A 99,651-nucleotide genomic window follows, 5' to 3' on the forward strand; every position below is an offset into this window, starting at 1 on the left:
TGCACAATACTTGACGCGGGGTGGAGCAGCCCGGTAGCTCGTCAGGCTCATAACCTGAAGGTCGTTGGTTCAAATCCAACCCCCGCAACCAAATACCAACACTCCCGCGCGAACCCCGCCGGGAGTGTTTTTGTTTGGCGGCTTGCCCGCAGTTTGGCGCTCGAGCCAATTGATGAGCGTGCCCAACTCGCCATACAGCGTCGCCTCGATCGCGCCGCGCTTCGCCCCGGGCGTCAAAACGATCTTCTCGATCAGGGTCCGCAGCGCCGCTGCCGCTGCCTGGCGGTCTTCCAGACAGTTGAGCGCCTCGGTCAGCTGCGCCACCAATACTTGTCAGCAGGTCTGGCGTGTCTTGCGGGGTAGTGGCAAGCAGGTCAACTAGCTCGATCTTGCGCGCCTCGAGCCTGTCCATCTCCGCCTTCATGCTGGCGTGGAACATGCCGGCCTTGATCGCCTCGATGACGCTGCGGATCTGCTTCTCCACCTTAACGAGTTCCACCTTCCAGGCGCTGGCGTTGGTCCGGTGTTGGCGGTTGAGCCGGTTCGTCGCTTCGGCATAGGCGTGCGCCGCCGCCTCCGGCGCCATCAGCCGGTCTTTGAGGCCAGCCGGCACCCGCTGCTCGAGTTCGATACGCGCGATGGTGCGCCTGTTCGCGCAGCCGCCATTGCTGGTATGGCTGGAGCAGGCGCAGCGGTCGACGCTGCGCAGCGCGTAGGGGCCGCCGCAGCAGCCGCAGACCACCAGGCCCGACAGCAGCGACTTCGGCCGGCGGGCGTCGTTCAGCCGGTTGCGGCGGTGATGCGCCTGGAGCGCCGCGCTCAGCTTGATGCGCTTGTCGGCGATCTCGCTTTGGCGCGCCTTCACCGTCTGCCAGAGTTGATCGTCGACGATGCGCAGTTCCGGCACGTCGGTCACGATCCAGGCCGCCTGTGGGTTGAGGCGCGACACGCGCTTGCCGGTCACCGTGTCCTTGACGTAGCTTTGGCGGTTTCACACCAGCCGGCCGATGTAGAGTTCGTTGTTGATGAGGCCGGTGCCGCGCCGGCCCTGACCGCGGATCGTGGTGTCGTTCCACAGCTGGCGGGCGGGGCCGGGGATGTTCTGGTCGTTGAGGCGTTTGGCAATGGCGCGCGGGCCAACGCCGGCGGCGAAGTCGCGAAAGATGCGGCGGATGACGGCGGCCTGCTTGGCGTCGATGGCGCGCTCGCCCGTGACTTGTGCGCCGTGCGCGTCGAGCCGCTTGACGACCCGGTAGCCGTAGCACAGCCCACCGCCGGACTTGCCGGCCTCGACGCGGCCGCGCAGGCCGCGCCGCGTCTTCAGGGCCAGGTCCTTGAGGAACAGCGCGTTCATCGTCCCCTTGAGCCCGACATGCAGTTCGGAAATCGCCCCCTCGGTCAGAGTGACGATCGGCACGCCGCAAAACTGCAGCTGCTTGTAAAGCGTGGCGATGTCGGCCTGGTCGCGTGAGATGCGGTCGAGCGCCTCGGCCAGCAGCAGCTGAAATAGTCCGGCCTGCGCGTCGTGCATCAGCTGCTGGATGCCGGGGCGCAGCACCAGGCTGGCGCCAGAGATGCCGGCATCTTGATAGCTGCCGGCGATCTCCCAGGCTTCGCGTGCCGCATGTTCGCGGCAGAGCCGTAACTGGTCCGCGATCGAGGCCTCCCGCTGCTGGTCGGAGGAGTAGCGGGCATAAAGCGCAACGCGCGCCGTCATGCGGTGGTCTCTCCCTTGCGGTCTAGCTGGTGTCCGGGGTGCTGGGCCCGGTTCTGTCGCCCGGCGGCGCTGGCTTGGCCAGAGGGGCGGCTGTCGTTAGGGGCCGGTCGCGCTGCACAGCGCTCGCGCGCCATGTGCCGGCCGATCAGCCGAGCGAGCGCCAGGAGTGCCGGGTGGGGTCTTGCCGGTTTCTTCGCCAGGCAATCGGCACCGGAGCGCCGCCGGGTGGCGCGGTCATGCGGTCTTTAGCCATCACGATCCTCGCTTCCGTTGTTCGAAGCAGGCATGAAGCCGGCAAATTGAGCGGCCGGGAAGGGGAATATGCCGGCGTCGTAGCCTGGCGTGCAAAAACTTGCATTTGGCGTGTTCCCCGGTGGGGTAGGAAAGGGGCATAGGGTCGTCATAAGAAAAACCGGTCAAGGCTTTGCCGCCCTACCGGCCTTGGCCTTGACCGGCTCCGCCAGCCCAATGTTCAGACCGAGCCTCCGGAGATCTGCCTCTGGTCCTGTAAAGCCGATCAAGGTCGTGGCGCCACCCCGCCTTGACCTTGATCGGCCACGCCGGACGGCTCCCCTGCAATGAAGCCGGCCGGCGAAAATGCCTGCCACTACCGTCTGTCCGTCGTCGCAGGGCAGGGGAGGTAAAACCGAACCGCCTAGTCGTCCGGGAAAAAGGCGCCTGGCGCCGTCTGGCGGCCGATCCGCACCAGGTCATCGCGTGCCGCGCGGATCTGCGGCCAGGGAAAGGCCGAACAGTCTTCCCAGACCTCGCCTTCGTGCAGGATGGCATCGAGCTTGCCGGCGACGCCGGCGAGCGAAACGGCCGACGTCGTCGCCAGCGCCGAAAGCAGCGCTTCGACCCGCGCGAACGCTGCGCGCTCGGCTCGAAGCCCCGTGAAGTAGCCGATCTCCGCAGCAGCGGCGTCGAAATACGCCTGCCGCGCGGCAAGCTCCGCCGCTGCCCGCGCGCGGGTTGTCGCCATATCCGTCCGCGCGCCGACAAGGCGGTCGAGCGCTTCCAGCGAGCAGATCACCGTCTCCTCGCCGCCGGGCGGCCTGACCACCGTCCCGACAAAGTCAATCCGCTCGGCCAGCTCTGTCTCCAACTCCTGCTGCCGCCGACAAAGTCGCTGCGCCCGTTGATGCGCAGCCGCCCAATTCCGCCACAGCTCCAGTGCCGGGTCGGGGAGCGTCCCAGGCGCTATGCCGTCGCGCGCCGACGCCACGCCACCCAACTGCCAGCCGGCCGCCGCCGCAATCCATCCCGCAATCGCCATCCGCCGCGTGACGCAGGCCAAACTCATGCTATGGTCGGAATCAGCCATGATCCGAGCTCCTCAACAGCTTAGATTGTGGTCAGGCCGCACGGGGGTGTAGCGAGCACCTTGTGCGGTCGCGTACTTACAGAACGGGTAATATGTCACTTTTTGTGACTTTAACAAGCGAAAATGTCATGAAAAAGGACATATCTGCCGAGCAGATCCGAGCAGCCCGAGGTCTGATTGACTGGACGCGGGAGGATCTGGCTAAAGCATCCGGAGTGACAGTTCGTACACTTGCCAGAGTTGAGAGTTCTCAAACGGTGCCCCGAGAGGCAACGCTCGCCGCGTTGTCGTCAGCGTTGGAAGCCGCTGGCGTTGAATTTATACCGGAAAACGGTGGAGGGCGGGGCGTGCGTCTGGCGCTTGGCTTTCAACCAAAAAGACCCTGAACTGCCGAGCGGAAGAAGACGGGAGCCATCCACAGGAGACATTGCCGGTCACGTGCTGCGGGTCGAAGCCGCCTTGAGCGTGCTACAACTTTCGCGATTGGTTGACTGCTTTGGCTGTTAGCCGACCACTTTGCCACTCGAGATATTTGACACAGCAGTTCGAATCCCCGCGGTGCGCCATTTCCGTTCAAAACTGCGAACACCGGGCCAAAAATTTTTTGCTTCCCGTCATAGCCTGGTGGATAGCGGTCTTGCATCCGATGATCTTGACATCTCTGTCCCCGACTTCGACCTGATCGACGACGGCCTGGATATAGGCCTTGCGGAAGGGAATGTCGCCGGAGGTGATGTTCTCGCGCATCATCCTGCCGAACTCTTCGACGACGGCGGGTGGGATATCCGATGCGGGCACGGCATGCGTTCTGGCGCGATCGAGGGAGGCCTGGATGCGCTCGCGATCGATCTTGAGGGCGGCAATGCGCTCGCGCAGGATGTCGTCCATTTCGGCGATCCCGTTCTCGATCATCGTGTAGATGCGCTTGAGACGCCGCCTCAGTCAATTCTCCTTGCAAACGAACGATCCGGCAATCGACCTCGGCGGCCTTAGCGGCGCGGCCGGCGGAGATTGCGGCGAGTATTTCGGTGAGGCGTGTCCGAGGTGAGGAGGCGATCCGACATATGTTCGATGACCAGTTCGTCGAGCGTATCCATCCGGATCGAGCGGCCGGCGCAGACGCTCTTGCCGGTGCGGGCGGCGTTCGAGCAGGTATAGTAGCGATGGACAGTGCCATTCTTGGAGGTGCCCATTCGCAATGTCATACCGCCCCCGCAGGACACAGGTCGCAAGCCCCGTCAGCAAGATCGGCCCCGTCACGACGCGCGGCCGCGTCACTTTGGGGTTCCTGACCTTCAACATGCCTTGCACCGACTCGAACTCGTCGCGCTCGAAATGAAGAATCCGGTTCCCGACGCGCATTTTCCGTCTATCGGCCAGCACACCACCTGCCCGGGCATCCGGATACCGCGGACTCGTGGAAAGCTCGTTGTGAAGGCGTCTAAAGTTTTATGCATATTCCATTCCACGACGGCCGGCGCCAACGCGTCGGAATGGTCAAACCCAACAATGCCACTCAGGCATCTCACTGCCGTTTCGATTTGTTTCCAAAAGATTCAAAATCTTGCAATCACACCTGTGCACCTACGATGCTTCACGGAAAGGGAGGCTTCGTATCTGACCGGCAGAATGCGAACGGAGCTGAAGTTTCGCAACCGAACTTTAGCGGCCCCGTCTTGCACTTGCTCCTGCAGTAATCCGCGCATCCATTGAAACGCTGGATCGGCATAATGCTCTTTGTGCCATAGCAGACGCATCGAAGCGACGGGGCTTTCGAACGGTAGCCGCAGGGACTTGCCAACTCTTGCCAACTCATGCCAAGACACCACAAATTCGCCACCAGTAAGTCGGCCGACTTATGATCGAACCGCCCGATGAAATCCTTACCATCGAGGAAGTCGCCGCCTACCTCAAGGCCGGGCGGCGCACGGTCTATCGTCTTGCTGCCAATGGGCAGATCCCGGCCTTCAAGCTGGGCGGTACATGGCGTTTCCGACGCGCCGAACTGGATCGGTGGATCGCCGCCCGCATATGCACAAAGGAAGGAACGCCCAAGCCAGATGAGGGGAAACCATGATTCAGGCGTGTGCATTGTGCACAGATATCACCAATCTCGCGACGCTTGAGCGGCTCATAGAGGAAGTCAACTCTCTTCAGACTAAGCTGATCCTGCTGGTTGGCAGCCGTGGCAAGACCCAACTCCTGTGTGCTTTAGCGCGACGGTTAGACGGCGCACCACTCAATGTCGGCGCGGAGCTGGGACACCGTCTGGCAGCCACGCCCGTCTCCGACCGCGGCTTCTTGACGAATGAGCTGCTGCGCGGAATCACGGACGATGTGGGTGGCGATAGGCCGTTATTGCTCGATAACCTCGAAGTGCTCTTTGAGCCGAGCCTGGAGATCAATCCACTAAATGTCGTCAGGCGGCTCGCACATTCGCGTCGAGTTGTCGCCGCGTGGCCTGGTGAAATGCGCAACGACCGCTTGATTTACGCCGACATGGGGCATCCCGAACACCGCGACTACACCCGCGATGGCGTTGTTTTTTTCGAATCGGTGCAAAGCCATCAAGGGACCGGAAGGTCAAGAATATGAAATATAGAGACCTCATTCAGTTCGAACAGATCGAGTCGGTTGTTCAACTGCTCGACGCCGAGCGACCAGACGAAGCCAAAAAGCTCGTATCGACCTTCGTTATCTCCGACGACATGGCTGACCGCATTGCCAAGCTTATGGTGCCGCAGCTTGGGTTCGACGAAGCTGTCGACCACAAAGGCGTGCTGATCGTCGGCAACTACGGCACCGGTAAATCGCACTTGATGTCGGTGCTGTCGCTGGTGGCCGAGGACGCGACCTATGCGTCAATGATCCAACACCCCAAGGTGAAGGATGCGGTCGCGTCTGTCGCCGGCCGTTTCAAGGTGTTGCGCATCGAGGTCGGTGGCCTGGAAATGCCGCTGCGCCAGATCATTACTCAGCAGATCGAGCGCTTCCTCAAAAAGCTCGGTGTCGACTTCACCTTCCCGAGCGCCGATCAGGAACTGAACAACAAGGATTCCTTCGAGGAGATGATGGCAGCGTTCGGAGAGAAATTTCCGAACCAGGGGCTGCTGCTCGTGGTGGACGAGTTTCTCGAATACCTGCAATCGCGTCGCGATCACGAGCTGGTACTCGATTTGGCTATCCTGCGTCAGATCGGCGAGGTCGCCAAACATCTGAAATTCCGCTTCGTAGCGGGTGTTCAGGAAGCCATCTTCGATAGTGGCCGATTCCAGCATGTGGCCGACAGCATTCGGCGCGTCAACGAACGCTTCACGCAAATCCTGATCGATCGCCAGGACGTGAGCTTCGTCGTCTCCGCGCGCCTGCTCAAGAAATCTGCCGACCAGCAATACAAAATCCGCGAATACCTCAAGCCTTTCGCTAAATTTTACGGGTCTATGAACGAACGCATGGACGAATACGTCCGGCTGTTCCCGGTTCACCCGGACTACCTCAAAACTTTCGAGCAGATCCACTTCACCGAAAAACGCGGCGCGCTGAAGACGATTGAAGCCGCTATGCAGGCCATTCTCGATCAGGACGTGCCTACCGACCGGCCGCAACTGATCGCCTATGAGAGCTTCTGGAACACGGTGAAGAGCAATCAGGTGCTGCGCGCCGATCCCAACATCAAGGAGGTGTTGCGCGTCTCCGAAGTGCTGGAGTCTCGCATCCAACAGGCATTCACACGGCCAGCTTACAAGCCGATGGCGCTGCGCGTCATCAATGGTCTGGCTGTGCATCGCCTGACCACCGGCGGCGATATCCACGTTCCGATTGGTCCCACCGCCGCCGAGTTGACCGATTCCCTGTGCCTCTTCCAGCCCGGCGTCGGGGACATGCCCGGCGAACCCGCCGAGAACCTGCTGTCGATGGTTCAGACAGTGATGCGAGAGGTGCTGAAGACCGTCAACGGCCAGTTCATCTCCAAGGCGGCGGACACGGAGCAGTATTACCTCGATCTCAAGAAGGACGTCGACTACGACGCTCAGATCGAAAAGCGCGCCGAAGCCTTGTCCGACGATGCACTCGATCGCGCCTATTATAGCGCCATCAAGGCGCTGATGGAGTGCAGCGACGATCTCCGCTATCCGGGCTTCCAAATCTGGCAATACCAGATCGAGTGGCAGGAGCGCCGCGTCGAGCGCTTAGGCTATCTGTTCTTCGGAGCGCCGAACGACCGCCCTACGGCTCAGCCCGAGCGCGACTTCTACATCTACTTCATCCAGCCTTTCGACAAGCCACGCTTCACCGACTCGCAGCAGTCAGACGAAGTGTTCTTCCGGTTGAAATCGCCGGACGAGGACTACAGGCGCCACCTGTCTCAATACGCGGCCTCGCTGGACCTGGCATCCACCGCCAGCGGCGGCGCGAAGGCTGTCTATCAGCGCAAGGCCCAGGATGCCCTGCGCGGCATGAGCAAGTGGCTGCAAGAAAAGCAGTTGACCGCGTTTGAAGTCACCCATCAGGGCAAGGCCAGGACGCTGCAAGACTGGGCCAAGGGCGTGTCGCTGCGCGATCGCGCCCGCTTGGGGCCAGAAGAGAAAATCAATTTCCGCGACATTGTGAACATCGTCTCGGGTTTGGTCTTGTCCCAGCATTTCGCTGACATTGCGCCCGAGTATCCCAAGTTTCCGGTACTCGTCACCGAGGCAAATCGTAAGTCCCTGATCGGCGCCACGCTGCGCGCATTGGCGGGAGGCACGCGCACGAAGGACGCCACCGCCGTGCTTGATGCGTTGGAAGTGCTCGATGGCGAACGTATAGACCCGGCAGGTTCCCGCTATGCGAAGGAAGTGCTGAACCGCCTCAAGGCCAAGGGTCATGGGCAGGTGCTCAACCGCAACGAATTCATCGCCGGCGCAACCGACGTGGAGTATTTCTCCCCGGTCAAGCACCGGCTCGAACCCGATCTGCTCGTCGTCGTGCTGGGCGTCTTGGTCTATTCCGGCGACATCGTTCTCTCGATTACAGGCGACAAGATCGACTCCGGCAAGCTCGCGTTGCTGGCCGAACGCTCGCTTGATGAACTCAAGCAGTTCAAACACATCGAGGCGCCAAAGGAAATCAATCTCGCAGTGCTACGCGCGCTGTTTGAGTTGCTCGGCCTGCCGTCCGGTCTGGCGCAGAAAGCCAGCCAAGGCGACACGGAACCGGTCATCGCCTTGCAGGAAAAGATTAGCGCCTTGGTGCCGCGCGTACTCAAGGCAGGCTCTGATCTCCAGCAGGGCAAACTCGGCTTCTGGGGCCAGAGTCTGCTACGCGAGGAGGAAGCCAAGGATTGGTATGCGCGGCTCGACGCGCTCAAGAAGTTTACCGAAGCGCTGTCGCCCTACAACACTGTCGGCAAGCTCAAGAACCTGCGCGTCACGCAGGAAGACATCGATGTCCAGAAGAAGAATTTGGCCGTGCTCACTGGTGTTGAGCGCCTGCTGGACCTGATTGCCGAACTCGGCAGCACCGCATCCTATCTCTCTCAGGCGGAGATGGTCTTGCAGCCCGACCACGATTGGGTGAAGAAGGCTGAAGCGGTACGCAAGGCTCTGTTCGACAAGCTGGGCGAAGACTGCACGGCGGAACATGTCGCCGCCATCCTCGGTGAAGGCCGTCAGACGCTTGGCCAACTCAAGAAGGACTACATCACGGCCTATATCGCCAGCCACAGCAAAGCGCGGCTGGGCGTCGCCGAAGAGAAGACCCGCAACGCGCTGCGCCGCGACGATCGGTTGTTTTCGTTGCGTGTGCTGGCGGGTGTCTCGCTTATGCCCACCAGCCAACTCACCGCCTTCGAGGATGCGCTCAACGGCCTGAAGAGTTGCTCCGCGCTGGACGAGCCGACGCTGCTCAGAACTCCGGTGTGCACCCACTGCCAGTTCCGCCCGTCTGCCGAGCAGTTGGAACTGCTGCCCGCCGCCAGTCGCCTGAACAAGCTGGACGACGATCTCGATCAGTTGCAAGCCAACTGGCAGCAGACTCTGCTGGAAAATCTCGAAGACCCCGTCACGCAGGACAGCCTCGGCCTGGTGCCGCCCGCTTCGAAGACGCTGATCGACACCTTTCTCGCCGCGCGCATGCTGCCGGAGCCTGTCACCACCGATTTCGCCGGCGCTGTACAGGAAGCCCTGTCCGGGCTCGAGAAGATCACGGTCAAGGCAGATGAACTGCGCCAGGCCCTGCTGCAAGGCGGCTCGCCGGCCACACCGGATGAACTGCGCAAGCGGTTCGACGCGCTTATCAGCGAGCGCGGCAAGGGAAAGGACACCACCAAGCTGCGGTTCGTGATCGAGTGACGCCATGACCAAAGACGAACTGCTCGCCAAGCTTCAATCCATCGAATGGAGCGACATCGAATTTAAAGAAGCGACTTGGGCTGTGCCTAAGGACGCGCTTTCGACTGTCAGCGCCTTCGCCAATACGGAGGGCGGGCACATAGTGTTCGGCGTTAAGCAAGCCAATGGCAAGTTCACTACCACCGGCGTCACCAACGCCGATAAAATGCAAAACGACTTTCTTGGCCAAGTTCGAGACTCAAACAAAGTCAGCGTGTTTTTGCCGATAGACGGCACAGTTCACGACCTTGCTGAAGGCACTGTTCTGGCCTTCTATATTCCCGAAGCCCAGCGGCATCAGAAACCCGTCTATCTCGACGGCAATCCGAAAAAAGCTCATATTCGCCGTGGTGGACGCGATGACACCTGCACGGGTGATGAGTTGCTGCGCTTCATTCGTGATGCTTCGAACATCCGGTACGACGCCGAGCCGCTCGACGTGGACGTTACCCGCTGTTTCGATGAAAGTTCGGTGCGCTGGTATCGCACACGCTTTGCCGCCAGCAATCCCGGCAGGGACACCGCCGCCGATGATACCGCTTTCCTGCGGACATGGGGTTTCCTCGTCGAGCAAGGCGGAGTGCTACGCCCCACCCGCGCCGCCATTCTGGTGCTGGGCAGCGGTGAGTATGTCCGGCAGGTGCTGCCGCGCATGGTCACGGACATGCAACTCTACCGCAATGCGAGCACCGAATATGACTCCGCGGTGCGCTGGGCCGACCGCCTCACGGTGGAGGACAACCTCATCAAGGCCTGGCAGGCCATCGTCGAGTTCTACTTTCGCCACAGCGAGCGCCCCTTTGCCGTGGACGCCTCCACCTTGCGGCGTGACGACGATCCGCCGGACTACATCTCCTTTCGCGAAGCCGCTATCAATCTGCTGATCCACCAGGACTTCGGCGACACCACTCGCGTGCCGGTCATCCGCTTTTTCCGCGACCAGACCGAGTTCTTCAATCCTGGCGATGCATTTGCCTCGCGTGAGCAACTGCTCGATCCCGGCGACAAGGAAGTCCGCAACCCCAGCATCGTCAATGCGTTCCGCCGAATTGGCCTCTCCGACCAAGGTGGCACTGGTGTGCGCGCTATCTTCGATGGCTGGCGCCAGCTAGGCTATCTGCCGCCAGAGATCGAGAACCATAGAGCCGAAAAGAGCTTCCGCCTGCGGCTACGTAAGGAGAAGCTCATCACCGAAGCCCAGCTTCTGGCGCAGGCCAGCCTGGGCGCACACCTGTCCGAACACGAGGCGGCAGTGTTCGCCTTGCTGATGCGCAACGGCCAGGTCGACCTTGCCGACATCAAGGCGTTGACCGGCCTTACCGGCGCTCAGGCGCTGGATCTGGCGCAGCGCCTGACCGTGCAAGTTCTGACGGAACCGCTGAGTGAAGCGGCCCATACATGGCGGCTGGCGCCCCACCTACGCACCCGCTTTACCGCCGAACTGACTGACAATGCTGATGAAAATCAACCATCTGGCGCAGGTGCGGCAGCGACGGGGGTAACCGATCAAGTCACCGATCAAGTTGCGTCAGAGCAAGCCGAACTTGATCAGTCACTTGATCGGTTAACGGAGGTGCAGTGGCGTATCGTCAGCTACGCCGACGCCCCCCGCTCGCTGGCCGAGCTGATGACCCATGCTGGCTACCGCCAGCGTCCGCACTTCGTAGCCGCCCACCTGGCGCCACTCCTCACCGGCGGCGTACTGCGACCGACCATTCCTGACAAGCCACGCTCATCGCTACAACGCTACGTGCTCACTGAAGCAGGAATCCAACTCAAGCTACTGCGCGAACAGACAGTGGCCAAGCCGAACGACGAAAATGGACATTGAAACCTCGGGCGCGATCAAACTGTTTTTCCCCAATCCGTCGTTGACGTTGGTCTATTTTGAAGCACTGGCCAATGCGTTGGATGCGGGCGCGACAGAAGTATCGATCGATATCGACGTTCAAGCTTTTGATAAGCCGGACACGTTGAAAATTACCGTTTCGGACAACGGCGATGGATTCACGGACGAGAATTTTGAGCGGTTCAGGAAACTGCTTCGACCAAGAGATAAATTCCACAAGGGCATCGGCCGCCTCGTATTCCTCAACTATTTCACTCGCGTGGAGGTCGACAGCGCCCGCGACAAATGGCGCAGAACCTTCATCTTCAAGGACGGCTTCGACGGCAATGCGCCGCTACAGGTCCTTGCGGATCAGCAAGAGACGAAAACTACGCTAGTGTTCAGCGGCTTTGCCAAGGAACGTGTTAAGTCCTATGACGATCTGAAGCCGGATGCACTTAAACCGGTTCTTATTGAGCAGTTTCTGCCGACGCTTGACGCGCGCAAGAGGGAAGGCAAAGCATTTAAAATTTCGATAAATTTGACGACCAATGAAAGCAATGCACAGAAGGAATTCTTCCCGCAGGCGACTGAAATAACATCTGATGATTTGCCGTCAATGACCAAGATCACCATCCAGGACAATTTACTGGATGCTATCTCGACCATTGATATGCACTATCATGTCGCATCCGTGCCGGGAAAAGGTAGCTCGCTCGTCGCCTTTAGTATCGACGGCCGAACGATACCCGCCAGCCTGATACCCCCTTCGTCGTTTCCGCCGGGCTATCTTTGCGTATTTTTATTCGGATCTGAACTCTTTCATTCCAACGCCGACAGCTCGCGTCAAAAGCTCGTCCTGCCAGAAGGCACACCGGAGGCTCGCCTCTTCCGTGTGCTTCGCCGCGAGCTGGGTAAGGTCTTGTCCGAAAATATCCCGCAGATAACCGAGCGAAATGAAACAATTAAAGAGAAATTCGAGGAGCAATTTCCTCATCTGCTCGGTTATTTCGAGGATGATACCGTTGGCTTGATCGATCGGGATGATGCGTTGGCAATCGCCCAGCAGCGGTTTTTCAAAATTCAGAAAGAGATACTCCAGAGCGATAAGCTTAGTGAAGCTGCATACGAAAAATCTCTTGAGATGTCATCTCGCACATTGACCGAATACATTTTGTATCGAGAAAAAATTATTAGCCGAATGAAGGATATGACGGCCGATAACGCCGAAGCCGAGATCCACAATCTTATTGTTCCAAGATTCAAGGAATTCTCACAAGGCGACCTGTCTTCAGAAATTTACCAAAACAATGCCTGGCTACTGGACGACAAGTTCATGGTGTTTCGAACGATCCTGAGTGAGAAGCACATGGACGCCGTCATCAACGCTATCCGCCTGGATGATGAAAGCGTGGGCGACACAGGCCGACCAGATATCGCCATGATTTTTTCGGCAGACCCTAACGACTCCGCGCCTGTGGATGTGGTGGTAGTCGAAATAAAAAAGAAGACTGACGAGGAAAAAGACAATTTCTACGCAGTCAACCAGCTATTAGATCGAGCCGGAAAACTCGTAGCGCATTGCCCGAACATTCAAAGGGTTTGGTACTACGCAATCATGGACGTCAATGACGCCACGGCATTTCGGCTGCGGCAATTCAAATGGACACCTTTCTTTTCAAAAGGCAGGGTTTATTACCAAGAATTTGATACCCCGCATCCTGATGGGCGCGTCATTCCTACACCAACTTTTGTGGTGTCATTCGACGCAATCGTGGCGGATGCTGAATGCCGGAACCACACATTTCTCGAAATTCTTCGCGACGGCATGAAGAAATACGCTGAAGATCACGGCGAACCAAAATCGCCGATCGACGAATAACTGGGAAGACAGATTAATATGAGCGATCTACTACAAAGCCAAGGCAGCGAAGCTGTCGGCCCAGTTGAATGCCTCGGTCAGACGTTCGCCAGCAACAGCGAACGACGCGAGCACTTCCTGAAGTTGCTAGCCGAGAAGCTGCAAGACCCGGCATTTCGCAAGCAGGAAGGCTTTCCGAAGGGAACGGACGCGGCCATCCTCGCCATGTCCGATCCGCCGTACTACACCACTTGCCCGAACCCGTGGCTGGCGGAGTTCGTGGCTCATTACGGCAAGCTCTACGACCCGACGGTGAAATACAACCGCGAGCCCTTGGCGATCGACGTGAGCGTCGGCAAGACCGACGCCATCTACAAGGCGCACAGCTACCACACCAAAGTGCCGCACCTGGCCATCGTACCGTCGATCCTGCACTACACCCAGCCTGGCGACGTGGTGCTGGACGGCTTTGCCGGTTCGGGCATGACCGGTGTGGCCGCGCAATGGTGCGGCACGGCTCCGTCCAGCTACCGGCATGAGTTGGAATTGGCGTGGAAGAAAGAAGGCCGGGCCGCGCCCAAATGGGGGGCGCGCCGCGCGGTGCTCAACGACCTGTCGCCAGCCGCCACCTTCATCGGCGCCAACTACAACATCCCTTTCGATGTCGATGCCTTCGCCAAGGCGGGCAAGAAACTGCTCAAGGCTGTCGAGCAGGACGTCGGCTGGATGTACGAAACGCTGCACAGCGACGGCAAGACCAAGGGCCGCATCGAATACACGGTGTGGAGTCAGCTCTATAGCTGCCCGGACTGCGCTGGCGAAGTGAACTTCACCGAAGAAGCATTGGACGGGGAATCCAAGCGTATCAAAGATACGTTTCCATGCCCGCATTGCGGCGCTGAACTGACCAAGACCCGGCTGGAGCGTCTCTATACAACGCAGGCTGATCCCAGCATCGGGAAGTCGATTCAAGTGCCCAAACGTGCGGCGACGCTGATTGTTTATTCAGTTGGAAAGGCGCGGTACGAAAAGAAGCCGTCAGAGGATGATTTGAAGGTCATCCAGCGCATTGAAGCACTGCCGCTTCCGCCGCAGGTTCCTACGATCGAAATTCCGCCGATGCACATGACGCATGAGCGGGCGCGAATGGACTATGCGGGAATCACCCACATCCACCACTTCTTCCTACCGCGCGCTGCGCAGGCGATGGGCGCGTTGTGGACCAAAGCGCAAGCGCATCCTGATCCGCGCATCCGCTTGTTTCTAGAGTTCTTCGTGGAGCAAGCGATTTGGACGGCTACGCTGTTGAACCGATACCGTCCGACCGGCTTCTCGCAAGTCAATCAGTATCTGACCGGCGTGTACTATGTTGCATCTCAACATGCCGAGTGCAGCCCTTGGTACATCCTTGATGGAAAGCTCGACCGGCTAGCTAAGACATTTCGAGCCTTCAAGTCTGCCTCAAATGTGGCTGTTACGACGGGCACAGCCGCGAGGCTGCCGCTGCCGGATGGCTCAATTGACTACATCTTCACCGATCCGCCCTTCGGTGAGAACATCTACTATGCCGACCTCAACTTCCTAGTCGAGGCATGGCACGGCGTCGCCACCGACGCCCAGCCGGAGGCGATCATCGATAGGTTCAAGGACAAGGCACTGCCCGAATACCAGCATCTGATGCAAAGCTGCTTCGCTGAATATCACCGCGTGCTCAAGCCGGGTCGCTGGATGACAGTGGTGTTTTCCAACAGCAAGGCGGCGGTGTGGAACGCGATTCAGGTCGCGTTGCAGCAGGCGGGCTTTGTGGTGGCCGAGGTAACGGCCCTGGACAAGGTGCAGGGCAGCTATCGGCAAGTGACGTCCACCACCGCCGTGAAGCAGGATCTGGTGATTTCCGCCTACAAACCTAATGGTGGGCTGGAAGATCGCTTCGAGAAGAGCGGCGCGACGGTAGATTCAGCGTGGGATTTTGTGCAGACGCACCTGCGCAATCTTTCCGTCACCAAGGTGAAAGATGGTGAACTTGAATTCATCGTCGAGCGCGATCCACGCCGCATCTATGATCGGCTGGTGGCGTGGTTCGTGCGCCATGACGCGCCCGTACCGCTTTCGAGCGACGAATTTCTCTCTGGTCTTCGCAGCCGCTTCCCTGAACGCGACGGTATGGTCTTTCTGCCCGAGCAAGTCACAGAGTACGACAAGAAGCGCGCACAGACCGCCCAGGCGCCGCAGATGGAACTGTTCGTCTCAGACGAACGCAGCGCCATCGACTGGGTGGCGGACTTCCTGAAGGCGCGGCCGTCCACCTATCAGGACATCCACCCCGAGTTCATTAAGCAACTGGGGGCGGGCTGGAAGAAGCACGAGACGCGGCCGGAACTCTCGGCGCTGCTGGAAGCCAACTTCCTGCGCTATGACGGCGCGGGCGAGGTGCCGAGCCAGATTCACCGCTATCTCTCGACCAACTACCACGACCTGCGCGGCCTAGAGAAAACCGATCCGCGCCTCAACGCCCGCGCGCAGGACCGCTGGTATGTGCCCGATCCGAACAAGGCGCAGGACCTGGAAAAGAAGCGCGAAAAGGCGCTGCTCAAGGAGTTCGAGACCTACAAGGCGTTCACCGGCCGCAAGATCAAGGAATCGCGGCTGGAAGTGCTGCGTGCAGGTTTTAACGCAGCGTGGGCGGCGAAGGACTACGCCACCATCCTCGCCATCGCCAACAAACTGCCGGAAGAAACCCTGCAAGAGGATGAGCGGTTGCTCACCCTTTACGACATGGCGCTGACGCGCAGCGAAGATGGGGCGTAAGCGGTGACGGAGGGCGGCTTCAACATCGGCGATTGGTGCTGGCATACGCGGCAGGCTACGCCTTGCCGCGTGGTGGAGCGTCTGGCGCTGTGGGGAGAAGCCACCTACCGCGTATGGCTGCCCGCGAAAGATACCGTGTTGCGGGCGCGCGCGGCAGAACTGGCGGTGCTTTCCAGCGTGCGGCCCGCGGTGGAACAGATTCTGCACGCCACGGCTGCGGCCAAGTTGCAGGATGCGCTCGAAGACAACCTTCTGCTCGCACCGATCCAGTCCAGTGTCATTCCGCTGCCCCACCAGCTCTACGCGCTGAACCGCGCCGTCGGGCAGGACCGCATCCGCTACCTGCTCGCCGACGAAGTGGGCCTGGGCAAGACCATCGAGGCTGGGTTGGTGCTGCGCGAGCTGAAGCTGCGCGGACGCGCCAAGCGTATCCTGGTGGTCGCGCCAAAAGGGCTGGTGCGGCAATGGCAGGCGGAAATGCGCCAGCACTTCGGTGAGCCGTTCCATTTCGTCGAGCCATCATCGCTGGCGGCCCTAAGGCAATGGCGTGGGGATAACGCGGAAGACAATGCCTGGCGGATGCACGACCAGGTCATCTGCGCGCTGGATTCGGTGAAGCCGCTGGAAACGCGGCGCGGCTGGAGCCTGGATCAGATCCAGTCCTACAACCGCGAGCGCTTCGAGGATTTGGTGTCGGCGGCCTGGGATCTGGTCATCATCGACGAAGCGCATCGCATGGGCGGCAGCACGGAGCAGGTAGCGCGCTACAAGCTGGGCGCGGCTCTGGCGGAAGCCTCGCCCTATCTGCTTCTGCTCTCGGCAACACCGCATCAGGGCAAAACCGACCAGTTCATGCGCCTGATGCAGTTGCTGGACAGGGACACATTCCCCTACGAGACCAGCGTCAGCCGTGAGCGCGTGCAGCCCTTCGTGATCCGCACCGAGAAGCGCGCGGCGATCAATGCCGAGGGGCAACCGCTGTTCCGCCCCCGGTTGACTCGGTTGCACGCCGTCGCGTGGCAGGCGCGGCACGCGGCGCAGCAGCAATTGTACGAAGCCGTCACCGACTATGTGCGCCATGGCTACAATCAGGCTCTGGCGGCCAAACAGCGCCACGTCGGCTTTCTGATGATCCTGATGCAGCGGCTCGTGACGTCCAGCACCGCCGCGATCCGCGCAACGCTGGAAAAGCGCCAGGCGGTGCTGGACACGCCCCAGACCCAGGCGCGCCTATTCGACACTCTCAGCGCCGATGAATGGGCCGATCTTGACGGGGAAGCTCAGGTGGACCTGGCGTTGCAAGCCAACGGTCTGGAGTTGGAGAAATCAGAGGTCGAAACTCTGCTGGCGCTGGCGCGCTCCACCGAAGCGGCAGGCACGGACGCCAAGGCCGAAAGCCTGCTCGAACTGATCTACAAGCTGCAACAAGAAGAAGGCAACCCGGCTCTGAAGGTGCTGGTCTTCACCGAGTTCGTGCCCACACAGGCGATGCTCGCGGACTATCTGGAAAGCCGAGGTTTCACGGTAGCCACGCTCAATGGCGGCATGGACATGGAGGCCCGTACACGGACCTTGCAGACATTCGCGCAGGACGCCCGCGTGCTGATTTCCACCGATGCTGGCGGCGAAGGTCTAAATCTTCAATTCTGCCACGTCATCGTCAATTTCGACATGCCGTGGAATCCGATGCGCATCGAGCAGCGTATTGGCCGTGTGGATCGCATCGGCCAGAAGCACGTTGTGCGTGCGCTGAACTTCGTGCTGGAAGACACAGTGGAGCACCGCGTGCGGCAGGTGCTGGAGGAAAAGCTCGCCGTCATCGCCGAGGAGTTCGGCGTGGACAAGGCGGCGGACGTCATGGATTCCGCGGAAGTGGAGCCGGTGTTCGATGAACTGTTCGTTCAGAGCCTGCAACATCCGGAAGCCATCGAACGCAAATGCGACAGCGTGGTCTCGCAGTTGCGTGCTACGCTGGTAGAGTCGAACCGGAACAGCGATCTACTGGCCGTACCGCACGATCTGGATGCGGAGCAAGCGCGCAAATGGCGCGACCATCCGGCTCAGTTCTGGCTGGAGCGCGCCGTCGTCAACGGGCTGGCGGCGCGCGGCGGATCGGCGACCCAAGATGGCAACATCTGGCGCGTGCGCTGGGCCGACGGCGCCGAGACGCTGCAGGCCTGCTTCGATGCGCGCGCGGCTGGGGAAAACCCAGCGGCGGAATGGCTGACGATGGAAGACCCGCGAGCGCGAGCCATCATTAGCGACGTGCCACGCTTCGTGGCAGGCCAACCCTTGCCGGTGATCAGGGTGACGGGCTTGCCCGACTCGGTCAACGGTATCTGGTCGTTGTGGGAGGTCGGGCTCGCCGCGCCGGGCGCGAACCGCAAGCGTTTCCTTCCGGTCTTCATCAATGACGAAGGCCGCCCCTTCGTGCCCACCGCCAAACGGGTTTGGGATTTGCTGCTGACCGAAACCGTATCCGTGCAGTCGGTGGCGGACGCGGAAGATTCGGCGCGCTGGTTCGAGGCGTCGTTTGCCGTGGCCGGCGCGCAAGGCGAAGCCCTGTTCGCGATGCTGGCGGAAGAACACCGCGCCCGTATCGCGGAAGAGCGAGATCGCGCCACCTACGCCTTCGATGCCCGCAATCAGGCTATCGGACGCATCGGACTGCCGGCCGTGCGCCAGTTCCGCCGCCGCCGTCTGCAAATCGAGCATGAGGCACGCTTGGCCGCGCTGGACGAAATGAAATCTAGCGTGCCGGAGCTGAACGCCGTGGCGATGGTGCGGATCGACGCCATAGCCGGCAAAGCCAGCGAGCTTGCGTCATGAACCAATGGCATCAGCGCATTCTTGGCTCTTTCACGGCCGATCTTTCCCGGTTGTGGGTGGCCTGCGATCCGGACGGCGTGCTGCTGGACGAAAAGCTGCTGTCCGAATTGCGTACCCGTGGCTTCGAGGTGATGGGATACGACGACCCGTTCGGATTCCGCGCGGAGTACGAGGAACGGTATCGCGCAGCGTGGGATGCCAACGAGCAGCCACCATCACCGGCGCTAATCGTGCATCTGCGCCACGACAACGCGAACGATCTCCCGTGGGACATCGTGCATAATGCTCGCCCTGCGGTACGGCTAAATCTAGCCGAACTGTTCCCAAAGCTGGCCTACGGCGCAGTGCGACAAGTGGAACCAGAACGGTTGGAAACCCTTTTTGACGCTCATCAGACCGAGTTGCAGTCGCCACGCGGCGAAAGCGAGTCGAAGGACTTCATCCTCGAGCATGTCTATCAACTGACGCCTCGGTCCATCCGCACACCTGTGGACTTCTGGCGCGAAACGCTACGGCTACACTTCGCCGGCCGTGCCTTGCCGGGATCATTTGCCAAGCATGTAGCGACTATCCTGAGCGGCAAAGGCTTGTGTGCCGGCCATCCGGTTGCAGAGTGGCTGTCCTCCAGGAGCGCGCTGCTGCGCGTGGTGCAGGACGCCTGGTATCGCTATCTGGAAAAGCTGAAGCTGGAAGGCAGGCGTATGTCCGAGCTTGATCCCCCACCTTACGGCGCAGGCGAGATCAGCACGGAAATCGAGATTCCCTTCGATCACACCGACGTGCGGGCAGTCATCGACACGATGTTCCTGGACGGCAGCCTGCATCCGTTGGCGGTATCCGACGTTCCCACCACGATGCCCGCCTGGATCAAGGCAGGCATCGTTGAGGATGTGCAGTCGCAATTCACGTTGGCAGAAAAGGGCATCGATGCCCTTGCCACAGCGGTGCCGGAAGCGGACGCCCCGCATAAGCTGTGGAGTGACTTCGCAAAACGCTATGGCGAGATGTTGAGCCGCGCTCACGAGCTACCGGGCAAGGATGCCAGCGAGCGGATGATCGCCATCCGAGAGCGCATCGAGGCGATCCAGGCGCTCGCGGACGAACGATTGCAGGCGTGGGTCGCCGCAGGCCATTACGCCGACCTGATCCTGCAACCGGCGATCAAAGGCCCGGTGATGGTGCATCACATTCCGCGCTTCCTGCGGCAGCGTCGCAGCGCGGGCGAATCCAAGGTGGCGCTGCTCGTGTTCGACGGGCTGTCTTTCGATCAATGGGTGCAGATCAGGGAACATCTGATCACCAGCCCGCGGCCCTTGGCATTCGATGAGAGCACAGCCTTCGCGTGGCTGCCCACAGTAACATCGGTGTCCCGTCAGGCGTTGTTCTCGGGCTTGCGACCGCGCGAGTTCGAGGATTCGATAGACCATACCAACAAGGAAGAAACCTTGTGGAAGGCTTACTGGCAGAACGAAGGCGGCGTTGCGCCCAACGAAGTGATGTACCGGCGTGCATTGCACCAGGTCGAGCAACTGAACGCCCTGGAAGCCGAAATCGTGAACCGCAAGCCCAAGGTGCTGGGCCTAGTCATTGATGAAGTGGATGAACGGCTACACAAGGAGCGATCCAAAGAAGATGTAGCATTGTGGATCGGGCGCTGGCTCGACACTGGATTTATTGAGCGCCTTTTCGCCTTTCTGCTGGCCGAAGGCTTCAGCATCTACGTCACGGCGGACCATGGCAATGTCGATGCTGTAGGGATCGGCAGGCCCAATCAGGGTATAATCGCGGAGACCCGCGGCGAGCGCGTGCGGGTTTACCGAAGCGAACCGTTACGCGCCCAATTGGCCGCCGCTTATCCGGGTATGCTCGCTTTGGACATCGCGGGGCTGCCTACAAACTTCAAACCTTTATTCGCTGGAGGACGCAGTGCGTTCGTTCACACTGGCGATCAGGTGGTTGTCCATGGCGGCGTGTCTGTCGAGGAACTGATCGTCCCCTTCGTGAGAGTCTTAAATGTAAGGTGAGTTTGAATGATGACGCAGGCTCCCCGAATAGGCTTCGATCGGTTCATCGCTCCTGAATGGGCGACGACCGCGCTGAAGGTTCGCGCTGGCATGGCGCGGCTTGAAGACTTGGAAACGTTGTTGAATGCCGCCGGGTTGGGGATCGCCGCACGAACAAAAACGCGCACGGTGTTGAACCGCCTGTGGCTGGAACCGCGCATAGAGCTGATGGACTACGCGGATCGTGGCGCGGCGATCTTCAAGGCACACCCGGATGTGCCAGTCGCGGCAGTGAATTGGGGCATGGCGGTCGCCACCTATCCGTTCTTCGGCAAGGTAGCCGAACTGATCGGGCGCTTGTCCGCTCTGCAAGGCGATTGTGCCTCCGCCGAAATCCACCGGCGCATGAGCGAAGCCTACGGCGAACGCGAGGGCACCTACCGAATGACCAACATGGTCATCCAGAGCCAGGCTGGCTGGGGTGCCGTGACGCGAGCCGAAAAGGGCAAGCGAGTATCCCGCCTACCGCCCGCTGTAGTGGAGAACGATGAAATCACGGTATGGCTGATAGAAGCCGTCTTGCGCTACACGGCTAAGCCGTTGGCAATATCAACCCTGCAATCGCAGCCCGTGCTATTCCCGTTCAACCTAACGCGGCCGTTGGCCTATTTGGTGTCAAACAGCGAACATTTAGCTGTGAGAAGCGAAGGGGCAAGCAATCAGTTTGTCGCGTTGCGCGGCACGATGTGAGAACGACATCCCAGCGCCTTCATAGCGGTATATCTGAAGCGGCAGAAAAATAATGCTGCAAACGCAGAGGCGATCTGCGAGGCGGTGACACGGCCGATCATGCGCTTCGTGCCGGTGAAGTCGCCCGAACAGCAAAGTGTGATGATGCTTCACCGGGTCCGGTTGATGCTCAACCGCCAGCGGACACAGATATCGAACGCGTTGCGGGCACACCTATCCGAGTTCGGGGTCGTAGCGCCGATCGGGCGGAATGGGATCGAGCAACTGCTCGTGGTTATCAACGACGAGAGCGACGCTAGGATCTCCGCTGATGCACGGTTATGCCTGCGCATGCTCGAGGCGCAGCTCAGGGTCGTGAAGAAACAGATCCTGACGCTGCCCCTTTGACTTAATCCGGTTTGAAGTTCGCTCTGGCCTAGAGAGAGGACCAGAACATGAAACGCAGCCGCTTCTCGGATGAGCAGATCATCGGGATTGTGAATCCGCGGATACTGTAGGGCTGATGCAGCAGAGTTATCTTGACCGAGCCGTCCCGAAATGTCGCCTTCGGGCCGATTTCGTTGAAAAACTCGACGGTGAGATCGCTCACAGCGCTGAGGCCGCCGAGGCGTACTAGAATCTTACCGAACTGGCGATCGCTCGCGGCGGCGGCGGGAGTTCGACGCGCTCCTCACAGGGCTGCTGCCGCGGCCAAGCGGCACGGCGGCCTGAGCTTTGCCAGTCTCCTGAGGTTTTGGGCGGTTGCGGCAAGGAGGAATTCGTCGCGTGCCCCGCACTGGCCTCGCAGCCTCAGGCGAGCCATCCGCAGGATGCGCTTGAGGTGAGCGAACAGTATCTCCACCTTCTTGCGCCGGTGGCGCGAGCGCTCATAGGCCGGCGTGCCAGCAATTGCTCTGGCGACATCGCGTGCGTCTTCATGGAGATCGCGGGACACCTTGCGCGTGGGCGCGTTCGGGCAGCAGCGTGGTTTAAGTTCGCACGCATCGCAATCCTGCTTGCGGGCTCGGTAAAGCCGGGTGCCTTCACTGGTGATGCCCGATCGTGCGTCGCATAGCGGCGATGGAACTGCAGCAATTCCTTTCCCGCCGGGCAGACGTAACGATCGTGTTCGCCGTCCCAGACGAAGTCGGCGCGCGAGAAGGTTCCGTCGGCTCGGGTGGATTTGTCGAAGACCGGGATGTGCGGTGCGATTGTCTTGTGCTTGACGAGCCAGGCAAGATTCTCGGCCGAGCCATAGGCGCTGTCGGCCACCAGATAATCCGGCTTCAAGCCGAAGCGCTCCTCGGTTCGGTCGATCATCGTGCGGGATGCTCCGACCTCTGCCTGACGGATGGCACGCGTCGCCTCGACATCGAGGATGACGCCATGGTCGGTGTCGATCAGGTAGTTGGTGGCATAGGCAAAGAAGGCATGGCCCTTATGGGCTCCGGTCCACTGGGCCGCCGGATCGGAAGCGGAGATGAACTTCGGCGTCACCGGCGAGGCCGCGCCGAAGGCCGCATCATCGAGCACTTCCAGATATTCCTGCACCGAGCGACTGGCACCGTCCTTCGCCTCATCGAGGTTCCATTCCACGCCAGGCACCGAGCGCTGCTTGTTGGCGTCGGCGGCAATCAGGCTGGCGTCGACGGCAAAGCCTTCCGCACCGACCAGCCCCTGTGCCAGGCAGCGCTCCACCACCGTCTCGAACAGATGCCGCAGGATATCACTTTGCCGGAAACGCCCGTGGCGGTTCTTCGAGAAGCTCGAATGGTCGGGCACCTTGCCGTCCAGTCCCAGCCGGCAGAACCAACGGTAGGCGAGATTGAGATGGACCTCCTCACACAGCCGTCGTTCCGATCGGATGTCCATGCTGTAACCGACGATCAGCATTCGCATCATCAGGTCAGGATCGATCGAGGGGCGACCTGTGCTGCTGAAGGCTTTAACTGCGTGCGGATGCCCTCAAGGTCCAAGTGGTGGTCGATGCGGCGAAGGAGATGATCGGCCGGCACGTGCTCATCGAGACTGAAATCGTAAAAGAGCTGCGCCGGAGCCGCCTGAAATCCCATCATTCGCATGATCCCCTGCAAATCACTCAGAGGATTGAATCATGCGTCCCAAGCGCCAGCAACAGCGCGTTTTTCAACAGTATCGGCCGTTAACGGACTGTCGGCTTCGGATGTCCCGTGAGCGAATAGCGGACATCCAAGCCATCCAGGGTAACGTCTTAGTTTGGCCTAAGCAAACGCTCGCTGCCCGACAGAGACGCAGCCGGTTGACGCTCCGGGGACACGTCCGCCGTTCAATAAACAAATGAGAGCAACAAACTTCGAACATGGAAACAGGAAGTTAGGTCATTCCTCTGAGTTCCCAAACGGGATCAGGACCTGAGGCGCTTCTGTCAACGCGACTAGCTTCACGCCGTTCAAGGGACGGACGGTCGCGCGATTGGCTGGGTCGAAGATCAACCGCACCTCGTCCTGATACCCCTCTTCGAGGCCGCTGACCAAAGCCAGAATGAAGTCGTTGCCGCGTTCCTTGGCGCGCTCGTACTCGGCGTTGGACATCTCGATCGAACCTTGTGGTGCGCGGCCAGTCGCTTTCATTTCGACGAAGATCTTCCAGTCGATAGCGCCATCGGCACCCACGCCATGTCGGTTGCGGAAATCAACCAGCAGTTCCTCCGCCGAGGTTTCTAACGCCTGCGTCAGCAACTCCCAGCCACGTTGTTCCAGATCGCGATCTGTATAGGCAGTCGCCGCCGCGCGCGATCCGGGATCGTACGGCTTTGGCGGAGGCGGCGTGTTGTGCAGCTTCGGTTTTGCCGGTGGTGGTGCCGGCTTCGGATCGCTACCCCTCACTACCGTGGCGCATAGAATGGGGCCAACGCTATTCTTAAGGGTCCGGGGCTTCACGGCGGGACCTTTCCCACCGGGTGTGCTCACCGAGATTTTCTTTTTCGGAGCGGCGTTGATCTTTGCGGCGCGGTCTTCCATCGCCTCCGCATGTTCCTCGTCCGATGCGAGGCGAATGGCTTCGGCCGCGGTCTCGCGCGCTTCCTGCCAAGCCACCACCCATTCGGCCTCGATGCCTCGGCGCGAGGCGTGCGGGAACAACGATGCGATCGCGTGGCCACCGTATTCGCGTTTGGGCAAGGCCTCGTCCCAGACATGCAATTCGAGCGGATCGCGCACGATCAATGCCTGAAGCTGGATCGGAATTTTCACCGCTGACAATTCCTCGTCCATTGCCCGAACCGCAATCGGACCGGAGTATACGAACAACGGAATCTCCCGCAGCGCGTCCCAACTGATCGCCATGCGCTTGCGCACCTCTGGGTCGTTGCGCGCTAGTTCATCGGAGAGGTGATCGACCGCCTGCCGGAAGTGCGCTCGCATGCCATCGTCGCGATCCAGCGCCGTCTCGCGATCGTCCGTAACGACCAAGGTGGGCTCGCTGTGCGTCACCCCTGTGAAAACAACCAACGACGCCAACTCGCGAAGATCGCAAGGCGGCGTCCAGAATTTCTTGGCAGGCAAAGCCCTCGCCAATTGCGATCCAAGTTCGAATTCTTCGACCAGGAAAATGGGCCGCTCGGACTCCCAACGATCGCCGCAATACAGCGGCAGGGCTTTCGCGCGCTCGCGTTGCCGCCGCTCCGCATTGGCCAGCAGGGGCTCCATATAGCGATATACGTCAATCAGGCGTGAGGTGACCCCCACGTCATGCGCTTGCCCCGCCAGCGACTTCAGAAACGTAAGGCAGTCATCGAGCGTAGGCTCACGCACATCCAAGGCCGACCAGAGGCTAGCCAAGGCCGGTTGACCCGGCACGAAGCGTGAGCCGTCATGAAAGATATCCTTGCCGCGCATCAGCTCGTTTGGCCTACGCCAAACACTGCCGCCGACGTGGATAAGCCCTTGGTTTTCCGTGAAAGCCTTGCGCAGATCCTGGGCGGTCATGTCGCCGATGCGGGTGTTCCACGCGACCGTGCGGGACACGTATTTCGCGATGTTGCGATAGATCGCCATGACCTGCGCGTTATCGACGGCCTCGACCCCATCGCGCGTCTCGCGCAGTAGCTTGACGAGATCGCTGACACGCACCGAGGTTACCAACCCAAGCGTCGCCGCGAAGTTCGCGCTAAAGTCCCCCAGATCGATGCCGACCGCGAAGGCGGTGCTAGCATAGAGCGTTTGCGTCTCTTGAGTCTTCACCACGGCTTCGTTCGGCGTCACCAACTCACCATTGCCGATCGCCACCCACGGCGTCTCACGCAATTGGATCAGCCATTGTGTGGTGACAGGTGCCCTCGGGTAAACGTAGACACGCGCCTCATGCTGTGAGGTCACCATCTTGCGATTGGCGTAGGACCGCTCCCAGGCGCGCGCCATCGCCTTGAACAAGGCGGGGCTTCTCTTGCGTAGGTCCTTCTTGGAAAGCTTGGGGAATGCGGCTAGAACGCGTTCGAGATCGGGACTGATCCAATCGACCGGCACTTGCTCGGCCTGGGCCGCGCGGAGTTCCCGGGTCCGCGTGGTGCCGCCCCAACGGACCAACCCGGTTTGCTTCAGTCGCGGCGCGTTCTCCACGCCAAGCAGAGCGAAGAACTTGCGCGGGCCTCGCGAGATGGTTCCATCAGCGCGCTTACGCTGCGCGCGAGTGGCGCCAGTCTTCAGTTTCTCATCGTACCTGGCGGAGATCCATTGAATGCCCGGTATGTTCCCGGCCGCAGTCGGCCAATTTGGGAAATCGCTGTCCAACGTCTTGCACAGATAGGCTTCCGTTGGACGCACCTTCTGCCGGTGCATCTTGCCACTCTTATAAACGAAGCCATCCACCATCAGCGCCGCGCCTACGGCATGGCCGATCTCATCCGCGCGACGATCGCTCAGCTCATCGAAGCGATTGCGAAGCTCGCGCAAATCCGCGTCCTCGATCTCTAGCGGCGTCGCCGCGAATCGCTCCGCAAAGGCCGCGAGTTCGGTTGATGCATCGACACTTGTTCGGAACGCCGCGTGTTTATCCAGCCACTTAATGGCGACATCGCCATCCGTCTCGATACCGTATACGGCGTGCAGGCGATCAAGCAGGTTCCACCGTAAGGAAAACAATGAAAACTCTCCGCCTAGAACAAGCGGCTTGGCCGTAGCGCCTTCAGGCTTGCAGACCACCGCACAGCCTTCATCAGTCAGCCAGAACGGAACATTGAATAGTTCCTCATCGGCGTGAGTCTCCACCAACACGCGCGCGGCCTTAACCCACCAACTCGGTCCCTTCGGTTGAAACAGCGCTTGCTTGAAGCCCTTAAGCAGCTCCGTGGTGCCAACAGTGGCGCAGACATCGATTTGATCAAGTACAGTCCGCCATCTGCCGACCGCATCGCGAACATCGCGCGGCAGCGCCCGCGATCCTTCGGCCAGCGCCTCGATATCGGCGTCGGTCAGAAGATCGCTGAGATTGGCATATTCATAGGCGATGTTCGACAGGGCGACGGGCGCTCCGCCAATAAGGATCTCCGCACGATCGCCAAGCCAAGCTCGCGCGGTCTCAAATGATTTCGCGAAGCCACCACGCAGCCAACGGTCCCGCTCGTTGCCGATGTACTCGGTTGCGACCGGCACAAAGCGCCAGGCTTCCTTGGGCTCGGCCAGCATTCGGCCATGCGCGATCTCGCCAAGCACATCGCCGCATCGCTCGATCAGCCAGTTGTTCCACGTGCTTTCGATTAAGGCCTCGCGCGTGGCACTGGGGTCGAATTGCGCGTCGAGCGAAAAAGACAGGTCCACCGCGACGCGCGTCTTGAAGCCGATATAAAGACTTCCCGCGCCCGCCTCGCTCGGCACGGCGATGGAAATTTGCGTCTGCTCCGCGCGAGCTTTGTGAGCTGGATGCAGATGATCCGGTACCGGCAAGGTCGCGCGCCACACGGTCCACGACGCCCCCGTGCTCTGCACTTCGCGTCTCGACAGCGCGGCGATGGAGGCGCGACCGCCAACTAGGGCGATGTTCTCCCACGCGCCGAAGCTCAGGCTGCGGCCTTCGAGGGTCGCACCGTTGAGATCGCACCAGCGGAAACTCGCGACCCAGGTCAGGAAGATTAGGCCGTCGTCCTCCCACTCCGCGAACCAGGCTTTCAGGGCCTCCTCGCTGAAATCCGGTTTCAGGCGCAGGACGATCATCGTGTCGGTCGTGGGATCGTAGAAGCCGGGCAGCGGTCCTTCCGCTGGCACGACTTGGACCGAAAGCTGATCCCCGGAAAAATGATACGGGGCCGAATGGATCGCGAGAACATCCGCGATGCGCTTGAGTGTCTTCAGGCCAATGCCGAACCGACCGCGCTGATCGGTTCTGTTAGTCTTGGTAGTCACGAATGGCAGCGCCATGCCCAGCACGTGCTGGCAGGCAACCGGCTGACCATCATGCACGATCAATAGCTCGCGGCTGGCATCCGTGTTTCGGAGGGCGAAGCGCACTTCCGAGGCGTGTAGATCATCCGCGTTTTGGATTACTTCCGTCAGACCCTGAAACGGCTCGACGTTCAAATCCTCGGCGGCGGCGGCTGCGCCGCGCATCATCTTTTTTAAGGCACCAGGCGAAGATGCCAAAGCATTCGCCAATCCCATGACTACGGCATCGGCAAATTCGGGAGTGCGCGGATCGATCAGATCATCGACACCCGGCTGATCGTCCCAGATCATCCGCGCGGCGCGAGCGCCCAGGTCGGCATCACTATCGGCCGCAATCGGTGATGGAAGAACCGCTAATTCGCTCATATCTTAATGCGCCCCTGAAAACATGGACGTTCAAAGATAAGCACGAATAAAGCAACGGTCTAATTGTTGGCGGGCCAAATTCAAGCTCGATAGCGATGGCGACAGGGGTGCAAACGTGCGGCATCGCCTAGTCACTGGGAAGTCCGCTTCTGGGATGCGCCTATCGCCAGCTTGGCGACGGACATGAAACGCCAAAAAAAGGGCTCGGATCACGCCGGCTACCGAGGATCGCTTTGATCTTAAGTGCTTTTTGTTGTTGGCCGCCTCCAAGAAAGGCGCTGCTTAGCGACTTGTCGAATTCCTTCGTAGTGAAGGATGCAACTTGTCCGATGGCGCTGCCGATGGATAGCTACCGGATAGGATGTTCAAGGCCCTCTTAGTTCCTTTGCTCGCGGGTGCTGCCGTCAAGCCTCATCCTGAACAACATAGAAGGTTCGATAGGATAGAGAACAGTCAAACTACGTCAATTCATGGTGGCTTCCAGTTGTATCCTTAGACAAGTCGATCCTAGACGCCAGGGAACCAAAATTTGGTAGACTATCCAAGGCGATTCGAGGTGGGAGGGATTTCAAAGTGCGCCAGCAAACATTTGATCGCGCGAAAGATGAGTTTGACATTCTTAGCGAACTCAGCGTGCGTCTTTCGGAAAGGATTCGCGAAGGCTATCGGGCAGCGCGACCAGAAGTGATCCGGGATATTCAGCAAGTCGAACTCGTGAATATCAACGACGGCCTGACAAGGGCATTCGAGGAAGTAGCGAAGCGCGGATACGGACGTGTCGTGTTCGCGGACGAGTATGATGAAAACGGGGACTACGCTGGCGCTACCTATTATCGGGTTTCGCAAGCGAATGCCGGATTTCCGGACAGACCCGTCCGCCTCGTGGCTCGCAATTCCCCAGTTGGAAGCCAAATAGCGTCTTGTGCTGTCGGAGAAGAGATTTCCGTTCGAGTGCCAAGTGGAGAACGCTCGATCGTCGTTACTGGAATTGTCGACATAACCGGCATGAGCAACCTTCTCCGCGAAAATCCTGACGCCAAGAGACTCCTTTTTAGGGTCGGTGACGGGCTCGCGGATGAGGAGATTTTCAATCTTCGGTCGTTTGTCCGCTCATTGCCAGGTCCCGCACGCACTCCAGATCCGCAAGAGGTCGGAGGTGAGCCTGTCGGCGCCAAGGACTCGCCTACTAAAGTCAATGGATCTCTATCGATTATCGGTCATTCAGAAGAAATAGTTCAACCGACGCCTGTGCCGGAATCCGAGGTGTCGCTTTCAGGCGAAGTATCTGAATATGCTCGAGCCGATCCATTCTGGGATATCCGTCGCAACGCTTTCTTTGGTGATGACGCTGAGGTCTCGCTCGGTACCCAGTTCTTCACGCAGACAACAGCCAACCAGGAAGCCGGCATCCAAACCGTGAGAGGCCTCCAGATTGTTCATGGCATTGCGGGCAGCGGCAAGACCTCGGTTGCCCTTGGTCGGCTGAAGTTCTTCGCCAATTTCAGATCACTTGAGCATCTGCCCGAATACGGGTTGCACGAGAGGGATTTTGCCGACTTTGACGCCAACGGCATGATTGGGTTCGTGCTCAGCCCAAGCCTGGTATCATATCTTAAGCAGACGGCGGAGAGCTTGGACATAGGAGCCATGAGAATCCAAGATTTCGCCGAATTCCTGAACGTGGAACGCATGCATCGTCGCGTGTTTAACGGTCGTCCGTTCAAAAAATCTTCGGACCCCTGCCACCCGGAGCAAAAGTCGGTTCGCTGGCTGAAGATTCTAGATATAGTTGCGGCTGGGTGCGTTGCAGACGGCATGAGGGAGATAGCAGCGGCTCCTCTGGCAAAGCCCGCCGTTCCTGGAGCCGAAAAGATATCGGAGCGACGCTGGGAGCAACTCGTTACAGATACGTGGAGCAAGGGACCTCTCACATCTCGACTGCACAGCTTAATCAGAAGCTTGGAGGGAGCGCCGGACCTCGACGTGCGGACATTCGTCTTACGCAAGGTGGCGACCGAGATCGATCGCCGCGTGCGTCTTGGGGAAAATGAATCTCGCGGCCTAGAATCGGGCGAGCGGCGAATTGTCCGCGAAGCCATCGAGAACGCGCAACAGCGATTGTTCAGGCTTCTTAATCCGCAAGAACTATACGTCCGCATATTTACCGATCCTGCGTACCGTATTCGGATCGAGGAACTTGCTCTGAGCGTGGGCATTCCGTCCAAAGACGTCGTCGAGCCGATAGTCGAACGCCTTAATCAGAACCTGGTGACTGATGACGATGTCATCTGCGCGCTTTGCCTGAACGCACTGTCTTGCGATCAATTCGAGCGCGACATCCGAGCTATTCCATATCTGCGGACATTTGCAGAGCGAGTTGGTGTCTTCATCGATGAATATCAAGACTTTAGCGAACTGCAGGTGCTCCTGATGGGTTACAAGGCGCTCCCGAAGTACTGGCTGGTCACCGTTTCTGGAGATGCCAGTCAGCGACTTCATCGCGATGGTCTTGCAGAGGTGCAGCGGGCATTCCCTCAAATTGCAATGCGCCATGCATCCGTCCTTCTAGACCGCAACATGCGTCAGACCGGTTCCCTAGCCGGGCTAGCAGCGCGTTTTCGTTTATTAACAGAGGAAGACAGCGGGCGCGTAGTCGGTGCCTGCAATGCCCCGTTGGATGTGTACGAGGATCCCGCGGAATTCGCCCGGATGGCGATCGACCGCATCGTTGCGCTTCCAGAGACCGCAAGCGTTGCTGTGATTTGTGCAGACGACCAGGATGTTGATCGGTGGTTCACATTGATGGAGGGCGATCTCGATGCGAATTTCCGAAATCCAATGATCTCAGACCATTCAAAGCTGACGATGCGGTTTCACACTCATTTCACAACCCCGGTAGAAGCCAAAGGACTTGAATTCGACGCGGTTGTGATCCCGAACTTATCAGCGTTCGATTGCGCGGACGCCGTGGGTCGGAATTCGCTTTACGTGGCAGTTAGCCGGCCGCGCCATGCGCTTCTGATGGGTTGCGATTATGAGGCCATCGGTTCATCAATGATCGCTGATATGATAGACGAAGAACATCTCATACTTCGAACGCTAGGGCCTGCCCAGGACTCTGTCGTGCGCGTGGCATAGAGCAAGTCGCGGACTCTTGCCGGAAGAAACTCAGCTTCCCCAATGGTGACGCCCACAGCCGCCATCCTGGCATGGGGCGATCAGGCTCGTGTCGAGCGGCGCTAGCGGCGACCGCGTCGAGTACGCGGTCGAGCGCATCGGCCGGCTTCATCTCGGGAGAGGACAATACGCGCTGGCCTTCCGGCCATCCGCGTCCGCCCGGTGGGCACGATGCGAACGCCGTTGGTCGTCGAGGCAGCATAGGTCGTCGCACCTTCCATCGCTATCGCTGAAATCGATCGCGGCGCACTCGGCCTCTTCCCGCCCGCGCGTCTCGTGGAGGATCTCAGCGTGGCTTCGGCGTCGCACCGCGCCTCTTTCGTGACATACACGCCTAGTGCGTCCGCATTCATCTTTGAACTACAGCCCCCCGGCCAGGGTTTGCTATTGTCCCCATTAAGCTTTGACGCGGTAGCATCGTCGGTAAAGGTATATTTTGCCTTTGCCACTGGCAAGCCAAACAAGGTAGAAGGCTTTGCGGAGGGCAAGGGCGGGTTTCGCCCTGTTGCAGGTCAGTTCAACAATTGGGTGGATTTCTACGGCGCCACTTTGATTGCGAGGCAAATCTTCTCTATCCATCCACTTCCAGAAGCCTTCTCTCAAGTCGAGTACCAGAGCTGGGGGCAACGTCAGCTGCCCCGGATGATTTCGAAAAAGATTCAGCAAAGCAAGCTCATCGACTTCACGACGGCAAATTTCGGGTTGAACGACGCCATCGAGAAATTCCAGGAGATCGGTTTGGAACGGATGTTGAAGATCGAGTCTCTGACGACCTTCGACAGATACGTCATGAAGTTCTTCTACGACGGTATAACGCCTGTTGAGGAAGAAGCGTCATCGGCGGCGTAGCGCCCGACTCACTATCGATTTTTGTCATGGGCTCGAAAGCCTTGGCGAGCCTATTGAGCCGCAGTCGTGATTTCCTCATCGACTTCATCGAGAACGTCTTCGATGGCGTCGCTCGTTCGCTCTGCTCCAGGATCGACGTTGGTGATACCAAGTTTCTTGAAGAAAATGCTGTTTCGCATTTTCGCATCAGCCAAGAGTTTCGGGTACGAGATGATCTCAACGTAGGCGTCAGGGTTCGTCAGATAGCCGACCAGTCCCATTCCGTCTGGCGTCTTTTCAAAGCGGTATCCTCCTAGCTCGTCCATCAACGAGTTCGTCAAATCGGCCACGATGTAGCAATGGAAGGCCGCGTTCTGCAGATGAGGCGACAAGATGCGCCCCTTCGAGTCTTTTAGGGATGTGGAGGTCTTAAACTTCTTTATGTAGCTGATGACCTGACGAAGTGGGTTTTCATCACCGTCATAATTGTCTCGGGCCGGACGTTTAAATTCCACCAAAACGACCGTGTTTGGCGTCTCCTGCTCCCGCCAGGCAAAGCAGGTATCGTAGAAGAAGGCGACGTCCGGTCGGTCAAGAGAAGGGTTGTCGGTGTAGCTTTTGAAGGGGCGATCGGATGAAAAGTGAGCGAAAAACGCCAAACGGTCATCTATGAGCCAAAGGTTATGATCACCGATTTCCATTGCTGCGGAGTCGGTTCTCATTGGAACGATGAGCTTGTGCACGGCCTCTTCAAGATGGTGCTTCTCGGTCCCTTCCTGATATTCCGAGTATCGATCAAGGATATCAATCACCGCCTTGCGGAGCAGGACGTATTCGGCGAGGACACCGCGCTGCTGTTCCTGCACGAATTTCTGGTACTCGCTCACCCGGGCGTCAAGCTCCTTTCGTAGAGCAGATCCAGGCTTGGATGCTTCTTCCAGCTTGTTGTGCTCTTGATTCATTCGCCGGTAACGGTGGCGGCACATCTCAACGTAGACGGCTTCTCGGGATGTAACGCCAGGCGCGAGCTTCGTGATAAATGCTTCCATCTCGCCTTTGAGATAGAGAAACTGAGGATACTCGGCGATAACTTGCTCGACCAGGCGGACCTTCTTTTCGCGCTGCTGCGACACGTAGGCACTCAGATAGGACATGACGGACGCTTGTAGTGCGCGACGGATTTCGCGGCTCTCGCTGGCGTCGAAACTGAAGCCGGTTCGCTCTTGGTTGACATGCTGGTCCAGATGAGAGCCGGACACGCACCCAATATAGACGTCACCGCCGTCCAAAGCCTTTAGCCCGATCTGGTCGTCAATCACCGTTTCCTCGACGGCGCGGTCATTCGCGGAGAGGAACAGCCAGTTGTAAGCCTTCTTGTTTACGTCAGGTCGAATCGCCTTAGCTGCGCGGATGTGACGGATTGTAAGGTCGAATTTCTCATCGTCAGAGAGCGTGACAGAAACTGTCTCCTCCGACGTGTTCTGAATAAGCTCCTTGAAGGCCTCTCTTAAATCGATGCTCTCTATGCCGTCTTGCATCACTATGGACGGAGCTGCATTGGCGGCGAAGAGTTGCATAAAGTGCCCTATAACGCGTTGGCGCAGCGTCGCCGCCTCCACCGGACACTTCGAACCGTATAGGGTGTCAAAGACCTGCAGGGAGACGCGGGTACCTGGACCGGTAGGCGAGGGCTTCGCGCCGGGCTTCCAACGAACTTGCTCGTCGTCGCTCAGAACGAAATCAAATGAACGAACGGCCGCATTGCCTTGAGCATCTTGATATGTGCTGTCAACGCGGATTTCCTTAAATACCTTCAGCCAGCCAAGGCGGCCTACACCTTTGCCGCCCCGGTTAAACTTGTGCTGAGAGTCGGGTTTCAGAAACGAGTTGTAGTTGTCATCATTCAAACCGATGCCGTTGTCGGTGACCACAAACCCGACTACCGGCGAAGCGGTTTCCTTGGGGCCGTGGCGAAGAACTTCAATTACAATCTTGCCTTGCTCGCGAGCGTTAGCTTTGAGGCGGTCATCTATAGCATGCAGGCCGTTGGAGACTGCTTCGAACAGCGGCATGAGAGCTGATGTCGCAGAGGGCTTCAGTGGCAAGCGCCTCACGCGGCCGATGAGATCGGTATTCAGTGTGGGCATCTGTGCTCCCGCGTGGCAAACAAAGCCATGATCTGCGATACAGTCGGTGGTAGAATAACACCTTTCCCGCGTCTAGGCGGTTCCCTTAATCGTTCGCATGATTCACACTTAAATCGTCATGGAATTCCTGATGCTAGAACGAAATTAAAATTGCTTTGGAATATCCATTCTGCGCGATTGGAACCGTATTGCTAATGTTGCAGAGCTGATCAATACTCGCCGTATACTTGTCGAGGGGATGCGGCATGCGTAGGTTTCCTCTATCGATTTTTCTCATCATAATCGCACCGATCAGCGCGTTCGCCTGGGGGCAGGAGGGCCATTCGATCGTTGCCGAGATCGCCCAGCGGAGGCTGTCACCACAGGCTGCCGCGATGGTTTCGACACTGCTGGGCCCGGGCGTATCGCTGGGGTCCATCGCCAGCTGGGCCGATGATGTGCGCGATGCTAGGCCAACGACGTACAACTGGCACTTCGTGTCCATTCCTATCGGCCGGGCGACTTATGATCCGATGACTGACTGCAAGCCTGACGCTGCAAAGGGCGACTGCGTGGTGGCCGAGGTTGAAAGGGCACGCAAGGAAATGAACTGCGCGACCGAGCCAGTTGCGCGTGCGGAGGCCCTTAAATTCCTCGTTCACTTCGTTGGCGATCTTCATCAGCCCTTTCATACCATCTTGGAAGAGATCGGCATGAACAACCACTCGGTGACAACGAGGATCGGCGGCGAAACTTGCGGTAAAAGCTGCGCTTTCCATCAATTGAAATCCACCGACGAGAACCTTCATACCGTATGGGACAGCAGCCTGATCAAGAAGGAAGTCTACGGGTGGGGCGCATATGTCGATCGCTTGGAGAATGGCTGGCTAAAGACGGCGAACGTGACCGCCGTTCAAGCTGGTGATACGGCTGCTTGGGCGGTCGAAACTCACGGCGTTGCGATGAAAGTCTATGCCGAGACCCCAGCTGATAACTTCCTCGACGACGCATACTTCGACAAAGAAATCGGGGTCGTCGATCAGCAGCTCGGCCGCGCAGGGCTTCGGCTCGCGAAACTGCTGAACGATCCAGTTTCCTGCCAGTAAAATCGATCAGAGGGGAGATGGTCGATGGCGAAACGAACCACACCAGGTAAGCTGAGTAGAGAAACAAGAACTCGGCTCTACGCGACCCGGCGAACTCTGCCACTGTCGGTCCAGAGCGATGTCGGCCTGCGTTTCAACGTGAATGTCTATTTCAAGGACCCGCTCGTCGCCAAGAACAATCCGGGCGCCGATATCGACAAGGACTTCGAAGTTCCGTGGGAGCCGGGCATCACACATGGTCCAACAAGTGCCAGGTTCGCGGTCGTCGATTACGACTCCAGCACTGGTAAGCTGGAAGAGCCTGCGCAGTGGGACGAGGCGTTGAGCGCATACCTTGGCCCCAAAGGCGCAGACTTGAATTCATCCAGGGGGAGAAGTTTGGCTCAGTTCCGTCAGGTCAGTGTCTGGGCAACTGTGCAGCATACCTTGGACTTCTTCGAGGGCGGGCACGGCCTTGGAAGGCGGATCGAATGGGGCTTTGAAGGCAATCGACTGCTCTTGGTCCCGACAGCCGGATACGGCGAAAATGCTTATTACGACCGCATGAGCAAATCCCTGCAGTTCTACTGGTTCGTGGCAGATGCTGGCAGGGTGAACACCTGCGAATCCAGCGACATCGTGAACCACGAATTCGGACATGCCGTGCTGGACGGTCTGCGGCCGTACTATTTCGAGAGCATCCTCACCGAGACAGGTGCCTTCCATGAGTTCATGGGTGATCTGACGGCACTGCTGATGGCCTTTAGAAACAACGTTTTTCGCAAGAAGATCGTCGAGCAGAGCAAGGGTGATCTCGCGGACGCAACGCTCTTGGCTTCTTTGGCTCAGCAGTTCGGGGAGGCTGTAACCGATCAACCCTATCTCCGCACTGCGCTTAATAAGAAGAAGATGTCAGAGGCGGCTAGTGCCAACTCTCACACCATGTCGCAGGTCCTGACAGGCGCCGTCTTCGACGTAATGATTTCCTTGCTGAATATAAGGAAAGCCCGGGAGCTAGATCGCAAAGAGGCCAATCCGGCTTATAAATTGGCGTCGCTCGAACGCTTGTTCTGGTACACCGTCGATCACATGCAGATGTGCGCCATCCAACCACTGGATTTCCTGCCGCCATGTGATGTGACCTTTCGCGACTATGCTCTGGCGATCCTCCGAGCTGAAAAGATTACAAACCCGGTCGATCCGGACGGCTTTCGCAAGGCAATCTTCGAAGCATTCCTCTGCCGGGAGATATTGACAGAGGCGGACCGCAGCCTTCTTGATCCGACGCCCGTCTTTACGCGCCCCGGCCTGGCGGTATTCAACAGCATCGATGATATCTCTGCGTCACGGGGCAGCGCCTATCGCTTCCTCGATGATAACCGGCGTGAGCTATTGATACCCCCGACCGCTGATCTAACGGTCGCTGATATCGCGCGGGCTCGGAAACTCACGACAGAAGGGCGGCAGCAGTCAGACCAGATCGTCCTACAGTACATTTGGAAGGAAGAGATATCCCTGAATGGTGCCCAGTTTGGGAAATTCGATGGGGAGCGGACCGCCATGTTGTGCGGCGGGACTATCGTGCTCGACCAGAACGGCAACCTCATCCATTGGGCACGCAAGCCAGGGACGGAGGTGCTGGGTACCGATGACTTGCGGAAAGCCGAGAGGGCTGATGGCCTCGCCCGTCGGTCCAAGTTCCTTGAGGACCTGGCAAAGCGGATCAAGCTTGGCATGATCGGGGACACCCAGTTCAGTCCTCTCGGAGTTCTTGCTCGCGCCATTCCACCTTACGAGGTCAGCCGTCGAGACGGTCTCCTGACCTTCGGCATGTCTCCGCATTTTAATCTCAACCACGACGATGACCAGGAAGTTGGAGGACGCCAGTGGCAGATCAGCTCCTAATCCGGATGTTTTACGTCGGCCTTGGCGACTTCATCTACTGCCGAATTCCAGGAGCCCATGAAAACGGGGGCGACTTCCATATAGTGATCGACTGCGGAACGTTGAGCGGCGAGGGGTACTTGAGGGATGCAGTTCCCCTTTTGAAGAAGGAGCTGCCGGAAGAAAATGGCAAGCGACGGCTCGATCTTCTGATCGTAACGCACAAGCACAAAGACCACATGGCGGGCTTCGGGCTGTCCCTATGGGACGACGTGGCAATCAAGGCCATGTGGATGAGCGCGGCGATGAAGCCCGGGAACCCGCAAGCGCAGCGGGCTAAAAAGCTCCATGAACTGGCGGGCCAAGCACTGACGCAAGCCGCCGCTCTCAATCTTGGTCCGGAGTTTGACGCACTCTTCGGTGCTTATGCCGCCGACAACGACGCCGCTGTTCAAAATCTGACGCAGAACCTCCCGAACGCGAACGGAATAGAGCCAGTCTACGTCCACGCTGGTCAGTCGACCGATAGCGACCTCAAGTTGCCACTGAGTGGAGCGACGTTCCGTATCTTGGGGCCGGAAGAGGATATCGATCACTGGTATCTGGGAAAGCCAGAGGATTCGTCGATCAGCAAGCTTGTTCAGCTCGCAGATGAAGGAAAGGTCGAGAGTTTCATTTCAGCGCACCGCCGGTCTGAGGCTCTACCTGCCAATGTTGCGCCCATCGACTTCTTAAATCTGCAGAGCAGAATGCTATCGAGTGCTCTGGCCTTTTCCGAGGGAGATGGTGCACTTGTAAACAACACCAGCGTCGTTTTGCTCATCGAGTGGAATGGGAAACGACTCTTGTTCGTCGGTGACGCTGAATGGCAGCCGAGGTTCAAGGCTGGCAAAGGAAACAGCTCCTGGAATACGATCTGGAACCGCCAACGGACCCTGATTGACAAGCCGGTCGACTTCCTCAAGGTCGGGCATCACGGCAGCATCAACGCTACGCCGTGGGGCGAGGGGATTGAGCGTCCTGCTGGCACTTCTTATGAACCGGTCGATATTCTGAATGCCATACTGCCAACGGGATCGAAGGCACAGGCTGCTGCGTCGACGGAGCGTGGCCGATACAAGACAATTCCGGAGGCGCGGCTCCTTGCAGACCTTGGCGGACGGATCGGAAATTCGAAGAAATATGCCACGGTATTTAAGGGTGCCGGTATCAAGCCGGAATCCATCAAGCTGTATAAGGAGTACGAAGAGCAGTCGTTTGCATCGGCCCAGCCGCCTCGGACGGATTTCGAAAAACTGACGACTCACGCTCCTTGGATAGATGTAATTTTGTGATCGAAAGCCCGTGGTTACACAGTGCCATCGCCCGCCCAGGCGTCCTGGCTCCGAATGCCCGGATAACCGACCTCCTTCACTCGGATTGCTTCCGAATGAGCGTCACCTGGTGCACCTCATCGCTGGTCGCCGAACGGGCGGTGTCACCGGCAAGCCGCTTCTTGCCTGCTTCGAGGAATTCCTTCGACCAGCTATAATACAGGCTCTCGGCGATCCCTTCCCGGCGGCAGATCGCAGCGATGCTGTCTTCGCCGCGCAGCCCGTCAAGCACGATACGGATTTTGTCCTCGGCTGAATGGTGCTTGCGCGTGACGCGGCGTATGTCCTTGATCGTCTTCTCGGCCGCCGACGTCTGCGGCTCGGATTTTTGTCTCATCTTCGCTTCCTTTGAATGAGCTACGATGAGCCGAAAATCCTCTTTTCTCAAGTAAGCCAGTTCTGTTTCATGGGCGCTGATGTCGGACAGTTGTCAATACAAAGGCTGGCAGACTAGCCGGAGGGGTTGGCCGCGGCTATCGCCATAGCTTCATCATAAATTTTGAAACGGCGAAGAAGCGCGATGCCTACGCCAAGCTACGAAAAAGACCGATGCGGTTCGCGTTCATCAGAAGTTTGAGTATCAAGTTCGGGGTCTTCGGAGGTCGCAAGTTGAGATGAAATCCTGCCCCGCAACCAACACTACGCTACAGCACGCTGTAGCAGTCAAAACTGCGATCCAGTGCGCCATAAACGACTGTTGAATCACTGTCAGAAAACGTAAAATCAAAAATCGTCAGGTGCTGAGCGAACAGCACAGGCTTCGGCGGCCTCTTCCTCCAGACCGACAAGCAACTGCATCATACGGCCATGAAAGCGCCTCTCTCGGATGGGTTAGCGAAGGTCGGGCACTTGGCCGAGCAATTCGAAATCCTTACCGTGTGAGTGGCGGGTGTCAGGTGCTCTCTGCGCACCCATTAAGCCGTTGTAACAGACCTAATCGATTTTTTTTAGGGTGCGCCGACGTTCAAGTCATAGCGCAAATAGTCCATACGCTTGGCGACCTTGTCGTAAACGAGTTGGGCCGAATAGTTGTCCGCCTGTGTCATCCAGAAAATCTTGAACCATCCGGCTTCGATGCCCAGCTGCCGCAGGCGCTCGATCATGGCCTGGGCGATGCCCTTCCCGCGGCTTTGGGGCCGCACATAAATGTCTTGCAGATAGCAGACATCGCCAGTGCTCCATGTGAAGGCGAGCGACAGGAACAGCGTGAAGCCGGCCAATGAGCCGTCATCGCCAACCGCAACAACACACTTGAGGTCGTGACCGGGGTCCATGATCCGGTCCCAGTTGGTCTCACCCATCTGGTGGTTGCCGGGCTCGCCGGGGGCCAGGGAAACGAAATCCCGCCACATCTCCAGAAAGGCTTCCCGATCCGCAGCTTTGGCCGGGCGTATAGTTAGAGTATTGTTCGACATCGTGAGCCTTTCATGGGTTGGCCGTCACGGCATCTGTCCACACGCACGCCGTGCCTAACAGCACAATCTCTCTGCTTGAGCGCACGAGCTCAAGCTCGGCCCGTGCCATCCGGGTTCCGTCCTCGGCAAGTAGCGCTTCCAGCCTACGGCAATGGGCGGAAAGCACGTCGCTCGGCCATACCGGGCTGCGGAAACGAACCGAATAGCTGGCGACGCTCCCGGCACCGAACCATTTAGTCAGGGCGGACGCCAACAGGCCAGCCGACAGCATTCCCTGCGCCATGACATCGGACAGGCCTGCCCGTGTGGCGGCTTCATGGTCGTGATGGAGGGGGTTGAAGTCGCCTGACGCGCCCGCATAGCGCACCAAGTCGGTGCGCGTCAGTGCCGGATAAACGAGGGGATCGGGGCAGGGGAGGATCATGTTTCGGCCGCGGCCTTCTCGATCGACGTCATAGTCTCGCGGCATACGAGACTGCCTGTCGCGACCGAACGGAATTCAACCTCGGTGGTGACGATGCGCATCTTGCCGCCGCGTCGACCTGCCTTGAGCTCGTCGGCGGCGAGGCGGGCTGTGCAGCGAAGACGGTCGCCAACCCTGATCGGTTCAAAGTAGTCGTAATGCTGCTCGCCATGCACAGTGCGCGCGCGATCCAAGGCAAGCAGGTCGGTGACCAAGCGTTCGACAAAATCAGCGGATGCAACGACTGGGAAGGTCGGCGGGGCGATGTCGCTGTCCAGCCAGTGTACATCCCGCACAGCACGGGCGAATTCGCGCAGTTTTCCCGCTTCAACGGTGAAGTCCCATTCCTCGATGATGTCGCCCGGCCCGATCATGCGAGTGCCATTAACCTACTCTCCGAACTTGCCGGTTTCCCGATCCCACGCGCCCTGGCGCAGGTCGGCTTTCGCCTGGATCAAGGCCTGCTTCTGGATACGCATGGAAGGCGTGCGCACGAAGTCCGTGTCCCTATATTCTATGAAGCGAGGCAGCTTAAAGCCGGCAAGATTCGTCTTGCAGAATTCGATGATTTCCGTAGGCGGCAAGCTTTGGCCCGGTCTCAGTTGGACATAGGCCTTGACTTCTTCGCCCCGCAATTGGTCGGGAACGGCCACCACCGCGGCGTCGACCACTTTCGGATGTGAGCGCAGCACACCCTCGACTTCGGCAGCAGAAATGTTCTCGCCGGAGCGGCGGATGATTTCCTTCTTGCGTCCAACGAAATAGAGCAGGCCGCGTTCGTCACGCCTTGCTATGTCACCGGAATGATACCAGCCGCCGCGATTTGCCTCGGCCGTCACTTTCGCCCGGTTGAGGTAGCCAGCATAGAGGTCCGGACCGCCGATGAGGCATTCGCCATGCTCCCCGTCAGGCACGTCGTTGCCGTTGTCGTCCACCAGGCGGATCGTGACGCCCGGTGGTTCGACGCCCATCGTACCGGTTCCGACGAGCTCGTCGGCAAGATGGTCCGGCACCCGGCTCATCAGGCCGCCCTCAGTGCTGCCGTACTGGTTGTGCCAGTGGAAGCCATACCGTTGCAGCAGCTCCTCATGAAGTTCCTTCGGCAGGCCGGCGTGGATTGCAAGACGGACACGATGGTCGCGATCGACCGGGCCCGGCTCTCCTTTCAACAGCAGCGCGGGGATGGAGGCGATGGAGAGCAACTCGGTGGCGTCGTACTTCGTAACGACATCCCAGAAGCGCGACACCGAAAACCGGCGCATTGCTATCAACGTGCCTCGCGAGGCCAGTGACGTCAGCAGCTGTATCGCCGGATCTGCGTAGTAGAAGGGCAGGCAGCAGAGCTGGCGATCCTGCCAGCCACGCCTGAAGAGGCGAAGGTCTATATCGATGACGCGCAACCACCAGCCGTGATGCAGCATGCAGCCCTTCGGCGCACCGGTTGTGCCCGACGTGTAGTAAACCGTGACGATGTCGTCGCGCTCGCATTTCACGGTAGCAAAGTCGAGCGGTTCGGCAGCGCTCTCGTAAGTGGCAAGCCCGTCTGGCTCGGCGCCGTCGATAGTCAGGACGTGCTTGAGGAATGGCGCCTCGGCGCGCAGGGTTTCGATCACTGGGAGCTGCAGCTTGCCGACGATAGCGCCGACGGGCCGAGCGTCATCGACGATATGGCCTGCATCAAAGGCCATGGCCGTCGGAGGGATCGAGACCAGCGTGCCGCGGTTTGCGATGATCGCGAACAGCGCGATCATGAACTCGAGCCGGTTGTCGAGCATGACGACGACGCGATCGCCCGGTTTGATGATGCCACTAAGGTAACCGGCGAAGCGCTGGCAGCTGTCGAGGAATTGACGGCGCGTCAGCGTCGGGCCGTCCTCAATGATGATAGCCGGGCGCTCGGGATCTTCGAGGCAGGCCTTGTGTACGATCTCGATCACGGTCTGCTGAGGCAGTGCCGACCAGTCCGGCGCGACGTTCTCGTGCCGGACCCAACCCTGCGGCCGCTCAGGCACGCCGGCGGCGCCAAGCTCCATGCGTTTGCCTGCCACCGGCTTACTCATGCGGACACCTCGGCATATCCGTTCCTGATGACGACATTACCGGCCACGTCGGTCGCTTCAAAGCCGACGAGGCCGTTCGCACCTGCCCAGTGTTCGACAGCGAGCGTTTGGCCATTTGTCAGGAAGAGCGGATGGGCGAAACGACAGCCAAGGCGCCGCAGGCGTGGCGTCAGGCCGTCGCAATGGAGATCGACGATGGCGCGGGCCGCGAAGGCAAGCGTACACATGCCGTGCACTATCGGCGCCGGAAATCCCTCTCGGGCCGCAGCAACAGGGTCGATCGTGTAGGGCGAATAGTCTCGGGCAGCGTCGGCGTAGCGACGCGTCTGGTCTGGCGTCAGTGCATAGGAGGAGGTGGCAGTGTCTTGCTTTGCCGGCGCCGGGCGCTGGGGCGGGCGCTCCCCAAGCGCGAGCGTCGACGGTTCGCCGCGGCGCAAGCAGGTGCTGTACTGGGTGCACACCGGCTTGCCGTCATGGGTCGCGGTGTCGGACCGTATGATAATAGCCGTTCCGGCCCGGCTGCCGCGGACGCCGTACAAGGTGGAAACGGTGAAGAGGCGTTGCCCTGGCACTATTGGGGCGTGAAAGAGGAAGTCATGCTCGCCGTGCAGGACGAAGTCGGGCGTGGCCATGCCAAGCACCTCCACCATGCTCTGCATGACCGGTATGTGGGAGAACACCGGTGGAGCGAACTCGCCGGCGAGGTGCCTGGGGTTCCGGTCGTCTAGGGAACGCGCAAACTGAGCGATCCTATGGGTATTGGTGCGAAACTCTTCCGAGTCCCGCGAAAAGCCAATCGGGAAGACGTCGGCCATCGCCGCATTTGCGTTCATGACGGAAGCCCTTCGACGAAATCTCCGAGCTGCGGGAGTCTCGGCAGCCGATGGTTCAAAGCCTGTTCCACGGCTTCTAGCTGCCAGCGGCCTTCGGTGCGGACGTCGACCTCGATGGCGCTTGGCGCGATGACCTCGATCCGATTGCCATAGGCCTGGAAAACTTGGCCGGTCGCCGGGCAATCGGCAAGGGCTAGCCAGCAGATTAGCGGCGAGACGTTGTCCGGCGAAAAGATGTCGAAGCTCCCTTCCGGCGGCGGTTCCAGCGAAGCTTCGATGCGGGTGCGCGCAGAGGGCGAAACGGCGTTGGATCGGACACCGTATCGCGCGCCCTCCAACGCCAGCGTACGCGACAATCCTACCACGGCGAGCTTGGCAGAAGCGTAGTTTGCCTGGCCGAAATTGCCGACGAGGCCGGCAAGCGACGTGGTGTGAACGATGGAAGCCGCCACTTTCTCGCCGGCCTTGGATTTGTTGCGCCAATACTCCATTGCATGGCGGGCCGGCGCGGCATGGCCCTTGAGATGGACGCGGATGACGGCGTCCCATTCCTCTTCGGACATGTTGGCGAAAAGCCGATCGCGCAGGATGCCGGCATTGTTGATCAGGATGTCGAGGCCGTCAAAGGCCGATAGGGCCGTCTCCACGAGAGACTTCGCGTCCGTCCAGTCGGCAACGTCGTGGCCGCTAACCACAGCCTTGCCGCCGGCGCCGACGATTTCATCGACGACCGACTGGGCCGGGGAGGTGTCGCGGCCGTCGCCATGTAGATCCGCGCCGAGATCGTTGACGACGACCGCCGCGCCTTGCTTGGCAAGCGCCAGGGCATAGGCACGCCCGAGTCCGCGGCCCGCGCCGGTAACGATCGCTACTCTTCCTTGAAGCCGGGATGAGGTCATCAGCGCATCTCCCCGGCTTGATCGGCGAGGTATGCGGACAATGGTATCCTATGGCCTGTCAAATTCGCCTCGCCACTTCTTGAAATGCGATCGGGCCGGCCGGCTTCGCAGGGGTTGATTGCCCCTCCTGCAACTCCTTGCCAATGTTGACAGTGGTAGATAAAATGAATATGAAGTCAATATCATTTTTGACGACAAGGGTCGGGGCGATGGCTCCACGCAGCCGCTCAAACGGAGATTGCAGGCGATGGCGTCTTCCACCACCTCCCGTCCTGCATTTTCGCGCTGGCTCTCCGCGAGTAACGATATCACCCAGCAGTTTCTGTCGATTGGTGCCCAGCCTGACTTCATCAGCCTGGCTGGAGGACTCCCCGCAGCTGAATTCTACCCCAATGCGGCGATTTCCGAGGCTATGGAAAGAGCCCTCAGCCGCTGGGGCTCTAAGGCGCTGGAATACGGCCCGGTCGAAGGCTTTCTGCCGCTGCGCCAGCACATCGCCGAGAGAATGAGCCGGCAGGCGGTCCGTTCCTTCACGACCGACAATGTGCTGCTCACCGTCGGCGCCATGCAAGGACTGGACCTGTTAGGCAAGGTTCTCATCGATCCGCATGAGCGCGTCGTCGCGCAGTTCCCCACCTATGTCGGCGCGCTCGATGCCTGGCGCCCCCGGAGCCCGTCCTACCAGGCGCTCGATTGGGACGTCGACGGAGCTACTACCGCGGACGCGCTGCGCGGTGCCAAGTTCATCTACACCGTACCGAATTATTCCAACCCGACCGGTGCGCTTGTTTCGATCGCGGCGCGGCAGGCGCTGCTGGAAAAGGCGATGGAGGCCGGCATATGGCTGGTGGAGGACGATCCTTATCTGGCGCTGCAGCTCGACGGGACAGCGGTACCAAGCATGCTCGAACTGCATGGCCGAATGGAGAAGACCGGAAGTTACCAGGGCCCGGTGATCTATCTTGGAACACTGTCGAAAAGCTTGGTTCCCGGTCTACGTGTCGGCTGGGCAATTGCCTCGCCCGACATGATCCAGGCGCTGGTACTTGCCAAGCAGTCGGCGGACCTGAGCGGTTCAATGTTGACGCAGGCGCTTGCGCTCGAACTCTTGGAGGCTGGCCTAGAAGAGGCGCATGTGCCGGAAATCGTGCGTCACTACAGATCCCGGCGAGATGCACTTTGCGCCGCCGCCGCGACCGAGCTTGGTGAGTGGTTCGAATGGGAGATGCCGCCAGGTGGCATGTTCGTCTGGATGCGCAGCCGGCATCCTGCAATCGACACCGACGCACTTTACGGTTTCGCGTTGAGCGAGAAGGTCGCATTCGTTCCCGGAAGCGCCTTCGATCCCGCTGGGAAGCTGCGTTCGGCCATGCGGGTGAACTTCACGAGGAATGCGCCCGCGGTGCTGGAAGAAGGCATCGCGCGGCTTGCCGTGGCAACGAGGCGCTATCTGGGTAGCAATTGCTGAAAGCCCGGTTTTGCTTCCGTTCAATGCGCAGGCGGATCCTTGCAATAGACGGCCCGGTACCACAGCGTGGACAGCATCAATGCGAGATCTTCGGCATGCGAAGGATCTTCCTCGTTGAATAGGGACTCCTGATTGACGATGATCGAATAAAGGTAGTGGAAGACCATGCTTTCCAGCGCATGCGCTACTGCAAGCGGCGAGCCCGGCATGTGTTCCTTGTAGTTGCCACGACGCTCGATCGAGCGGGCCAGATTCTCGATCCACTTCTGGTGCCTTGGTCGCCAAACTTCCCGGAATTCCGGCAACTGGCTTTGCAACTGAACGTGGCATCGCATGAGGCCGGGATTGGCGCGGTAGGCGTCGATGAACGAGCGATTGGTGTTCAGGATCGCCTCGAATTCAGTGGTGCCGCGGCCGACCTGCCTCGCCTGCTCGTACAGGAACTCGTCGAATTCCAGCACAACTTCGGTCGCGATCTCGTTCTTTTCGCGGTAGTAGACATAGAAGGTGCCCAGCGCGACTTCGGCATAGGTGCAGATGTCGGAGACTTTGATGTCCTGGTAGCCGATTTCCTCCAAAGCCCGCGCGGCTGCTATCTTCAGGCGATACTTGGTCCTGTCGCCTTTGGAAGCAAAAGACAGGGTTTCAAGGCCGCTCGCCAGATGGTCGGCGTATTTGACGCCGCGAACTGCCTGTACCGCAGAATCCTGTTCTTGCTTGGCCTGCACCATGGGAAACCTCCTCGGGGCGATATTGCGCCCGGATCGCTGATATCAACCTGCTTGCCGATCGGTGCAAGCAGGGAGGCAATAAAATGATATTGACTTCATATTCATATTGTAATGATCTCTGATTCCGAAGCCTGATGCAAGCGATGATGCTGCCGTTCCCCCGTTTGAGGGGAGGTTTGCCTTGCGTCCGTGTTCAGGCGCCTATCTGGCAGGGAGGTTGGTAGCGCGACGCTCCGATCAGTCTCGTCAGATCGCAACTAACGGGTGACTGGACGCCTTCATGACGCACGCCCTGACAACGTCACCCGTCTATATCGCCGGTGTCGCAGAGACGCCACTCGGCAAGGTCACCGACCAGAACGAGTTCTCGATGGTTGCCCTCGCGGCGAGGGAGGCGCTGGCGGAAGCGGGGCTTGGCTTTCGCGATGTCGACGCGCTCTTCACCAACTACATGGGCGAAGAGGGATCGGTGCAGCTCGGCGAATATCTTGGCCTGCGTCCACGATATGCAGAGTCGTCTGACATGGGCGGCGCTTCATTCGAGTTCTTTGTTCATCATGCGATGACCGCCATCGCCACCGGACGCTGCGAAGTCGCTCTGATCGGCTACGCCTCGCGCCAGCGAAGCCGCCGCAATCGCAAGAAGGCCGCGTCGGCGCTCGATGGCTCGCTGGCGGCGCAGTTCGAGACGCCATTTGGCATCCATTTTCCCATCGGCCACTACGCGCTCAGTGCCGCCCGTTACATGCACCAGTACGGGGTAACGCTCGAGCATCTGGCTGAAGTCGCCGTGGCGGCGAGGCAATGGGCCGCGCTCAATCCGAAGGCCTGGGTGCGCGATCCGCTCTCCATCGACGACGTCATGTCTTCGCCAATGCTGTGCGATCCGCTGCGTAAGCTTGACTGCTGTCTCGTCACGGACGGTGGCGGCGCAATCGTCGTTACCACGAAGAGCAGGGCCCGCGACGCGGCCAAGCGACCCATTCGGGTGCTGGGGGTCGGCGAAAGCCATGTTCAATGGCACGTTTCGCAATGTCCGGACCTCACCGTGACACCCGGCATTTTCTCGGGTCGCGACGCGTTCGCAATGGCCGGCATAAAGCCGTCGGACGTCGACGTGTTCGAGCCCTACGACAACTTCACCCATGCGGTGCTGCTCTACCTGGAAGATCTGGGCTTCTGCGGGAAGGGCGAGGCAGGGGCATTCGTTTCGGAAGGGAATCTCAGGCCGGGCGGTAGCCTGCCTTCCATGACGTCCGGTGGCGGCCTTTCCTACTGCCACCCGGGCGCGCTTGGTATCTTGTTGCTCGTCGAAGCGGTGCGCCAGTTGCGCGGTGAGGCGGGTGACCGGCAGGTACCGGACGCCGAGATCGCGGTGGCGCATGGCACCGGCGGCCTTGCTTTCTCGACAGCTTCGACAGTGGTGCTCGCCCGTGACTGACAAGAAGTCCTTCTCCGACCTCGGTGCCGCCGATCCCACCACGGAGCCGTTCTGGCAAGCCTGCCTCGAGGGGCGGCTGATAGTCCAGCGCTGCGAGAGTTGTGGGGTCCATCAGTTCTATCCGCGGCCGTTCTGCCTCTCCTGCGAGAGCGGGGCGCTGGAATGGGTCGACGCCAGCGGCACTGGCACCATCTATTCCCTGACTACGGTTCGGATTCCGGTCTCCGAGGAATTGGTGCCACCTTATCTTCTCGCACTGGTCGATCTCGACGAGGGGCCGAGGCTGCTGACCAACATAGAAGCGGCCCAAGCTTGTATCGGCGACCGCGTCGCAGTCGCGTGGCGCGCCAGGGATGGCCTGCCGCCGCTGCCCGTTTTTAAACCTGCGGGGCGGTAAAAGATGTCCATGGGGACAAAATCAACGGCCGATTGTGTCAGGATCATCGGTGACCTGATTGGGTTCCCGACCGTTTCCAGCAGTTCCAATCGAGACCTGCTCGCTTACGTCCAGGCCTATCTGGCACGGTATGACGTTGCCAGCGACATTCTCTGGAATGAGGAGGGGACGAAGGGTAATCTTTGGGCAACGATCGGCCCTGCAGGCCTTCCGGGCGTCATCCTGTCTGGCCACAGCGATGTCGTTCCCGTGGAAGGCCAAGCCTGGACGGGTGATCCATTCCTAGTGCGCGAAATGGACGGGCTCCTTTATGGCCGCGGGGCCTGCGACATGAAGGGTTTTATCGGCGTCGTGCTCGCCGCAGTACCGAGCCTTGCAAAACGCCCCCTCAAGGCGCCGATCCACATTGCGATTTCCTATGACGAGGAGTTGGGCTGCACGGGTGTCAGAAGTCTCGTAGAGCGCGTCAAGGCTATGAAGATCAGGCCGGCGTTGTGCATCGTCGGCGAACCGACCAGCATGCAGGTCATCATCGGCCACAAGGGTGGCGGCATGTTCCGCGTCATCGTAACCGGCAAGAGTGCCCATTCGAGCCTGGCTCCCTCGGCCGTCAACGCCATTGAATATGCTGCTGAACTGATCGGCTATATCAACAATCTGGCGCAAGCCCATGCGCATTTCGGGCCGCACGACCTGGGCTATGACGTTGCCCACTCGACGCTTTCGGTGACCACCATTTCCGGTGGCACTGCGCTCAACATCATTCCGAACCATTGCGAGTTCGGATTCGATATCCGCTCGCTGCCGGAAGTCGATGCGCGGGCGCTGATCGACCGGATACGTGCGCATGCCGAGTCGGTTATCCTGCCCCGCATGAAAGCGGTCGCACCCGAAGCTTCCATCGTGATCGAAGACGTGGTGCAGCTCATCGGCCTCGCGACAGAGGCCGAGCACCCGGCCGTGACCTTTGTGAAGCAGCTTGCCGGTCGCAACGACCACGCCAAAGTCGCCTACGGTACGGAAGCGGGCTTGTTCAGCATCGTCGCTGGAGTAGTCTCGGTCGTCTGTGGCCCCGGCTCGATAGAGCAGGCGCATAAGCCCGACGAATATATCGCGCTGTCCGAGGTCGAGCGCTGTCGGCTGTTCATCGACAGACTTGCCTCGCAATTGGAACTGGGCGGGCTACCGTGGCGATAAATGCCTGCGGTCTCGCAGTTGAGGAGGGGTTAGATGCCGACGGCAATCCATGCCACCAACCACGAACGCCTGGGCCCTGATATCCTCGCCGCGTGGGCGCGTATTCCTGTTACGATCGTCTCGGACATCACGAGCGGTCGCGTTATCGCCGATCCGAGGATCAGGCCGTTGCGACCGCTTGCATCCGCAAATAGCATGGTCGGCCAGGCGGTGACGGTCTGGTGTGACCGTTCCGACTTCGGATCGATGTTGCATGCCATCGATCTTGCCGGTGAAGGCGAGATCTTGACCGTTGATGCGGGCGGCAATCTGCAAACGGCCTGCTGCGGCGAAATCCTCTGCGGCGTCGCGCGGCGCAGGAAGGTCGCCGGGCTCGTCGTCAACGGCGCCGTCCGCGACATCGACATGCTCGCCAGCTGGGACGATTTTCCGGTGTTTGCATTGGGAAACACGGCAAAGGGACCACTCTCCAAGGAATGCGGTTCGGTCAATGGTGAAATCGTCTTCGGCGGGGTTGCCGCGCGACCGGGCGACATCGTGCTCGGCGACAATGACGGCCTCGCGATCATACCTATCTGCGATTCTGGGAGACTTCTTGCGCTCGCGCAGGAGCGGGCACGCATGGAAGAGCAGTGGACGACCCAACTCGCCGACGGTGGGTCGCTCGTCGACGTGTTTAGCGTTCCAGCCGCCATCTGATCGGCAGCCTTGACAACATCGCTGGGCCAACAAATCGACCAGCGTCGCGAAAAACTGATATTGACTTCATATTCATTTTAAAGTCTTCTTTGATGTACCGCTACTGTGACTGGAATGGTCGGGCGGTCAGGAATGTATTCTCGATTCGGGAGGGGATGGAGGATGGCGCGGTCGGGCAAAGCCAAGAAGGTTGCCACATTCGATCCCACACTGCTTGCGGTGTTATCCAGCCGTTTCGAATCCATCATCCGCGAGATGACGAACACGGTGATGAAGGCAAGCCGTTCGAGCGTCATCAAGAACGCGCGGGACATGTCTTGCGGCATCCTGACGTATGACCATCGCCTGATCTCGGTGGAAGAGGCGCTGCCGATCCATGTGAATGCGCTCGAACTCACCACCAAGCCGATCACGGAATTGTTCGACGACGTGAAGGAAGGCGACGCCTTCCTCAACAACAGTCCTTTCTATGGCGTCACCCATCATGCCGACCTCACGCTTTGCGTGCCGGTCTTCTTCGATGGAACGCCGCTGTTCTGGACGCTTTCGCGCTCGCACCATGCCGACATCGGCGCTCCGGAACCTTCAACGTATCTGCCCTTTGCCGCGACCATCTACCAGGAGGGCGTGCATTTTCCCTGCGTGCGCGTTCAGGAGAACTTCAGGGACAAGGACGATCTGATCCGTATCGGGCTGCAGAAGATCCGGGTCAGCAACATCTGGTATGGCGACTATCGCGCACAGGTCGGTGCCTGCCGGACCGGCGAGCGGCGGCTCAAGGAACTGGTCGCACAATATGGCATCGATACGGTGCGTGACTTCATCGAAGCGTGGATGGAGTATGGCAAACGTCGGGCGATCGCCTCGATCCAGCAACTGCCGGCCGGCACCTATGTCTATGAGGTTCGGCACGACCCGGTGACGGGCGTTGCCAACGAGGGCATTCCCATCAAGGCCAAGGTGACGGTCGACCCGGAGAAGGGCCTGATCACCGTCGACGTCCGCGACAACCCGGACTGCGTTCCGGGCGGCCTCAACCTTACCGAAGCCTGCGCCGTCGCCTCCTGCCGCATCGGGGTCTACTATAACCTCGACGCGGGCGTGCCGCACAACGAAGGCAGTTCGAGTCGTATCGTGCCGCTTCTGCGCGACGGCTGCGTTGTTGGCAGGCCGAGCCATCCCACCGGCACCTCCTGCGCGACCAGCAATGTCAACGAGCGCCTCGCCAACGCGGTTCAGTGTGCATTCTCACATATGGGAGAGCCCTATGGGATGGCCGAAGGCGGCGGCAACTTTTCGGCGGCCCTTGGGGTCGTCTCGGGCATCGACAAGCGGCGCAAGGAGCATGTCGAATACATCACCCAGTTGATGCTGGCGCTTTCGGGCGGCCCGGCCAACCACGGTCATGACGGCTGGCTTACCTACGAATGTTCGGTCGGCAACGGCATCATGGTCACGGATTCGGTCGAGGTGGACGAAGCCACCTATCCCATCCTTATCGAGGAGCGGCGCGTCAGCGAAAACAGCATGGGCTTCGGCCGCTGGAATGGCGCGCCGGCTGTGCAGGGCTCCTACCGGTCGCTGACCGGCGACATGATGCTCTATGTCTGCGGCGACGGCGGCGTCTTCCCGGCCAAGGGTGTGCTCGGCGGCATGGCCGGCGCGCATTGCGGAACATGGCGACGCGACGTCGACGGACAGGTCGAGCGGGTGGCGGATTTCTACAGCGGTACCTTCGCCGATGGCGAGGCGGTTCATTATCGCTCCTGCGCCGGCGGCGGCTATGGCGATCCGCGGCTGCGCGACCCCGAACGGGTTGTCGAGGACGTCAATCGGAAATGGTTGAGCGTCGCTGTCGCTGCCGACGTTTTTGGCGTGGCGCTGACGCAGTGTGCGAACGGCATCGACTACGAGATCGACGAGGCCGCGACGGCCAAGCTGCGCGGCCGCGACGTGGCAGCCTGATCGTAAAAAGAATGGTGGCGGCCCCGTGCCGACCGCCGCAAGAAACCACAGAGGGAAATCAAATGAAGCACCATCTTCTGAGAACTGGCTTGGCGGGGCTCATGCTCGCTGCCGGCCTCTCCTCTGCGTGGGCAGAGGATCCGATCATCATCGGCGCCGCGATCGCCCAGAGCGGTGCGATCGCGCCTTACGACGAGGGTCCGGCCAAGGCGATGGAGATCGCAGTGGACGAGATCAATGCCAAGGGCGGCGTCCTCGGACGCCCACTCAAGATCATCTATTCGGACACCAAGTCCGATATTGCCTATGGCGCCACCGCCGCCCAGGATGTCATCGACAAGGGCGCCCAGATGGTGGTTGTCACCTGCGACTACGACTATGGCAGCGCCGCCGCGTCAGTGGCTGATGCCGCAGGCCTGATCACATTCTCGACTTGCGCCGGCGATCCCAAATTCGGTCCGTCGGGCATCGGCCCGAACGCTTTCACCATGGCTACCGGCGCGCCTGGCCAAGCCGTGGCGCTCGCCGAATGGGCGTATAACGTCAAGGGCTGGCGGTCCGCCTATGTGCTCCTCGACACCAGCATCGCCTTCGATGCCAGCTTCTCCGACTTCTTCGAGCGCAGGTGGAAGGAACTTGCCGGCGCCGACGGCCTGATCGGCAAGGATACGTTCGGGGGTGAGGATCCGCAGATCGCCAGCCAGATCACGCGCGTCAAAGGCCTGCCAAAGGAGCCTGACTTTGTCGTGCTGTGCTCGTTCCCGCCCGGCGGCCCAAGCGCCATGCGCCAGTTGCGCGCGGCTGGCGTCAACCAGCCGCTGCTGCTCTCCGAGTCATGGGATGGTGACTTCTGGCTGGAGGCGATACCCAATCTCACCGATGCCTATCTGGTGACCTACGGTTCGGTGTTCGGCAACGACCCCAGGCCGGAAGTGGCGGATTTCATGAAGAAGTTCACCGCCAAATTCGGTGCGCCCCCGGTCACTTCGCACGCCCTGACAGGCTATAGCGTGATCCAGGGTTGGACGAAGGCAGTCGAGAAGGCGGGAACAATCGACGCAGACAAGGTGCGGGAGGTGCTGGAAACCTTCGCCGACGAACCCTTGCTGGCCGGTCCGACGACCTTCACCAAGGATACGCACATCAACATGCAGCGCGACCTCATCCTTCTGGAAGTGAAGGATGGCAAGGCGGGCAATGTCGTGGACGTCATCAAGGCCCATCAGATGCCTAAGTAAGACCACGACCAGGCTCGAGCAAAGCATGATGAGCACGCATCCCGGCGAACAGCATCGACCTACCGTATCGTCCCTAGAAGTCGACAGCGTCGTCGTCGACTTCCAAGGACTTCGGGCTATCGAAGACGTCAGCCTCACGTTGAGGTCCGGCGAGATTCTGGGGCTGATCGGTCCCAATGGCGCCGGCAAGACGACGTTGATCAACGTGCTGACCGGATTCCAGCCGGTGATGAAGGGCAGCGTGCAAATGGGCGGCGTCGACATCAGCGACTGGAAACCGCACGAGCGCAGTCGGCGCGGGCTGGTACGGACCTTCCAGGGCGTGCTGCCCTTCGCCGGTCTCACCGCGCTCGAGAACGTCGAGGCCGGCGGCGTCGCCATCGGCTTGGGGCGGCGCGAGGCCCGCGCCGAGGCGGTCAGGATACTGACCGACATGGGGCTCTCGGCAAAGGCCGACCGGCAGGCCGGCACACTGCCCTTCGGCGAGGTGCGCAGGATCGGCATCGCCCGCGCGATCGCCATGCGCCCGCGCTTCCTGCTCATGGACGAACCCGCGGCCGGGCTGAACGATGTCGAGTGCAGCGAGCTCCACAACATCATCAGGGGCATAGCGGCCCGGCTCAATTGCGGCATCCTTTTCATAGAGCACCGCATGTCGCTGGTGTTCAAGCTGTGCGACCGGGTCCAGGTATTGCAGCTCGGCCGCACGCTTGCCGTGGGCTCGACCACCCAAATCCGGAACGATCCAAATGTCCGCAAGGCCTATCTCGGCGAGGAGGCGGCGGCATGCTGAAGGTGACCGATCTCAGCGTTGCCTATGGCAGCATCACTGCGCTGCGGGGCATCTCCTTCGAAATCACCGAAGGCGAGGTCGTGGCGGTAATCGGCCCCAACGGCGCCGGCAAGTCTACTCTGCTCCTAAGTATCGCAGGGGTGCTCAAGCCGCGCTCCGGCCGTATAGAATTCGCGGGCAGGAATATTACCGGCAAGCAGGCCGAGGCATTGGTTTCCGAAGGCATTTCATTGGTTCCGGAAGGCCGGCACATCTTCGGCTCGCTGACCGTGGCCGAAAACCTGGCGTTGGGTGCGACGGTGCGGCGGGACCGGCAGGCGATCGCGTCCGACATCGACCGGGTGCTCGCCATGTTCCCGGTGCTGAAGGACCGTTACCGCCAGCGCGCCAACAAGCTTTCCGGCGGCGAGCAGCAGATGCTGGCGCTCGGCCGAGCGATGCTGGCGCGCCCGCGTCTTCTGCTGCTGGACGAGCCGTCGCTGGGGCTGGCGCCGTTGATCGTCAATCAAGTCTATCAGTCCATTATGGACCTCAGGCAATCCGGCGTGACCGTGTTGGTGGTGGAGCAGAACGTAACGCGCGCCCTGGCCGTGGCCGACCGCACCTATGTGCTGAGCTTCGGGGCTATCGCCATGTCGGGCAGGTCCACCGAGCTTGCCGGCACGGCCGCCTTCGATACTGCCTATTTCGGTGTTTCGCGCGAGGTCGAACAAGAATGATCGTCCTGCAGAACGCCATCGATGCCGTCAGCCTCGGAGCAGTCTATGCATTGGCCGCGCTCGGCATCGGTCTCATTTTCAGCGTCATGCGCCTGATCAACTTCGCCCATGGCGAGCTGATCATGGCGGGCGGCTTCTGCCTCTATGCGTTGGTTGGACAGCCGCTGCTGGTTGTCATCCTTGCGGTTCTGATAGTGAGCACGGTTCTGGCACTCGGAATGGAACGCGTCGCGTTCCGGCCGCTGCGCAAGGCCAATCCCGCAACACTGCTGATCTCGTCCTTCGCCGTTTCCTATCTGGTGCAACATGTGGTGCTGATGATTTTCGGGTCACGCGCCATGGGAGTACCGTTCCTTCCCGAGCTCGGCACCAGCATCGAATTCCTTGGTCTCAGGATACCGCGGCTGCAGCTCGTGACCGTCATCACCACTTTGGTGCTGATGGTCGGGTTGGTCGCATTCTTCCGCTTCTCGCGTATCGGCTTGCAGATGCGCGCAGCCGCAGAGGATTTCACGATGGCGCGGCTGGTCGGCGTCCGTGCCAATCGAGTGATCGCATTTGCCTTCGCGATCTCCGGAATCCTGGCCAGCATGGTGTCGTTCTATCTCGTCGCGCAGACCGGTTCGGTTTCCTACAAGATGGGCGTCAACATGGTGCTGATCGCCTTCGTGTCGTCCGTCATCGGCGGGATGGGCTCGGTCGCCGGCGCCGCACTTGGCGGCTTCCTCGTCGGGATCATCTCAGTGTCGCTGCAAGCCTACCTGCCGGTGGATCTCAGGCCTTATCGCGATGCATTTGTCTTCATGCTCTTCATTCTCTTTCTTTTCTGGCGCCCGGACGGCCTGTTGATGAGCCGCGCCGACAGGGACCGTGTTTAAGCCATGAGCGATCCCGTATTCCGCCCGCTGCACACGGCGTGTATTCTGATCTGCATCCTGCTGGCCGTCGTGCTGGTTGCAACGCAGGTTCCACCCGCCATGCAGCGCATCGTCGTCGAGGCCCTGGTGAAGCTCACCGTCGTGGTTGGCCTGTTCATTTTCGTCGGCAACTCAGGGGTGTTCTCGTTCGGCCACGTCTCCTTCATGGCCATCGGCGGTTACATGTCCGCGATTCTGACATTGTCGGCGGAGCGAAAGCATACACTGCTCAGCCTGCCGGGCGCGCTTGAGGCGCTGCAGCTTCCATGGCCCTTGGCCATGCTGATTGTTGTCGCGATCGTTGGGCTCGTAGCGCTGGTGGTGGGCTGGCCGCTTAGCCGGCTTCGCGGGATCGCATTGCCCATGGCCACCTTCGGCATGCTGATCATCACCTATGTCGTTGCCTCGAACTGGCAGCAGGTTACCGGTGGCCGACAGGCGTTGGTCGGACTACCGCGTTTCACAGGCCTTTGGGTGGCATTTGGTGGCGCCGCAATAGCCATACTGATAGCCGCCGCCTATGCCACGACACGGCAATGCCTGATGCTGCGCTGCTCGCGCGAAAGCGAGGTGGCGGCGGCCGCAACCGGCATCGACCTCGAGCGCGAGCGGCTGACCGCATTCGTGCTGAGCGCCATGGTGGTGGCGATGGGCGGCGTGCTGTTCAGTCACTTCATAGGCACCATTACGGCCAACAGCTTTTATCTCGATCTCACGTTCGTCACGCTGACGATGTTGGTTGCGGGTGGCATGCGCAGCCTCACCGGCGCGTGCGTCGGCGTCGCCTTGATATCCATCATCTCGGAACTGTTCCGCTCGCTCGAACGCGGCGTGTCGCTCGGCGGCGAGGTGATCTCGGCACCGCCCGGCCTTCAGGAGATTGCGCTGGCGGTCATCCTTCTTGCGATCCTGATCCTGCGGCCCGCGGGACTCCTCGGCGATTACGAAATCGGATTGCCTAAACGCCAAGTTACAGGCCGCCTGATGGCCGCAGAACAGGAAGAATGACCATGTTTGTCGCTTGTATCGACATCGGCGGTACCTTCACCGATCTCGTGCTGCACCGCGAGGGCGCCGATCTCGAAATCCATAAATCGCCGACGACGCCCGGAATGTTCGAGCGCGGTTTCATTGACGTCCTTGGTGTCGCCGCCAGCAGTCACGGGATGTCGTTGGCCGAGTTCCTGTCGAAGACCGACATGATCGTACACGGCACCACCGTGTCGACGAACGCGCTGGTCGAAGGCAAGGTGGCGCCCACAGGCCTCATCTGCAACGCCGGTCACCCCGACATTCTGACACTGCGCGAGTCACCCAGGAAGCGGGCCTTCAACATCAAGGTCGATTTCCCGCCGCCCTATGTCCATCGCAGCCGCACTTGTGAGGTGCGCGGCCGCATCGACGCGATGGGCAACGAGATCGAGACGCTGGCGGAAGAGGACGTTCGCGCTGCGGCACGTCACTTCAGAGCATGCGATGTGGAGACCATTGCCGTCTGCTTGCTGTGGTCGATCGTCAACCCCATCCATGAGCGGCGCGTGCGCGAAATTCTGCTGGAGGAACTGCCGGGCGTCCCGGTCACGCTCAGCCACGAACTCAATCCGATACCACGCGAATATCGGCGGACAATCTCGACCGCCATCAACGCTTCGCTCTTCCCGATCGTCAGCGAATATGTGGAAAAGTTGACCGGCGCGCTGAGCCAATCCGGCTATGCCGGCGAGTTGCTGATCGCCAACTGCGTCGGTGGCATGATGCCTCCGGAAGAGATCATCGAGCGACCGATCTATAGCGTAATGTCAGGGCCAACACTCGCGCCGATCGCTGCAGTCAATCTTACCACCGAGAGCAATGTCATCGTGGTCGACATGGGCGGCACCACTTTCGACGTATCGGCTCTGCGCAATCGCCACCTGGTGATCACACCTGAAGCGACGTTTGGCCTTGAAATGCTGGGCATTCCGAAGATCGACGTGCGTTCTGTGGGTGCCGGCGGCGGCTCCATTGCTTGGGTTGATGCGGGGGGGTTGCTCAAGGTCGGTCCTCACAGCGCGAGTGCCGAGCCAGGTCCGGCCTGCTACAGTCGTGGCGGCACGAAGCCGACTGTCACTGACGCCAATGTCGTGCTAGGCATTATCGATCCGGACTATTTCCTGGGCGGGCGGATCAAGCTTGACCGCGCTAAAGCAGAGGCAGCGATCGGCAAAATCGCAAGGCAGCTGAAGATCGGCCTGACCGAGGCAGCCTATGCCATCTATACCACGACAAATCACAACATGATCGGTGCGATCGAAGACATTACGGTGAACGAGGGCATCGATCCACGGGACAGCTATGTCGTTAGCGGCGGCGGAGCCACGGCCTGCCACATTGGCGATATGGCTCGCATTCTAGGCATCAAGCGCTTCATGGTGCCGCGTTTTGCGGCAGGGCTCAGCGCCTATGGGGGGCTCATCTCGGACGTGCGCTGGGAGGAGACGGGAACCCTGAATACCACCGACCGCCATTTCGATCTCGACGGCGTCAATCGACTTCTGGCATTGCTAAAGCGCAAGGGTGCGTCCTTCCTGAAGCGGTCAGGACTGGATTCGCAGTCACAGCGATTCGAATTCGCATTCCAGGCCCGTTATCTTTACCAGTCTTGGGACATAGAGGTGCCGTTCGACTTGCCCGAGGGCAGGCTCGGCAAGCGCGCGCTGGCCGATCTTGTCGCGGCCTTCCACGCTCAGCACGAGCGCATCTATACTATCAAAGACGAAGCCGACACGATTGAGTTCACTACTTGGAAGGTGAGGGCCATCGGCGACACCGGTGGCGGTGGGCGTCGAGGCGCAATGGTGCCGTCACAGCGCGGAAAAGTTAAACCGAAGTCAACTCGTAAGATCTATCTCGGCAAGGATTTCTGCGACGTTCCGGTTTATAACGCGGAGGCCTTCGGCGCCGGTGCCAGGCTGAGCGGGCCAGCAGTGCTTGAAATGCCGACCACCACGATCCTACTGCTCGAAAAGCAGCACGGGCAGATCGATGGTCACGGCAACCTCTTGGTAGAGTTGGAGTAGGGCCTGCCAAATTAACCAAGTGTCGAGACAGTTGCCCTGGTGACAATGTCAGCTGGGTCGCGTCGCGCCCCTAACATTACAGCGGTTCCAGACCGCGTTCGCGAGAGCATACGGGCTTCGGAGGTATCCAGCCATTCATCCACGGCAAGTCTGTGGTCCGGTGCGAGCCAGCAATTCTGCGAAACTTGGAGCGATATCGTATCAAACTGCTACCTGAAGCAAATGTCGGTATCGGTGGTTGGAATGAATACGGGAGGTCGCTGACTAAGAGGGCCTTTGCCTGACAGCGGTTTGCGGAGCCGGGAGGCCGAAGCTCTCGAGCGTGCAGGGTTGCCCATGCTGCGCAATTGCGGCGCTTGTAGCCCGCGTGATGTTGATCTTGTCCCCGGAGAGCGCGTTGTAGGGCGGGCTGGTCGTGTCGAGCTTTTGCCGGGCGTAGACCGCATTGTAGCTGTCGAAGTCGTAGGTCAGACCGGTCGCCACTTCGACCCACACGGCATCGAAACCATCGCGGTAGCGGAGATCGAATATGTTCCAGGTCAGCTTCTGCGTGGCCCTCAAGTCGCTGGCCGCTGGTGGCGATCCAGACGATGGGCCTTGCCTACGCGGTGTCCAACCTCACTGCTTCAGGGGGCTGACACCAGTGTCCCATGCTGAGATATGCTTGGCATCCATAAACTCCTCCAATCCCATAATGCCACCTTCGCGGGCGCGGCCGGACGCTTTGATGCCGCCGAACGCGGAGCCTGCACCTCGGGATTCGCGGTTCATTTCAATCATACCGGCACGCAAACGACGGGCAACGCGGTTGCGACGTGCGCCATCCTGCGACTGGACAAAGTTCGTCAGCCCATAGATCGTGTCGTTGGCGATTTCGATCGCCTCCTCCTCGCTGTCGAAGGGGATGATCGAAAGTACCGGCCCGAAGATCTCCTGGCGAGCTATCGTCATCCGGTTGTTGACGTCTGCAAAAACCGTTGGGCGTACGAAATAACCTTGATTGACCCCCTCGGGCAACCCAGGGCCGCCGGCGACCAAGCGTGCGCCCTCGCTGATGCCCAATTGGATCAAATCCTGAATCTTGTCCCATTGTAGCTTGCTGACAACAGGGCCGAGATGGTCTCCGGACTGATGGGCAGATGCCACCACGGTTTCTCTGGCCAGGCGTGCCGCAGTCTCGACCGCTAGGTCGTAGGCAGAACGCTCCACGAGCATGCGTGTCGGCGCATTGCAAGACTGGCCGCTGTTGAAAAAGCAACGCCATACGCCCCACTCCACTGCTTTCTGATCAGCATCGGCGAAGATAAGATTGGCCCCTTTGCCGCCGAGTTCGAGCGTGACTTTCTTCAACGTGTCCGCTGCGGCCTTGGTGATTGCGATGCCAGCGCGCGTCGAGCCGGTGAAGCTGACCATGTCGACACCAGGATGCGTCGATAGTTGTGTGCCTACACCTGCCCCATCGCCATTGACGAGGTTGAAGACGCCTTTCGGCACTCCAGCTTCGTGGACAATCTCGGCGAAGAGCAATGAGGACAGTGGCGCGATTTCGGAGGGCTTGAGTACGGCGGTGTTACCGACAAGCAGCGAGGGGATCACCTTAAGTGTAAGCTGGTTCATTGGCCAGTTCCACGGTGTGATCAGGCCCACGACACCGACAGGCTCCCAAGCTACCATCGTGCTTGGAGCATGGTCGCCCAGCGGCCGAACAAACTCAAAATTCTTGAAAGCCGTGATAAAATTTTCGATATGGTGGGTGCCAGCTTCGACCTGGTAGGCCAGTGACATGTCTCTTGGGGCACCCATTTCCGAGGTAATGGCCGCGGCCATCTCGGTGGCTCGTGCGTTGTAAATCTCGAGGATCTTTTCGACATAGGCCAAGCGCTCCGCCGGCGATGTCTGCGACCACGTCGGGAAGGCGCCAATGGCCGCCGCCACCGCGCGATCAGTGTCTGCCTGATTGCCCAGACTTATTACAGCAATGGCTTCCTCAGTCGACGGGTCGATGACTTCAAAATCGTTCGGTCTGGAAGGGGCGATCCATTCGCCATTTATGTAAAACTTCCGCTTGTCCAATAGCTGAGCCATTTCGTCCCTCGAGGTCGTGAAAACCTTCAGCGTCTGATGACCGTATAGTTGGTCGTTCGGCTTCGTCCTCCGCGCCGGTCCATGCCTAACAATTCTCACAACCTGACCAACCGGGGCCTGAAGGTTGAAATCTCAGCGCTTTCCGCAAGAAACAAGGAGTTCGCAAAGAGGTTTGATCATTCAATCATGCGAATACTGGTATTTCCTCATTAGGCTATGGTAGGCGCTTAGCAACGTGGTTGTCACGCGGCAGATTGCGCGCAATTTCATCGTTGATCAAAAGATCGATTGATGCAATACATAATGATTGACGCAATACATAATAGGGAATGCTCCTTTAGCGGGGTTAACCCATGCAAAGCCCACTCTATGACTTGGTCGCGAGCTCGCCGAGCAGGTAGGCACGAAATATATCGTCTTAGGTTAGATCCGCATGGGGCACATTCGATGACCACACGCATTCCACCAATCGATCAAACAATCAGTTTCGTCCGCGTCGGAAGCCTTGACAGAACGCGCGAATTCTATGAGCGGACCTTCGGATTGCAGCCTGCTTTCGCGCGCAAGGATAAGGTGCTGATCCTCAAGGTCACCGATGCCAGCTTTTTCGGTTTCGTCAGCGGCGAACTACCAACCAGCCAGCCCCGGATTGCCACCATGACCTTGGTCTCGTCCGACGTCGATGGCTGGTCGCAGCGGTTGGCGCAGCTTGGCGTCGAGACGAAAGGCCCGCCGATCTTCAAGCCGGAATTCGGCATCTATATCCTCTACGTCACTGATCCCGACGGCCACACAGTCGAAGTGCTTGAAATGCGTGCGCCAAACTGGCCGCATGCGGCACGATGAATGGTCGAAGTGCTCAGTCAGCAATGATCGATACAATGATGGCGCCCAACGTGCTTCCAACCGAAAATTCTGCTTGCGAGCCGGACGACGCAGAAAGTGGCTGGCTCATGTTCCACTCGGTCGGCAAGTTCTCCGGCCAGGAAGAAGCCGTCAAGGCTGCACTGGCGACCTTCTCGGAGCAATGGTGCGCTCCCGATGAAGGCCGCTGGACCCTGATCGACCAGGGTCGTCGTGAAATGCTCAACTGCTGGGCCGATCTCATCGGCGCGCCGCGAGGCTCCGTCATGGCGGCTGCGAACGTCACCGAATGCTATTACGCATTCTTCGAGGCATTGCCTAGCCATGCTCTAGCCGGCCGCAAGGTCATCATCGCCGAGGACTGTTTCCCGAGCTTGCACTTCCTGCTTGCCGGTCTGGCGCCGCGGCTCGGCTTCGAACTGGTCACCGTCAGGCAGCGTCCGGACGCGGCGTTCGTCGAAGACGAAGACTTCCTCGCCGCATGGAACGAAGAGGTCGCCGTTGCCGTCATCACGTGGGTGACCTCCACCGCCTCGCGGCGCTGCGACCTGGACGCCCTTGTCGCGCATGGACGTTCGATGGGATCGATCGTCACGCTCGATATCACCCAGGCCGTAGGATGCCTGCCCTTTGACGTCAACGCTCCCGCCATCGATTTTGCCGCCTCGACGCCACTCAAATGGTTGTGCGGCATGCCGGGCGCGGGAATGGCCTATGTTTCACCCGCGCTGCTGCCACGTCTCGAACCGCTACTGCGTGGCTGGTTCAGCCAGCCGGATCCTTTCAATTGGCAGCTAGACCGGTTCACGTTCGCCGCCGATGCGCGCCGCTTTGACAACGGCACACCGTCCTATCTGCCCTATATCGCCTCGCTGCCCGGTCTCAAATGGTTGACGCAAACGGGTATCAGGACGATCCGCGACCACAACCTGCAGCTAGGCGAGCGGCTGATCCAGATTGCCGACAATCATCGCCTGCGTGTGGTCAGCCCCCGCAGTGCCGAAAAACGCGGCGGAACGGTGGTGGTCGAAATTCCAGCCGATCATGCGCCGGCCGATATCCAGCGCGGGCTAATGGCAGCGGGTATCGTCTGCGACACCCGCTCGGAACGGATGCGATGGTCGCCAGGACTGATTACCAGAGGGGCCAAGCTTGACGTTCTCGATCGTGAACTGGGCAGGGTCTGCCGAAGCTAATGCATGACGTTCAATGGTTCTGAAGAAACAACATGCACAAGAACGAAGGCTCATGAGGCGCAGCCTAATGCCGGTTCAGCGCGACAAAATCATCCGCTTGTCTCTAGGATTGCGGGTGGCTACGACCGTTGAAGATCAGGGACATGGGCCGATGCGCCCCGAAACGTAGCAGTCATTCGAACGGGGACCATTTTCGTGGCAGTGGACGTCTTTGCACCGATCGCATCGCGCAGCACAATCCAGGATGGTGTCTACCGCCAGCTTCGGCATGCGCTGATGATCGGCCTCTTCGAACCCGGCCAGACGCTGACGATAGCCTCACTTTCGGAGTCGTTCGGCACCAGCCACATGCCTGTGCGGGAGGCGCTGCGGCGGCTTGCAGCGGAAAACGCCCTCGAAGTGGCGGCCAACGGCTCTGCCCGCATCCCCGCAACGAGCCGGGCAAGGCTCGATGATGTCTGCCGCGCGCGCATCGCAGTGGAGAGCCTGGCGACTGAGCTTGCCGTGCCGAACATCACAGTTCGCGATATCGCCAAACTCGAAGGCGTCGTCCGGGAGCATGAAACGGTCGGTCGGACAGAGAGCGTCTACGCCATGTTGGGCAAAAACCAGGAGTTTCACTTCCACCTCTACGGTGCCTCGCAGTCGGAAGTGCTCATCCAGCTTATCGAAACGCTTTGGCTGCGCTTCGGCCCCTACATGCGCCTGTTGACCCAGCATATCGAACCGCTGTTGAAATCCGACAGCAGCGGCACCTATTCGGTCCACCATCACGAGATCGTTGCCGCGCTGAAGGCCAAGGATGTGGGCGCTGCTCGCGCCGGCATCATTGCCGATATCGAGGTGACGTGTGACCTGTTGCATGGCTTGATCCTGGAAGAACGAGCCTGACCCGACGGAAAGCATTTGGCGTTCCACACGGCTTATCACCAACAAATTGATCAACTAATCATCTGAGTGAAAAGTGCCTGAAAGACGAGCGATTTCATCTGGGTCAAGATTCGAGAAACTGGCCGGCTATTCCCGCGCCGTCGTTGATGGTGAATTTATCTTCATATCGGCAACGGCCGGTGCAGAGGTCGACGGCAGCTTTTCGGGCGAAACAGTTCAGCAGGCGCGTCGGGCGCTGGCCATCGTAGGTTCGGCGCTTGCTGAAGCCGAGGCAGATCTAGACGATGTCGTGCGGGTGCGTGTCTATTTAGCCGACCGCGCGGATGTGATGGCAGTGTCAAAAATCCTCGGCGAGACGTTTGACGCGCCGCGTCCGGCCAACACCACAATCATCTGTGGCTTTCCGGACGAGCAGATCAAGGTCGAGCTGGAGATGACGGCGCTCAAGCGCCGATAGGACCGATGAGAGACACACGAGCCAATTTCGGAGAGAAAATACCAATGCACACGCAAGCGAAGCCTGGAATGTTGCCGGTCTCGGCTCAGGTGACGTTCTTCTACTACGGTGACCTTGCGCCGGCCGAACGCTTCTACGGCGAGACGCTAGGCTTTGAGAAGACCTTCGACAAGGGCTGGGTGAAGTTCTTCCGGTTGACCGAAACGTCGTATGTCGGGCTGGTCGACGAGAGCCAAGGCTTCCACAAAACGGCCGAGGAAAACAGCGTCATGCTCAGCATGGAGACCGCCAAGTTGGAGGACTGGTACGAACAGGCCAAGGCGCGTGGCGCGACCTTCAAGAACCATCCCGACTTCGCCCGCGCCGACGAAAAGATGGTGACCAGCTTTATGCTTCGCGATCCGGGCGGCTACACGGTGGAGTTCTTCCGCTTCAACCGGCGGGATTGAGATCGGAGCAATCCCAGGGAGCATCAGGTAGCGGTTCAGAGCGGCTCAGCGATTTCTACCAACGCTGAGCTGCTCTAACGCAGGCGATCTCCGCTCGAGCCGTCGAACAAGCAGACATGTCCGGCATCAAAAGCGAGCGGCACATGCTGCCCCTGAACGAATTGCAGCCTCTCGGTGGTGAAGACTTTCAGCGGCTGCCCGGTAAGGTCGAGGTGGGCGACGCTCGCGGCTCCTGTCGCTTCCACCAGATCCACCACGGCTTCCACCGGCTGGCCTCCGCCCGCGCCGATCCGGATGCGCTCCGGCCTGATGCCGACCTTGATGCGTCCGTCATCGGGCAACGGGAGCGACTGCCGCAGCGTACAGAAGGCGGTATCTCCGACCGTGATTGCAATGCCATGCTCGGTGCGACGTGCCCGCGCATCGAGGAAATTCATCGCCGGCGAACCGATGAAGCCGGCGACGAACATATTGGCCGGATCATCATAGAGTTCGAGCGGCGTGCCCACCTGCTGGATGACGCCGGCGTTCATCGCCACTATACGATCGGCCATTGTCATTGCCTCGATCTGGTCATGGGTGACATAGACAGAGGTGGCGTCGAGGTCGCGGTGCAGCTTGCGGATCTCCAAACGCATCTGCTCGCGCATACGGGCGTCGAGGTTGGACAGCGGCTCGTCGAACAGAAAGGCCTTCGGGTTGCGTACGATAGCGCGGCCCATGGCGACACGCTGGCGCTGGCCGCCGGAAAGCTCGCGCGGCTTGCGCCCGGCGAGCGCTTCTAGGCCGAGCTTGGCGGCAGCTCCGCCGACCACCTCGGCGATGCGCGCCGCGGGCGTACGCTTCAGATTGAGACTGTAGGCCATGTTGTCCCTGACAGTCATATGCGGATAGAGCGCATATGACTGGAACACCATTGCGATGTCACGGTCGCGAGGTGGCAGGTCGTTGACGCGCCGGCCGTCGATATGCACCTCTCCGGAGGAGGCGTCCTCCAGGCCCGCGATCAGCCGCAGAAGTGTGGACTTGCCGCAGCCGGAGGGGCCGACAAGCACCGCGAACTCTCCCGACGCAATGGAGAGGTCGACGCCGTTGAGTACGGATACAGCGCCGAAATCCTTCCGCACATTAGCGATCTCGATGGAAGCCATGGTCAGATACCTGCCGTTTCAGCCCTTCACCGCGCCAGCCGTCAGGCCTTGCACGAGATAGCGTTGGATGAGGAAGAAGAAGACGCAGACAGGCAGCAGCGCCAGCACGCCAGCCGCCATCATCGGACCGAACTCGACCGTCGCTCGGGTCGAGTAAAGCAGCAGCCCGACCGGGAAGGTGCTTGTCGACGCCGATGAGTTAAGCAGCAACGCGAACAGGATCTCGCCCCATGCGCCGGTGAAGCAGAAGCCGACCGTGGCCACGATGCCGGGCAGCGTCAGCGGCGCGATGATCTGCACGAGCGCCTTGAAGCGCGTGGCGCCGTCTATCATCGCGGCTTCCTCGAGCTCCTTCGGAATGCCGTCAAAAAAGGACTGCATCAGGAAGGTGGCGAAGGGGATGTTGAAGGCGGTGTAGATAATGATCAGCCCGGTAAGGCTGTTGGTCAGCCCGAGCACGCCGAAGATGCTGAAGATCGGGGTGATCACAATCACCAGCGGAAACATCTGAGTGAGGAGCATCAGGCCGACGATCCAGAATTTACCCCTGAAGACGAAGCGCGAGAACGCATAGCCGGAGGCTGTTGCGAGCAGCGTCGACGCGATGGCGGTGACGCCGGAGACGATGATAGAATTGCGGAAAAACAGCAGGAAATCGCTTTTGCCGACCACCGTTGCATAATGCTCGAGGCTGAACCGCGATGGAAGCAGGTCGGTGCCCTGCTTGTAGAGGATGTCGTTGGGGGTGATCGAGACCTTGACCAGCCAATAGAGGGGAAAGAGGGCCGCCACGACATAGATCAGCAGGACCGCGTAGTGCAAGGTCCACTTGATCGTCCGGCTTCGAAGGGTACCGCGCATCGGATCTTACCTCGCGCGCAGCATCATCTGCCGGATCGAGATCAGCAGAAGCGCGTAGATGAGAAGGAGAACCACCAACGCCGTCGCGATCGCCGAGGCATAGCCGAAATTCAGTCCCTGATAGGCCTGAGTGAAGACATAGCTGGCCACGATCTGAGAGGAATCGGCCGGTCCGCCTTTGGTCATGACCACGATGAGCTCCGGCGAATTGGCGACCCAGATGGTGCGCAGCATCACCGTGACCACCATGGTGGGCGCGAGGAAAGGAACGGTGATTGAACGGAAGCGCTCGAAGTTGCTGGCGCCATCGATTTCGGCCGCCTCGTAGATCTCGCGCGGGATCGATTGCAGCGCAGCAAGCAAGGTGATGGCGAAGAAGGGCGTGCCCCACCAGATGCCCGCGATCACCGGGCCGAGCAGGGCATAGTCGGGATCCGACAAGATGTTCCCGGGCGTGCTCATCAGGCCGAGCGCGTAGGCCCAGTGCGGCAGCGGTCCAATCGCTGGGTTGAGCAGCCACGACCAGTTCATGCCGATGAGGAAGGTCGGGATCGCCCAGGGCAGGAACACGATGGGCTGGATGATCGAGCGGCCTGGGAAGGGCCGGTTGAGCATAAGCGCCAGGATAAGGCCGAATATGAACTGGAAGGCGACGCAACTCGCCGTCCATGTGATGGTGTTCTTCAGCGCGTTCCAGAAGCTGGCGTCGCTCATCAGGTCGCGGAAATTGTCGAGCCCGACAAGCCCGCCGGACGTCGGGTCCAATAGCATGACATTGCGAAAGGCGTAGGAGATTCCGATGACGATCGGCACCAATGTCGTCACCGTAATTAGCAACAGCACGGGAGCGCTGTAGAGATAGGGTTCGAGCACAGCAAGGCGCTGCCGCGTGCTGGCGGAAGGAACTGAAACGGTCATACTCGGCCCGGATTGTGGCCATGTAGTGTCGATGCGCTGAGGCGTCGTCACTACAGGGATGAAAGCATGGTTACTTCTTGGCGAGGTACTTTTGCTGGGCCTTGGAGAGTATATCCCCCCACTGCTTGCCGAGATCCTGCGCGGTGATCTGGCCGAGCAGCGCCTGCTGGCCGAGCTTCACGGCGGTAGAGCCGGCAAAGAGGCTGTACTCCGGCAGGTAGGCCGGTGTGATGGTGGGAATGGCATCCTTGTCGGCGAGCGTATCAAACCAGGCTCGGTACTTCGGATCGGCGTAGGCGGGATCCTTTTCGGCGCTCTTGAAGACCGGCAGCGCCCCGACAGCCTTGGTCCATATCGGATCGGTTTCAGGCCCGTCGATCAGGGTCAGGAACTTCCATGCCAGATCCTTGTGTTCGCTCTTGGCCATGATGCCCCAGGAGCCGTAGGTCAGGATCGGGAATGACTTGCCGTTCTTGCCCTTCGGCATCGGTATGACGCCGTACTCGTCTTGCGCCATGTGTTCGGCGGTCGGCGCCAGGACATCAGCGTCCTGGTCGAGCATTGCGCAGGTTCCGGTATAGAAACCCGCCACGGTTTCCTTGTAGCCCCAGTTGACGCTGTCCTTCGGCGCCCAGCCACTCTTGTAGATGTCGATCTGGTTCTGGAAGCCTGAGACCCAGCCGGCATCGCCCAGGGTGGACTTGCCGTCCTTGTTGAAGAAGGCATTGTCGCCGTTGGCCGCCGCTCCCATCATGGCCCAACCGTTGAAGGCACCCGAGCCGCCGCGCAGACAGTATCCGAACTTGCCGGGAAGCGCCGATACTTTCTTGGCGGCGTCCATGAATTCGTCGACCGTCTTCGGCGGCCCAGCAACACCCGCCTCGGCGAGCAGCTTCTTGTTGTAATAGAGTGATTTGACGAAGAAGCCGTAGGGGATGACGTAGGCGGTGTCCTTGACCTTGCGCGCCAGCTCCAGCGCGCGGCCATTGAGATCGCCAGCGTGCTCCCATTTCGTGATGTAGGGCTCAAGGTTCTCGAGGTGTCCGGAGTTGGCGTAGAGCGCCACCCAGTTGTCCGGCATTTCCGCAACATCAGGTATGTCGCCGGCGGCGATCATCGTGGCGAACTTCTCGAAGGAGTTGTCCCACGGGATCGAGATGAGCTCTACCTTGACGCCGGGGTTTTCCGTCTCGAACTTCTTGATCAGCGTGTTGAGGACGGCGAGCGACTCGTCGCTGGTGTTGGTCTGAACGAACCGTAACGTCGTGTCTGCCTGGGCCTGACCGGCACAAAGACCGCCCAATATGGTGGCGGCGAGCAGCATTCTCTTGATCACTGGAACCCTCCATCTTTAGCCTTCAGGACAGCCTGCGTCACCCTGGATATCCAGGCGGCAGCACCCATTCCCTTGGGGAAGAAAATATAAATATCATTTGATCAAGTCAACCGAAACCTTAGGTCGCGTTGACAAAAAGAGAGAGAGCGAAACTCGATGGCGCGGGATTTACATTGGTGTCCAAGAAACCTTCTCGAACATCCGCATTTGCCAAAAGAGGAATACAGATTCCTGTTGAAGCTCATGGCTGACAACTTTCACGGCGCAATGGAAATGGACACCGATCTAGAAAGATGAGCTTGCAGCAAAGATGTCCTGTAGCGCTTCCCCAGAGCGTGCATCGTATGCGGTCCAGTGTTAGCCAAAGGAGTTACGGAACGATCCACGCGCTCTCAAAAACAAAAGTACGCCTTGTGGAGATCCGAAGTCAGACCTGGTCAGATACGTCGTATTTCTGGAAAGCACTCATTCGCATATTCTATGGTGCTTGAGGTGGCGGACTTTGGACCAAAGAAAGCCCTACACGACATCAACAGCCAAGGCCTCTGCGGACAATGCCTGGCGCCAGGCCTGATCGACGCAGCCCTCATCGCGCTTTTCGTCGGCTACGCGCTGGCGGTGCTGAACCTTGGCCGGTCCGGTCCGGACGCATTGGACGAGGCCCGTTTCGACAGTGCCATCGCGGCGCACCGCGCTCTGGTTACTGCCGCCGCAGCGCTTTGTCTGTCGGCGCTCTTTGATCTGGCGGTTCTCCTGGACTTCTTGTGGTCCAGGGGGGCAAACGCCCCTCATCATGAGCAAAGCAAACCTGTTGGGACTGTTCTTCATAGGCCTTACCCAATCGCCTAGGAAGATTGCACCGGCTGCCCCTCGCGGGCTACGCAATGCGTAGGTTCCAAGGCTCAGCTAAACCAAGCTGGTGTGCATCTGGACCTAGACGAAATTGGAGCTATCCCGCATTAAATCACTATCTTAAGCAAATGTCGGTATCGGTGGTTGCGAGCCCCCGCAACCAAAATACCAACACTCCCGCGCGGACCCCGCCGGGAGTGTTTTTGTTTGGCGGGTTGCCCGCAGTTTGACGCTTGACCCAATTGATGAGCGTGCCAACTCGCCATGCAGCGTCGCCTCGATCGCGCCGGGCGTCAGCACGATCTTCTCGATCAGTGCCCGCAGCGCCGCTGCCTGGTGTGACTCGCTGGCTCTTCGAGAATTCCTTGTCGTCGTGGCCAATTTCGCCGACGCGATCCATCGCTGCAACAAGCTGAGCGAGGTAGGGGCGATCGTTTGCTGTTCGATCAACGATTTCTTTGAAACCTAGGAAGTCGATGAAGAGCACGATCCGGTGCTCGTATTGCGGAATCCGTTTCTTTCGTTTCGTTCGGCTCTTAGACGTCTTTGCTGCCTTTGCATTTTCCCCGCCATCAATTCGTCAGCGTACCCTGGTTGCGGTCAGCCGATCGTCGCGCCGTGCCGTCAATCGACAGGCAGCGCATAGCGCAGCACGTTAATTTCTTCGTCGTCCTCTGCCGTGACTTCCAGTACCTGGTTGACGAGATCGAGCGCCACTGCGAGCTCGGCGAGAGCAACTTCGAACAGCTCCGTCTGCATTGGGAGGTCCATGCCGGGCGGCCCGTTCAGGCAGACCAAGCCGGCATGGATCGCTACGTCGGCATATTGCCCTTTGGTCCCAGGCCGGTCCTTCGGCCCCCTGAAGTCGACCGAGTTTTTCGTGACGAAAGTCCAGTCATCCGCGAGGATGATCGGCTTCAGCTCCCAATCCTTCAGCCCGGCCCGCCCGAGCCATACGACATGGCTTGATCCGAAATAGCCCTCGTGAACGGCCATCTTCGCGAGGTCCGGGCTGAGGCATTCGTCGACAAGAAACTTCATCCGGCGTTCCTGCGCCGGGGGACGCGCTTGTTCGTGATGATGACCGCACCCTTGGGCAAGCCGGGGATGCCGCGAGGACGCCCGCGTGGTGGATTGGCTTCCGCATAAATGGTGGCCAGCCACACCAGGTTCGCGTCGAGGCCCGGCCAAGCCGTCAAGATTTCCTCGGTTGTGCGACCGGCCGCAACAGAGGCGGCCACGTCATAGACCGGGACGCGTGTACCCCTGAGAACAGGTGTGCCGGAGAGGATATCCGGAGCGCTCTCGACGGCCTCCCGTGCCGCCTCGAGATCGGCAAGCCGATCCCGCACTCGCTGCACGAAGGGCTTCAGGTCTATGGTCAGGAAGTCGTGATGGACCATCCAGTCCTCGCGCATCACTTTTGCCCAGTCGAGCGATCGAGCCTTAGCGATCCGCGGTTCCGCCGCGCGAATTGCAAGCACTCGCTCTTCAGCTGTCAGACGCTTCGCGCTCTCGAAATAGAAGGTGATCAGGGAGCAGGCGGCGGCCAGGACGTGGCGGCCGTTGTCGGCCGACACGAAGGCGTCGGGCAGGATGTGCTCATCGATTGCTCGGTTTACCTCGCGCAGGGTGACGCGCGAGACAACCGCCGCCTCGCTCGGCTTTAGCATTTCCGCGACCGCGGCCATGTTCGCCTCCAAATTAAATCTTCCGATGGATCGGAATATATATTGCCGGGCGAAAATTTCAAGCAATTCCGCCCCCGGACGCGTCAAAGCGGTTCGCCGCGGCTCGAGGAGGGCCGCGTGACTAGCCTTCAGGGCGCGTCCGGGGTGCCGGTGCGCGCTTTCCGGCGAATAAGGCGCTACAATTGGAAATCTCGCGTGGAACCGAGAAGTTCACGTTTGTCCGCCAGGAAGGAGTCCTTCGTTGGAAACGGCGCTCAAAATCAGAAATGTCCTGTTCAAAGCCTTCATCATCAATTTGCTCGTCATCATACTCGCCTGGCTGATGTCGCTCAGCGGTGTCGCGACGAATGCGATGTCTGCATTCTTCGGCTTCAGTGCTGATCAAACGCGCGCTTACATGGCCAACATCATTGGCTTCTGGAAGGTGTTGAACGTCGTGTTTTTCCTGATCCCGGCGATTGCCATCCATTGGGAATGCCGCGCGAAGAGATGACACAAGGATCGTCGCAATACTTCCTGTCCCCAAACCCGCGTCTGCCGAAAGTCAAGCTCGCCATGAATCGTCGCTCGACACTGTGCAAGGAGCGTTTGAAGGTATTGGGCATTCCCTTCGGGGCGAGCTGTTGGCAAAGCTGAAGCCCCTAGCGGGTCTTCACCCGTCCGAGCGGCCATCCCTGACGCAAGTCGCTAGATCAACAAGCTGAGCTGGTCCGGCTCATCGTGCCGATCCTCCTCGAAAGACGAGATCGTAACGCCGATCAGGCGGATTCCTTTCACGGTCGGGAAGAGAGGATCAAGCAGGCTCAGCGCGATGTTCTCGACATTGGAGGCCGAGCTAGGCGCCACGCCGACGGTTCGGCTGCGCGTGATCTGCTGGATTCGGCTGCAACAGAAGTCCACTCACGAGAAGCTCGCTGGTGAGCGTCAGCATCTTGGATTCTGAACTGAGTGTTCGACAATTACTGCCTGTCTTTGAGCGCCCCTGCGAACAGGTGGCAGGCCTCGGCCTCAAGCATTCATTAGACACGTTGAATTTGCTGTCCCGGGGGTAACTTGCAACCTTGGGTCGCTTGGTGTTGGATCTAAGTGGATTCGCCGCGGGGAGGGCGATAGTGCTGAGTTCGTTGTCTTGTTGTGTAGGTCGGCTGCTGGCAGCAGCCTGGCTGATGGCGTTCATTTCTTGGCACGCTCAGGCGGCGCCTCAGACATTCGGCCCGTTCAAGGTCGACGACGCCCATCCAGATATCATTTCACTTGATGGTGACATAGACGCCGGATCTGCGCTCAATTTTCGCCGAGCGATAGCGGCTGCTCCCAATGCCAAGCTCGTCGTTCTCAACAGCCCTGGCGGCTTGGTGCAAATCGCACTTCTGATCGCTGACGATGTGCACCAGAAGAAGCTCGCAACTTACATCCCGCAGAAGGCTGGCTGCTATTCCGCGTGTGCCTATATCTTTCTTGCTGGCATCGAACGACAGGCCGAGGGGGAGCTTGGTGTTCATCAGATTTCGTCGGACTCCGCCGATCTCGTAAGCGCTCAACTATCCATCTCTGACATTATCGACCTGCTTAATCGCTTTGACACGCCAGTCGAAGTGCTGACGGCGATGTTCAAGACTCCTCCCAAAGAGATGCATGTATTCACGCCAGATGAGGTCGCGCGCTATCGGATTAATCGGCGCCAAGAAGCATCAGCGAGCGCAGTCGCTGAGGACGGTGGTGTTCAGCCGAGCGATAAGTCAAATCCGACTACAGCGGTGATAGAACCGTCATCTCCTCCGGAAGCGAGCGCTGTCGCCTCTCTTGAGGGCACATCGCTCCCCAGGCTCTCAGCGATTGAAGAATACACTCGTCGTCCGACACGCATGGCTGTGTTTACGGGTCTGGATCTCTTCGGCGACGATATCACATCTGTGCGCCTGGATGACGCGGCGGATTGCGCTCGAGCCTGTTTGACGATGAAAGGCGAATGCAAGGCATTCACCTTTAATATCGATCCCCAAGCCATGCGAGGACCAAATTGTTTCCTCAAGGCAAGCCAAGGCACGGCCGATGGCAATGCAGTCGCTATCTCCGGGCAACTTCTCAGCGGCGCGGATCCCGATCCGAAACCATTTTCCATCGGCACAATTGATCCGAAGACAGCACTGTTCGACAACGTCGACCTGCCAGGCGGGGATCTCTCCACGAGACCGTTCGGAAGAAGCATTAACGCTCAGCAATGCCGGCTTGCCTGTGTTGGCGATAACCGGTGCGTCGCATTCACCTACCTCAAGCGCAAAAAGGAATGCTGGCTGAAGGGTGCTGCCGGCACCCCGCGTTATGGCGATGGTATGACCAGCGGCCTGAAGAAGATGATGACGTTCGCCCCAGCATCGATCATTAGCCTCGAGTAACCGGCCTGAGTAGCCCGGTCAGCGAAAATCTAGCCACTTCCTTTCGTCGGCAGAGCTTATCATTCAGGGAACGGCGTGCTTAAAGATGACGTTCAGGCGTTTCACTGGATAAGCAAGGCGGCTGCTCAGGGTAACGCTTTGGCACAATACAACTTGGGAACAATGTATTCGCTTGGCGTTGGGGTGTCGAAAGATAGCGCTCAGGCTGCAACTTGGTGGCGCCAGGCTGCAGATCAGGGTAACGCTGAGGCCCAAAGGACTTTGGGAGCAATACACGCCCAAGGCCAAGGGGTGCCGAAGAGTAGTTCTGTCGCCGTTTCATGGCGGCTCAAAAGCGGCCAAACAAGGCGACGTCGAGGCTCAGATACATCTAGCGTATGCCTATGTAAATGGAGATGGGGCCCCCAAAGACGTCCAAGCTGCGATCATGTGGTGGCGCGAAGCTGCAGCCAGAGGAAACGCTGTAGCCCAGCATAGTCTTGGTGTGGCGTATTTCAATGGTAAGCGCTGTTCCGACCGCACCTTTCGCGCGTGACCGTAAGGAACGATGTTCGGAGCCTGTGAGGGCTTCGACACATGACGATTTCAGAGCTTACGCTTAAGTCCAGGGATGAAGAGCCGGTTCGTCGGCTGGAGATCTTCACCGGCTCCGGTCGACGGCGGGAATGGCTGCCGGATGAGAAGGCGCGGATCGTGGCGGAAAGCTACGAGGTCGGCGAGACCGTGAGCGCGGTGGCCCGGCGTTATGCCTTGTCTCCACAGCAATTGTTCGCGTGGCGTCGGGCCGCTCGTCAGCCGTTTGTGGCATCGTCGGCACCCGAACCGCTCTTTGTTCCGGCGGTGGTGACGGCGGCGCTTCCGGAACCCGCACCGACGCGTCCAGCACGGCCGCGCCAGCGCAAAGCGACCCACGCGCCCGGTGTCATCGAGCTTGAGATCGACGGCATCGCCATGCGGGTTGGCCGGGGCGCCGACGCCAAGACGGTGGCGGCGGTCATCCGTGCGCTGAAGGCAACGTCGTGATCGGGCCGACGGGCGCCGTCAAGGTCATGGTGGCGACGAAGCCGGTGGACTTCCGCAAGGGTGCGGAGGGTCTGGCCGCGCTGGTGCGCGAGACGATGGGCGCCGATCCGTTCAGCGGTGCAGTCTATGTCTTCCGGGCGAAACGGACCGATCGGCTCAAGCTGGTCTTCTGGGACGGCACCGGCGTCTGCCTTTATGCGAAGCGGCTGGAGGATGGCGAGTTCCGTTGGCCAAAAGTGCAGGATGGTGTGATGCGGCTGTCGGCCGCGCAGTTGTCGGCGCTGCTTGAAGGGCTTGATTGGCGGCGGGTCCATGAAGCCCGGCGGACGCGCGTGCCGGCGCAGGCGGGTTGATCTGCGACCAAGTGAATCAGCTTGAAGTCCGCTGTCGCCCGGAACTGGCGAATATGGTCTGATCCGATCATGACGATGACGGCGGACCAGCTTCCCGATGATCCGGATGTGCTGAAGGCGATGGTCCTGGCGCGCGACGTCGAGAATGCGCGCCTGACCCAGATCATCAAGGAATTGCAGCGCCACCGCTTCGGCCGCCGCGCCGAGAGCCTGCCCGAAGATCAACTGCTCCTTGGCCTCGAGGAGGCCGAGCAGATCGAGGCGGCCGGCGAGGAAGAGGCCGAACGTGCCGATCCGGCCATGCGCAGGGAGCGCACCGCAAAGCGGCGAGCGAACCGGGGCGCGCTGCCGCCGCATCTGCCGCGCATCGAGATGGTCGTCGACATCGAGGACCATGCCTGCCCATGCTGCCGCAACGGACTTCATCGGATCGGCGAAGACGTCAGCGAACGGCTCGACATCGTGCCGGCGCAACTGCGCGTGATCATCGTGCGCCGGCCCAAATACGCCTGTCGTGCCTGCGAGGACGTGGTCGTGCAGGCGCCGGCGCCCGCCCGGCTGATCGAAGGTGGCCTGCCGACCGAGGCGACGGTCGCCCAGGTTCTGGTCTCCAAATATGCCGATCACCTGCCGCTCTATCGTCAGGCGCAGATCTACGCCCGGCAAGGTATCAATCTGGATCGCTCCACGCTCGCAGATTGGGTCGGCCGTGCCGCCTGGCACCTGCGTCCGGTCCACGAGCGGCTGCTGGAGAAGCTGAAGGCCTCGCCGAAGCTCTTTGCCGACGAGACCACGGCGCCGGTGCTCGATCCCGGCCGCGGCAAGACCAAGACCGGGCAGCTCTGGGCTTACGCCCGCGACGACCGGCCATGGGACGGGAACGACCCACCGGGCGTCGCCTATGTCTATGCGCCGGACCGCAAGGCTGAGCGACCGATCGCCCATCTGGCGGGCTTTGCCAGAATCCTGCAGGTCGACGGCTATGGCGGCTATCGTGTGCTGGCCGAGAAGAACGGCGCAACGCTCGCCTTCTGCTGGGCACACGTGCGCCGGCGCTTCTACGAACTTGCCGCGGCCGGCCCAGCGCCGATCGCGAGCGAGGCGCTCCGGCGCATCGCAGAACTTTATCGCGTCGAGGACGACATCCGCGGCCAGCCGGCAGACGCACGTCTTGCCGTGCGCCAGGGAAGGAGTCGACCGATCCTGGCTGAGCTCGAGCCGTGGTTGCGCGAGAAGCTCGGCCTGATCAGCCAGAAGACCAAGCTCGCCGAGGCCATCCGCTACACGCTGTCACGCTGGGAGGGGCTTACGCGCTTCCGCGATGACGGCCGCATCGAGCTCGACTCCAATACCGTCGAGCGGTCGATCCGCCCGATTGCGCTCAACCGCAAGAACGCCCTCTTCGCAGGCTCTGACGGCGGCGCCGAGCACTGGGCCGTCGTCGCTTCGCTGATCGAGACCTGCAAGCTCAACCACGTCGAGCCACTCGGCTACCTCGCCGACGTGCTCACCAGGATCGTCAACGGCCACCCAAACAGTCAGATCGACGATCTCCTGCCTTGGGCCTACATCGCCAATCCCGAGCTTAAGGCCGTGGCCTGAGAACACCGCTTACTTTCAATGGAACGGGGGTGGAGAAAAATTATCAGCAGGCCGCAATTTGGTTTCAAAGGGCTGCAGAAAATGGTGATGCAGAGGCAGCATCTTATATCGAAATGATGAAAGGCATGAGGTAGCCATGGAACGTCGGGCCTAAGCCTGCTTAATTATGCGTCAAACTGCGAATGCGGCGCTGCCGCCACCTAATATCGAGCGAAACGCTCCAACATCATAGGGGGACTTGCATGAGTGCGTCTGGCAATACATTCAACATCACGCGTCGCGGGCTGCTTCAAGCAGGCGCCGCTTTGACCCTTTCGGCGGCTACGGGCTCGTTCGCGTCACCAGCCCGGGCTCAAACGCCCGTTAAGGGAGGACAATTGCGGATGGGACTGGACGGCGGTGCCTCCGCTGATACGCTCGATCCCGCCTTGGCAACTGCCACCGTTGCTTTTGTAGTCGCGCATTGCTGGGGCGACACCCTGGTCGAATCCGATCCCAAGACGGGCGCGGCGATACCCTCGTTGGCCGAAAGCTGGTCGCCGTCGGCCGACGTCAAGGAGTGGACATTCAAGATACGCAAGGACGTTCGTTTCCACGACGGCACGCCGATGACCGTCACCGATGCGATCGAGACACTACGCCGCCACGCCGGCGAAACATCGCGATCCGGCGCGCTCGGCCTGTTGTCGGGGATAGAGCGCATCGAAGAGCGTGCGGGCGACATGGTGGTGACACTGAAGGAGGCCAATGCCGACCTGCCGCTTATTTTTACCGACTACCATCTCCAGATTCAGCCGGGCGGCGGTGTGGACAAACCGACAGCCGCAATCGGCACCGGTCCCTATAAACTGGTTGCATTTGAACCGGGTGTTCGTGCCGAATTTGAAAGAAACAAGGACGATTGGCGTCATGACCGGGGCCATGTCGATAGCGTCCTCATCACTGTGATGAATGACCTGACGGCCAGGACCAGCGCCTTGCGGTCCGGCCAGGTGGATTTCATCAATACCATCGTGCCGAAGGTCGTACCGCTATTGAAGCAGATTTCGGGCGTCGAGATCCTGCGCACCTCCGGCAAGGGTTTCTATTCCTTCCTGATGCATTGCGACACCGCCCCGTTCGACAACAACGATTTGCGCCTGGCGCTCAAATATGCGGTAGACCGCGAGGCCATCCTCAAGCAGGTGCTGGGCGGGTTCGGCACGATTGGCAACGATTATCCCGTCAACGCCAATTACGCGCTTGCGCCTACCGATATAGAGCAGCGCACCTACGATCCCGATAAGGCCGCCTTCCACTTCAAGAAATCGCGCCATCAGGACCCGATCTTGCTGCGTACCTCTGAGGCTGCCTTCCCTGGCGCGGTCGACGCGGCTCAGCTATTTCAAGCAAGCGCGGAGAAAGCCGGCATCAAGGTCGATGTGCGGCCCGAGCCGAGCGACGGCTACTGGTCGGAAGTCTGGAACGTCAAGCCGTTCTGCGCCTCCTACTGGGGTGGGCGCCCGACGCAGGACGCGCGCTATTCTACGTCCTACGTCTCCAACGCGGAATGGAACGACACTCGCTTCAAGCGGCCCGACTTCGACAAGATGGCGGTCAAGGCGCGTGGCGAACTCGATGAGGTCAAACGGCGTGCGCTCTACCGCGACATGGCGCTGATGGTGCGCGACGAGGGCGGGCTGATCCTACCGGTGTTCAACGACTACATCAACGCCTGCTCGAGCCGCCTGAAGGGCTACGTCCCGGATATCGGCAACGACCTTTCCAACGGCCGCATCACTAGTCGGGTCTGGCTCGAGGCCTGAGTCCGCGTGGACTAGCAAGTATCCATTGACCGGCGGCGACACGAGCGTGCTCGCCGCCGGGCGAGGGTGTTGTAGTTGATCTCATGCCAAACACGAATTTTCGCGGCGTGGAAAGGGAGTGGCGGCGCGCCCATAGGAATTTGTTCTGCGCGAAATACTGAAAAAAGTTACCCTAGTTTGTACCCTCCAATCCGGGAATGCGCAGGAGGCGATGATCGGAGTCGTGCTGAAGCAGGCGCAGGGCGCGCACACCGGTTGGGGAGGTTTGCGGGAAGGCCGGGATCAGCGACTTGTTAGCGCTACGGCCAGCGGAGAGAAATTATTGGCAAGCCTCAAGCAGTGGCTGAGTTTTTCTCGGCATCACAGATTACATACATGTCACGATTTCCGATGGTGCCATCGATGCGGTCGAGGTGCTTGCGGCCCATTCCTTGGGCGCTGCCGCAGAGAGCTTGGAGCCCAATTCCTTTGACCGGACACTTCAAATCACCAAAATAGTGATTTAGCTTGAAAGTTCATCAATCACCAATTAAGTGATTGTACAGAGGAATTTGTATGAAGACTGCGCATTACAAGCTGATCCTGGACGATGCAGGCCGGCGCGACGTCGCGGCCACTTTCGCTGCCTATGCCGAGATGCACGCGATCCTCGATCTGACACATACGGGGAAGCGGACCAATACCTTCGAACTACAGCGGCTGGCCTACGAGACGATCCGGAGCGAGACGGGCCTGCCGGCAAGGCTGGTGACTAACGGTATCCGTGAATATGCTGCTGGCACGTGGTCCGCCAACCGCCTGCCGCTGGATGACAAGCTCTTGTCGTTCAAGGGCGTGGACAAGGTGTCCGTCGCCACCATCCAGCGGCGCGTGGTCGCCGGTTTTCTGGCCACCGGCTACAGCGAGAGCCATGAGAAACGCCATCTGTCTTATCTCATTTGGGAGAATGGCAGCTATTCACTCACCGTTCCGCTGTCGCGGGACATGCAGCAGAGGGAGATCAAAGGCATGCAGACCGAATCTATTTCCGGACGCGTCTCGCGCCTCGCCGCCGGGTTGGTCACCACCGTCATCGACGGGCTGGAGCGCAAGGCGCCGGAGGCTGTGGCCGAACAGGCGATCCGTGAGATCGACAAGGCGGCGGACGAGTTGAAGTCCGGTCTCGCTGCGCTGATGGCGGAGCGCAAGCGCTACACACTTCAGAAGGACGATCTCACCGCCGAACGCGACGGGCTCGATCAGAATATCCGCATCGCCCTGCAGGAAGACCGCGAGGACCTCGCCCGTGCCGGCATCGGCCGCCAGGATGACATCGACGCGCAGGTCACCTCGATCGACAAGCTGATCCATGATGTCGATGTGCGCATCGATGAGGCGCGCGGCGCTCTTAGTGCGGCCGCTGCCGCCCGGCGCGATGCCGAGGAGCGAGTGAAGATCGCTCGACGAGTTCGCGAAAGCAAAGCCGGCCAGGAGGGGCTGGCCATCCGCCACCCGGCTCCAGAAGACAGGATTGCCGCCGCCTTGGCCAGCGTCGAACGCCTCACGGACCTACCTGCCGGCAAGGCACGTGACGCCGATCTTGCCGAGCTTGAGGAGTTCGGCCGTCGCCGGCGCATCGAGGACCGGCTGGCGGCCCTGCGCATTGAACTCAAAGGCAAGGAGTGATGGATGACGGGCTTCCTCGGTGCTCCAGCTCTCTATCTCTATCCACTGTTGGCAGGCCTAGTGCTGGGAGTTCTTCAGATCGTCCTCTTCTTCGTCGGCGCGGTCCATCTGGGGCATGGTGCGGGCGGCGGCGTGGCCGACATGTTCGAGGGCTCGCATCTCGGCGAGGTATTCGACTGGCTGAATTTCGGCCGCGTGCCGTTCTCCGTCCTCGCCATGCTGCTGCTGGTGGTCTTCGGCGCGGCCGGCATCGCGCTCTTTCAGCTCCTGCCGGGTCTGCCTGACTGGGGCTATGCGATGGCGGCGGCGCCGGCGAGCGTTTTAGTCACCAAACACGTCGGCGGTTGGATTGCGCGTGTGCTGCCACAGGATGAAAGCTACGCCGTCAATCACGAACAGCTTATCGGCCGACGTGGCGTCGTCACGCTTGGGCCGCTGGACGATGGACCGCCCGGCAGCGTGCGGGTCCGCGACGAACATGGCGAGCTGCACACCATCCGGGCGCGGCCGGCGGACGCCGGCGGGCGGATCGACAAGGGCGCCGAGGTGGTGGTTGTTGAGGCAGCCCCTCAGCCGGGCCGCGTCTACCTCGTCATGCCATTCGAAGAGGAGCTTTAGGTCGGGGAGGACCCCGCACGACGACCTAGATTATTCGAAACCGGGAGTGGGAAATGGACAGCATCATACAATTTCTGATCTGGGCGGGGATCGTCATTTTCACGATCGCCGTGATCGGCTTCATCTTCGGCCGGCTCTACCAGCGCGCGGAGCGCGACGAGGCCTTCGTGCGCACCGGCGTCGGCGGCCGTCGCGTCGTCAAGGACGGAGGCGCCATCATTCTTCCTATCGTCCATGCGCTGGCCAAGGTGAAGCTCAACACCGTCAAGCTCGTGGTGGACCGCCGGCGCGAGGACGCATTCATCACGTCGGACCGCATGCGCGTCGACATCCGCGCCGAATTCTACGTCCGCGTCGATGGTACGGATGACGGCATCGGCCTTGCCGCGCAGACCCTTGGCGACCGCGTCAACGATCCCAAGGCGATTCAGGATCTCGTCGAGGCCAAGCTGGTCGACGCACTGCGTTCCGTCGCCGCGCGCAATACGCTCGACCAGTTGCACGAAAATCGTTCGGACTTCGTCAAGGCCGTGCAGGACGCCGTCGAGACGGACCTGCGCTCCAACGGCCTGGAGTTAGAATCGGTTAGCCTCACCGGCCTCGACCAAACGCCGCGCGAATTCTTCAACGAGACCAATGCCTTTGACGCCGTGGGCCTCGCCAAGCTCACCAGCATCACTGAGCAGCGGCGCAAGGAGCGCAACGAGATAACGCGACTAACCGAGGTCGCGATCGCCGAGCAGGACCTCAATGCCTCGCGTGAAAAGTTCGCGTTGAAGCGCCAAGAGGAAGAGGCCCGTCTCGAGCAGGAGCGCGACGTCGCCGCCAAGCAGGCCGCGACCCGGTCCGAGATGGCCAAGGCCGAGGAAACTGCCAAGCTGGCCGAGCAGTCGGCGCAGATCGAGCGTGAGCGGGAGATCGCAGAACGCGCTGCCGAGGCGTCCCGCGCCAAGGAAGAGGCCCGCATCAACTCCGAACGCGATGTGGAGCTTAGTCGCCAAAACATGGCGGTCGCGATTGCCAAGAAGAGCGAGGAGACCTCCCGCTCTGAGGCCAAAGCCCGCGAGGCCGAGGCGCTGAGCGTGGCCGCGCAAGAAAAGGTGCAGACCGCCCGCGACCGCGAAATCGCCGACCGTAATCGCCAGATTGCGGTTCTGCAGGCTCAGGAAGCGGCCGAGTCGGAGGCGATTTCGGTTACCGTCGGTGCCAGCGCCGAAAAGGCGGCGGCGGAAGATCGCGCAGCGGCCATTCTGGTCGAGGCGCGTGCGCAGGCCGAAGCGATGAAGGTGCGGGCCGAAGGCCTGGTCGCCGAGGGCGAGGCCGATGCCGCCAACATTCGCGCCCGTAACGAGGCGCGCAACACCCTGTCGGACAAGGTGATCCAGCTTGAGCTCACGCAGGCCCGCATCACCATGCTGCCGGAGGCGCTGAAAGCCCTGATGGAGCCTGCCAGCCGCATCGACAGCATCCGCGTCTTCGACACGGCCGGCTTCACCGGCGGCCGTTCGGGCGAGGCGGGTGGCCGCTCGGGCCCCGGCGATCTGGCCGACCAGTTGCTGCGCTTCACCGGCAACAAGCCGCTCATCGACGCGCTTTTGGCCGAGGCCGGCATTGCCGGTGCCGGCGGCTCCCTGAAGGACCTTGTTTCGGCAAAGCCCGAGGAGGTGATCGCCGAGGAAATCGACGAGGAGGAAGAAGCCCCCGAAGTAGAGCAACTGGCCCTGCAGTCGCAGCTGTCGGCCGAACCGTCCCAGGCAAACTGAGCCGTTCGCCGCGAGGGCGCGGTACCAGCCGCGCCCGTTTCAAATGCTCATGCAGTCCCATCGAAGCGCATGGTAAGCACGTTGCGCTGACGCCAGGCATGTCGGTGACGGCCGAGTGAGGCGGCGGGCGAGCGGGGCGCGCGTCGCCGCAATCGTTTGATCATGCGTTGTTCCTCTTGCATCCGCTGGGGGGAGCCTCACGTCAACCGCTTCCTGTAGCATATGTCGGTACCGGCAGTTGCGGGCCCCCGCAACGCTTCCAACGCTACGGTATCCCTTAGTAGCCAAAAACTGCGATCCAGTGCGCCAGAGCAAGTCTTTCGAGCCTTCTCAACTGTTGCATCCGTGCCAGATATTGTCACGGTGCCCTGCATCCGGCCCAGTCTAGCCGGGCACACTTCGGTTCAGAAGAGGATCGATGTCTGCCGCACGTAATGCGTCGGGGATATTTCGTTCATCGGAAGATTGACCGGAATGAAATCGAGGCTTCGGACAGCGCTTGGAATTTCATCCGACATTGGCTCGCGGCCAACCGGACGTTTCGTCGGATCGGCGATGGGAACCGTTGAGAGCAGCTTACGGGTGTAGGGATGTTGCGGGTTGCCGAAGACTGAACGACGGTCTCCGATTTCCACGATCTCGCCCAAATACATGACTGCAACACGGTGGGCGATGCGCTCTACAACGGCCATGTCATGGCTGATGAATAGAATGGCAATACCCATATCGCGTTGCAGATCCATCAAGAGGTTGATGACTTGCGCCTGGATGGTGACGTCGAGCGAGGCGACCGCTTCGTCGGCGATGATCAGCCGGGGATCGAGCGCTAGCGCACGCGCTATGCAGATACGTTGGCGCTGCCCTCCGGAAAAGGCGTGCGGATATCGTTCCAGATGCTCGGGCGATAGGTCTACCTTGGCGAGCAACTCGGCCGCGCGAGCGCGCAGTTTGGCTGTTGAGCCAACACGATGGACACGCATAGGGTCCATCAGAGCCCGCGCAATCGTCATGCGCGGATTGAGCGAAGAGAATGGATCTTGGAATACCATCTGCACTTCGCGCCGGAACCGAGCGCGCGCCTGGCGCGGCATGCCGATGACCTCGCTCCCATCGTAGAGGATCGAGCCGGATTGGGGCTTGTCCAGTTGCATGATGCTTCGTGCAACCGTGGATTTGCCGCAACCGGACTCTCCCACCAGAGCCAGTGTCTCACCTGGGAAAATATCGAAGGAGACGTTTTCGACCGCATGCACGCGACCTGCGACACGACCGAAAACACCTCCCTTCAGCTCGAAGCGTGTAACGAGATTGCGAACCTCCATCAGCGGCTTCTTGCCGGTCGCATCTTCCGCTGCGGTCCTCATTCGGCGGTCTCCGTCAGCTCTTGTTCGGCTTGGTATAGGACGAGGGGGAACTTCTCGGGAGCGTCCTTGCTGGCCATGCTGCCGAGGCGTGGCACGGCTGAGATCAGTGCACGGGTGTAGCGGTGTTGGGGGCTGGCGAAGATCTGGTTCACTGAGCCCGACTCGACGATCTCGCCTTGCAGCATGACGCAAACGCGGTCTGCGATTTCCGCGACGACGCCCATATCGTGTGTGATGAATAGAACCGACATGCCGATTTCGCGCTGCAACGCCCTCACAAGGTCGAGGATCTGCGCCTGAATGGTGACGTCCAGGGCAGTGGTGGGCTCATCGAGGATCATCAGCGACGGTCGGCAGGCAAGCGCCATAGCAATCATCACGCGCTGGCGCATGCCGCCTGAAAGCTGGTGTGCATATTGGTCCAGCCTACGCGCAGCATCAGGAACGCGCACGAGCTTCAGCACATTCAGGGCGATTTCCCTTGCCGCGCGCGGTGTCTTGCCCTGATGACGAATTACAGCCTCGGCGATTTGATCTCCCACCGTGAAGACGGGATTGAGGCTCGACATCGGGTCCTGGAAAACGATGGACAACTCAAATCCGCGAAGCGCCTCGACGCGCTTTTCCGAAAGCTTAGTCAGGTCGGTGATGCTTCCGTCCTTTAGGCGCATCACAATGCGGCCGCCCGTGATCCTAGCGCCGTCATATTCTGTGAGGCGCATCACGGTCATGGCCGTGACGGATTTCCCTGAGCCGGATTCGCCGACCAAGGCCAACGTTTCACCGCGCTTGATCGTGAATGACACCCCGCGCACCGCACGCACCGGTCGCGTCGCGCGAAGGCCAAAGCCAACTTCCAGATTTTCGACTGAGAGAATTACATCGTCAGGGAGCGCAACGGCACTGGCAGATGTCGTAGTCAAATGAGAGCCCCCCGTAGCGCGGTGGATCACGTCCTGGGGCATCGAACGCAATGAGATGACGAGCTGTCAATAGCGCTGTGTTGGTGGGGACATACTGCCCGACCTTCGGGTTGGGTGCGTCAGCGGTTTGCTCATTCAAGCAGGGGGGAGGCGACAGCTTGAAAAGACTGGCGTCTCGCGAATTGGAGGCAATGTTATGCGATTTTTGCATCGCTCTCTCGCTTTTCGCATAGCTGCTATCGGAGCCATTGCCATCCCAAGTTTCTCGATCACCTCAGCGCATGGTCAACGTGGAATCGATGATGCTCCGGCCCCGTTGCAATTCCGATTTCTGGGAAAGGTATTTCCAGAGGGCTTCTCCGTCGCGATTACGTGTTCCCACCCGTCGAAAGATCCTGATCTCAATCTCCAGTGACATCTGCTGGCCTCCAATCTGAACGAGCTCGCCCTGGCTAACCGACTTTTGGACGCAAATCTGAGGCAACCAGGCAATACCGCGCCCTGCGATGGCCATCTGCTTGAGACCTTCCGCGAGCGACGATTGGTATACCGTGCTAAGATTGAGGGGGTGCCGCCAGCGCGATTGGATGAGTGAGATCAGCTTGCCGAGATAGCCGTCGCTCCAGGAATAGGAAAGATAAGGAATCCTTGTACCTTCGGGCGCTTCTATGCTGAAAAGTGGCTTCCCAGTCGGATCGGTGCCAGACACCAGTATCAGGCGATCCTTGCCAATCTGGAGAGATTCGAAAGGGCCGGTCTCCAGTACTGGCGGGCCGTCGGGGTGGTCGTAGATGATCGCGAAGTCACACTTCCCCGACGACAAATGCTCCACGCATTCAAGAAAGTCGGCCGTATGCATGCTGCTACGAACTGGAGCATTAGGCATGTCAGGTGTGCTGATCCAATTCGGAAAAAAGTAGATCGCAAGCGTATGCAGCGCCGCGAAGGTGAGGAGCTGCGAACTGGCGCCGGCGACATTGCGGCAGTCGGTTCGTAACCGATACATGTCGCGCACCATCTCCTGACAGCGCGGCACGAACATGTTCCCTGCGCTGGTGAGGTGGATCGGATAGGTGCTGCGGTCGATAAGGTCGGCCCCGACCCAAGTTTCCAAGGATTTGATTCGACGGCTGAAAGCCGGCTGCGAGATGTGACGAGCCGCAGCCGCGGTGGAGAAGTTCCGCGTAGCAACGATTTCCAGGAAGTCTTCGAGCCACGCCAGCTCCATTCCGACCTCATGCGTTCTTTGCATAACCGATCCTATCTACGCATTGGACAGCAATGCAAGTGTGCCCCTAGCCTCCATGCCAACAACAAGAAGACCGTCCGTGTCCACTATAGGGGAACAACCTCCATGAAACGTGCTTTGGCTTTCGCTCTCAGTATAGGCCTTGGCATGGCAGCTGCGCCTGCCATGGCCGAAACCAAAAATCCCGGAACATTCGTCTTTCTCTGGACCGACGACGTCCAGTCATTCGATCCCGCCTACATCGCAAATACCCCGAGCTCCTATGGGGTATTGAACGTCTACAGCCGACTGCTCAACTACAACGGCTCCCAGATTTCAGAGTTCGTGCCCTCGATTTCAACCGACGTGCCCACCCTTGAAAATGGCCTCATAAAGCAGGGTGACGACGGCTCGATCAGCTACACCTTCCCGATCCGCAAGGGCGTCCACGCGCACAAGGTCGGCATCAAGGGAGATGAAGGTAAGGTCACCTGGCAATATTACGATGGCTTGACCGACGAGCAGAAAGCCAAAATCGAACCAGGCTATGGCGAGATCACGCCGGAAGATGTGCGCTATTCGCTGCTGCGCGCAATTCTGATGGGTCAGTCGTGGATGTCCAACGCGATCACGGAAGTGATGACCGCCGGCAAATACCCCGATGTCGCCAAATGGGTCGAGACGGAGGGCAATGTCTCTAATATCAACGATGCGAGCTCCGAGGCACTTCGCAAGGTCTATGACCAGCTTGCTTCGCAGATCACCGTCGAGGGTGACAATGTCACTTTGAAGCTACCAAAATCGTTTCCCGCAACGCTCGGCGTCCTGGCTCTTCCGTTCGGCGCATCGATCGTTGACAAGGAATGGGTTGCCTCCGTCGGTGGATGGGATGGTGATGGCGATACCTGGAAGAAGTACTATCGTCCTGAGCTTGGCGATGACCCCCTATTTGCGCAGGAGAACGGCACCGGCCCCTTCATACTCGATGAGTGGGACCGCACGGATCGCCGCATCACTCTGAAACGTTTCGACAATTACTTCATGGGGCCTGCGTCGCTCGAACGCGTTGTTATGCGCACGGTGCCGGAATGGACCACGCGACGGCTACAATTGCTTTCCGGCGACGCCGATTTTGTCACTTCGCCGGTCGAATTCCTCGATGAACTCAGTAAGACTGACGGCGTCAAAGTGATCGACGGCCTGCCGAAGGTCTTTGGCCGTGGCCTCTATTTCGCCTGGCCCGTGGATGAGGCCGACAATCCCGCCATCGGCAGTGGCAAGCTGGATGGAAACGGCATCCCATCGGATTTCTTCGCTGATATCGATGTGCGCAAAGGTTTTAACTATGCGCAGAACTACGATGCATTGCTGAAGCAGGTTTTGCTCGGAAAGACGGTCCAGTCGCGAGGCCCTACGGTACGTGGCATCATGGGCTATCGGCCGGACTCGCCGATTTACAGTTACGATCCTGAGAAGGCCGCGGAGCACTTCAAGAAGGCCCTCGGCGGAAAGTTGTGGGACACCGGCTTCACCTTCACGGCCTATGTGCAGGAAGGTACGCCGCAGGGCACGGCCGCGCTGTCGGCGCTCCAGCAGGGGCTGCAGCGCATCAACCCAAAGTTCAAGATGAAGATCCAGTCGCTGCCCTGGGCGTCGATTTCGGACAAGCTGAACAATCGCGAGAAGCCGGCATCGCCGCTAACCTATATGGGCTGGGGCCCGGACTATTCAGATCCCGGTGGTCCGCTCGGTGCGGCAACCTACTACCTTTCCCCGACTGGACTTGTCGGCGGCATGCTCGGCCAAGGTTATCGCGACCTGATGGCGGAGAAGTTCAAGCCGCTGCTGGATGAAGCCTGGGCGTCAAGCGATCCGGCAGTTCGTGAGCCTATCTACGCCAAGCTGCAGGAAATGTCCTACGACTACGCCACAACCCAGTTCCTCTGGGAGGACTTCGGCTACATCGTCACCCGTAGCAACATAGACGGCTACGTGCACAACATGATCCTCTATGGTGCCTGGGACTTCTATCCCGTTACCAAAGCGGATTGAGCCACGTTGAAGAGTGCCGGGCGGCACCGCTGCCCGGCAGGTTTCCTCCACTCCTCAAGCAACGAGTCCTGGTGTGCTGAATTACGCTTTGCGGCGGCTGCTGTTGCTGCCTGTCGTTCTCTTTGCCCTGTCGCTGATGCTCTTCGCATTGCAGATGTCGCTGTCGCCGACGCAGCGCTTGGCTGCCTACGCGCCATCGCCCGATTTTCTTAAGGGCGGGCAGGAAAGCATCCGCAAGATGATCGAGCAGTACGGCCTGAACGATCCCTTCCACGTCCAGTACGGCCGATGGATCGGCAACATTTTGACTGGTAATCTGGGCTGGTCGGAAACCGCGCGCCAGCCGGTGGCTCATGCATTGGCATCGCTGCTGCCGGCGACGCTGGAACTGGTGCTGCTTGCATTCATACCGGGATTTCTGCTCTCCATCTATCTGGGTTCTCGTGCCGGCATCTATCTCAACCGCTGGCCAGATCACATCATCCGCATCTTCACGATCCTGGGTTGGTCGTTCCCGGTCTATGTCTTCGGCCTGTTGATGCTCCTGATCTTCTATTCGGCGCTCGACTGGTTCCCGCCCGGGCGGCTCAGCCAGTGGGCTCAGGCAGTGGTCACGTCGCCCGAATTCACCCGATACACCGGGGCCAATACGGTTGATGCATTGCTCAACGGCAATCTGGCGGTCTTCGGTGACTCGCTTCGTCACCTTGCCGCCCCTGTCATTACGCTCACCTATGTCAACCTTGCCAGCATGACGCGTGTGATGCGCACTTCCATGCTGGAAACGCTACGTCAGGACTATGTCCGCACCGCGCGAGCAAAGGGCATGCCTCGCCGCGTGGTGGAACTTCGGCATGCGCGCCGCAATGCTCTGCTTCCTGTCACTACAATCGCCGGTATGGAACTGGCCACGATGATGGGTGGCGTCGTCATCACCGAAACCATCTTCGACTATGCGGGCCTCGGCCAGTTCGCAGCAAAGTCCGCCGCCAATCTGGACTTTCCCGCGGTGCTGGGCTTTGGCCTCTACTTCGCGATCGTCCTTGTCCTGATGAACCTCATTGTCGACCTGATCTATCCGTTGCTCGATCCGAGGGTGAAAACGCGATGAAGTTGTTTCGCTATCTGCTGCGGAATCCGATGTCGCTGGTCGGGGTTCTGATACTCCTGGCGTTTGTACTTGTCGCGATATTCGCGCCAGTTCTTGCGCCGCCGCAGGAATTCCAGATGTCGGTCTACGATACGCCGCGTGCGGGTTTTCTTGCGACGCCCCAGCCACCTTCGGCCGATGCCGTCTTCGGGACCACCGAAGGCCAATACGATATCTACTACGCCGTCGTCTGGGGTACCCGAACGGCGTTCAAGATAGGCCTCGGGGTCGTTGCGATTTCTTTGCTGATCGGCACAATCGTCGGATCGCTTGCCGCCTATTATGGCGGAGCCGTGGACGAGGTGCTGATGCGCATCGTCGATGTCTTCATGGCCGTACCATTCCTGATCGCTGCCATGGTGCTTACGGCGTTGCTCGGCAAGGGCATAGGCCCGATCACGATCGCCCTGACTACCTTCGGCTGGATGGGCTATGCGCGTGTCGTTCGCAGCGAAATCCTGCGAATTCGTGAGATGGACTATGTGCATGCGGCGAGGAGTTACGGCGCAAGCGACCTTAGGTTGATCGTACTTCACATCCTGCCCAATGCCTTCTTCCCGGTCCTCGTGCTTGCCACCATGGCCACCGGCTCGATGGTGCTTTCGGCCTCAGCGCTCAGTTTCCTAGGTGTCGGTACCGAAGAAGGCTATGCCGATTGGGGGCAGTTCATCGCCTATTCGCGCAACTGGATCGTCGGCCAGCCCGGCAATCCGTTTCAGTACTGGTATACGCTCGCCTTCCCGGGCGCTGCGATTTTCCTGTTCGTGCTGTCGTGGAATCTCGTCGGCGATACTTTGCGCGACATCCTCGACCCTCGCCACACAAGCTGAAATCCTGGGAGGAATGCTGTGCCTTCGCTTTCACATGACGCCGTTGAACTCTTCGAGGACCTCATCCGCCATGAGGTCGAAGACAAGGCTATTCCGTCCATTTCTTACGCCCTAGTCGACAGGGATGGTCTCCTGGCCCAGGGGCATGTCCAACGTCACGATTGCCATTTCGACATGAGGTCGGACACCTGCTTCCGCATCGGCTCCATAACCAAGACCTTCACGGCTGTCGCAATCATGCAGTTGGTTGAAGAGGGGCTGATCGATCTCGACGCGGACGTTTCGGAATATCTGCCCGGTTTCCAGCCGCTCAATCCGTTTGCAGGGCGTGAAAGCGGGCCTTATGGCTCACACATCAGTCTCCGCAAGTTGATGAGCCACACGGCCGGAATCGTGCGTGAACCCAAGAGCGGACACTATCTCGACGCGCACAGGCCGCCTCTGGCCGACACAGTCGCTGAGCTTGCCACGTCTACGCTCAAGCAAGACCCAAGCGCCGGCGTCATGCATTATTCAAATGCGGGCATCGCGGTGGTTGGTATGGTGATCGAGCGGGCAACTCGCAAGAACTATGCCGACTACATCACCGAGAACATTCTGATGCCGCTCGGCATGAGCGACACATCCTCGGGCATGGCGCCAGGTATCCGCGTGCGCCTTGCCCCGGCCGACATGTGGACGCTGGACGGCGATAGCCCCGCGCCGGTGTTCAGCTTGGGCGGCTCGCCGGCGGGCAACATTTTTTCCACCACAGCTGACATGGCAAATTATGCGCAATGCCTATTGAGAGGCGGGTTTGCACCGGACGGAAACGCCATCATCAGTCCCGCTTCATTGCGCGAAATGTGGACCCCCATCGGCAAGCGGCCTGCCGGCCATGACAAAGCTTTGAACGGCTATGGCCTGTGCTTCGGCATAGGCGACATGGACGGCTGGACATCCGTCGGGCATGGCGGTGCGGTCTACGGTTATGCGTCGCAGATGATGCTGCTGCCGCAAGCCGGGGTCGGTGTACTCATCTTCGCGACGCTGGATTTCGCCAATCAAATCGCCTCCCGTCTTGCCGGGGATGGTCTGCGCATCGCCCTCGCGGAGCGAGGAATGGGCAAGCTGCCGCAGCGTACCCAGACCCCGCCGCCCATCACCGAGGATCAATTCTCAACTTTGCCCGGGCTTTATCGGCATGAGACAAGCGGCGAGGTCGTGGAGGTCAAGGAGAAGGGCGGCAAGCTCTATCTCATGGGCGAGGGCGTGCCTCTGCAGATTCGTCCCGTATCCGGCAATGATTTCGTTATCGACGGGCGCATCTACGGTCGCGGGGCGGACTATCCGCACATGAACGTTTCCTTTCCCGCTGCCGACGAACTCATCTGGAAGGGGGAGGGCTGGTCGAGGGTCGATGCCTTGCCTGTCGAAAGGATACCAGCCGAAATTGTGCCGCATCTCGGTGAATACGGGCCAGATTTCAACATCACCTACCTCACATACAGCCACGGCCAACTGAAGTGTCTGATAGAGTATTTCTGTACGCACACTTGCGAGCCGGTGGATGCTAGTCGCTTTCGCATGCGCGGCCTGCTTTATGAGGAGGAAATCCTCGAGCTTGACGCTGTCGACGAGAACGGGCATCGCGGCATCCGGGTCGGACCGATGTTCCTTGAGCGCAGGCAGGCCGAAGGCTGACCATGGTTACGCCGGTCTCAATGGAAACGCCGCTCGGCGCGCGTATGCGGATAAATGGCCGTGAGGTCGATTACTTTTGCGGCACCAGCTATTTCTGCCTGCATGGCCATCCGGAGGTGATCGAGGCCGCATGCGCGGCCACACGGCAGTTCGGCCTTGGTCCAGGCACTCTGGCGCAAATGCAGGTCTATGCCGATCTGGAGCGCCGACTTTGCGATTGGTTCGGGACCGAGAAGGTCGTGACTATGATATCGGGCTATTCCAGCCCGATGGCGATGCTGCAGGGGCTGCGCGACGATTTCGACCTCATCTTCATCGATGAGGCGACCCATTACAGCGCGCGCGATGCAATACCCTCGCTCAACAAACCCGTTCATCGCTTCCGCCATCTCGATGCCGACAGCCTTGCCAAGCAACTCTTGCGCCACATGGCGCCGCAACAGCGTGCGTCAGTGGTGACCGACGGCGTTTTCCCGTCCACCGGCGGTCTTGCTCCCTTGGCAGACTACAGGAAAGCCATGGAGTCCTATGAGGGCTCCATACTGTGCGTTGATGACTCTCATGGGGTTGGCGTCCTGGGGGGGAGCGGACGTGGTTCCCTGCAGCATGCGGGCCTTGAGGGCGAGGGGAATTTCTTTGCTGGAACCCTCAGCAAAGCGTTCGGCGCGCTTGGTGGTATCGTTCCTGCAAATGCATCGCTTGCCGACAGGATCAAAAGCAACGCCATGATTCTACGTGGTGCATCACTGCCTCCACCAGGAGCGGCCGCGGCCGCGATCACTGCCATGCGATTGCTGGAAACGACGCCACAGATGCGCACAAACCTCGAACGCAATGTGAAGCATATGCGCGGCGGCCTCCGCGGCCTGGGTTTCGAGATCGAGGATACCCCGGTTCCTATCGTCTCGGTGCGTGGAGACGTGGATCTTGAACGAATTCATGCAGAACTCGACAAACGCGACATCGTGGTGAAGGTCACGCCGGCATCTGGCTACTCGGATGCGCCTGACGTACCTACGATGAGGCTTGCCGTGTTTTCACAGCATACGCCGCAGCAGATCGACCGGCTGCTATCGTCGATAGCCGAACTTCTATGAGATTGAGAAAGGCAAGGTTATGAAGGTATTCATCAGCGCCGATATTGAGGGCACGGCAGGCATCACCAACTGGGATGAGGCGCGCAAGGGGAACCCAGATTACGCCGAGTTCCGGGAATACATGACCGACGAATTGGTCGCGGCGTGCGAGGGTGCCAAGGCAGCTGGCGCCACCGAGGTGGTCGTCAAGGACGCCCATTCGACCGCCCGTAACCTAATCCTTTCCAAACTGCCGACCTATGTGCGGATCGTACGCGGCTGGAGCGGACACCCAGACGCGATGATGTTCGGCATCGATGGAAGCTTCCATGCAGCGCTCTATACGGGCTACCACAACAAGGCTGGCACCGACACCAACCCACTGGCGCACACGCTGACCGGGACCGTCTCAAGGCTGCTTATCAATGGGGAGGTCGCATCTGAATACACGCTGAACTCGCACTGCGCGGCCCGCTACGGCGTGCCCTCGGTTTTCCTTTCGGGTGACGCAGGTATGTGCGCGGAGGCAAAAGAACTGGTGCCGGATATCGCCACTGTCGCCACCAGTGAGGGTTTTGGCCCAGCCACGTCGTCATTGTCGCCGCAAGCTGCGGTGAGGGCCATTCGCGACGGGGTTGAGGCTGCGCTGTCACGCGACTTGTCGAAATGCTTGCCGAAGCTGGCGGAGAGTTTCGAACTTGTGGTTGAGTACACCAACCCCATCGACGCGTATCGGGGAAGCTGGTATCCGGGCATCGAGCATCCCGCAGCGCGGACGCTTCGCTTCAAAGCCAACAATTTCTTCGACATCCAGCGCGCCATAAGGTTCGTTGTTTGACGCGCAGGAGTTGCGGCGACGGCCCACCCGTACCCGCAGGCGCCATAGCCTCGCTCCCCCAATCGCGCCGGTGGAGACGCTGCGGCCGCCACCTGGCTGCGCCGTCAATCCCCGTTGCCCTGCGGCATTAGACGCCTGCCGCCTGGGCGACATTCCGGATTTCACGCCGGTTGTCATTTGCTAGACCAAGGTCGATAGAATGAGCCAAAACCCCTTTATGGTCGGGACCCTGGAGCAGAACACGATTGTCGTTCGTGTCGGTCACGACCCCGACGCGCCGCACATCGGCACGCTCACCATCGACGACTGGACGGTAAAATGCGCCGTCGGACGCAACGGCCTGGTCGAGCCGCAGCACAAGCGCGAGAGCGACGGCAAGACGCCCATCGGCCGCTATCCGCTGCGCTACGGCTTCTATGATCCGGACGTTTTCGGCGATGAGCCGCGGGGCTTCGATTTTCCGTTCTTGCCCAAGCCACCGAACTATCGGTGGATCGAGGATCGCGACAGCCCGTTCTACAACCAGCTCGTTTTCGAAACCGACGAAACCCAGCCTTCGCGGCGCGGCGAGCGGCTCTTCGACCTGTTCATCCCGGTCGGCTGGAACGATTCCATTACGGCTGCCGCCGGCGGTTCCGCCATCTTCATGCATGCCGCGCGTCCCGATTATTCCGGCACGGCCGGATGCGTGGTCGTCGCGCATGGCGACCTTCTGGAACTGGGCCGCAGGCTCCGCCCGGGCATGGTGATAGACATCGCACCGCTGAACCACGCTGCCAGGCCTCTTGCGGCGCTGGTCGCCGAGGCTCCGCAATCGATTGAAAGCGTGACATTCCACGGACTTCGGCCAGGGCCGAAAGTCATCGTCACCGGAGCCGTACATGGCAACGAGCCGGCAGGCCCCTATGCCATCTCTCGCCTGATCGCCGAATTCCGCACCGGTGCGCGGCAACTGGAGCGCGGCACGCTGACCTTCGTGCCGGTGGTCAACGGGCTAGCCTTCCGCCAGCACACGCGCATGGGCGATCGCAACCTCAACCGCGACATGTTCGAAAGCGCCATCCCGCAGGACAATGAGGATCGCGTGGCCAATGTACTGTGCCCGCTTCTGCGCGCGCATGACGTGCTCATCGACCTGCATTCGTTCAGCGGCGAGGGCGAAGCCTTTGGCCTGATCGGACCGAAGGACAATACCGGCCCGCTGGAGCCCTTCGCGCATGCCGATGCGGAAGTCGCGCTCGTGAAGGCGATGAACCTGCCGCTGGTGGTGCATGGCTGGCTCGCCGGACATGAAAAGGCCCTTCGGCAGAAGCAGGCGGCTGGTGTCACCGGCCTGTCGTCGCTCCACGGTGTCGGCACGACCGAGTTCATGCGGTTTGCCGGCGGCTATGGTGTCACGGTGGAATGCGGTCAGCATCTCGCGCCTGACGCTCCGCAGGTGGGCTATGACTGCGTCGTCAACGGGCTGGCGCATCTGGGGATGATCTCCTCGCCCGCTCCGGAAATAAGGCTCCCACGCGCGCTGGAGATCACCGATGTCATCTTAGCCGACCATGAAGAGGACCGGCTGGTACGCCAGTTTGGCACCGGCGAGGAGATAAGCGAGGGCGATGTGATCGGCTTTCGCGCAGACGGCGGAAAAATCGTCGCGCCTTATGACGGCGCCGTCATTTTCGCGGGCAAGACCGCCACGGTGAACACCGAACTCTGCTATCTGTGCAAGATCAGTTCACGGCTCGGATAGCGGGTTGCATCGCAAAATGTCACCCGGAGACGCCGGCAGCCCGTCAGGCGCCGCTCGCGCAGCGGGAACTTGAACAGTAGTCAGATTAGTTCTGCGGGCGTGTTCTAGGCGCGCCGTGCCTGGGTCACGCTGCCCCACGGCGTTCCTATGCGCGACGGCCTTGTCGGTCCGTCGCGTGCGCGCAATACAGGGGAATTGGGGCGATCTCGTATCAAACTGCTGTCTGAAGCAAATGTCGGTATCGGTGGTTGCTAGCCCCGCAACCAAATACCAACACTCCCGCGCGACCCCCGCCGGGAGTGTTTTTGTTTGGTGGCTTGCCCGCAGTGTGGCGTGCGAGCCAATTGATGAGCGTGCCCAACTCGCCATACAGATGAGGAAGCTGATCGCGCTTGCGTTTCTGGCCTTCGCGCTGCTCGGGGGCATGACCGCCGTGAGCAGCCAATTCGCGCCGCCGTCCTGCGCCGATCCAAACAGCGGCGGTGGCGGTGGAAGTGGGGGCTGAGCCGGAAGCAGGATTCACCGCCGAGGTTCATTTGAAGGCTTATCGATGCCGTCCATGTCCTCGTAGATTTCGACCATCAGGGCGTTTCGCGCACCCTCGGTCTTCTTCAAATCTAGGACGTGGACCTGGCTAAGCTTGATGTGGACGTCATCCTGTCGGAAAGGGAGGACTCCAGCGTCGATCCGCCGTTGCAGCAGCACGAGATCAATCCCGAGAATATCGGCCGCTTCCTCCGGTGTGATCTCCCGACCAGCGAATCCGGGCGCCGGCCCTTCCGTGCCAAGCAGCCGTTCTCCATTGCCGAACTCGACCTCAAGGCTTTCGATCAAAGCCTGCTCGTCATCTGTCAGCTCGTCTTGGTAGATGAACCGCCAGTTGGCCGATACAGCTCCCATGCAATCTCGCGATCGATGGGCTGGGCCGGGTTCCTGTTCCAACAGAGGCTAGCGAGGCCGGGGAAGTCCGCCGGGACGATTTTCGCTTCCATGTCCCTACACCTTGCCGAGTTCGTCGGGTTTTACCCCGAGGGCGTAAGCCAGAGCTGTCTTGCCATTATCGGACATCAGCCCGATGCCGTAGACAATGGCCTCCTGCCACGCTGGCCCGCGATCCCATGCTTCTCGGTAGGCATCGGCCAGAAGATCGCCTTGGCGCGTGTCTATCAGCGCCTCACAGAGCAGCGAGGCTTGCAGGGCGTCCTTGTCCCGCTTCGCTCTCCCAAGCCCGTCCTTGCTCCTCCTAGAGGCCACGATGAGCTTATGGACGGCATACCGCTCGGGAGCGGGGACGTTGACCGATACGCCCTCCCGGTGCAGCAGCACGGTCCTGACAGGCTCGTAGATCAAAAAATCGAGGAACCGGAGGTTTTCCGCCGACGCGCCGCCAAGGGCAAGCATAGGGGAGGGCTTGCCCGCATAGTCATCCGACCCCCGGTTGCCCGTCAGAAACTCCACCCGATAGCTTTGCGCATTCTGGAAGGCGACGACCTTCACCTTGTCGGCCTGATGCGGGATCGCACGGAATGTCGGATCGACGCTTTGCAGGACGTCTAGAATGGGCGGCAGGCTGTCTTCGACCCCAGCCGAGATCGCGAAGTCCTGGGCGTAGTCCGCATCGCCCGTTTGGAGGGCAGTATTAGGGAGACGGACACCGAGATAGCCTGAATAGCAGCCAAAGGCCACGGAGCCGACCAATACGGCCCGGAGGCGAAATAGGCCAGCATCCGCGAGAGCTTTGGTGATGTCGCCCGCGAAGCGGTCAGGGGACGCCAAGCCACCGCTACGTCGAAGCATCCCTACGAGATTCCGGCGCTCGCGGAGGTCGTCTTTGATTTCCCGATGGGCCTTCACCCGAGACGTGATCTCTTCATCGGATTCCGGCCCCACATAACGCCGCTTGTCGCCCTCGGGCGTGGGGAATTCGAAATACCAGTAGCCTTTTCCCTTCACGGGCACGTTGACGAACCGACCGTCCAACGAGAAGTCGGCCTGAAACTGGTGGGCGTCGAAGGACCGCTGCGCGAGTTTAGCGAACGCCGTGCGATACACCAGGTCGATCTGCTTCATCTGTTTGCGATCCTCTGCGGCGGCTTTCGAGAGGGCTGTGGCCTCTTCCTTGATTTCGAATTCGGATGACTTGTGTTCAAGGCCGCCAAACCGACCTTCGGCAGCCATGTCCGCCGTCGCCTTTTCGAGCGCCATCCTCGCTCGATCGGCTTTCGGGGCGTCCTATCGTTCAATCTCGACGCACTCCAGGCACAGATGACGATCCTTTGTTGGGGTCATGCTGCTGAAGGGTGCGCCGTCCTTGAGGACAGCTTCGGCGGGATTTTTACCGCAACGTTCGCAGATGCCGAGACCACTACTCATTGCTCGAGGCCTTCCAGTTATAAGGAATTAGCAAAACCTTTATAACTCCGCCGCCTTTTCTCCGCAACGGCCTGAAAGCGGGCACAGCCGTCTCTCTCCGATCTCCTGTTATAAGGAACTTTCAAATCCCGTATAACTCTCTGGTTCTTTGTTCGGAACGGCCTGAAAGAGCGGGCTTCCTTTCGGATGCTTCACTTTGATGTATTCCGGCGTGCAAGATTGACCCCGTTGGCGGGGTAATCGGCGTCCAATTTTGACCCCCCTCAGATTTCGTCTGACCATCTGCCTTTTGACGGCGGACGGAGAGGGAGTTGAAGCGAGTGGATACGATTGCGCGTGTTCGCCGGGCCTTCCATGTGCAGGGTTGGTCGGTGAAGAAGATCGTCCGGGAACTGCATGTGTCGCGCAACACGGTCCGCAAGATACTGCGCTCCGATGAGACCGATTTCTCCCGGGAGCGGCAGCCGGTGCCGAAGACCGGGGCTTGGAAGGGTGAGAACGAGCGGTTCTTAGCAGCCAATGAAGGCAAGCCGTCGCGTGAGCGGCTGACGCTGATCCGGATTTACGAAGAGCTTCGGGCGCTCGGCTACGACGGCAGCTATGACGCAATCCGCCGATATGCCAAGAGCTGGTCGAAGAACCGCGGAGCCGTGACGGCCGAGGCCTATGACCCATGAACCGGTCGCCGACTGCGCACGCTATGACAGCCTGAGGAGGGCAAGCTGATGGAACGCACGCAGGTTCTTGAACTGATGAGCACCTTGAAGCTCTATGGCATGCGCAGCGCCTATGACGAGATCATTGCAATGGGATCAAGCGCCAGCACGAGCCGCCGCGTATCGTCGGCGATCTCCTGCAATCCGAGATCGCCGAGAAGCAGGCCAGGTCGATCCGATACCAACTGAGCATCGCCAAACTGCCACTCGCCAAGGACGACTTCGAGTTTGCCAACACTCCCGTCAATGAATCCCTGGTCCGGGAGCTTGCTACCGGCACCTTCGTCGCCGACCAGCGCAATGTCGTCCTCGTCGGCGGCACTGGAACGGGAAAGAGCCATCTGGCCATAGCCATCGCACGAGCGCTCATCCGCACCGGCACACGCGGTCGGTTCTTCAATGTCGTCGACCTCGTCAATCGACTGGAAGTCGACTCGCGAGAAATGCTGCGGGGAGGGCTCCGAGTCGGCATTTGGATGCCTGATTCCGGCCCTGTTTGCTTTTGTTCGGCTCGTCGAGCCCGGGTGCGCCCATCATCGGACAGGTGCCCGCTTCGACCTTCCGCAGGGATTTGCTGGGGTTTGGGATTTGTGTCGTAAAAAGTTCAAACGGGGAGCAGATTGGCGTTGACAGTTTGGGAGGTTGGAGCCATATAGGCCTCAACAACGAGGGCGGTGCGCCG

At 59.9% G+C, this 99,651-nt stretch carries 78 protein-coding genes, 1 tRNA gene and 8 pseudogenes; 55 read left to right on the forward strand and 32 right to left on the reverse strand.

Going from position 1 to position 99,651, the window contains the following annotated elements; translation table 11 throughout:
• Window positions 1–14 precede the first annotated feature (14 nt).
• Window positions 15–91, forward strand: a tRNA-Met gene (locus M2281_RS27795).
• On the opposite strand, the gene M2281_RS27800 is transcribed toward M2281_RS27795, so the two are convergent.
• The 4 genes and pseudogenes from M2281_RS27800 to M2281_RS27815 form a co-directional block, all read right to left on the reverse strand.
• Window positions 70–324 (reverse strand): hypothetical protein, encoded by a 255-nt coding sequence (locus M2281_RS27800; protein ID WP_280824458.1) that lies wholly within the window; start codon window positions 322–324, stop codon window positions 70–72. The two genes, M2281_RS27795 and M2281_RS27800, sit on opposite strands and share 22 nt — an antisense overlap.
• A 346-nt stretch (window positions 325–670) precedes the next feature.
• Window positions 671–964, reverse strand: a pseudogene (locus M2281_RS29170) (recombinase family protein); the annotation flags it as partial.
• A 27-nt stretch (window positions 965–991) separates the two neighbouring features.
• Window positions 992–1,717, reverse strand: coding sequence for a recombinase family protein (locus tag M2281_RS27810; RefSeq protein WP_280824459.1), 726 nt, complete (start codon window positions 1,715–1,717; stop codon window positions 992–994).
• A 655-nt stretch (window positions 1,718–2,372) separates the two neighbouring features.
• Complete coding sequence (locus tag M2281_RS27815) at window positions 2,373–3,041, reverse strand: hypothetical protein (RefSeq protein ID WP_280824460.1); 669 nt, start codon at window positions 3,039–3,041, stop codon at window positions 2,373–2,375.
• Window positions 3,042–3,169: 128 nt separating this feature from the next.
• Here M2281_RS27815 and M2281_RS27820 point away from each other — a divergent pair, with 128 nt between their 5' ends.
• Entirely contained in the window at window positions 3,170–3,427 is a 258-nt protein-coding gene (locus tag M2281_RS27820) for a helix-turn-helix domain-containing protein (RefSeq protein WP_280824534.1), read from the forward strand.
• Between the two features lie 187 nt (window positions 3,428–3,614).
• On the opposite strand, the gene M2281_RS27825 is transcribed toward M2281_RS27820, so the two are convergent.
• Complete coding sequence (locus M2281_RS27825) at window positions 3,615–3,929, reverse strand: hypothetical protein (protein WP_280824461.1); 315 nt, start codon at window positions 3,927–3,929, stop codon at window positions 3,615–3,617.
• A gap of 101 nt (window positions 3,930–4,030) precedes the next feature.
• Entirely contained in the window at window positions 4,031–4,246 is a 216-nt protein-coding gene (locus M2281_RS27830; RefSeq protein WP_425537819.1) for a zinc ribbon domain-containing protein, read from the reverse strand.
• Between the two features lie 653 nt (window positions 4,247–4,899).
• On the opposite strand from M2281_RS27830, the gene M2281_RS27835 reads away from it, so the two are divergent.
• From M2281_RS27835 to M2281_RS29300, 10 genes and pseudogenes are all read left to right on the forward strand, one after another.
• Complete coding sequence (locus M2281_RS27835) at window positions 4,900–5,118, forward strand: helix-turn-helix domain-containing protein (protein ID WP_280824463.1); 219 nt, start codon at window positions 4,900–4,902, stop codon at window positions 5,116–5,118.
• The gene (brxF, locus tag M2281_RS27840; RefSeq protein ID WP_280824464.1) at window positions 5,115–5,636 is read left to right on the forward strand and encodes a BREX-3 system P-loop-containing protein BrxF; all 522 of its coding nucleotides are present in this window, start codon (window positions 5,115–5,117) and stop codon (window positions 5,634–5,636) included. The genes M2281_RS27835 and brxF overlap by 4 nt, the downstream gene beginning before the upstream one ends.
• The gene (locus tag M2281_RS27845; protein ID WP_280824465.1) at window positions 5,633–9,373 is read left to right on the forward strand and encodes a DUF6079 family protein; all 3,741 of its coding nucleotides are present in this window, start codon (window positions 5,633–5,635) and stop codon (window positions 9,371–9,373) included. The genes brxF and M2281_RS27845 overlap by 4 nt, the downstream gene beginning before the upstream one ends.
• 4 nt (window positions 9,374–9,377) lie before the next feature.
• Window positions 9,378–11,243 (forward strand): RNA-binding domain-containing protein, encoded by a 1,866-nt coding sequence (locus M2281_RS27850; protein ID WP_280824466.1) that lies wholly within the window; start codon window positions 9,378–9,380, stop codon window positions 11,241–11,243.
• Entirely contained in the window at window positions 11,233–13,122 is a 1,890-nt protein-coding gene (locus M2281_RS27855) for an ATP-binding protein (protein WP_280824467.1), read from the forward strand. The genes M2281_RS27850 and M2281_RS27855 overlap by 11 nt, the downstream gene beginning before the upstream one ends.
• An 18-nt stretch (window positions 13,123–13,140) precedes the next feature.
• Window positions 13,141–15,909: a DNA methyltransferase gene (locus M2281_RS27860; RefSeq protein WP_280824468.1), complete on the forward strand. Its 2,769-nt coding sequence runs from the start codon at window positions 13,141–13,143 to the stop codon at window positions 15,907–15,909.
• A 3-nt stretch (window positions 15,910–15,912) separates the two neighbouring features.
• The gene (locus M2281_RS27865; protein WP_280824469.1) at window positions 15,913–18,738 is read left to right on the forward strand and encodes a helicase-related protein; all 2,826 of its coding nucleotides are present in this window, start codon (window positions 15,913–15,915) and stop codon (window positions 18,736–18,738) included.
• Window positions 18,735–20,762, forward strand: coding sequence for a BREX-3 system phosphatase PglZ (pglZ, locus tag M2281_RS27870; protein WP_280824470.1), 2,028 nt, complete (start codon window positions 18,735–18,737; stop codon window positions 20,760–20,762). The genes M2281_RS27865 and pglZ overlap by 4 nt, the downstream gene beginning before the upstream one ends.
• Window positions 20,763–20,768: 6 nt before the next feature.
• A complete protein-coding gene (locus tag M2281_RS27875) occupies window positions 20,769–21,491 on the forward strand; it encodes a hypothetical protein (protein ID WP_280824471.1) in 723 nt (240 codons plus the stop codon).
• 30 nt (window positions 21,492–21,521) lie between these two features.
• Window positions 21,522–21,701, forward strand: a pseudogene (locus M2281_RS29300) (IS110 family transposase); the annotation flags it as partial.
• A 460-nt stretch (window positions 21,702–22,161) separates the two neighbouring features.
• Here M2281_RS29300 and M2281_RS27885 read toward each other — a convergent pair.
• Window positions 22,162–23,545, reverse strand: a pseudogene (locus tag M2281_RS27885) (transposase).
• Between the two features lie 282 nt (window positions 23,546–23,827).
• Complete coding sequence (locus tag M2281_RS27890; protein WP_280824473.1) at window positions 23,828–28,249, reverse strand: sacsin N-terminal ATP-binding-like domain-containing protein; 4,422 nt, start codon at window positions 28,247–28,249, stop codon at window positions 23,828–23,830.
• Between the two features lie 573 nt (window positions 28,250–28,822).
• On the opposite strand from M2281_RS27890, the gene M2281_RS27895 reads away from it, so the two are divergent.
• A complete protein-coding gene (locus tag M2281_RS27895; protein ID WP_280824474.1) occupies window positions 28,823–31,387 on the forward strand; it encodes an ATP-binding domain-containing protein in 2,565 nt (854 codons plus the stop codon).
• A gap of 330 nt (window positions 31,388–31,717) precedes the next feature.
• Complete coding sequence (locus M2281_RS27900) at window positions 31,718–32,275, forward strand: hypothetical protein (protein WP_280824475.1); 558 nt, start codon at window positions 31,718–31,720, stop codon at window positions 32,273–32,275.
• A 50-nt stretch (window positions 32,276–32,325) separates the two neighbouring features.
• On the opposite strand, the gene M2281_RS27905 is transcribed toward M2281_RS27900, so the two are convergent.
• Complete coding sequence (locus M2281_RS27905) at window positions 32,326–34,401, reverse strand: hypothetical protein (RefSeq protein WP_280824476.1); 2,076 nt, start codon at window positions 34,399–34,401, stop codon at window positions 32,326–32,328.
• Window positions 34,402–34,646: 245 nt separating this feature from the next.
• Here M2281_RS27905 and M2281_RS27910 point away from each other — a divergent pair, with 245 nt between their 5' ends.
• Genes M2281_RS27910 through M2281_RS27920 form a run of 3 tightly spaced genes read left to right on the forward strand, consistent with a single transcriptional unit; the run spans window position 34,647 to window position 38,683 of the window.
• Window positions 34,647–35,486 (forward strand): S1/P1 nuclease, encoded by an 840-nt coding sequence (locus M2281_RS27910; protein WP_280824477.1) that lies wholly within the window; start codon window positions 34,647–34,649, stop codon window positions 35,484–35,486.
• Between the two features lie 24 nt (window positions 35,487–35,510).
• Entirely contained in the window at window positions 35,511–37,370 is a 1,860-nt protein-coding gene (locus M2281_RS27915; protein ID WP_280824478.1) for a serine protease, read from the forward strand.
• Window positions 37,352–38,683, forward strand: coding sequence for a metallohydrolase (locus M2281_RS27920; protein WP_280824479.1), 1,332 nt, complete (start codon window positions 37,352–37,354; stop codon window positions 38,681–38,683). The genes M2281_RS27915 and M2281_RS27920 overlap by 19 nt, the downstream gene beginning before the upstream one ends.
• Window positions 38,684–38,795: 112 nt before the next feature.
• Here the strand turns inward: M2281_RS27920 and M2281_RS27925 are convergent.
• The 7 genes and pseudogenes from M2281_RS27925 to M2281_RS27955 form a co-directional block, all read right to left on the reverse strand.
• Window positions 38,796–39,059, reverse strand: a pseudogene (locus tag M2281_RS27925) (transposase); the annotation flags it as partial.
• A 610-nt stretch (window positions 39,060–39,669) separates the two neighbouring features.
• Window positions 39,670–40,137 carry a GNAT family N-acetyltransferase gene (locus tag M2281_RS27930; RefSeq protein ID WP_280824480.1) on the reverse strand — a complete coding sequence of 156 codons (468 nt, stop codon included), beginning with the start codon at window positions 40,135–40,137 and terminating at the stop codon, window positions 39,670–39,672.
• A 10-nt stretch (window positions 40,138–40,147) separates the two neighbouring features.
• Window positions 40,148–40,606 carry a MaoC/PaaZ C-terminal domain-containing protein gene (locus tag M2281_RS27935; protein ID WP_280824481.1) on the reverse strand — a complete coding sequence of 153 codons (459 nt, stop codon included), beginning with the start codon at window positions 40,604–40,606 and terminating at the stop codon, window positions 40,148–40,150.
• Window positions 40,558–40,974: an FAS1-like dehydratase domain-containing protein gene (locus M2281_RS27940; protein WP_280824482.1), complete on the reverse strand. Its 417-nt coding sequence runs from the start codon at window positions 40,972–40,974 to the stop codon at window positions 40,558–40,560. Before M2281_RS27940 ends, M2281_RS27935 begins: the two co-directional genes overlap by 49 nt.
• A gap of 15 nt (window positions 40,975–40,989) precedes the next feature.
• On the reverse strand, window positions 40,990–42,660 hold the full coding sequence (locus M2281_RS27945) for an AMP-binding protein (protein ID WP_280824483.1): 1,671 nt from the start codon (window positions 42,658–42,660) through the stop codon (window positions 40,990–40,992).
• A complete protein-coding gene (locus tag M2281_RS27950; protein ID WP_280824484.1) occupies window positions 42,657–43,493 on the reverse strand; it encodes a MaoC/PaaZ C-terminal domain-containing protein in 837 nt (278 codons plus the stop codon). The genes M2281_RS27945 and M2281_RS27950 overlap by 4 nt, the downstream gene beginning before the upstream one ends.
• Window positions 43,490–44,392: an SDR family NAD(P)-dependent oxidoreductase gene (locus tag M2281_RS27955; RefSeq protein WP_280824485.1), complete on the reverse strand. Its 903-nt coding sequence runs from the start codon at window positions 44,390–44,392 to the stop codon at window positions 43,490–43,492. The genes M2281_RS27950 and M2281_RS27955 overlap by 4 nt, the downstream gene beginning before the upstream one ends.
• A 247-nt stretch (window positions 44,393–44,639) precedes the next feature.
• Between M2281_RS27955 and M2281_RS27960 the strand changes: the two genes are divergently transcribed.
• Window positions 44,640–45,860, forward strand: a complete 1,221-nt coding sequence (locus tag M2281_RS27960) for a PLP-dependent aminotransferase family protein (protein WP_280824486.1) — start codon at window positions 44,640–44,642, stop codon at window positions 45,858–45,860.
• 20 nt (window positions 45,861–45,880) lie between these two features.
• Here the strand turns inward: M2281_RS27960 and M2281_RS27965 are convergent, their stop codons facing one another.
• Entirely contained in the window at window positions 45,881–46,591 is a 711-nt protein-coding gene (locus M2281_RS27965; protein WP_280824487.1) for a TetR/AcrR family transcriptional regulator, read from the reverse strand.
• A 280-nt stretch (window positions 46,592–46,871) separates the two neighbouring features.
• Here M2281_RS27965 and M2281_RS27970 point away from each other — a divergent pair, with 280 nt between their 5' ends.
• The 11 genes from M2281_RS27970 to M2281_RS28020 all read left to right on the forward strand — a co-directional run bounded on the left by M2281_RS27970 (window position 46,872) and on the right by M2281_RS28020 (window position 59,016).
• Window positions 46,872–48,032: an acetyl-CoA acetyltransferase gene (locus M2281_RS27970; protein WP_280824488.1), complete on the forward strand. Its 1,161-nt coding sequence runs from the start codon at window positions 46,872–46,874 to the stop codon at window positions 48,030–48,032.
• The gene (locus M2281_RS27975) at window positions 48,025–48,429 is read left to right on the forward strand and encodes a Zn-ribbon domain-containing OB-fold protein (RefSeq protein WP_280824489.1); all 405 of its coding nucleotides are present in this window, start codon (window positions 48,025–48,027) and stop codon (window positions 48,427–48,429) included. The genes M2281_RS27970 and M2281_RS27975 overlap by 8 nt, the downstream gene beginning before the upstream one ends.
• Window positions 48,430–48,438: 9 nt before the next feature.
• On the forward strand, window positions 48,439–49,626 hold the full coding sequence (gene argE / locus M2281_RS27980) for an acetylornithine deacetylase (protein WP_280824490.1): 1,188 nt from the start codon (window positions 48,439–48,441) through the stop codon (window positions 49,624–49,626).
• 33 nt (window positions 49,627–49,659) lie between these two features.
• Window positions 49,660–50,325, forward strand: coding sequence for an RraA family protein (locus M2281_RS27985; protein ID WP_280824491.1), 666 nt, complete (start codon window positions 49,660–49,662; stop codon window positions 50,323–50,325).
• A gap of 162 nt (window positions 50,326–50,487) precedes the next feature.
• Complete coding sequence (locus M2281_RS27990) at window positions 50,488–52,290, forward strand: hydantoinase B/oxoprolinase family protein (RefSeq protein WP_280824492.1); 1,803 nt, start codon at window positions 50,488–50,490, stop codon at window positions 52,288–52,290.
• A gap of 62 nt (window positions 52,291–52,352) precedes the next feature.
• The gene (locus M2281_RS27995; RefSeq protein ID WP_280824493.1) at window positions 52,353–53,528 is read left to right on the forward strand and encodes an ABC transporter substrate-binding protein; all 1,176 of its coding nucleotides are present in this window, start codon (window positions 52,353–52,355) and stop codon (window positions 53,526–53,528) included.
• Window positions 53,529–53,553: 25 nt separating this feature from the next.
• The gene (locus M2281_RS28000) at window positions 53,554–54,321 is read left to right on the forward strand and encodes an ABC transporter ATP-binding protein (RefSeq protein WP_280824494.1); all 768 of its coding nucleotides are present in this window, start codon (window positions 53,554–53,556) and stop codon (window positions 54,319–54,321) included.
• Complete coding sequence (locus M2281_RS28005) at window positions 54,315–55,040, forward strand: ABC transporter ATP-binding protein (protein ID WP_280824495.1); 726 nt, start codon at window positions 54,315–54,317, stop codon at window positions 55,038–55,040. Before M2281_RS28000 ends, M2281_RS28005 begins: the two co-directional genes overlap by 7 nt.
• Window positions 55,037–55,918, forward strand: coding sequence for a branched-chain amino acid ABC transporter permease (locus M2281_RS28010; protein ID WP_280824496.1), 882 nt, complete (start codon window positions 55,037–55,039; stop codon window positions 55,916–55,918). The genes M2281_RS28005 and M2281_RS28010 overlap by 4 nt, the downstream gene beginning before the upstream one ends.
• A 3-nt stretch (window positions 55,919–55,921) precedes the next feature.
• Entirely contained in the window at window positions 55,922–56,965 is a 1,044-nt protein-coding gene (locus tag M2281_RS28015; protein ID WP_280824497.1) for a branched-chain amino acid ABC transporter permease, read from the forward strand.
• Between the two features lie 2 nt (window positions 56,966–56,967).
• Window positions 56,968–59,016 (forward strand): hydantoinase/oxoprolinase family protein, encoded by a 2,049-nt coding sequence (locus tag M2281_RS28020; RefSeq protein WP_280824498.1) that lies wholly within the window; start codon window positions 56,968–56,970, stop codon window positions 59,014–59,016.
• A gap of 264 nt (window positions 59,017–59,280) precedes the next feature.
• Here M2281_RS28020 and M2281_RS28025 read toward each other — a convergent pair whose 3' ends face one another.
• Window positions 59,281–59,577 carry a hypothetical protein gene (locus M2281_RS28025; RefSeq protein WP_280824499.1) on the reverse strand — a complete coding sequence of 99 codons (297 nt, stop codon included), beginning with the start codon at window positions 59,575–59,577 and terminating at the stop codon, window positions 59,281–59,283.
• 57 nt (window positions 59,578–59,634) lie between these two features.
• Entirely contained in the window at window positions 59,635–61,101 is a 1,467-nt protein-coding gene (locus tag M2281_RS28030) for an aldehyde dehydrogenase family protein (RefSeq protein ID WP_280824500.1), read from the reverse strand.
• Between the two features lie 447 nt (window positions 61,102–61,548).
• Here M2281_RS28030 and M2281_RS28035 point away from each other — a divergent pair, with 447 nt between their 5' ends.
• The 5 genes from M2281_RS28035 to M2281_RS28055 all read left to right on the forward strand — a co-directional run bounded on the left by M2281_RS28035 (window position 61,549) and on the right by M2281_RS28055 (window position 64,958).
• Window positions 61,549–61,947: a VOC family protein gene (locus M2281_RS28035; protein WP_280824502.1), complete on the forward strand. Its 399-nt coding sequence runs from the start codon at window positions 61,549–61,551 to the stop codon at window positions 61,945–61,947.
• A 35-nt stretch (window positions 61,948–61,982) separates the two neighbouring features.
• A complete protein-coding gene (locus M2281_RS28040; RefSeq protein WP_280824503.1) occupies window positions 61,983–63,161 on the forward strand; it encodes an aminotransferase class V-fold PLP-dependent enzyme in 1,179 nt (392 codons plus the stop codon).
• A 195-nt stretch (window positions 63,162–63,356) separates the two neighbouring features.
• The gene (locus M2281_RS28045; RefSeq protein WP_425537820.1) at window positions 63,357–64,052 is read left to right on the forward strand and encodes a GntR family transcriptional regulator; all 696 of its coding nucleotides are present in this window, start codon (window positions 63,357–63,359) and stop codon (window positions 64,050–64,052) included.
• 73 nt (window positions 64,053–64,125) lie between these two features.
• Entirely contained in the window at window positions 64,126–64,509 is a 384-nt protein-coding gene (locus M2281_RS28050; protein WP_280824504.1) for a RidA family protein, read from the forward strand.
• A 44-nt stretch (window positions 64,510–64,553) separates the two neighbouring features.
• Window positions 64,554–64,958 carry a VOC family protein gene (locus M2281_RS28055; RefSeq protein WP_280824505.1) on the forward strand — a complete coding sequence of 135 codons (405 nt, stop codon included), beginning with the start codon at window positions 64,554–64,556 and terminating at the stop codon, window positions 64,956–64,958.
• A 74-nt stretch (window positions 64,959–65,032) separates the two neighbouring features.
• Here the strand turns inward: M2281_RS28055 and M2281_RS28060 are convergent, their stop codons facing one another.
• The 8 genes from M2281_RS28060 to M2281_RS28095 all read right to left on the reverse strand — a co-directional run bounded on the left by M2281_RS28060 (window position 65,033) and on the right by M2281_RS28095 (window position 71,767).
• A complete protein-coding gene (locus M2281_RS28060; RefSeq protein WP_280824507.1) occupies window positions 65,033–66,109 on the reverse strand; it encodes an ABC transporter ATP-binding protein in 1,077 nt (358 codons plus the stop codon).
• 18 nt (window positions 66,110–66,127) lie between these two features.
• On the reverse strand, window positions 66,128–66,970 hold the full coding sequence (locus M2281_RS28065; RefSeq protein ID WP_280824508.1) for a carbohydrate ABC transporter permease: 843 nt from the start codon (window positions 66,968–66,970) through the stop codon (window positions 66,128–66,130).
• A 6-nt stretch (window positions 66,971–66,976) separates the two neighbouring features.
• Entirely contained in the window at window positions 66,977–67,888 is a 912-nt protein-coding gene (locus tag M2281_RS28070) for a carbohydrate ABC transporter permease (protein WP_280824509.1), read from the reverse strand.
• A gap of 70 nt (window positions 67,889–67,958) precedes the next feature.
• Complete coding sequence (locus M2281_RS28075) at window positions 67,959–69,212, reverse strand: ABC transporter substrate-binding protein (RefSeq protein WP_280824536.1); 1,254 nt, start codon at window positions 69,210–69,212, stop codon at window positions 67,959–67,961.
• A gap of 531 nt (window positions 69,213–69,743) precedes the next feature.
• Window positions 69,744–70,052: a hypothetical protein gene (locus M2281_RS29305; protein ID WP_425537821.1), complete on the reverse strand. Its 309-nt coding sequence runs from the start codon at window positions 70,050–70,052 to the stop codon at window positions 69,744–69,746.
• A gap of 139 nt (window positions 70,053–70,191) precedes the next feature.
• Complete coding sequence (locus M2281_RS28085) at window positions 70,192–70,563, reverse strand: hypothetical protein (RefSeq protein WP_280824510.1); 372 nt, start codon at window positions 70,561–70,563, stop codon at window positions 70,192–70,194.
• A gap of 137 nt (window positions 70,564–70,700) precedes the next feature.
• Window positions 70,701–71,117, reverse strand: a complete 417-nt coding sequence (locus tag M2281_RS28090; protein WP_280824511.1) for a DUF5615 family PIN-like protein — start codon at window positions 71,115–71,117, stop codon at window positions 70,701–70,703.
• Window positions 71,114–71,767 (reverse strand): DUF433 domain-containing protein, encoded by a 654-nt coding sequence (locus M2281_RS28095; RefSeq protein ID WP_280824512.1) that lies wholly within the window; start codon window positions 71,765–71,767, stop codon window positions 71,114–71,116. Before M2281_RS28095 ends, M2281_RS28090 begins: the two co-directional genes overlap by 4 nt.
• 241 nt (window positions 71,768–72,008) lie before the next feature.
• Between M2281_RS28095 and M2281_RS28100 the strand changes: the two genes are divergently transcribed.
• On the forward strand, window positions 72,009–72,260 hold the full coding sequence (locus tag M2281_RS28100) for a hypothetical protein (RefSeq protein WP_280824513.1): 252 nt from the start codon (window positions 72,009–72,011) through the stop codon (window positions 72,258–72,260).
• A gap of 194 nt (window positions 72,261–72,454) precedes the next feature.
• Here the strand turns inward: M2281_RS28100 and M2281_RS28105 are convergent, their stop codons facing one another.
• Window positions 72,455–72,667 carry a hypothetical protein gene (locus M2281_RS28105; RefSeq protein ID WP_280824514.1) on the reverse strand — a complete coding sequence of 71 codons (213 nt, stop codon included), beginning with the start codon at window positions 72,665–72,667 and terminating at the stop codon, window positions 72,455–72,457.
• A gap of 212 nt (window positions 72,668–72,879) precedes the next feature.
• Here M2281_RS28105 and M2281_RS28110 point away from each other — a divergent pair, with 212 nt between their 5' ends.
• The 11 genes and pseudogenes from M2281_RS28110 (at window position 72,880) to M2281_RS28145 (ending at window position 82,992) form a co-directional block, all read left to right on the forward strand.
• The gene (locus tag M2281_RS28110; protein ID WP_280824515.1) at window positions 72,880–74,163 is read left to right on the forward strand and encodes a PAN domain-containing protein; all 1,284 of its coding nucleotides are present in this window, start codon (window positions 72,880–72,882) and stop codon (window positions 74,161–74,163) included.
• 57 nt (window positions 74,164–74,220) lie between these two features.
• Window positions 74,221–74,394, forward strand: a pseudogene (locus M2281_RS29310) (tetratricopeptide repeat protein); the annotation flags it as partial.
• Entirely contained in the window at window positions 74,342–74,698 is a 357-nt protein-coding gene (locus tag M2281_RS29315) for a tetratricopeptide repeat protein (RefSeq protein WP_425537822.1), read from the forward strand. The pseudogene M2281_RS29310 and the gene M2281_RS29315, both read left to right, overlap by 53 nt.
• A 41-nt stretch (window positions 74,699–74,739) precedes the next feature.
• Window positions 74,740–75,186 (forward strand): IS66-like element accessory protein TnpA, encoded by a 447-nt coding sequence (gene tnpA, locus M2281_RS28115; protein WP_280824516.1) that lies wholly within the window; start codon window positions 74,740–74,742, stop codon window positions 75,184–75,186.
• Window positions 75,183–75,539, forward strand: coding sequence for an IS66 family insertion sequence element accessory protein TnpB (gene tnpB, locus M2281_RS28120; protein ID WP_280824517.1), 357 nt, complete (start codon window positions 75,183–75,185; stop codon window positions 75,537–75,539). Before tnpA ends, tnpB begins: the two co-directional genes overlap by 4 nt.
• A gap of 69 nt (window positions 75,540–75,608) precedes the next feature.
• Entirely contained in the window at window positions 75,609–77,141 is a 1,533-nt protein-coding gene (tnpC, locus tag M2281_RS28125; RefSeq protein ID WP_280824518.1) for an IS66 family transposase, read from the forward strand.
• Window positions 77,138–77,275: a hypothetical protein gene (locus M2281_RS29320; protein ID WP_425537823.1), complete on the forward strand. Its 138-nt coding sequence runs from the start codon at window positions 77,138–77,140 to the stop codon at window positions 77,273–77,275. The genes tnpC and M2281_RS29320 overlap by 4 nt, the downstream gene beginning before the upstream one ends.
• A 108-nt stretch (window positions 77,276–77,383) precedes the next feature.
• Window positions 77,384–78,946: an ABC transporter substrate-binding protein gene (locus tag M2281_RS28130; RefSeq protein WP_280824519.1), complete on the forward strand. Its 1,563-nt coding sequence runs from the start codon at window positions 77,384–77,386 to the stop codon at window positions 78,944–78,946.
• Between the two features lie 555 nt (window positions 78,947–79,501).
• On the forward strand, window positions 79,502–80,611 hold the full coding sequence (locus M2281_RS28135; protein ID WP_280824520.1) for a PspA/IM30 family protein: 1,110 nt from the start codon (window positions 79,502–79,504) through the stop codon (window positions 80,609–80,611).
• Window positions 80,612–80,614: 3 nt separating this feature from the next.
• The gene (locus M2281_RS28140) at window positions 80,615–81,229 is read left to right on the forward strand and encodes an OB-fold-containig protein (protein ID WP_280824521.1); all 615 of its coding nucleotides are present in this window, start codon (window positions 80,615–80,617) and stop codon (window positions 81,227–81,229) included.
• Between the two features lie 53 nt (window positions 81,230–81,282).
• The gene (locus M2281_RS28145; protein WP_280824522.1) at window positions 81,283–82,992 is read left to right on the forward strand and encodes a flotillin family protein; all 1,710 of its coding nucleotides are present in this window, start codon (window positions 81,283–81,285) and stop codon (window positions 82,990–82,992) included.
• Window positions 82,993–83,396: 404 nt separating this feature from the next.
• Here the strand turns inward: M2281_RS28145 and M2281_RS29325 are convergent.
• Together M2281_RS29325 and M2281_RS28160 are read right to left on the reverse strand one after the other, a co-directional pair.
• Window positions 83,397–85,321: pseudogene (locus M2281_RS29325) on the reverse strand (dipeptide ABC transporter ATP-binding protein).
• Between the two features lie 232 nt (window positions 85,322–85,553).
• Window positions 85,554–86,507, reverse strand: a complete 954-nt coding sequence (locus M2281_RS28160; RefSeq protein ID WP_280824525.1) for a LysR family transcriptional regulator — start codon at window positions 86,505–86,507, stop codon at window positions 85,554–85,556.
• Here M2281_RS28160 and M2281_RS28165 point away from each other — a divergent pair.
• The 7 genes from M2281_RS28165 to M2281_RS28195 all read left to right on the forward strand — a co-directional run bounded on the left by M2281_RS28165 (window position 86,430) and on the right by M2281_RS28195 (window position 95,880).
• Entirely contained in the window at window positions 86,430–88,559 is a 2,130-nt protein-coding gene (locus M2281_RS28165; protein ID WP_280824526.1) for an ABC transporter substrate-binding protein, read from the forward strand. The genes M2281_RS28160 and M2281_RS28165 overlap by 78 nt on opposite strands.
• A gap of 73 nt (window positions 88,560–88,632) precedes the next feature.
• Entirely contained in the window at window positions 88,633–89,670 is a 1,038-nt protein-coding gene (locus tag M2281_RS28170; RefSeq protein ID WP_280824527.1) for an ABC transporter permease, read from the forward strand.
• Window positions 89,667–90,539 carry an ABC transporter permease gene (locus M2281_RS28175; RefSeq protein WP_280824528.1) on the forward strand — a complete coding sequence of 291 codons (873 nt, stop codon included), beginning with the start codon at window positions 89,667–89,669 and terminating at the stop codon, window positions 90,537–90,539. The genes M2281_RS28170 and M2281_RS28175 overlap by 4 nt, the downstream gene beginning before the upstream one ends.
• 18 nt (window positions 90,540–90,557) lie before the next feature.
• Window positions 90,558–92,222 (forward strand): serine hydrolase domain-containing protein, encoded by a 1,665-nt coding sequence (locus M2281_RS28180; RefSeq protein WP_280824529.1) that lies wholly within the window; start codon window positions 90,558–90,560, stop codon window positions 92,220–92,222.
• Window positions 92,223–92,224: 2 nt separating this feature from the next.
• Window positions 92,225–93,319 carry an aminotransferase class I/II-fold pyridoxal phosphate-dependent enzyme gene (locus M2281_RS28185; protein WP_280824530.1) on the forward strand — a complete coding sequence of 365 codons (1,095 nt, stop codon included), beginning with the start codon at window positions 92,225–92,227 and terminating at the stop codon, window positions 93,317–93,319.
• Window positions 93,320–93,338: 19 nt separating this feature from the next.
• Window positions 93,339–94,136, forward strand: a complete 798-nt coding sequence (locus M2281_RS28190; RefSeq protein ID WP_280824531.1) for a M55 family metallopeptidase — start codon at window positions 93,339–93,341, stop codon at window positions 94,134–94,136.
• A gap of 199 nt (window positions 94,137–94,335) precedes the next feature.
• Window positions 94,336–95,880, forward strand: a complete 1,545-nt coding sequence (locus M2281_RS28195) for a L,D-transpeptidase family protein (RefSeq protein WP_280824532.1) — start codon at window positions 94,336–94,338, stop codon at window positions 95,878–95,880.
• 519 nt (window positions 95,881–96,399) lie between these two features.
• Here M2281_RS28195 and M2281_RS28200 read toward each other — a convergent pair.
• Together M2281_RS28200 and M2281_RS28205 are read right to left on the reverse strand one after the other, a co-directional pair.
• Entirely contained in the window at window positions 96,400–96,780 is a 381-nt protein-coding gene (locus M2281_RS28200) for a hypothetical protein (RefSeq protein ID WP_280824533.1), read from the reverse strand.
• 96 nt (window positions 96,781–96,876) lie between these two features.
• Entirely contained in the window at window positions 96,877–97,950 is a 1,074-nt protein-coding gene (locus M2281_RS28205; RefSeq protein WP_280824537.1) for a nucleotidyltransferase family protein, read from the reverse strand.
• Window positions 97,951–98,564: 614 nt separating this feature from the next.
• Here M2281_RS28205 and M2281_RS28210 point away from each other — a divergent pair.
• Both M2281_RS28210 and M2281_RS28215 read left to right on the forward strand, forming a co-directional pair.
• Window positions 98,565–98,927, forward strand: a pseudogene (locus tag M2281_RS28210) (helix-turn-helix domain-containing protein); the annotation flags it as partial.
• Window positions 98,928–98,978: 51 nt separating this feature from the next.
• A pseudogene (locus tag M2281_RS28215) lies at window positions 98,979–99,424 on the forward strand (ATP-binding protein); the annotation flags it as partial.
• Window positions 99,425–99,651: the final 227 nt, after the last annotated feature.

Source organism: Pseudaminobacter soli (ex Li et al. 2025) (genome assembly GCF_029892515.1).
In the GTDB taxonomy this organism is placed as follows: domain Bacteria; phylum Pseudomonadota; class Alphaproteobacteria; order Rhizobiales; family Rhizobiaceae; genus Pseudaminobacter; species Pseudaminobacter soli_A.

Excerpts from the sequence above, each read along its gene's own strand:
- M2281_RS27810 (WP_280824459.1), bottom strand. The coding sequence starts at position 1,717 with ATGACGGCGCGCGTTGCGCTTTATGCCCGCTACTCCTCCGACCAGCAG.
- M2281_RS27815 (WP_280824460.1), bottom strand. The coding sequence starts at position 3,041 with ATGGCTGATTCCGACCATAGCATGAGTTTGGCCTGCGTCACGCGGCGG.
- M2281_RS27820 (WP_280824534.1), top strand. The coding sequence starts at position 3,170 with ATGAAAAAGGACATATCTGCCGAGCAGATCCGAGCAGCCCGAGGTCTG.
- M2281_RS27825 (WP_280824461.1), bottom strand. The coding sequence starts at position 3,929 with ATGGACGACATCCTGCGCGAGCGCATTGCCGCCCTCAAGATCGATCGC.
- M2281_RS27830 (WP_425537819.1), bottom strand. The coding sequence starts at position 4,246 with ATGACATTGCGAATGGGCACCTCCAAGAATGGCACTGTCCATCGCTAC.
- M2281_RS27835 (WP_280824463.1), top strand. The coding sequence starts at position 4,900 with ATGATCGAACCGCCCGATGAAATCCTTACCATCGAGGAAGTCGCCGCC.
- brxF (WP_280824464.1), top strand. The coding sequence starts at position 5,115 with ATGATTCAGGCGTGTGCATTGTGCACAGATATCACCAATCTCGCGACG.
- M2281_RS27845 (WP_280824465.1), top strand. The coding sequence starts at position 5,633 with ATGAAATATAGAGACCTCATTCAGTTCGAACAGATCGAGTCGGTTGTT.
- M2281_RS27850 (WP_280824466.1), top strand. The coding sequence starts at position 9,378 with ATGACCAAAGACGAACTGCTCGCCAAGCTTCAATCCATCGAATGGAGC.
- M2281_RS27855 (WP_280824467.1), top strand. The coding sequence starts at position 11,233 with ATGGACATTGAAACCTCGGGCGCGATCAAACTGTTTTTCCCCAATCCG.
- M2281_RS27860 (WP_280824468.1), top strand. The coding sequence starts at position 13,141 with ATGAGCGATCTACTACAAAGCCAAGGCAGCGAAGCTGTCGGCCCAGTT.
- pglZ (WP_280824470.1), top strand. The coding sequence starts at position 18,735 with ATGAACCAATGGCATCAGCGCATTCTTGGCTCTTTCACGGCCGATCTT.
- M2281_RS27875 (WP_280824471.1), top strand. The coding sequence starts at position 20,769 with ATGATGACGCAGGCTCCCCGAATAGGCTTCGATCGGTTCATCGCTCCT.
- M2281_RS27890 (WP_280824473.1), bottom strand. The coding sequence starts at position 28,249 with ATGAGCGAATTAGCGGTTCTTCCATCACCGATTGCGGCCGATAGTGAT.
- M2281_RS27905 (WP_280824476.1), bottom strand. The coding sequence starts at position 34,401 with ATGCCCACACTGAATACCGATCTCATCGGCCGCGTGAGGCGCTTGCCA.
- M2281_RS27910 (WP_280824477.1), top strand. The coding sequence starts at position 34,647 with ATGCGTAGGTTTCCTCTATCGATTTTTCTCATCATAATCGCACCGATC.
- M2281_RS27915 (WP_280824478.1), top strand. The coding sequence starts at position 35,511 with ATGGCGAAACGAACCACACCAGGTAAGCTGAGTAGAGAAACAAGAACT.
- M2281_RS27930 (WP_280824480.1), bottom strand. The coding sequence starts at position 40,137 with ATGTCGAACAATACTCTAACTATACGCCCGGCCAAAGCTGCGGATCGG.
- M2281_RS27935 (WP_280824481.1), bottom strand. The coding sequence starts at position 40,606 with ATGCCGCGAGACTATGACGTCGATCGAGAAGGCCGCGGCCGAAACATG.
- M2281_RS27940 (WP_280824482.1), bottom strand. The coding sequence starts at position 40,974 with ATGATCGGGCCGGGCGACATCATCGAGGAATGGGACTTCACCGTTGAA.
- M2281_RS27945 (WP_280824483.1), bottom strand. The coding sequence starts at position 42,660 with ATGAGTAAGCCGGTGGCAGGCAAACGCATGGAGCTTGGCGCCGCCGGC.
- M2281_RS27950 (WP_280824484.1), bottom strand. The coding sequence starts at position 43,493 with ATGAACGCAAATGCGGCGATGGCCGACGTCTTCCCGATTGGCTTTTCG.
- M2281_RS27955 (WP_280824485.1), bottom strand. The coding sequence starts at position 44,392 with ATGACCTCATCCCGGCTTCAAGGAAGAGTAGCGATCGTTACCGGCGCG.
- M2281_RS27960 (WP_280824486.1), top strand. The coding sequence starts at position 44,640 with ATGGCGTCTTCCACCACCTCCCGTCCTGCATTTTCGCGCTGGCTCTCC.
- M2281_RS27965 (WP_280824487.1), bottom strand. The coding sequence starts at position 46,591 with ATGGTGCAGGCCAAGCAAGAACAGGATTCTGCGGTACAGGCAGTTCGC.
- M2281_RS27970 (WP_280824488.1), top strand. The coding sequence starts at position 46,872 with ATGACGCACGCCCTGACAACGTCACCCGTCTATATCGCCGGTGTCGCA.
- argE (WP_280824490.1), top strand. The coding sequence starts at position 48,439 with ATGGGGACAAAATCAACGGCCGATTGTGTCAGGATCATCGGTGACCTG.
- M2281_RS27985 (WP_280824491.1), top strand. The coding sequence starts at position 49,660 with ATGCCGACGGCAATCCATGCCACCAACCACGAACGCCTGGGCCCTGAT.
- M2281_RS27990 (WP_280824492.1), top strand. The coding sequence starts at position 50,488 with ATGGCGCGGTCGGGCAAAGCCAAGAAGGTTGCCACATTCGATCCCACA.
- M2281_RS27995 (WP_280824493.1), top strand. The coding sequence starts at position 52,353 with ATGAAGCACCATCTTCTGAGAACTGGCTTGGCGGGGCTCATGCTCGCT.
- M2281_RS28000 (WP_280824494.1), top strand. The coding sequence starts at position 53,554 with ATGATGAGCACGCATCCCGGCGAACAGCATCGACCTACCGTATCGTCC.
- M2281_RS28005 (WP_280824495.1), top strand. The coding sequence starts at position 54,315 with ATGCTGAAGGTGACCGATCTCAGCGTTGCCTATGGCAGCATCACTGCG.
- M2281_RS28010 (WP_280824496.1), top strand. The coding sequence starts at position 55,037 with ATGATCGTCCTGCAGAACGCCATCGATGCCGTCAGCCTCGGAGCAGTC.
- M2281_RS28015 (WP_280824497.1), top strand. The coding sequence starts at position 55,922 with ATGAGCGATCCCGTATTCCGCCCGCTGCACACGGCGTGTATTCTGATC.
- M2281_RS28020 (WP_280824498.1), top strand. The coding sequence starts at position 56,968 with ATGTTTGTCGCTTGTATCGACATCGGCGGTACCTTCACCGATCTCGTG.
- M2281_RS28030 (WP_280824500.1), bottom strand. The coding sequence starts at position 61,101 with ATGGCTCAGCTATTGGACAAGCGGAAGTTTTACATAAATGGCGAATGG.
- M2281_RS28035 (WP_280824502.1), top strand. The coding sequence starts at position 61,549 with ATGACCACACGCATTCCACCAATCGATCAAACAATCAGTTTCGTCCGC.
- M2281_RS28040 (WP_280824503.1), top strand. The coding sequence starts at position 61,983 with ATGATGGCGCCCAACGTGCTTCCAACCGAAAATTCTGCTTGCGAGCCG.
- M2281_RS28055 (WP_280824505.1), top strand. The coding sequence starts at position 64,554 with ATGCACACGCAAGCGAAGCCTGGAATGTTGCCGGTCTCGGCTCAGGTG.
- M2281_RS28060 (WP_280824507.1), bottom strand. The coding sequence starts at position 66,109 with ATGGCTTCCATCGAGATCGCTAATGTGCGGAAGGATTTCGGCGCTGTA.
- M2281_RS28065 (WP_280824508.1), bottom strand. The coding sequence starts at position 66,970 with ATGCGCGGTACCCTTCGAAGCCGGACGATCAAGTGGACCTTGCACTAC.
- M2281_RS28070 (WP_280824509.1), bottom strand. The coding sequence starts at position 67,888 with ATGACCGTTTCAGTTCCTTCCGCCAGCACGCGGCAGCGCCTTGCTGTG.
- M2281_RS28075 (WP_280824536.1), bottom strand. The coding sequence starts at position 69,212 with ATGCTGCTCGCCGCCACCATATTGGGCGGTCTTTGTGCCGGTCAGGCC.
- M2281_RS29305 (WP_425537821.1), bottom strand. The coding sequence starts at position 70,052 with ATGAAGAACAGTCCCAACAGGTTTGCTTTGCTCATGATGAGGGGCGTT.
- M2281_RS28090 (WP_280824511.1), bottom strand. The coding sequence starts at position 71,117 with ATGAAGTTTCTTGTCGACGAATGCCTCAGCCCGGACCTCGCGAAGATG.
- M2281_RS28095 (WP_280824512.1), bottom strand. The coding sequence starts at position 71,767 with ATGGCCGCGGTCGCGGAAATGCTAAAGCCGAGCGAGGCGGCGGTTGTC.
- tnpA (WP_280824516.1), top strand. The coding sequence starts at position 74,740 with ATGACGATTTCAGAGCTTACGCTTAAGTCCAGGGATGAAGAGCCGGTT.
- tnpC (WP_280824518.1), top strand. The coding sequence starts at position 75,609 with ATGACGATGACGGCGGACCAGCTTCCCGATGATCCGGATGTGCTGAAG.
- M2281_RS28130 (WP_280824519.1), top strand. The coding sequence starts at position 77,384 with ATGAGTGCGTCTGGCAATACATTCAACATCACGCGTCGCGGGCTGCTT.
- M2281_RS28135 (WP_280824520.1), top strand. The coding sequence starts at position 79,502 with ATGAAGACTGCGCATTACAAGCTGATCCTGGACGATGCAGGCCGGCGC.
- M2281_RS28140 (WP_280824521.1), top strand. The coding sequence starts at position 80,615 with ATGACGGGCTTCCTCGGTGCTCCAGCTCTCTATCTCTATCCACTGTTG.
- M2281_RS28145 (WP_280824522.1), top strand. The coding sequence starts at position 81,283 with ATGGACAGCATCATACAATTTCTGATCTGGGCGGGGATCGTCATTTTC.
- M2281_RS28160 (WP_280824525.1), bottom strand. The coding sequence starts at position 86,507 with ATGGAGCTGGCGTGGCTCGAAGACTTCCTGGAAATCGTTGCTACGCGG.
- M2281_RS28175 (WP_280824528.1), top strand. The coding sequence starts at position 89,667 with ATGAAGTTGTTTCGCTATCTGCTGCGGAATCCGATGTCGCTGGTCGGG.
- M2281_RS28185 (WP_280824530.1), top strand. The coding sequence starts at position 92,225 with ATGGTTACGCCGGTCTCAATGGAAACGCCGCTCGGCGCGCGTATGCGG.
- M2281_RS28190 (WP_280824531.1), top strand. The coding sequence starts at position 93,339 with ATGAAGGTATTCATCAGCGCCGATATTGAGGGCACGGCAGGCATCACC.
- M2281_RS28195 (WP_280824532.1), top strand. The coding sequence starts at position 94,336 with ATGAGCCAAAACCCCTTTATGGTCGGGACCCTGGAGCAGAACACGATT.
- M2281_RS28200 (WP_280824533.1), bottom strand. The coding sequence starts at position 96,780 with ATGGGAGCTGTATCGGCCAACTGGCGGTTCATCTACCAAGACGAGCTG.
- M2281_RS28205 (WP_280824537.1), bottom strand. The coding sequence starts at position 97,950 with ATGAAGCAGATCGACCTGGTGTATCGCACGGCGTTCGCTAAACTCGCG.